This is a genomic window from Corynebacterium sp. TAE3-ERU16 (genome assembly GCF_019209935.1).
Taxonomy (GTDB): Bacteria; Actinomycetota; Actinomycetes; order Mycobacteriales; family Mycobacteriaceae; genus Corynebacterium; species Corynebacterium antarcticum.
The window spans coordinates 1-115343 of the sequence record NZ_JAHUTN010000001.1 but is presented as its reverse complement, the minus strand read 5'-3'; the positions used below and the strand labels follow the sequence as shown (position 1 = coordinate 115343).

Here is a 115343-nt window from a genome sequence, read left to right as displayed (position 1 = left end):
GAAGGCGCCGTCTACTTCCAGGTTCACAGTGGCCGGATGCCGATGATGTCGAACAACTCCCAGGCAGAGCGGAAGCCCGCCCGGTACAACGAGGAGCAGACCCTCGCCCTCGCGGCGTACGTCAACGCGAACGGCGGTGGCCCCGGGATCGTCCGGAACGCGAACGGCTCCGTCGCCCTCGAGAGTCTCCGGGGCGAACACTACGACGGGAACATCGACCCGGCGGACGTCGCCAGGGGTTCCGAGCTCTTCCGCCTGAACTGCGCATCGTGCCACAACTTCACCGGCAAGGGCGGTGCGCTGTCATCCGGTAAGTTCGCGCCCCCGCTGGCGCCCGCGAACGAGCAGGAGATCTACCAGGCCATGCTCACCGGACCCCAGAACATGCCGAAGTTCTCGGACCGGCAGCTCTCTCCGGACGAGAAGAAGGACATCATCGCCTTCCTGAAGTCCGTCAAGGAAACCCCCGACCAGGGTGGTTACGGTCTCGGCGGTGTCGGACCGGTCGCTGAAGGTCTCCTGATGTGGCTGTTCGGCATCGTGGTTCTCGTCGCCGCCGCTCTGTGGATTGGATCGCGCTCATGAGCAATACCGACAAAAAGTACACGTCCCAGGAACTCAACGCGATGTCCAACGAGGAGCTCGCGCGTCTGGGTACCGAACTCGACGACGTCACCGTCGCGTACCGCAAGGAACGGTTCCCTCTCGACAACGACCCCGCCGAGAAGCGTGCGGTGCGCACGGTCGGCTTCTGGTTCGCCCTCGGCGGCATCATGGCGCTCGCGTGCATCGTCATCTACATCGCCTGGCCGTGGGAATACAAGTACCTCGGTCAGGAGGGGCTGTGGACCTACTCGCTCTACACACCGCTGGTCGGTCTGACCCTGGGACTCTCCGTGCTCTCCCTCGGGTTCGGGGCGGTTGAGTTCGTCAAACGTTTCATTCCCGAGGAGGTCGCGGTGCAGCGACGTCACGACGGTCCCTCCGATGAGGTCGACCGTAAGACGATCGTCGCTCTGCTGAACGACTCGTGGGAGACCTCGACACTCGGCCGCCGGAAGGTTCTCATGGGGATCATGGGCGGCAGCGCCGTTCTCGCCGGTATCGCCATGTTCGTTCCGCTCGGCGGGATGATCAAGAACCCGTGGAAGAAGGGCCCGCTCGGGATCCAGGGCGATGGAACCCTGTGGACCTCGGGTTGGACCCTCTTCGATCACGGTGAGAAGCTCTACCTCGGCCGCGACACCGGTGCGATCGCCGAAGAGCACGACGGTCACATGACCACGCAGGGTGTCACCCGCCTGGTGCGCATGCGCCCCGAGGACATGCAGGCCGGCGGCATGGAGACGGTCTACCCGCTGCCCGTGCACTACGTGAACGACGGTGATTCCTACGATCCGCAGTTGGACGTGTACGAGGAGCAGATGCACTCGATCCACGGTCCCCGCAACCCGGTCATGCTCATCCGGCTCCGTAGCGCGGACGCGGCCCGCGCCGTTCAGCGGGCTGGCCAGGAGGCCTTCCACTACGGTGACTACTACGCGTACTCCAAGATCTGTACCCACATCGGTTGTCCCACCTCGCTGTACGAGCAGCAGACCAACCGCATTCTCTGTCCGTGCCACCAGTCGCAGTTCGACGCTCTGCAGTACGGTAAGCCGGTGTTCGGCCCCGCCGCCCGCGCACTGCCTCAGCTGCCGATCACCGTCGACGACGAGGGCTACCTCGTCGCGGCTGGCAACTTCATCGAGCCGGTTGGTCCGGCCTTCTGGGAGCGTCGCTCATGAGTAACAAGAAAATGGCCCAAGTAGCCGACAACCTCGATTCAAGGCTGACGATCTCGGGTGTCATGCGCACCCAGATCAACAAGGTCTTCCCGACGCACTGGTCCTTCCTTCTCGGTGAGATCGCGCTGTACAGCTTCGTGATCCTGCTGATGTCGGGTATCTACCTCACGCTCTTCTTCGATCCCTCGATCACCAAGGTGATCTACGACGGCACCTACGCGCCGCTCCGCGGCATGGAGATGTCCCGCGCCTACGAGACCGCGCTGAATATCTCCTTCGAGGTCCGGGGCGGGCTGTTCATCCGGCAGCTGCACCACTGGGCCGCCCTGATGTTCGCCGTCTCCATCATGGTCCACATGATGCGCATCTTCTTCACCGGTGCGTTCCGCCGTCCCCGCGAGGCGAACTGGATCATCGGCTGCATCCTGCTGCTGCTCTCGGTGGCCGAGGGCTTCTTCGGATACTCCCTCCCGGATGACCTGCTCTCCGGCGTGGGTCTGCGGATCATGTCCGCCATCGTGATCTCGCTGCCGGTCATCGGTACCTGGATGCACTGGCTGATCTTCGGTGGCGACTTCCCGTCCGATCTGATGCTCGACCGCTTCTACATCGCGCACGTTCTGCTCATCCCGGGCATCCTCCTCGCGCTGATCGCCGCGCACCTCGCACTGGTCTGGTTCCAGAAGCACACCCAGTTCCCCGGACCGGGTCGTGCGGAGAACAATGTCGTCGGCGTCCGGATCCTGCCGGTGTTCGCGGTCAAGTCCGTCGCCTTCGGTCTCATCACCTTCGGCCTGCTCGCGCTGCTCGCCGGTGTCACCCAGATCAACGCGATCTGGAACCTCGGTCCGTACAACCCCTCGCAGGTTTCCGCCGGTTCGCAGCCCGACATCTACATGCTGTGGACGGACGGCGCTGCGCGTGTCATGCCGGCCTGGGAGCTCTACTTCGGTAACCACACCATCCCCGCGGTCTTCTGGGTGGCGATCATGCTCGGCATACTCGTGGCACTGCTGTTCACCTACCCGTTCATCGAGAAGAAGATCACCGGCGACGACGCACACCACAACCTCCTGCAGCGTCCCCGCGACGTTCCGGTCCGTACCTCGATCGGTGTCATGGCCATGGTGTTCTACTTCCTCCTGACGCTGTCCGGCGGTAACGACCTCTTCGCCCTCCACTTCCACATCTCGTTGAATGCGATGACGTGGATCGGTCGAATCGGTCTGGTCGTCCTTCCGCCTCTGGCCTACTTCCTCACCTACCGTCTCTGCATCGGCCTCCAGCGTTCGGACCGTGAGGTTCTGGAGCACGGTATCGAGACCGGCGTCATCAACCAGATGCCGAACGGTGCATTCGTCGAGGTCCATCAGCCGCTCGGCCCGGTCGACGAGCACGGTCACCCGATCCCGCTCGAGTACGCCGGCGCGAAGGTCCCGAAGCAGATGAACGAGCTCGGCTACGGCGGACAGCCCGGCCGAGGCGGATTCTTCAAGGCGGATCCCGAGGAGCTCGCGGCGAAGGCCCGGGAGATCGAGGAAGCCAACCACCACGAGGAAACCGAGATGTTCCGTCGTCTGCAGGATTCGATCCGTGCAGAGGACAGGGCCCGCGGTTTCGACAACTGACGGCGGTCCTCAGACCCCGCGCTCCGTACCCCGCTTCGCCGACCGAAAAACGGTCGGGGAAGCGGGGTACCGCGCATTCAAGGGCGATTCTCCGGCTACCTCCGCTCGTCGGGCGAGATGCCAGTGGGGCTGGTTGCACACCTATATATAGGTGTGCAGGCCAGTTCGAACGGCCGCGGGGTGCGGTGGGCGGTCGACCGTGAAGAGAGATCCGGAGAGTCGTGGGGTCTCCGGACGACACGATTGGTTCCCCGGACCTGAATCCGGGCCCGGCGTCCCGCACAGAGGCTTCCCGCCCTCGATTCCGGTTGATGCGGGATCCCCGCACACCGCAGGCGGCTTTCCGGCGCGATCCCGTACCGGGGTGTCACTCTCCGGGCGATCCGCGCAGCCGTTGCCGCGTGTGCCGTCGCCCGGGGCCGGGAGACCAAAGGGGACCGGATACGCATGTGACGGGTGATGCGCACGAGAATACGGTACCGGCTTCTGATCCTGTCCGTTTCTGCAGTATTCGGCCTAGTTCGGCAAAATGTGACGAGGAACACGTTTATGGTCGGTGGCAGATCCCCGTTCGCCCGCCCCTGCAGGTCGGGCGATCTTCCGAGATTTGCGGGGGCTGGGGAATGTGCAGGTCAGAATGATTTCTGGGTGGCGGTTGCCATGAAGGAGATTGGTGGGTTCTCCGCGATGTGGATCGGTTCAGAAATAATGTAGAAACGATAACGGACGGATAACGACCCTTGCACCGGGGTTCGAGTGGACATGTTGTTATCCGTTTCGTAATCTGATCGAGACATTGCGGCAGGCGACGGGAACTTCCCGGGAGCACCGCCAATGAGAACCGAAAAATGCGCCTTTTCGCACCCTCGGTCGGAGACGGAACCACCGTCCGCGACCGGGACCGCGAGCCGGGGACCCGACAACCGAGCTTTCTGGGGTGAGTCCCGCACTAGAACGGCCGCCGTCACACGTGGCGTCCGTGGAGTGGGGTAGGAGCCTTCCGCTTCCGAACCCGACAGCTAACCCGGCAGGTAGACAACACTGGAAGATTTGGAGATTCATTCGTGGGTAAGCACAGCCGCCGTAGCAACAAGACGGTCCAGCGCACAGCAATTGCATCCGTCGTGACTTTTGGTGCCACCGCCGCTCTGGCGGGCCCGGCACAGGCCGCACAGGTTCACGTTCCCAACACCGACATCACGTTCGAGGTCGCGGGACTGGAGAACATCCCCAACATCGCGTCGGTCCCGGGTATCACCGAGTGGGTTCCCTCGCTCGCGGGACAGGCCGCCCAAGCCGATTACTCGGCCATCGCCGCGGCACCCGTCGCTCAGCCGGCGAGCCAGGGTCAGCAGGTCGTCGACGCAGCCCGTTCCAAGATCGGTTCCCCCTACGTCTGGGGTGCAACCGGTCCGAACGCCTTCGACTGCTCCGGCCTGACCTCCTGGGCCTACGCTCAGGTCGGTAAGAGCATCCCCCGCACGTCCTACGCGCAGGCCGCCGGAGGAACCCCGGTCTCCTACAACAACCTGCAGGCCGGCGACATCGTCGCGTTCTACTCGGGTGCCTCCCACGTCGGGATCTACTCCGGTCATGGCACGGTCATCCACGCCATCCAGTCCGGGACCCCGCTGTCCGAGACCTCCCTGGACTACATGCCGTTCCACTCGGCGGTCCGCTACTGATCTTCGGTCGCCATCTTCTGAGGCCGTCCTCCGGTAAACCCGGATGGCGGCCTCAGTTCCGTCAGTTCCCGGAACATCAGAAACAACCGTCACAACCTCCGGTTTTTCCGGCCGGATCAGCGGATCGCCCGTTTACCGGATGCCGTTCCGCGTTCTATAGTCAAGGGGTGCAGCGCTCCGAGGAGATCTGCACCCTCCAGTTCGTTCTCCCCGAAGGTGAGTCTTTCCGTGCAGCTCCCCAGGTCCCGTCGTCTCCGTCCGGTGCTCGCAGGCATCGCCGTTGTCGGTGTATCCCTCTCGTCGATCTCGCCGGCGACAGCGGATCCGGTGGAGACCCGGGTGGCTTCACCGGAGTCCGGTGACCTCGGTTCCCTGATCGATGAGCTCGATCGCCTCTCCCATGAGGCCGAGGCTCACACGGAGGAGGTCAAGGCGCTGGAGGAACAGCTGATCGACCGGGAACGGGAACTCGAGGAGCTCGCGAAGCGCGCGGCGGAGGCCCGGGAGCAGGTCGACTCGGCCGATCATGCGGTGGACGATGCTCGTGCCGAGGTCGACCGGATCGCCCAGTCCCGCTACCGTGGAGTGACCGTCGATCCGTTGACCATGCTCATCGATGCCACGGGGCCCCAGGAGGCCATCGACCGGTCCGCGTACATGAATGCGCTTTCCCGTCGGTACTCCGATTCCGTGCGGGTTCTGGAGGAGGCCCGGGCCCGTGCCGGAGAGGCCCGTGGTGCGGTGTCGCGGGCCCAGGCTCAGGCGGAGTTCCAGGCGGGCGACCTCCGTGTACGCAGGGAGAAACTCGAGGAGGAGCGCACGGAGCTGGATCGCCGAACCTCCGAGATCCGTGAACGGGTCGAGAGCATGTCCGCGGCGGAGAAGCTCGCGTGGATCAACAAGAACGGCCCCGTCGATCACTCGCTGGACGGAATCATGGGGCTGAATCCTTCCGGTATGTCGGCGCTCGAGCAGGCCATGACCAAGATCGGCGCCCCCTATGTCTGGGGAGCCACCGGCCCCAACGCCTTCGACTGCTCGGGTCTGGTCGTCTGGGCGTACGCCCAGCAGGGCAAGCATCTCCCGAGGACCTCCCAGGCACAGATGGCCGGGGGTGTTCCGGTGAGCCGGGACCAGCTGCAGCCGGGTGACGTCATCGGGTACTACCCGGGGGCGACACACGTCGGTATCTACGCCGGCGACGGCATGGTCATCCACGCCTCGGATTACGGGATCCCGGTCCAGGTGGTCCCGATGGACTCCATGCCTTTCGTCGGCGCGCGCCGCTACTGACCGCGGGCGACCCTGTCGATGACCCGGACGCTCCTCGTCACCAACGATTTCCCGCCCACCCTCGGAGGCATACAGTCCTACCTCAGGGACTACGTCGACACCCTGGACCCCGGGGAAACGGTCGTCTTCGCCTCGACCCAGGACCGGGTCGCCGCAGCGGAGCACGATGCCGGGGTCCGGTACCGGGTGTACCGGTGGGACCGCAGGGTCATGCTGCCCACCCCGGCGACGTCCCGTGAGATGGAACGGATCATCCGGGAGGAGGGCATAGAGACCGTGTGGTTCGGTGCTGCGGCGCCGCTCGCGCTGATGGCGCCTTCTGCACGGCGTGCCGGTGCGCGGCGGATCGTGGCCTCGACCCACGGACACGAGGTCGGGTGGTCGATGCTCCCGGGGGCCAGATCCGCTCTCCGCAGGATCGGCGCGGGCTGCGACCACATCACCTACATCTCCGACTACACCCTGGGGAGGTTCCGGAGCGCCTTCGGAGAGGACGTCACCTTCAGCCCGCTGCCCTCCGGAGTGGACACGACGCTGTTCCGGCCCGCCCCGGCGGCGGAGCGAATGGAGACGAGACGCTTGTTCGGGATTCCCCCGGCGGCGCCGCTGATCGTCTGCATCTCCCGCCTTGTCCCGCGAAAAGGGCAGGACCAGCTCATCCGTGCGATGCCGGCGGTGGTGTCGCGGCACCCTGACGCGCGGCTGCTCATCGTCGGGGAGGGGAGCTACCGCCGCAGGCTCGCCTCGATGATCCCGGAAGCCATCGCGGACAACGTCCGGTTGACCGGAAAACTCGACTTCTCCGCCATGCGACGGCTTCTCGCCGCAGCGGACGTCTTCGCCATGCCGTGCAGGACCCGGGGCGGTGGTCTCGATGTGGAAGGTCTCGGGATCGTGTACCTCGAGGCCCAGGCGAGTGGCGTGCCGGTCATCGCGGGTGATTCCGGCGGGGCGCCCGAGACGGTGACACCGGAGACCGGGATCGTCGTCGGAGGGCGTGACACGGCCGCTCTGGCGGATTCGTTGATCCGGTTGCTGGACGACGACCGACTGAGGGAACGGATGGCTGAAGCGGGGAGGAGACACGTCCTCGGGAACTGGACATGGGACATCATGGGCGGGCGTCTGCGGAACGTGCTGTCCGGAACTGCATCGATTTAGTGGCCCGGGCGTCGGGCCGCAAGTGGGGAGTTTCGGTTACCTCCCGATATAATGGCCAGGTTGTTGATCAGGACGTCAAAGAAGCAAGGTGCGCACATGCCACTCCCATCGGGTTCGGTCACCGTCGGTTTCGATATCGGTGGGACCAACCTCCGGGGTGCTGCGGTGGACGCCACGGGCCGCATCATCGACTCCGCCCAGGTGCCCACACCGGCCACCGCGGATGAACTCGAATCCGCGGTGGCGGAGATCGTCGCCCACCACGGCCGTCGGTACGAGGTGGGTGCCGTCGGTCTCGCGGTGGCGGGATTCCTCGATCCCGACTGCACCACGGTCCGTTTCGCACCGCACCTGCCGTGGCGGGACGCACCGGTCCGAGACACGCTGCAGGAGCAGCTCGGTATTCCGGTGACCCTCGAGCACGACGCGAACGCCGCGGCATGGGGGGAGTACCGCTTCGGGGCGGCACGGGGGGCGCGGGTGTGGACCCTGTTCGCGGTGGGCACCGGGATCGGTGGTGCGCTCATGATCGACGGCAGGCTCTACCGTGGCGCCTACGGAACGGCCCCCGAGTTCGGACACCTGACGGTCGTCCGGGACGGACGACCGTGTTCCTGCGGTAAATCCGGTTGCCTCGAACGCTACTGTTCGGGCACCGCACTCGTCGAGACCGCCAGAGAGATCATCGACCGGGGTGCCGACGGTACATACGGACTGTCGGCCGCCTACCGGGAGAACGGTGGCGGCGAACTCACCGGGCGCGCCATCATGGCTGCCGCCAGGGGGGGAGATCCGGTCGCGACAGCCGCGGTGGCCGACTACACAGGCTGGTTGGGGCAGGGTCTGAGCATCGTCGCGGACATCCTCGATCCGGAGTTGATAGTGATCGGTGGAGGCGTTTCCACCGACTCGGATCTCTGGCTCGAGGAGGCGCGCCTGCGGTTCGAGGAATCCATCGTCGGAGCCGGACACCGTCCGGTGGCACGCCTGGCCACCGCGGAGTTGGGTGCCGACGCAGGTATGATCGGCGTGGCGGATCTCGCCCGTAGCGGTGGCTGCTGAGCCCGGTGGGCTTCGGGAGACACCCGTCGCATGCGGACATCGGCCGCAACGGTCGCCGTACAGGTTTCGAGTCATCTCGTTGAAGGAGCGTATGACGCCATGAAGATCAAGTGGTACTGGCTGTTCAAGCAGGTGGTGATCGGGCCGTTCCTGCGGCTCTACAACCGCCCCGAGGTCCGGGGCGTCGAGAACGTCCCCGCCGAGGGAGGCGCCATCATGGCCTCCAACCACCAGACGGTCATGGACTCGTTCTTCCTTCCGCTGCTCATCCCCAGGCGGGTGACCTTCCTCGCCAAACAGGAGTACTTCACCGGCAGGGGAATCGTCGGGAAGCTGCAGCGTGCCTTCTTCCTCTCCGTCGGTCAGGTTCCGATAGACCGGAGTTCGGGTAACGCGGCACGCTCGGCCATCGAGACCGGCATCAAACTCGTCCGCGAGGGAAAGATCCTGGGAATCTACCCGGAGGGCACGCGGTCGCCGGACGGGCGGATCTACCGGGGGAAGACGGGCGTCGCCCGGATGGCCCTGGCCACCGGAGCACCCGTGATACCCGTAGCCATGTTCGGCACACGGCGGGCGAACCCGATCGGGACCTGGATACCCCGGCCCGCGAAAGTCGGTATGCACATCGGTTCGCCCATCGACCCGATGGAGTTCATCACCTCCCGGGGACTCGACAAGGACAGCTACGAAGCAGCGAGAGCCCTGACCGACAGAATCATCGAGGTTCTCGTGGAGATGACCGGCAACGAATACGTCGACTGCTATGCCGCGGACGTCAAGCAGTCGCTGGCTGCAGGACACGGGTATCCCGAGGGCATCGAACCCGTCTACAACCGGGTACGGTGAACACGGTGGACGGTACTCGGGAGAGGCCATATCCCCGGAAGATCCACACCGGACCCGCTTGGGCGACTCATCCCGGCCGTGCCGTGGACGTCTTCTTCTTCATCGTCGCCACACTCGCAGCCGTCATGCTGGCGGTCGACATCTTCCGTGCATCGTTCAGTACCCGGATACTCCACCTCGTGCTGCTGCTCCCGTTCTGGGGGGTCGTCGCATACCTGGTGCTTCCGCGCATCCACAGCCTCCTGACCGCGATCTACGTACCGGACTACTTCATCGGTCGAGCGCGTACCTCCGACGGCCTGCTGGGGGATCCGATCAATCTCGCCCTGGACGGGACCGCCCGGGAGATTCACCGGGCCATGACGAAGGCGGGGTGGATTCTCGCCGACGACGTCACGCTGCGCAGTTCACTCGGGATCATCCGCTCGGCACTGCTCCGGAAGAGCTACCCGCAGGCGCCGGTGAGTCCACTCCTGGTGTTCGGGAGGAAGCAGTGCCTCGCCTATCAGCAGGAGGTCGACGGCAACGCATCACAACGGCACCACGTGCGGTTCTGGCGTTGCCCCGACGGCTGGTACCTGCCAGGTGGCATCCGGGCGCAGTGGGTGGCCGCCGGTACGTACGACCGAGCTGTGGGGCTCTCCCTGTTCACTCTGCAGATCACCCACAAGATCGACGCCGACATCGACGTCGAACGTGATCACATCGTGAGTTCCCTGGAGGGCGCCGATCCCGGGATCCGGCACCGGGTGATCGAGAAATTCTCCACCGGTTACCACTCCCGCAACGGTGGCGGTGACGAGGTGCACACGGACGGAGATCTCCCGGTCATCGATCTGACAGGTTGTGCCTCGGCCACGGATTACGGTGACCTTCCACCTGCGGTGGTCCGGGCCGCGCGCGGATACCCCGACATCCGGGACCCCGCGGCTGGCGCCGCCGCGAGTGCCGATCCCGATCTGCCGGCCCGGTACGCGCCGGATTCGGGGGTGAAACGACCATCTTCCGTCATCGCCGGAGTGCTGCTCGCTCTCGTCGGCGTCGTCGCCGACATCATCGTTGACGTCCAGACGCTGGAACAGTTCATCGGAGAGGCCGGGACGGGACCGGGTGTCGCGCTGGAGGTTCTCCGCGGGATCAGTTACCTGGGGCTCCTCTACTGCGCGTGGCGCACCTGGAGGGGAAGCGGCGGTGCGAGAATCTGTCTTCTCGGTTTCGCTCTGTTCAATCTCCTCGTCGACGGCGCGATCATCGAGCTCGCCGGTGATCAATTCAACGGGTTGGGCGCGGCGACGGCGGTCGGAGCGAACATCGTGCTGCTGCTCGCCCTGTCCGGTGACGCCGCCCGTGTGTGGAGCACACGGGTGAGCGGCCGTGAGCCGCTGCCCCGGCATCACCGGGGTCCGGAGGTGGGCTGACGCGGAGACGGTGATGGGGGAGGTTGCGGTGTGACGTGGTTGGATGGACATCATGACCGACACCACAACACCCCCGTGCCCCGAATGCGCCTGTGAGTACACCTATCCGCTGGACGCCCTGATCATCTGTCCCGAATGCGCCCACGAGTGGGCACCCGGCGAGGAGACCCCGGATCCGGCCGGCGGCGGGGACACGGTGATCGTCGATTCCGTCGGCAACCCGTTGCACGACGGGGACACCGTCACAGTCATCAAGACGATGAAGGTGAAGGGTTCCGCTCAGCCGATCAAAGCCGGGACGAAGGTCAAGGGAATCCGGTTGGTGGATGGTGTCGGCGACCACGACATCGACTGCAGGATCGAGGGATTCGGAGCCATGCAGCTCAAGTCATCGGTCGTCCGAAAGGCGTAGCCGGGCGGTACATCGACGCCCTGTGCCGTTGATCAACGGCGCGGGTGTCAGACCAGGTGCCCGGACACGATCACGTTGTAGTCCAGATCGCGTCCGTCGCCCACGGAGCAGGCGATGAGGATGATGCGTCCGGGGATATCCGTGGAATTGAGCTCTATGTCGTTGATGGCGTCCGACTTCGGGACGAGCCAGGTGTTGTCCACCGTCCACTCACGCTTTCGCCCTCCGGAATCGGACATGGTGATCCGGGAACCGTTGAGGACCGGCGTCGCCCAGCGTCGCACGGTTCCACCACCGTAGGCCGGTACCTGCTGGGGTGGGGCACCGAGGTCGACCGACCGCGTGGCCAGTTCGGAGAAACCGTTGAATACGAGCCACTGCTGTGCCCAGGCATGTCCGAGGACGTAGACGGTGCCCCGTTCCGCCGCACCGGGTGAGACCCCCATGCCGTCGACCCACCGCACCATGCTGTTCTGCGGGCCCGGTGGGTTCAGTGGCAGAACGTAGGCCATCGGGCCGTAATCGGCACCGTCTACAGGTGCGGGACCGGTCATCCGGAACACCCCGTTCGCCCCGAGACCCGGCCCACCGACGACGGCCGCAGGAGAGGCGATCTGCGCTGCGGGAGGCTGCGGAGCGACAGGCTCCCCGGCCGCCGTATCAGCGGGTTCGGGGGCCGCCGGAGGAACCTGCGTCGTGCTCTCTGAAGTGATCGGGTCGGACGTGGCCGGGGAGGTCGACGGCGTCGGCGCGGCTTCCGTTGAGCCGACCATCGTCGTGGACGGCGGATTCGGGTCCGCCTGGCCCCGGGATGACCCGGCGGTACTGGCGGCCACCAGCACGACGGTGGCGATGGTGAGCAGAACCACTCCGAGTACGGAGAGGACTGTACGGAGGTGGGGACGGACACCGGTGGGGGCTTCGTTCATGTTGCCCATGGTACGCAGGCATGACGGGTCTCCACCAGCACCGGGGTGGAGGAGGTCGTGGTACGGCTACGGGTTAGACAGACCGGTCCGTCGAATGGCGCGGCGGTGAGGTGGAGCGCGTGTTTTCCGGGGGTGGGCATCGTGGGGAGAGGGTGATCTCCGACGGGCGCGTGCCGTGGAACGCCGTCAGGTGATCGTCTGTGCTGTTGAACGGCATTTTGCGGCCGCCACGTGATGAACCGCCCCGGTCTTTCCGGCGTGGCCCGGGACGGGCGTGGGAGCGGTCCCACTTGACAGACAAAGCGGTCTAGTATTGGCTTGTTTCCACGGCCGCAGGCCATCACGGGCCGCTCCGGCGGTCAAAACCGATCTGTTCAAGACGAACACAAAGGACCCTCCACCCATCATGAGCAACTCGATTACCGCCACCGTCGCAGGTGTGCCCCGCATCGGACCGAAGCGCGAGCTGAAGAAGGCACTGGAAACCTACTGGCGCGACTCCTCGACAGGCACCGCTCTCGCGGAGACCGCCCGTGTTCTGGCCCGCAACTCCGCTGCGGATCTCGTCGACGCCGGTCTCGACTCCGTCCCCACCATCGGACGCAGCTTCTACGACCAGATCCTCGACACCTCGGCGCTGCTCGGAGTGCTCCCCGCCCGGGTCCGCGACATCGCGGACCACGAGAGCACCGGTGACGGCGACGATCTGCCGGCCTACATCGACCGCTACTTCGCCGCGGCGCGCGGAACCGCCGAGCTTCCCGCGTCGGCCATGACCAAGTGGTTCGACACCAACTACCACTACATCGTCCCCGAACTGACCGCGGACACCCGGTTCGAACTCGACGACACGGCGTTCGTCGCCGACGTGAAGGAACTGGCCGCGGGCGGCTTCCCGGTCCGTCCCGTGGTCGTCGGTCCGCTGACCTACCTGGCGCTCGCGCGCACCACGGACGGTTCCGACGCGCTGGACCACCTGGACACGGTCACCGAGGCTTACGTCACCCTCATCGGTCACCTCGCCGAGGCGGGCGTCTCCTGGATCCAGTTCGACGAGCCCTGGCTGGTCACCGACATCGCAGGCGATGCCGCCCGCCGTGCGGAACTGCTCGCCCGCACCCGCGCCGCGTACGAGCGTCTCGCCGCCGCCGCGGCCGCCGCCCCCGGCGCGCCCGAGCTGCTGGTCCAGACCTACTTCGGTGACGGCGATGTCGCCGTCCGCACCCTCACCGGAACCGGGGTCGCAGCCATCGGCATCGACCTCGTCACCGGTCGCACCGACGAGCGTCGCTCCGGCGCCACCGCCACCCCGGACGCGGAGCTCCTCCCGTCCTGGAAGGGCGAGGAACTGCTCGTCGCCGGAGTCGTCGACGGCCGCAACATCTGGCGCACGGACCTCAGTGCCGCGCTGAACACCCTGAAGGCCCTGAAGGCCCGCGGCCCCGTCGCCGTGTCCACCTCGAGTTCGCTTCTGCACGTCCCCTACTCCCTCGCCCAGGAGACCTCCCTCGACGACGATGCCGAGCTGCGTTCCTGGCTCGCCTTCGGCGCGGAGAAGGCCGCCGAGGTCGCACTTCTCGCCCGCACCCTGACCGGTGCGGACGACGATGCCGACCGCGCGACGGTCGAGGAGTCCGCCAAGGCCGTCGCCTCACGCCGGGGATCCGCCCGCACCCACAACGAGCAGCTGCGCTCCCGTACCGCGGCCGTCACGGACGCCGACCGCGACCGCGACGACTACGACACCCGTGTCGCCGCCCAGCGCGAGGCACTCGGCCTGCCGCCGCTGCCCACCACCACCATCGGTTCCTTCCCCCAGACGACCGAGATCCGGCGCGCCCGCGCGGCCCACAAGAAGGGCGAGCTCACCGACGAGCAGTACACGCAGGCGATGAAGAACGAGATCGCCGACGTCATCCGCCGCCAGGAGGAACTGGGGCTCGACGTCCTGGTCCACGGTGAGCCCGAGCGCAACGACATGGTGCAGTACTTCTCCGAGCAGCTCGAGGGCTACCACTCCACCGATCTCGCGTGGGTCCAGTCCTACGGTTCCCGCTGCGTCCGCCCGCCGATCCTCTTCGGCGACGTCACCCGCCCGACCGCGATGACCGTCGATTGGTTCCGCGTCGCGCAGGACCTCACCGACAAGCCCGTCAAGGGCATGCTGACCGGCCCGGTCACCATGCTCGCCTGGTCCTTCGTCCGCGACGACCAGCCGCTCGGTGAGACCGCCGACCAGGTCGCCCTCGCACTGCGCGACGAGATCGACGACCTCGTCGACGCCGGCGCGAAGATCATCCAGGTCGACGAGCCCGCCATCCGCGAGCTCCTCCCGCTGAAGGCCGAGCAGCAGGCCGACTACCTCCGTTGGGCCGTCGGATCCTTCCGGCTCGCGACCTCCGGTGTCGCCGCCGACATCCAGATCCACACCCACATGTGCTACTCGGAGTTCAACGAGCTCATCGGTACGGTCAGTGATCTCAACGCCGACGTCACCTCCATCGAGGCCGCCCGCAACGGCATGCAGGTGCTCTCCGCGCTGAAGGACTCCGGTTTCCACGCCGGTGTCGGCCCCGGCGTCTGGGACATCCACTCACCGCGCGTCCCCGACCGGGGCGAGGTCGACGAGCTGCTCGCCGCCGCTCTCGACTCCGTCGATCCCCGCCAGCTCTGGGTCAACCCGGACTGTGGTCTGAAGACCCGCGCCTGGCCCGAGACGACCGCGAGCATCGAGGTTCTCGTCGCCGCGGCGAAGAACGCCCGCTCCGCCGTCTGACACACGGGCGGTACCCACCCGAACAGACCCCCGCGGCCGTCGACACGCACGACGACCGCGGGGTCTCCCTTTCCCGAACCCCCTTTTCCGAGGACACACCATGACCGACAACAATTCACTCTGGGAACTCGCCACCCGGCTCCGCAACGGACACCGCTACGTGGATCTCACGCACGCGTTCCATGCCGGACAACCGAAGTTCTCCGCGCTACCCGATGAGGAGCGCACCAGACTGTTCACCGTCACCGATCACGGATTCACGGTCGACGAGTACCGCTTCGTCGGCCAGTGGGGCACCCACGTCGACCCCCCGATCCACTTCGTCAACGGCGCGCGCACCCTCGATGAGCTTCCCGTCAACGAGATGATCCTCCCGCTGGCCGTCCTCGACGTCACGGAACAGGTCGCCGGAGACCCGGACTACACCCCGACCGTCGACGACGTCCTCGCGTGGGAGGAACGTAACGGCCGCATCCCCGAGGGCGGATTCGTCGCGCTGCGGACCGGCTGGTCGAAACGCTGGCCCGACGCCGACGCCATGTTCAACGCCGACGCCGACGGCGTGTTCCACTACCCGGCCTGGAACATCGAGGTCGTCCGGTTCCTCCTGGAGGAACGCGGCATCACCGCCATCGGCCACGAGACCACGGACACCGACCCCGGAGTCGTGGTCAGTGGGGGAGCACTCCCGACCGAACTGTTCCTGCTCCAGCAGGACCGGTGGCAGATCGAACTGCTCACCAACCTCGACCAGCTCCCCGAGACCGGTGCCCTCGTCGTCGCGACCTGGGCGAAGCCGAAGGACGGGACCGGGTTCCCGGCCAGGGTGTTCGCTATCCTCCCGTGACCCGCCGGGGTCCGCGGGACAGCAGAATCAGAGTGACCACGAGGTAGAGCACCGGCGTCAGGGCGAGGAGCTCGGTCAACGGATTCCCGCCCCCGGTGTACCCGGGCAGGGATGACTCGAGCGCGGTGGGCGGCCAGAACGACACCAGCAACCAGGCACCGAATGCAGCCGCCCCGGTGATCCGGGCGTCCCCGCTGTCGCTCCCGGACCGCACCCTCATCAGCAGCACCACGATCAGTGGTACGGCGAGGGCCCACCGCTGCACCGGGACCATGGGCAGGACCAGCAGCGGCACGGTCAGCCACACGGCCGCCCGCTCTGCCGTCGTGGCGCCGGAGTTCCGCAACCTGTACAGGGTCCAGGCCAGGAACACCGCGGCGACCACCGTCGGAATCACCGTCACCAGCGGGCTGGCGCTCCCCGTGACCCGGGCGAAGAGTCCGGCCGGGGAGGCGTTCAGGGCGGAATCGAGCGGCAGACCCGTCAAACCGGGAAGCGGACCGGCGACAGGCCACACCGCGACCAGGACCACGGCCCCCGACGCCAGCACCGTCGCCACGGCACGTCGACCACCCTGGAGCGCCACCGCACCGAGGGCGAGCACCGGCCACCCGGACAGTCCCACCGCCACCCCGGACAGCACCCCGCGCGGGAGTCTCCCGATCCTGGGTGCGAAGGCGTCCACGGTGAGCAGTCCCACCGCCAGGAGTGTCAGGGGGGCGGCGCAGAGGCCGAGCCGGACGGGCAGTGCCAGCATGATGACCGGAGCGGCGAACCCGATCACGCGCCACCCCGTCACGGGCACGACCACGAGAAGCCCGAGCAGTGCCAGAACCACGACGACGGCGAGTCCCGACCACGAGGATGCGTCCCCTCCGCCGCCGGCCGCGAGCACCTCCTCGATCACCGACGCCGACTCCTGGCTGACGTCGTTCGGGACGACCCCCGGAGTGGTCCCGCCGACAGCTCCCGAGGAGATGACGGCGACGACGGCCGCCAGCACCGCACCCGGCCACGCGGGCAGTCGGGCGGGGGTTGATCCGAGCCGACCCGGGCCGCCCCCGAGGACCTCCGGGGCGACCGTGGCCGCGCCGATCAGGATCACCGCAAGGAGGACGTAGGTCCCGCCGACGAGAAGGGCCACCGGTGACCAGTCCTCCTCGGCACCCCGGTAGGGGAGGGTCCAGTGCGGGGCGACGACCGCCGCGGTGAAGAAGGACGCCGCCAGCCAGAAGGCCAACGCGCCCGCGCGGGTGCCCCGCAGGTCCAGGGCGCGGCCCCCGAGGACCACGATCACCGGGGCGATCCACACCCAGTGGTGGGTCCACGACACCGGGGAACACAGAAGCGCCACCGCCGCATTCAGCAGGAGCGCACCGAGGAAAGCGCCGTGCGCCACCGCCCGGCGCATGGCCACGATCACCGCGGCGAGGACGGCGAGGACGGCGAGGAACCAGAGCGGCACCTGGAGTCCCTCGCCGACGATGCGTGCGAGAACTCCGCGGATCGACTGGTTGCCACTGTAGGACAGCTGCCCGATCCGGTCGGGGTCGGACAGGGTGTGCAGCCAGTACTCGGCGGAGTCGGCCGGGGTGATCAACCACGCGAGAGCGGTGAATCCCACTCCGGAGAGCGCACAGACCCCGGCGGAACGCCATTCCCGCCGTACCAGGAAGTAGAGGCCGAACACCGCGGGGGTCAGTTTGATCGCCGCAGCCAGGCCGATGAGGGTGCCCCGGGGAATCCGGGTTCGCCGGGACAGGACATCGAAGATGACGGCGGCCATCAGGAGTATGTTGACCTGCGCGAAGTTGAGCGTCTCCGTTACCGGTTCGAGGCGCAGCAGGAACGCGAGGAGCACGAGTGACACCGTTCTCCCCGTCGCCGGGTCCCAGTTCGGGCGGAGCCGGTCGAGGACGACGACGAGACACCACCACAGGGCGGCGACGCCCACGACATTCAGCAGGGCGGCACCGAGATCCCTGTCCACGAGTGCGGTGGGCGCGAAGAAGATGGCCGCGATCGGCGGATAGGTGAAGGGCAGTTCTATGCCGCCGACCGGAAACGACACGGTGTAGAGCGGAACGCCGTCGATCAGCGCGCGCCCGCCGCTCCGGTAGACGTCGAAGTCTATGTGGTAGCGGAGCAGTCGCCCGTTGTCCGGGCGGGACAGGTTGAACACCATCGGGATCATCGAGACGATTACCGCGAGAAGTGCGGTGGCCCGGAGAACGACAGGTACCGTTTCGAACCTGTGGCCGGAGGCGGTGCCGGGGTCGGAATCAGACATGACCCGGGATTCTATCCGCCCCGGCCCGTCGGCGGAACGGTGCAGCCCGATAGTCTGGGTCGGGTGGTGCTGCGGTCCGGGCGCCGCCGCCGATCCGACCGGACCATCGACGAACAGTGAGGTGCTCTTCCGTGCGTTTCTTCTACGACACCGAATTCATCGAGGACGGTCGCACCATAGAACTGGTCTCCATCGGGATCGTCGCGGAGGACGGCCGCGAGTACTACGCGGTGTCGACCGAATTCGATCCACGGCGCGCGAACGACTGGGTGAAGCGCCACGTGCTGTCGCAGCTGCCGAACATCAGCTCCCCGGTGTGGCGGAACCTGGCCACCATCAGGGATGAGGTGGAGGAGTTTCTCACCGGGGGGCCGGGGACACCGGAGCTGTGGGCGTGGGTGGGCGCCTACGACCACGTGGTCCTGGCGCAGCTGTTCGGGGACATGAGGGCGCTGCCCCGCTCGCTGCCCCGATTCACCCATGAACTGCGCCAGTACTGGGAGGCCGCCGGACGGCCCACACTTCCGGCCCTTCCCGAGGGGAACCATGACGCCCTCGTCGACGCCCGGCACAACCTGGACAAGTTCCGGCTGTGCAAACGTCATCTCCCGATGGACGATCGGAACCGGGTGCGCTCCGCGTACTGAGGCACCGTCGCGCCGGGCGGATGCGGGTACTTTCAGGGGGCTAAGGCACGGTGGGTGCTGCGTGCATGGTATGAATGTAGCGTGAGTTGGACAGTAGACCTCCCAGTAGATGAACTTCCCGATCTGCCCCCGTTGCCTGACGGCATCCGGCAGCGCTTCGACAGCGTTGTCGCGAGGGACGCGAAACAGCAGCCGACCTGGGATCAACGCCAGGCCGACAATGTTCGCAAGATCCTGGAATCCGTTCCCCCCGTCGTTGTCGCGCCCGAGATCCGCAGGCTGAAGAAGCAGCTCGCCGACGTTGCACTGGGCAAGGCTTTTCTCCTGCAGGGAGGTGACTGCGCGGAGACGTTCGAATCGAACACCGAGCCGCACATCCGCGCCAACGTCAAGACCCTGCTGCAGATGGCCGTCGTCCTGACCTACGGCGCCTCCACCCCGGTGGTCAAGATGGCCAGGATCGCCGGCCAGTACGCCAAGCCCCGGTCCTCCGATCTCGACGAGAACGGGCTGCCGAACTACCGCGGCGACATCGTCAACGCCGTCGAGGCCACCCCGGAGGCACGTCGCCACGACCCGGCCCGCATGATCCGTGCCTACGCCAACGCGTCCGCCGCACTGAACCTCGTCCGCGCACTCGCCGCATCCGGCACCGCTGACCTGCACAAGCTGCACGAGTGGAACCGCGAGTTCGTCGCGAACTCGCCGGCCGGTGCCCGCTACGAGCAGCTCGGTCGGGAGATCGAGGCGGGCCTCAAGTTCATGGCCGCCTGCGGTGTCAACGACCAGAACCTGCATTCAGCGAACATCTACTGCTCCCACGAGGCACTGCTCGTCGACTACGAGCGCGCGATGCTGCGACTGGCGGAGGACGAGAACGGGCAGACCGAGCTCTATGATCTCTCCGCGCATCAGCTGTGGATCGGCGAACGGACCCGCGGAATCGACGATTTCCACGTCAACTTCGCCGCTCTGATCGCGAACCCGATCGGCCTGAAGATCGGTCCCGGCTGCACCCCGGAGGAGGCCGTCGCCTACGCCGAGCGCATCGATCCCGACCGCGAGCCCGGTCGCCTCACCCTGGTCGCCCGCATGGGCCACGACAAGGTCCGCACCGTGCTGCCGGACATCGTCCGCGCCGTCGAGGAGTCCGGTCACCGTGTCATCTGGCAGTGCGATCCCATGCACGGGAACACCACGACCTCATCGAACGGCTACAAGACCCGCCACTTCGACCACGTCATCGACGAGGTCCAGGGGTTCTTCGAGGTGCACCGGGAACTGGGTACCCACCCCGGTGGCATCCACATCGAGCTCACCGGTGAGAACGTCACCGAGTGCCTCGGTGGCGCCGAGGACATCACGGACATCGACCTCCCGGGCCGCTACGAGTCCGCCTGCGACCCGCGCCTGAATACCCAGCAATCGCTGGAACTGGCGTTCCTCGTCGCGGAGATGCTCCGCAACCAGTAGCATTCCCCGGCTGAATCGACAGAGACGGAGGGCCCCGGGCGGGAAACCGCCGGGGCCCTCCGTCTCTGTCTGTGGTCGATCGACGGGCACGGAGAGGGGAACCCCTCCGTCGCTACCCGACCGTCCTGACCTTCACCGTCGTACCGGGGGAGACATCCCGGTTCCCGGCCGGGGACTGGGTCACGACGCGGGCCCCGTCCGAGGTTCCTTCGAGTCCCGTGTACGGCAACCCCGCTTCCTCCAGCAGCTTACGGGCCTCGTCCGCGCGCTTGCCGATCACGAACGGAACGTTGACCTTCCTGGCGACCAGGAGATTCACCCTGGGGTCCGCGGGGTCCACCCGCACGCCAGGTTTCGGGGAGACGTCCATGACCGCGTTGGCGGTTGCGCCCACCAGATCGGAGCGGGCGGTCTCGCCCACCGAGAGTCCCGCGTCGGAGAGCTCGCCGAGAGCCTCGTCTTCGGCCATCCCGACGATGTCGGGCACGGTCAGCGCGTTGGAGACGATGAGGGTCACGTCGGACCCACGTTTCAGGGTCTTCCCCGCGGGCGGGTCCGTCGTGACGGCGTCTCCCGCGTCGACCTCAGGGTCGAACCGTTCATCCGTGGCGGACACCGTGAATCCGGCCCGCTCCAGGGCGGCACGTGCCTCGTCCCCTGACATTCCGGTGACCTTGGGGATCTTCACCGGAGCCGGCCCCCTGCTGAGGTGGACCGTGACCGCTCCGTCGACCGGCACGGTCGCTCCCGACGGGGGCTCGGTGCTGACCACGGCTCCGGCCGGCACATCATCGGAGTAGACGGATTCGCCGTCCTTCCATCTGAGGGTCCGCTCGCTGAGCGCGGCTCTGAACCGCCCGGGATCGCGATCGGTGGGGAGTACCGGTACCGTGGGCGCACCCAGCGAGATCAGGACCGAGACCGGCTCACCCCGGGGAACCCGTTGATCGCCCGGGGGGTCGGTTCCGACCACCTGATCGAAAGGGACGGTGTCGTCGTAGACGCTGCGGGACACGGGCTCGAATCCGGCTTCGGTGACCGTGGCCGTCGCCGTCGCCGGATCCATCCCGAGGACCTGCGGGACCTCGCCGTACCGGCCGGAACCGTACCACCACGCACCCACGGCGATCATCACGGTCACGACGGCGACAACCGCCAGCCAGGTGATGAGCCCGAGCTTCGATCCACTGGTCACAGCGGGTCTGAAGGAGACGTCATCGAGGTGATCCGGGTTCCCGCCACCGTAGTGCGGTTCCTCCGGCGCGGGTACCCGGTTCGTGGCAGGGGGCTCGGTCGGCGGAAGGGGGACCGCGGCGTGGAGACCGTCCTGCTCCGGAAGCACGGTGGTCTCATCCGCTCCGGTGGGCGTCCCCGGGGTGACCGGGAGCATGCGGGTCTCCTCCGTCCCGGACTCCTGTTCCGGGAACCGGGTCGTCTCCGTACCGGAGTCGGATGGCCCGGTGGTCACGGTGGATTGCGGATCACCGGGAGCCGGGATGGCTCCGGTGAGCATGTCCGTGGGCATGTCGACGAAACCGGTCGCGCGGTGTGCCGCGGAGTTCCGCGGGGCGGGAACCCGGAAGGCGGCGAGCCCGAGTTCAGCCGCGACGTCCTCCAGTGCCTCGAGGAATTCGCCGGCGTCCGCGAACCGGTCCCCGGGGTCGCGGGCGGTGGCCGTGGCGACAAGTTCGTCGAACAGCGGTGGAACGCCGTCGATCCAGCTGCTCGGCGGCGGGACATCCTCGGTGAGACGCGCGTAGGCCCGGGCCGTGTCGTCCTCCCCGGTGAAAGGGGTGCGTCCGGTCAACAACTCGAACAGGACGATGCCCGCGGAATAGACGTCGCTGGCGGGGCCTGTTCCGGCGTTCTCCACCTGCTCCGGGGAGAGATAGCTCGCCGTTCCGATGATCCTGTCACTCGCGGCGGGGGAGGCCGCGGCGGCCCGGACCAGGCCGAAATCGGCGAGTTTCACCTGGCCGTCGGCGTTGATGAGGATGTTGTCCGGTTTGATGTCCCGGTGCACCATACCGGCCTTGTGCGCCACCGACAGTCCGGTCAGTGCACTGCGCATCACCGCGGTCGCCGCGTGCGGCGGCATGGGACCTCGTTCGGCGAGGAGTTCGCGGAGAGTCCCCCCGGTGATGAGTTCCATGATGAGGAACACGTGGCCGCCGTCGGCGCTGGTGTCGTAGACGTTGACGAGACACGGATCGGACAGCTGTGCCATGGAACGTGCTTCCCTCCGGAAGCGGTTCCGGAACACCGGGTCGCCGGCGTAGCGCTCGTCCATCACCTTCGCGGCCACGCTCCGTCCGAGCCGCAGATCCACACACCGGTAGACGGTGGACATGCCACCTCGGGCGATCGGGGTGTCGACCCGGTAGCGGCCCTCGAGAACGTCGCCGATGTCCAGCTGTGTCATGGCCCCAGTATGGACGATACCGGCCCCCGGTTCCAGCTGGCGGATCCCGTCTACGGGCGGAGAGAAGGCCGTTCGTCCGCGACGCTGCGGCAGACCCCGCCCGCACCCACGCCGTCACCGGTGTCCCCGACGCGCTAGATTGTGTGGTGTGAGTTACCCAGAATCCCGTGAAGTCCTGCCCGCCGATGAACCTCTGCTGAGTATCCCGGAAGCCGCCGAGAGGATGGGGGTCGTGGTCACCCGCGTCCATGATCTCCTGGGGGAGCGCAAGCTCATCGCCGTCTCCGTGGACGGACGCCGGATGATCCCCGCCGTGTTCCTCGACGAGGGGGGCCGCGTCAACCGCTTCGTTCCCGGGGCGATCGCGCTCCTGTCCGACGGCGGCTACGACGACCGGGAGATCCTCGACTGGTTGTTCACCCCGGACGAGTCCCTTCCCGGGCGCCCCGTGGACGGCCTCCACGGGCACCTCGCCCGGGAGGTCATGCGCCGGGCGCAGGCCGCGGGTCTCTGACGGGACGGGAGACCGCGCCGGCGTCGTCGGCGGTGCGGTGCTCCGCGGTGTGAGCGTCCGACATCAGCCACCGGGTGAGGTACCAGGCGGCGATCGCCAGTACTCCCATCCACGCGACGTTGTACATCTGGTGGTTCCCGCTCCCGGTGAATGACATCGCCACGACGACGGAGCACCACACCGTGATCCCGACGATCCGCCGGGGAGGTCCGAACGTCCCGAGGAGCACCACGAGGCTGACGTAGTACCAGGGGAGCGTGACCGCATTGAGGGTGACGACGACGGTGTAGGCCGCGGCGATCCCCATGATGTTCCTCCGGTCATCGCCGCGGAAGACCCACCACGCGACAGCCAGGCCGAAGAGCATGCCGACCATCCCGATCTCGCGCATGACCGCGAGTACCGCGTTGTAGCTGACCTCGGCCCCGGCCAGCCCGAGAACCGGGGTCACGATCCCCGCGAACAGCGACGGAAGCGCCAGCGGGTTGATCACCTTCGAGTTTCCGGACAACTGGGCTATCCAGCCCCATCCCGCACCGGACAACCAGGTGCAGGCGCTGACCACGACGAGGGTCGTGGCGACCGCCCAGAAGCCGGCGGCGATGAATGCGCCCACCGAGCCCAGGGGCAGGCCCCGTCTCCGGAGGTGGCGGTGCATCATCCAGACCAGGAACGGTAGCGCGATGACCGCGGTCGCCTTGAATGCGACGGACACGGCGACGAGTGCCATCGCGGCGGTGAACCGTCCATCCAGGGCCAGGAGGATCCCCAGTGACACCAGCGCGACCATCACGGACTCGTTGTGCATGCCTCCGATGAGGTGGAGCACCGTCACCGGATTCGCTACCCCCAACCACAGGGCGACGGCGGCATCGCCGTTGATCCGCGCCGCGATGCGGGGCACGCACCAGACGATTCCCCAGAATCCGATGAGTGAGATGAGTTTGTAGAGGAATACGCCCAGGGTGACACTGTCGCCCGCGACGGTGGTCACCCCGTCACCCAGCCACAGGTGCAGCGGACCGTACGGGGTCGTGGTGTTGCGCCAGTCATGGGAAACCTCGAGCAGCATCGGCCCGGGGTTGACCGCGGCGCCCTGCGAATAGGGGTCGAATCCGTCCCTGACCATCGCCCCCTGCATCAGGTAGGAGTAGACGTCCCTGGAGAGGATCGGGGCGGCGAGAATGAGTGGAGAGACCCACCAGACGAGCGTGCGGATGACGGCCCGGTCGCTGACCCTCCCGGCCAGGACCCCGCGACCCAGGAGGACCCAGGCGAGTGTCATCAGGGCGAGACCGAGCCACATCGCGACGTTCGAGATCGCGGCGCCGTGACCGTAGGAGAGGAAGGACAGCCCGATCGAGTCGAGGACGCCACCCCGGTAGCGGATCGCGCCGCCGCCGAAGGAGGCGAGTGTGATGATCACGGCAGCCAGGGTCCCGGCCGGTCGGGCGTCGGGGTGACGCGCGGAGAGGCTTTCCAGGGTGCGGAGCGGATGAATGGTCACGACGTCACATTCGCCGTGCAGTGGATCGGACCGCGAGATCGTGGAGCATCGCCCGGACCGCGGGTGTGATCTCCACCCTGTCCAGCTCGGCGAGTCCCGCCACCGTCAGCTCACTTATCCGGTTCTCGACCTGCTCCGGAGCACCCGTGGACCGGATGAGCTCGGTGAGCGCGGCGATCTCCGTGGGAGACGTCACCGTGCCGATACCGCGGCGCAGGTGTTCGGCGCCCTCCGGGTCGCGGGCGTCGAGGTGTCGCAGGGCCTCCGCGACGAGGACAGTCCTCTTGCCCTCCCGGAGATCGTCTCCCGCGGGTTTTCCGGTGATCTCCGGGTTCCCGAACACCCCCAGCAGGTCATCCCGCAGCTGGAACGCGATACCGATCTTGTGGCCGAAGCCGCGGTACGCGGAGATGAGTTCGGGGGACGCTCCGCCGAGGGCGGCTCCGAGGTGGAGCGGACGTTCGATGGTGTAGGCGGCGGACTTGTAGCGGTTGATCTTCTCGGCGACGCCGATGCGTTCGTCCCGGGACGACTCGACGTAGATGTCGAGCATCTGTCCGGCAATGACCTCCGTCCGCATCGCCCACCAGGGTTCCATGGCCGCGCGGAGTCGTCCGGGCGGCAGGTCCGCGCCGAGCAGCATCTCGTCGGACCAGGCGAGGGCGAGATCCCCGAGCAGCGTGGCGGTGGATATCCCGAAATGGCCGGAATCGCCAGCCCACCCGGCGGTCCGGTGGCGTTCCTCGACGATCCGGTGCACGGTCGGCCGCCCGCGCCGGGTGTCGGAGGAATCGATGATGTCGTCGTGGATCAGCGCGCAGGCCTGGATGAATTCCAGGGAGCTCACGGCCTCCAGGACCGCGTCGGGGTTCTCGGTCGGCGATTCCGTGCCGAGCCAGCCCACCCAGGCGAAGAGCGGCCGGATCCGTTTCCCGCCGCCGAGGACGAACTCCTCGAGGAGATCCGTCGCCGCGGCGACGTGATCGTCGATCTCCGCTAGCCGGTCTCTGCGGGCCGTGAAGAAAGTGGCGAGATGGTCCCGGACGAGGTCCGGGACGGCGCTCAATTCGTGGTGGGTGTCTACGCTGGTCATGCTTATCCTCGGGGGGTTTCTGAGGGGGGATGATAGACCGTGCTGTGAACAGAGCGGTCTATTTCGAGGTAGGTTCGTTGGGCAACCGTTCCTGTCACACCAACAAGATACCCAGAGATGTCTTCCTCACATACACCTGCCGTCAACCAGACCTCGGTCACCGAAGCGATCGCCCGCTCGACCTCGGGACGTATCCCGTTCTCGGTTGAGTTCATGCCGCCCCGCGATGACGCCGCGGAGCAGCGCATGTGGCACGCGGTGGAGACCTTCGACACGCTCGGGGCCGCCTTCGTCTCGGTCACCTACGGCGCGGGTGGATCCACCCGCTCGCGGACCAGCCGGATCGCCCGGCAGCTGGCGCGCCGCCCGCTCCCGACACTGGTCCACCTGACCCTGGTCAACCACACGGTGGAGGAACTGGAGGACATCCTCTGGACGTATGCGGGGGTCGGGCTGACCAACCTTCTCGCACTGCGGGGGGATCCGCCCGGGAATCCGACGGGGGAGTGGAAGCCCACCCCGGGAGGTCTCACCTACGCCATCGACCTCATCGAGATGACGCGTGCTCTCCCGGAGACCAGGCACTTCCAGATCGGTGTCGCGTCCTTCCCCGAGCGCCACTACCGTGCGGTGTCCGAGGAGTCGGACACCCTCCACACCCTGAACAAGCTGCGGGCCGGCGCCGAATACTCGATCACCCAGATGTTCCTCGACTGCGACCACTACCTACGCCTCCGTGACCGGCTGGTCGCCGCCGATCCGGAACAGGGTGCCAAGCCCGTGATCCCGGGGCTGATGCCGATCACCTCGCTGCGGTCACTGCGGCGGCAGATCGAGCTGTCCAGCGCGCAGTTGCCGAAGGAGCTCGAGCGGCGGATGGTGAAGGCCGCGGACGGGGACGAGAAGGCCAACGCCGAGGCCGTGCGCGAGGTGGGGATCGAGTGGACCACGAACATGGCGGAACGTCTCATCGCGGAGGGGGCGCCGGACCTGCACTTCATGACGCTAAACAACGCCCGGGCGACGCAGGAGGTCCTGCACAACCTGGGAATGGCCCCCGAATGGACCCCGGCGTCGACTAGCTCCCTTTCGGTCGGTTGACGGTCGCTCGATCGCGGATGGGTAGCTCTGCGGCGAGGACCGCGAAGAGCCGCGGGTCCGAGAAGAACGTGAAGTACCTGATCACGTCGGTGAAGCCCAGCGTGCGGTAGAGGCTGAAGGCGCGGTTGGCTTCGTCGGGTACCTCCGGGGTGGACAGCAGGGCCCAGCGCTGGGGCACGCCGTCGAGCAGCATCGTCAGTAGTTTCCTTCCGGTTCCCCTGCCCTGCATTCCGGGGAGGACGTGGAGCTCACTGATCTCGAAATAGTCGGAGAGGATCTCCGGCCACCGTGGGTCCCGTCCGCCGGACCTGGCGAGCCCGTCGGCGATCGCCCTGGTCCAGTTTCTGCGGAGCTCGCCGTCCATGCCGTAGGCGATGCCGGTGATCCTGCCGTCGGTGACCGCGCAGATGGCGCGGAACCCCGGGTTGTGCACCAGGCTCCGCCAGTGCCGCACGCGGCTCTGGCGCGAATGGCCGCCGAGGCCCCTGGCGTCGAGGTCCATCGCGGCCCAGTACAGGTCGACCAGCTCGGGGCAGTGGTTCACGAACTCCAGGGGGGTCATGGCTCGGATGACGGTACTCACATGATCCATCGAACCACAGGTCGGCCGGTTCGGTGTACGACCCGGGGTGGGTTGTCGGTGCTTCCACGGGGTGCCGTCCGGTCCGGGCACGCTCGAACGGCGGCGGGAGGGGATACCGTCAGCCCATCCGGCTTTAGAACAAGTGTTCTAAAGCCGGATGGGTCGTGTCCTCCGGGTTCTCTATCGTGCGGAAGTAGTTGAAGGGCGGCTGCCGCCGGCGTTCCGGAACCGGGACGCGGAGCACGAGGAAGGTGATCGGATCATGTCGAACGTCATTTCCGCGACCACGCGGTTCAACCGGGTTGGTGGACGTCGGGCCGAGTACCTCCGTCGTGCGGTGGTCCTGCTCGCGGAGGCGCGTGCCCTGCAGGCTTCGGGAGCCCACGATGCGGCGGTGGAGGAGGGGTACCGGGCGGCCCTGCGGACGGCCGGGGCTCTGGTCGCCGGGAGCCCGGTCTCCCGTAGGCGTCGCCTGCCCACCAGTGCCTGGGATCAACTCGCTCTGCTCGACGCCGACGGTGCACGGTGGGCGGCCCGGATGTCCGGCTACTCGTGTCTGCGGGACCGTGCGATGTGTGCGGGGGGATGTCCGGACGCGGACAGCGTCGAGACCTTCCTGAACGATGTGGACCGGTTCATCGATGCCGCGGAACGTCGGGAGGGGATCCTGCCTTCGGCGGCCTGACGGCGGTGTGGTCCGGTCCCGTGGGGGGAGCGCGGAAAGATCGGCCCACGGCGGCGACACAGCGGGAACTTTCCGGATAATCTGGACGTTGTTGTTGATGACAGCACGACACAGAAGTCTGGCGCCACATCCCGGGAGGATCACCATGTCGCTTTCTGAGCAGGAACAGAGGATGTTCCGAGAGATCGAAGAGTCTCTTATGGCGGACCCCAAGTTCGGGGCGGGGCTCGGCGCTGGTGTCTCCGGCGAACCCCGCCGTCCCACCGTCTCCCTACGGGGTATGGCCATCGGCGCGGTGGGCCTGCTTCTTCTCATCGGGGGAGTCGCCTTCAGCCTGCAGAGCCTCTGGTTCGTCGCGCTGAGCGTGCTCGGTTTCCTCGTCATGTTCGGGGCCGGGGTCTGGATGCTCAACGGCGGTGACGGTTCGGGCGAACTGGATCTCGGCCGAACCGGGGGGTCATCGCGCCGGATGCGTCCGGGGGGATCCGGTGGTTCCGGTCTCGGATCCGCCATGGAGGAACGGTTCCGCAGACGCTTCGAGGATTAGGGGGACCAGGGGGCGGGATCCCGGACTGATAGCTGAGGAAGGGCCCCACCGGCGGCAGCCGGTGGGGCCCTTCCTTGTCTGTCCGGGGTGCTTCGGCGACCCGTCCACAGTGCCTCCCGGTGTCCCCCACTTTCTCCCACCATCTTTCCCCACTTTTCCCCACCGTCGGGGGCTGTGGTGGAGATGTCGGCATAAGTGCAGGTCAAAACCGTGTCTGTGAATTGTGTAGCTGTTGTGGTTCGAGGGGCGGGAGTGTCGATCTGCCATTTCCGGGGTAGTTGATGGGGTGGATTGGTGAATGTCCCCCACCTCGAAAATTCGCGCAAACGACCTGTTCAAACCGGTTTTATCGCTCTCCGGGCGGGGGAATTCGGGTCGTGAGGTGTTGTGGGTGGGAGAAAGTGGGGTAGTGTGGTGCTTGGTGGTGGGAGATCCGGGGACACGTGTCCCGGTTGGACCACCCGAGACGGATTGATCTCCCTTCAGTGACACGCGGGCGAAAGGCGGTGCCGATCATGTTCCTCGGCACCTATACGCCGAAGCTCGATGACAAGGGGAGGTTGACCCTTCCGGCGAAGTTCCGTGAGGAACTGGCCGGAGGTCTCGTCGTTTCCATGGGGCAGGACCACTCTCTGGCGGTGTTCCCCAAGGAGGAGTTCGAGGCGCGCACCCGTCGTGCCGCCGAGATCTCGCGCACCAACCCGAGGGCCCGTGCCTTCATCCGCAACCTCGCAGCCAGCGCGGTCGAGCAGCGGCCTGACGGTCACGGCCGGATCACGCTTTCTCCGGCGCACCGCGAATACGCGGGGCTAACCAGGGAGTGTGTGGTCATCGGCGCGGTCGAGTCCCTCGAGATCTGGGACGCCGAGTCCTGGGACGAGTACCAGAAGCAGACCGAGGAGATGTTCTCGTCTGCCGCCGACCCGGATCTCAGCGGTCTTCTCTGACCGTGGGTACGGGTCGTGGACACCACAACTGAATCGAGTGGAGTGCGTGCACGGACTCTGTCCGGAGTGTCGCTCTGGTGTACTTCCCCGACATCAGATAGGCGCCCCGGACAGGGCCCTGTATTCACCCCCTCGAAGACAACGACAGCAATTCCCGGGCACGGAGCCCTGCACGATCGACCAGGACAGGAGGGGCGATGACGATGACCGGAAACGGCACCCACGGCCACGTCCCCGTCCTGCGGGAACGGGTCGCGGAACTACTCCGTCCGGCCGTCACCGGCGCCGGAGACGATGCGGTGATCATCGACGGAACGCTCGGTGCCGGCGGGCACAGCGAGTACCTCCTGACGGTCTTTCCCCGGGTGCGGGTCATCGGACTCGACCGGGACCCGCTGGCCCTGGAGCAGGCGAGTGAGCGACTGAAACCCTTCGGGGACCGTTTCCGCGGTCTCCACACGCGGTTCGACCGATTCGTCTCCGCCGTCGGGACCGACGACAGTGCGCCCTGCTCAATCGTCAGGGAACACGGCGTCTCGGGCGCCCTGTTCGACCTCGGTGTCTCCTCCATGCAGCTGGATCAGGCGGAGCGGGGTTTCGCCTACTCGCAGGATGCGCCGCTCGACATGCGGATGGACCCGACCACGGGTATCACGGCCGCGGACATTCTCAACACCTACGGACACGGTGAGCTCGCGCACGTGCTGAAGACCTACGGTGACGAGCGCTTCGCCGGGAAGATCGCCTCCGCGGTTCTCCGTGAGCGGGAGAAGGAACCCTTCACGACCTCCGGGCGGCTGGTGGAACTGCTCTACTCCACCATTCCGGCCGCGGCCCGGCGCACAGGGGGGCATCCGGCCAAGAGAACCTTCCAGGCCCTGCGCGTTGAAGTCAACGGTGAGCTCGACTCGGTCGCCGCGATGGTGCCTGCCATCACCGGAAAACTGCGTGTCGGTGGGCGGGCGGTATTCATGGCCTACCAGTCACTCGAGGACCGCATCGTCAAGAAGGCACTCGCGGAGATCACCACGTCGAGGACGCCGAAGGGGTTGCCGGTTGACCTACCCGGAACGGCCCCGGAGTTCCGGTTGGTGACACGGGGCGCCGAGAAAGCCCCGCAAAACGAGATCGAAGACAATCCCAGGGCTGCACCGGTGCGGGTACGTGCCGTGGAACGGATAGCCCAGTCGAACGGAGAAACCCGATGAGCACCACAGCACGCCTCCGGGCGACCCCCGAACCGAGCTACGCCGCCGCACCGGACGTCCGCACACGCCGTCCCGCACCCGTCCGCGCACCGGGACAGCCGGAGGGCTCCCGGCGTGGAGCGACACGGACCGCCACGTCCGGGGCTCCGATCGTCGATCTCCACCCCGCTCCGCGTACACGTCCGACGAGACAGTCGCCCACCCGTCCGGCGCCGCAGCGGCGCCGGTTCCAACGGGCCCCCGGATCCCGACAGGTCGTGTCGGTCCGTGGACGTCGGATCGTCGCACCCAAGGCAGATCCCGTACGGGTCCGGTTCGCGGCCGCCCTCGTCGCCACCCTTCTCACCGGCGTCATGCTCACCATGTACCTCTCCGGGGTCACCACGCAGCAGACGTTCCGGCTCCACGAGCTGTCCCGGACCGACAGCATGCTGGGCAACCAGCTGGAGACGCTGAACCGGGACAGTCAGTCCGCGAGGTCGGCCGCCGAGATCGCCCGCCGTGCAGCGGAGCTCGGCATGGTCGTCCCCGACCAGCCGGGTGTGCTCTCCGTCGGACCTGACGGCGCGGTCGATGAGGTCCGCGCCGCGGATCCCGCAGCGGTCCGTCCGATCATCGACGTCAACGGCTCGCGGGTGCTCCCGCGTCCGGCGAGCAGCGATCCGGCCGAGACCGACGCGGTGGCGGAACAGGTCCAGCCCCTGCCGCAGGGCGGGATTCCGGTGCCCGGTCAGGTACCCGATCAGGCTGAACCGGTGGTGGGGGCGAACAGTCAGGTCCCCGCTATCGCGCCCTACACACCCAATGTCCGCTCCGACCGGACGGGCGGGAGCGGAAGGTGACCCCCCGGGACCGTGGGAGGGTGAACCGCAGGCCGATGCCCCGGAACCCACGGCCCGGTGAATCCGTCCGGTCGGCGGTACCGGCGTCCACGCCTCCGGGTGGTGGGCCCACCCGCTCCACCCCGACGCCTTCAACCGACCCGGAACAGATGCACCGCCGGATGCGGATCGTCCGCACGCTCGTCATCGTCGGTGTCGTTCTGCTGACTCTCCGTCTGGCCTGCGTCCAACTCGTCTGGGGACCGGAGCTCGCGGCCCAGGCCCAGAACCAGCGCACCCGGGAGTACACCGACTTCGCGCGCCGTGGCACGGTCACCGACCGGGACGGTGCGCAGCTCGCGTACACCATGCAGGCACGTTCACTGACCGTCGCTCCACTCGTTCTCCGCAGGGAGATCCAGGAACGGCATGATATGGCCGTCGATTCGGGCGATCCTGAACAGATCGAGAAGTTCCCGCCGGTCGAGGATGTACTGGATGAGATGGCGAACGTCATTCCCCAGATGGTCCGGGCATCGGGCGCGTCCGCGCAGAAGGTCAAGCCCGAGGAGATCCTCCGGAAGCTGAAGGCCGACAACTCCTACACCGTTCTCGTCCGCAACGTCGATCCCGATGTGGCGGTCGAGATCGCGGAACGTTTCCCGGGTGTCGCGGCGGACCGTCAGGACATCAGGCAGTACCCCAACGGAGCCATCGCGGAGAACGTGATCGGCAAGATCTCGATCGACGGGGAGGGACAGTTCGGCCTGGAGGCCTCGTCCGACGGCGTGCTGTCCGGAATCAACGGCAAGTCGACCGAGGATGTGTCCACCAACGGTCAGATCATTCCGGGAACCCTCCGGGACCAGGTGCCCGTCGTCCACGGATCGGACATAGAGCTGACCCTCGATCTGGACCTGCAGACCTACGTGCAGCAGCAGTTGGAACAGGCCAAGCAGAACTCCCTCGCGAAATCCGCCTCAGCCGTGGTCCTGGATTCGACCACCGGTGAAGTCCTGGCGATGGCCAACACGGACACGATCGATCCCACCGGTGACATCGAGCGACAGCTGTCAAAGGGCAGGTTCTTCGGCAATCCCGCGGTGCAGGCTCCGTTCGAACCCGGATCGGTCGCGAAGATCATCACCGCCTCCGCCGCGATAGAGGACGGTGTGACGACCCCTGACGAGGTCCTCCAGGTGCCCGGATCGATCGACATGGCGGGGGTGACCGTAAAGGACGCCTGGCCGCACGGAGTGGTCCCATTCACCACCACCGGTGTCTTCGGGAAGTCCTCCAACGTCGGCACCCTGATGCTGGCGGACCGCGTCGGTCAGGACCGGTTCGCCGAGATGCTCGACAGATTCGGCGTCGGCCGGTACACGGGCATCGAACTACCCGGGGAATCCCCTGGACTGCTCCTCGACCGGTCGCAGTGGTCCGGCGGAACGTTCGCCAATCTGCCGATCGGACAGGGCATGTCGCTGACCCTGCTGCAGATGGCCGGTGTCTACCAGGCCGTGGCCAACGACGGCGAGCGGATCCAGCCGCGGATCATCCGGTCGGTCACCACCCCCGACGGTGAGGTCATCGAGCAGCCGGAACCGGAGCGGATCCGGGTCGTCAGCCCGGAGACCGCGCGTACCGTCCGGGGCATGTTCCAGGCCGTCACCCAGCGGGATCCGTCGGGTGTGCAGCAGGGTACGGGGCCGCAGGCGGCGATCGAGGGATACCAGATCGCCGGCAAGACGGGCACCGCCCAGCAGGTCAACCCCGACTGCAACTGCTACTCGAACTCCGACTACTGGATCACCTTCGCCGGTATCGCGCCCGCGGACGATCCCCGGTTCGTCATCGCGCTCATGCTGGACGATCCGGAGCGGGGTGTCCACGGAGAGGGTGGGCAGTCCGCCGCTCCGCTCTTCCACGACATCGCCGCGTGGTTGCTGAATCGCGACAACGTACCGTTGTCGCCGCCGCGGGAGGGGGGCCTCATCCTCCAGGCACAGTGATCAGGTTCGGGTGGGGCATCACCCGGTCACCGGCCCGGGACTCCCGTCCACCCGGGACCACAGATACAATCACGTTCCGCCCCGTAACCGAGGCAGTACCGATCCGAAAGCAATAAGGAGTGTGCCAGAATCGTGGCCATCACACTGGATACCATCGCCGAGTTGAGTGGCGGCAACCTGAGCCAGGGCGCCGACACCTCGGTGAGCATCGGCACGATCGGGATCAACGCCCAGGAGCTGCCGGAGGGTGGACTGTTCGCCGCGGTTCCCGGCACCCGCACCCACGGCGCGAGATTCGCCCGTGACTCGTCCGCATCAGCGATCCTCACGGACGCGGAAGGCGAGAAGATACTGAACGACAGGCACGAGAAGCGCCCCGTCATCGTCGTCGATGATGTGCGGGCGGTTCTGGGGGCGGTGGCTTCCGCCGTCCACGGACACCCCTCGCGCGACATGACGGTGTTCGGCGTGACCGGTACATCGGGGAAGACGACGACCAGCTACCTCCTCGAGGCCGCGCTCCTCGCGGCGGGGCACAGTGTCGGGGTGATCGGCACGAACGGCACCCGGATCAACGGTGAGGCCGTTCCGACCCAGCTGACGACCCCCGAGGCGACGGTTCTGCAGGAGGTCCTCGCCCGCATGCGGGCGAAGGGTGTCACCCACGTGGTCATGGAGGTCTCCTCGCACGCCATCGCCCTCGGTCGGATCGTCGGGACCGAGTTCGACGTCGCCGGTTTCACGAACCTCTCCCAGGATCACCTCGACTTCCACGACACGATGGAGGAGTATTTCGCGACCAAGGCGCGGTTCTTCCGTCCGGGCTCCCCGATCCGTGCGAAGCGGTCGGTCATCTGCGTCGACGACGACTTCGGACAGAAGCTGTCGCGACTCGCCGGTCCCGCGGCGATAACCGTCTCCACGGGTCCCCGTCCCGCCTCGGTGACGGTCGGTGCGCCGGAGATCGGTGCCACCGGGACACAACGATTCGATGTGAGCATCAACGGCATCGACGTCACCTGCGAGATACCTCTTCCCGGTGGCTTCAACGTGGCGAACGCCGCGCTCGCGCTCACCATGGCGGTCACCGCGGGCGAAGACCCGAAGACCATCGCCGGTGGGCTCCGTGAGGTGGTGGTCCCCGGGCGGATGCAGAACATCGACCGCGGACAGGACTTTCTCGCGGTCGTCGACTACGCGCACAAACCGGCGGCCGTGTCCGCCGTGCTGAAGACGCTCCGTAGCCAGACTGATGGAAGGGTCGGTGTCGTCATCGGCGCCGGCGGTGACCGGGACTCGGCGAAGCGACCGCTGATGGGATCGGCGGCGGCACGCGCCGCGGACCTCGTGATCATCACCGATGACAATCCCCGGAGCGAGGACCCCGGCGAGATCCGGGCCGCGGTACTCCGCGGAGCCCGGGAAGCCGTCCGTGAGCGAAAGAGCGTCGGCAAGAAGAAGCGGGTGGCGGACATCCGGGAGATCGGTTCCCGGGAGGAGGCGATCCGGACGGCAGTCGACTGGGCCCGTACCGGAGACGCCGTCATCATCGCCGGAAAGGGCCACGAGACCGGCCAACTGGTCGGCGACGTCCGGCACCCGTTCGATGACGCGGAGTGCCTGACCCGCGCGATCGACGACCGGCTGAGCGCGAAAACGGAAACGGAGGAACAGCCATGATCCGGATGTCCGTCAGTGACATCGTCGGCGTGACCGGCGGTTATCTCGCCGATGGAGCCGACCCGGACGCCATCGTCACCGGTGCGGTCGAGTTCGACTCGCGCCGGATCGGGCCCGGCGGACTGTTCGTCTGCCTGCCCGGCGCCCAGGTGGACGGGCACGACTACGCCGTCGGCGCGGTTGATGCCGGCGCTGCGGTGGCTCTGGCCGCCCGGGAGACCGGCGCTCCGGCGATCATCGTCCCGGAGGTCCCCGTACCGGACAGCAACGCCGCCGCCTACGAGCACGACCCGGCCGGCCACGGCGCCGCGGTGATCGCCGCCCTCGGCAGGCTCGCCCGGCACAACGTCGACGTCGCGACGGGCCACGGCATGCGCGTCGTCGGGGTGACCGGCTCCGCGGGAAAGACCACGGTCAAGGACCTCATCGCCTCGGTGCTCCGCGAGGACGGGGAAGTCGTGGCACCCCCCGGATCCTTCAACAACGAGATCGGCCACCCGTACACGGCGTTGCGGTGCTCCACCGACACCGACTACCTGGTGGCGGAGCTCTCCGCCCGCGGAGTCGGGCACATCGCGGAGCTCGCCGCCATCGCGCCTCCGGTCGTCGGAGTCGTCCTCAACGTCGGAACCGCGCACATAGGCGAGTTCGGGGACCGCGACACCATCGCCCGTGCCAAGGGCGAACTGGTCGAGGTTCTCCCGGCCGCCGCCGACGGAGGGGTGGCCGTGCTCAACGCGGATGATCCCCTCGTCGCCGCGATGGCCGGACGGACCCGCGCCCGGGTGGTCACGTTCAGCGCCGCCGGTGACCCGAACGCCGACTACCGCGCCACCGGAATCGAGCTCGACGACGTGTGCCGCGCGAGCTTCACCCTCGAGGGGCCCGGCGGACTCTCGGAGCGGGTGTCCCTGAATCTCGTCGGGGACCACCAGGTAGCCAACGCGCTCGCGGCGGCGGCCGCGGCCGTGGGGGTCGGCCTCGACCCCCACGTGGTCTGTGCCGCGATCTCCGCGCACGAGCCCGTGTCGGGACGGCGGATGGAGGTCACCCGGAGAGGCGACGGAGTCACCGTCATCAACGACTCGTACAACGCCAACCCGGATTCGATGGCCGCCGGGATCAGGACACTCGCGCACAGTGCGGCCGCGAGCGGCGGCACCGCGTGGGCCGTGCTCGGCCAGATGAACGAGCTCGGGCCCGACTCCGCCGACCGGCACGCGGAGATCGGTGCCCTTCTCGGAGAGAGCGGGATCCCCCGACTCGTCGTGGTCGGTACCGGCGTCAACACCCACTCGCTGGCGCAGGCGGCGGAAGCCGCGGGCACCCGGGTCTCGACCGCCGACTCCGTCGATGCGGCGATCAACTTCGTGCAGCCGGCGCTCGAACCGGAGGACGTGGTGCTCGTCAAAGCCTCATCCTCCGAGCAGCTCTGGCGGGTGGCCGATGCGTTGCTCGCCCTACCGGTACCGGAATCTCTAGAGGAGCAGGATCCAGAACAGTGACCCAGATAATCATCAGCGGAGCCATCGCCTTCCTCGTCGCGATCTTCCTCACCCCGGTACTCATCCGCTGGTTCAGCGATGAGGGCCTCGGACAGCAGATCCGTGAGGACGGTCCCGCGTCCCACATGCGCAAGCGCGGCACCCCGACCATGGGCGGCGTCGCCATCATCGCCGGGATCGTCGTCGCCTACGTCATCACCTCCCTCGTCGGGATCGCCCGCGGCTTCGGGGGGTTCACCGTCTCCGGGCTCCTGGTTCTCGGACTGACCCTCGGCATGGGCCTGCTCGGGTTCGCGGACGACTACATCAAACTCGCCAAGGGCCGGAACCTCGGGCTGAACAAGAAGGCCAAACTCACCGGTCAGCTGGCGCTCGCCCTCGTCTTCGGTTGGCTCGTGCTCCAGTTCGCCAACCGGGACGGGCTCACCCCGGGCACGACCAACCTGAGCTTCATCCGGGACATCGACACCTTCAACATCGCGCTCGGGGGAGGTGCCGTCGGCCTCGTCCTGTTCCTCGCGTTCATGTTCATCCTGATCTCCGCGTGGTCGAACGCGGTGAACCTCACCGACGGCCTCGACGGCCTGGCCGCAGGTACGACCGCGATGGTCATGGGCGCCTATACCCTGGTCACCTTCTGGCAGTTCCGGAACTCCTGCTCCGTCTCCGTCGAACCCGGCTGCTACTCGGTCCGTGATCCGCTGGATCTCGCCATCCTCGCGTCGGCGGGCCTCGGGGCGTGCCTCGGGTTCCTCTGGTGGAACGCCGCACCGGCCAAGATCTTCATGGGGGACACCGGATCCCTCGCACTCGGTGGACTCGTCGCCGCGATCTCCGTCGTTTCCCGGACCGAACTGCTCATGATCGTGATCGGGGCGCTCTTCGTCATCGAGGCGGCCTCCGTCGTGATCCAGGTCGTGGTGTTCCGGACCCGGGGGACACGGTTCTTCCGGATGGCCCCCTTCCACCACCACTTCGAGAACGGCGGCTGGGCCGAGACCACGGTCGTCATCCGGTTCTGGCTGCTCACCGCGATGGCGTGCATGGCCGGCATCGCCCTGTTCTACGGCGAGTGGCTCACGACGGCGGGGGTGTAGACCATGATCCGTCTCGACGGTCCCATCCTCGTCACCGGCGCCGGCGTGTCCGGCGCCGGATGCGCCCGTATGCTGTGTGATCTCGGGGCCAGCGTCACCGTCGCCGACGACGACGAGACAGCCCGTCTCCGCGTCGCGGAGGCCACCGGGGGCAAAACCACCGACGTCGCGGCCGCTCTCGCCGGGATCGGGGACTACCGCATGGTCGTCACCTCGCCCGGCTGGCGTCCCGACACCCCGATCCTCCGGCGGGCCGCCGACACCGGCGTCGAGGTGATCGGCGACGTCGAACTCGCGTGGCGCCTCGACCGGGCGGGATATTTCGGTGAGCCCAGGACCTGGCTCGTCATCACCGGCACCAACGGCAAGACCACCACGACCGCGATGTGCGCGGCGATGATGTCCCGGGGGACGGACACCGCCGCCGCGGTGGGGAACATCGGGGTCGCGGTCGGCGACGCACTCACCGCGGAGCCCCGCATCGACGTGCTCGTCGCCGAGCTCTCCAGCTTCCAGCTCCACTGGGCACCGACCCTCACCCCGGACGCCGGAGCCCTGCTCAACCTCGCCGAGGACCACATCGACTGGCACGGATCCTTCGACGGTTACGCGGACGCGAAACTCCGTGCCCTGCGTGGACGTTACGCCGTGATCGGTGCCGACGACGCCGAGGTCGTCTCCCGGGCATCCGGACGGGGCGGCACGGGAACGGAAACCATCGGATTCACCCTCGGGGCACCGGCCCGTGGACAGCTCGGTGTGGTCGACGGCCAGCTGGTCGACAACGCCTTCGGGGATGATCTCGTCCTCGCCCCGGCCGACGGGATCTCACCGGCCGGTCCGGCCGGCATCCTCGACGCGCTGGCCGCCGCCGCGCTCGCACGTTCGCAGGGGTTGGCGCCGTCGGCCATCCGGGAGGCCCTCGCGACATTCGAGGTCTCCGGCCACCGGGGACAGGTGGTGCACAGACATGCCGGCATCGACTACATCGACAACTCCAAGGCCACCAACCCGCACGCCGCCGATGCGGCGCTGACCGGTCACGACTCGGTCATCTGGATCGCCGGCGGACAACTCAAGGGAGCCGACGTCGATGACCTCGTCGCGCGGCACGCCCCGCGCCTGAAGGCGGTGCTGCTTCTCGGAGCCGACCGGGACATCCTCGCCCGCGCTGTCCGGGACCACGCCCCACACGCGGTCATCCACAGCACCGACTCCACGGACCCGGAGGAGGCGATGACCCGACTTGTGGCCCTCGCCGTCGACATCGCCGAGGAGGGCGACGTCGTCCTCCTCGCCCCGGCCGCGGCATCCCTCGACATGTACCGCGGCATGGGGCACCGCGGCGACTGTTTCGCCCGGGTCGCCCGGGAACTGACCGAATGACCCGAAGAGAGGCCGGAAGACCATGACCCAGGACACCACGCCACGCAGACAGTCGGCACCCGACCGGTTCCGTGCCCGCTACCGTGACTATCTCTCGCGCCCGTTCTTCGACTACTTCGTGATCCTCTCCGTCGTCGTCCTGATCACCGCGGTCGGCGCGGTGATGGTCCTGTCGTCATCCACCACGTGGTCCGCACTCGACAGCGGGGTCTGGACCCAGGGCGTGCGGCACATCATCTTCCTCGGCCTCGGATACATGGTCCTGTGGCTCACGCTCTGGATGCGGCCGACGTTGATCCGACGGTTCGCCACGCCCCTCCTCGTCGTCACCGTCGTGCTACTCGTCGCGGTACTCATACCCGGCATCGGTACCGGACTCGTCGAATCGGGTGCCCGTTCCTGGCTTTCCCTCGGCCCCTTCACCTTCCAGCCCTCGGAGCTCGCCAAGGTCACGCTCGCGGTGTGGGGCGCCCACCACCTGAGCGACCGCGGGCCCGTCCGGCACTGGCTGAACAACCCCTTCATGCACTACAGCGCGGTGACCGTCCTGATCGTGGGCCTCATTCTCCGGCAACCCGACTTCGGCATGGCCGCCGTCTGCCTCTCCGTCGCAGGCCTCGTCCTCATCTTCGCGGGAATCCCCGGCCGTTTCATCATCGGTATCGGGGGTGGCTTCGGGCTTCTCGCCCTCGGCACGGCGCTCTTCTCCACGCTCCGCGGCAACGGTGAAGGCAGCTACCGGACCCACCGGATCGAGGTGTACCGCGACGCACTCCTGGGTAACTTCGACGATGTCCGGGGTAAGGCGTTCCAGTCCTACCAGGGCTTCCTCTCCCTCGCGGAGGGAGGGACCAGCGGTGTCGGGCCCGGTCAGTCCCGTGCGAAGTGGTTCTACCTTCCCGAGGCGAAGAACGATTTCATCTTCGCGATCATCGGCGAGGAGACGGGGCTCGTGGGCGGCACCATCGTCATCCTGCTGTTCGGCGCCCTGGGCATCGTCGGCCTACGCTGCGCGATGCGGTCGGCCGATCCCTTCCTGAAACTGCTCGCGGCCACCCTCACCGCGGGCGTCGTCTCCCAGGCGTTCGTCAACATCGGATACGTCGTCGGACTGCTGCCCGTGACCGGCATCCAGCTGCCGATGATCTCCTCCGGAGGCAGCTCCGCCATCATCACCGTGGGCTCCATGGGCCTGCTCGCCAGCGCGGCCCGTCACGAACCTGAGGCGGTGTCGACGATGCAGTCCTACGGGCGCCCCGCGATCGACAGGTTCCTCCGGCTCCGGGAACCGGACCCGGCCGGGTCACGGGGATCGTCGGTGGCACGGCAGATCCGTCCGACCCGCCGGTCGGCTGAACCGGTGACCCGACGTACGCGCCCCGGTTCACCGGCCCCCGCGGGTGGTCGACCGGCACCCCGTTCCTCCGCACCGGCCGGTGGTAGCGTCACTGGCGGAGCGACCCCGCGACGCAGACCCCGCACCGGGGACCCCTCCCGCCCCGCCGACCGTCACCAGACCCGCAGAAGAGGCTGATCACACATGAACACCCCCCTGTCCGTCGTCGTCGCCGGCGGCGGGACCGCCGGTCACATCGAACCGGCACTCGCCGTCGCCGACGCCCTGCGGACCCGCCACGACGCCTGCGTCACCGCACTGGGGACCGCCCGCGGACTGGAGCGCGAGCTCGTTCCGGCACGCGGGTACGAGCTCGCGCTCATCGACCCCGTGCCCGTGCCCCGGAAGCCGGGGATGGACCTGCTCCGGCTGCCCCTGCGGGTGCGCCGCGCCGTCGGCCAGACCGTCGACATCCTCCGCGAGGTGGACGCGGACGTACTCATCGGTTTCGGGGGATACGTGTCGGCGCCGGCCTATCTCGCCGCCCGGAGGCTCGGGATACCGTTCTTCGTGCACGAGGCCAACGCCCGCGCCGGACTGGCGAACAAGCTCGGGGTGTGGTGCGGTGGTACCGGCCTCAACGCCGTCGTCGACTCTGGACTGCGCGGGGAGGTCGTTGGTGTTCCCATCCGGCCGGGACTGGCCGGTGCGGAACTCAGCGAATCCGGACAAGCCGCACGGCGGGCGCAGGCCGTCGCCAGGTTCGGCCTCGACCCGGAGAAGAGAACCCTCCTCGTCACCGGCGGATCGCAGGGATCCGCGTCCATCAACAGGGCACTCGCCGGGGCCGCGCCGGCGATCACCGGGGCGGGTCACCAGATCCTCCACGCCCACGGCCGGAAGAACCCCGCGCCCGACACCTGCGAGGGCTGGCACGCACTGCCGTACATCGAGGCCATGGATCTCGCCCTCGCGGTCGCCGATCTCGTCGTGTGCAGGGCGGGGGCGATGACCGTCGCGGAGGTCACCGCCTCCGGTCTGCCGGCGATCTACGTACCCCTCCCGCACGGAAACGGGGAGCAGGAACTCAACGCCCGGCCCGTCATCGACGCCGGGGGAGCGGAGCTCATCCGTGACTCCGACCTCACCGGTGACATCCTCGCCGACCGGGTCACGGCCATCCTCGGCGACGAGGACTCACTCGCACGCCTGGCGGCGGCGACCCGGGGCAGCGGCCTCGGGCAGGCGGCGGAGAAGATAGCGGATCTCGTGGCCGCCGCCGCCCACACGAACTGACCTTCCCGACCCAAGAACAACGAGGTAGACGATGACTGATCTTTCCCGTGTCCATCTGATCGGCATCGGGGGAGCCGGGATGTCCGGGGTCGCCCGCATCCTGCTCTCCCGTGGCATGCAGGTGTCCGGATCCGATGTGAAGGATTCCCGCATCGTCCTCGCGTTGCGCGCGATGGGGGCAAGGATCGCGATCGGCCACGACGCCGGAAACCTGGCGCTGTTCGACGAGCCTCCGACCGTGGTCGTCACCTCCTTCGCGGCGATCCCGGAGGACAATCCGGAGCTCGCCGGAGCGCGGGCCGCCGGCATCGAGGTGATCCGCAGGTCCGATCTGCTCGCGGAACTGATGGCCGACCACCGGCAGCTGCTGCTAGCCGGAACCCACGGCAAGACGTCCACGACGTCGATGGCCGTCGTCGCGCTCCAGTCCGCCGGCTGCGACCCGAGTTTCGCCATCGGCGGCCAACTCAACAAGGCCGGGACGAACGCCCACCACGGGACCGGGGACATCTTCGTGGCCGAAGCCGACGAATCCGACGCGTCGCTCCTCCGCTACGAGCCGACCGTGGCCGTGGTCACCAACATCGAGCCCGACCACCTGGACTACTTCGGCACCCCCGAGGCCTACTTCCGGGTGTTCGACGACTTCGCCGGCAGGCTGACCCCCGATGGAACCCTGGTGGTGTGTCTCGACGACGAACACGCCGCGGCCCTCGGCGAGCGGTGCGCGGCCTCCGGTATCCGTGTCCGCGGCTACGGGACCACCGCGGCGGCCGCGGCACATCCGGATGTCGAGTGCGGTGCGGAGATCACCGGGATCGTCACCGAGTCCTTCGGATCGAGGGCGACCATCTCGGTCGGGGGACGGTCGCTGAGCGTCAACATGCACACCCCCGGGGCGCACATGGTACTCAACGCCACCGCAGCCCTGCTCGCGGGCACACTCCTCGGCGCCGACGCCGACAAGCTCGCCGTGGGACTCTCCGGCTTCACCGGGGTGCGCCGCAGGTTCGAGCTCAAGGGTGAGGTCCCGGCCGGTTCGGACGGTGCCCATGCCGGTGTCCGGGTCTACGACGACTACGCGCACCACCCGACGGAGGTCACCGCGGTGCTCCGTGCGACGCGGGGGAAGCTCGACAGTGAGTCCGGGGAGGGGCGGATCGTCGTCGTGTTCCAGCCCCACCTGTACTCCCGCACCGTTGAGTTCGCCGGGGAGTTCGCGGCCGCGTTGTCCCTGGCGGACCGCGTCGTGGTCCTCGACATCTTCGGCGCCAGGGAGAAACCCGTCGAGGGGGTCGACGGACGGATCATCGCCGACCTGGTCCGGACGGAGCGCTGCGTCTACGTGCCGGAGTTCAACCGGGTTCCCGCCGTGGTCGCGGAACTCGCCGGCCCCGGCGACATCGTGCTCACCATGGGGGCCGGCAGCGTCACGGTGCTCGCCGACGAGATCCTCGCGGAGCTGGAACAGTGAGGGGACGGCTCTCCTGGATCGGCGGCGGCCTGGCACTCACCATCTGCCTCGGGCTGCTGTTCTGGTTCGTTCCGGTGGTGAAGGTCGGGGAGATCATCGTCACCGGCGCAGAGCAGACGGCCGAGGAGGACATCGTCAGCGCCACGGGTGTGGTTCCGGGGGCGAACATGGTGCGGGTCGACGCCGGGCGGGCGGCCCGGAACGTCGCCGCACTGCCGTGGATCGAGCGGGCCCACGTCGAGCGTCACCTTCCCGGCACCGTGTCGGTCGAGGTCACCGAGAGGACCGCCGTGCTGTACGCGACGCGATCCGACGGGGATCACCTGATCGACGCCTCGGGGGTCCCGTTCATCATCGGGGCCCCACCCGCCGGCGCGGTGGAGATCACCGACACCCGCGAGGACGACCGCGAGCTGTTCGCCGGCGCCGCCGCCGTCGTCGGGAGCCTCGACGGGCCGCTGCGGGAACAGGTGGCCCGGATCCGGGTTCCCGGACCGTACGAGATCACGCTCATTCTCCTCGACGGCCGCGAGATCTACTGGGGTGCCCCCGAGGACAACCACGACAAGTCGCGGGCGGCGTCCGCCGCGCTGAGCCGGGAGGGTCGGGTCTACAACGTGTCCGATCCGGTGCAGGTCACCGTGCGGCAGTAGCGGACGGGAAGCCGTCGTTTCCCCACGTCAGAAACTGTGAAGTTGAGGTTTAGGGTACCGACACGCCGCGCAGATGTCCGCCACATCCGGGCGTCTTTCGCACATTATGGAAGTCGACAACCCCCGTACGCACGGTCCCCCAACTGTGTGGCCTTCTCCAACTGTTCCAACAATCTGAAAGGCGAGTGCCTAAGACCATGACCTCACCGAAAAACTTCCTCGCCGTCATCAAAGTCGTCGGTGTCGGCGGTGGCGGCGTCAACGCCGTCAACCGCATGATCGAGGAGGGGCTCAAGGGCGTCGAGTTCATCGCCGTCAACACCGACTCGCAGGCACTGATGTTCTCCGAGGCGGACGTCAAGCTCGACATCGGACGCGAAGCCACCCGGGGGCTCGGGGCGGGCGCGAACCCCGATGTCGGACGCACCTCCGCCGAGGACCACAAATCCGAGATCGAGGACTGCCTGAAGGGCGCCGACATGGTCTTCGTCACCGCGGGTGAGGGCGGTGGAACCGGCACCGGAGCCGCCCCCGTGGTGGCCAACATCGCGAAGAAGGCCGGCGCGCTGACCGTCGGTGTGGTCACCCGCCCGTTCCGTTTCGAGGGGCGTCGCCGCACCAAGCAGGCCATGGAGGGGATCGAGGCCCTGCGTGCCGTCTGTGACACCCTCATCGTCATCCCGAACGACCGGCTGCTGCAGCTCGGCGACCTCAACCTGTCCATGATGGAGGCGTTCCGCACGGCCGATGAGGTCCTGCACAACGGCGTCCAGGGCATCACCAACCTCATCACCACGCCCGGTGTGGTCAACGTCGACTTCGCGGACGTCCGCTCCGTCATGGCCGACGCCGGTTCCGCACTCATGGGCATCGGCTCCGCCAGCGGGGACAACCGCGCGGTCGAGGCCACGGAGCAGGCCATCAACTCCCCGCTCCTCGAGTCCACGATGGAAGGTGCCCAGGGCGTTCTGCTGAGCTTCGCCGGTGGTTCCGACCTGGGCCTCCAGGAGGTCAACGAGGCCGCCGCGCTCGTCGAGGAGAAGGCGGACGAGGACGCCAACATCATCTGGGGAACCATCATCGACGACAATCTCGGCGACGAGGTCCGTGTCACCGTCATCGCCGCGGGGTTCGACTTCGACCAGGCCTCCGCGGAGAAGAACGGGCAGGCCGCGACCCCGTCCCGCGCCGCCCAGACCCCGCCCGCCCCGGCCCCGGAGCCGAGCCGCAGCCAGTCACTGTTCGGCGGTGACGACCGAGACGAGGAACGCCCCGTGGACCGCGAGTCGGCCGACCACGTCGAGAGCTCCAACTACGACCAGCGGGCGGACTCCGCCCGGCACCGGCTCGGTTCCGAGCGTGCCGCGTCGGACCGTCCAGGACACGGCATGTTCACCAGCTCGCGGGGTCGCCGCGACGAGATCGACGACGTCGACGATCTGGACGTGCCGGACTTCCTCCGCTGACGGGTCCGGAGCATGGATCAGAATCCCGACGGCCCCGGCACCGACATCGCGCGGCGCCCGGTGCGCAAGGTCTTCACGACCCGCACCGGTGGCGCCTCGAGGGGGGCGTTCGCGTCCTTCAACCTCGCCGACCATGTCGGTGACGACCCCGCGGCCGTGACCGCCAACCGGGAGCGTCTCGCCCGATCCATCGGGCTGCCGCCCGACCGGATCGTCTGGATGGAGCAGCTGCACACCCCGACCGTCACGGTCGTGCGTGGACCGTGGGAGGAGCCGGTGCCCGCCACTGACGCACTGGTGACCACGGTCCGGGGCCTCGCCCTCGCGGTCCTCACCGCCGACTGTGTCCCGCTGCTCATCAGCGACCATGATGCGGGGGTCATCGCCGCGGTCCACGCCGGAAGGATCGGTGCACGCAACGGGATCGTCCCACGGACCGTCCAACGCATGACCGAGCTCGGCGCACGGCCCGGACACCTCCACGTGTGGATGGGGGCCGCCGCGAGCGGCGTGAACTACGAACTGCCGGAACCGATGCTGGCGGACCTCGAATCGAGGCTCCCCGGGATCCGCACACGTACGGCGAAGGGCACCTGGGGGGCGGACCTGAGGATCGGCATCTCCCGCCAACTGGAGGAACTCGGCGTCACCCGCATCGACGCCGATCTCCGGTGCACGGTCGCCGACCGTGCGTTCTTCTCCCACCGCAGGGAGGGGACGACCGGTCGTCAGGCCGGTGTCATCTGGATGCCGGAGGAGGACCGGTGACGCGTGCTGAAGACCTGGCGCACCGGCTCGGCGCGGTCCGCGCGGCGATCCGCTCGGCCGCCCGTGACTCCGGGCGTGATCCGGAGGAGATACGGCTGCTGCCGGTGACGAAGTTCCACCCGGCCTCCGATGTCGGGATCCTGCGCGGCCTCGGCGTCGATGCCGTGGGGGAGAACCGGGTCCAGGACGCCGTGGAGAAGGCCACCCGGTTTCCGGACGTGGCCGTCCACCTCATCGGACAGATACAGACCAACAAGGCCAACGCCGCCTGCCGGGTCGCCGCCGCGGTCCACTCACTCGACAGCGTGCGGCTGGCCCGCGCCCTCGAACGCGGCACGGCACTGGCGATCGACCGCGGCCAACGCCGCGACGCGCCGCTGCCCGTACTCGTCCAGTTGAGCTTCGACGGAGACCCGACCCGTGGGGGAGTACCCGAATCCGGGGTCCCCGAGCTCCTCGACGCACTGTCGGGATGCCCGAACCTGGTGCTCTCCGGGGTCATGTGCGTACCACCGCTGGGAAGTGAGCCCGCCGAGGTGTTCGCCTCGGCCTCGGACCTCCGGGACCGTCTCGCCGCCGGGGCGAAGCGGCCGATGGAGCTGTCCGCGGGTATGTCCGGGGATCTCGCCGAAGCCGTCGCGGCGGGTTCGACAATCGTGCGTGTCGGTACCGCCATTCTCGGGCCCCGTGGATAGGGTGGGGACAAACCGCAGTGGGAGATCACCCGGAGGACGTGCCAACCGGCGTCCCTTGAGAAGCAAAGGAAAGTACATGTCGAGTGTCAAGAAGTTCAAGGAGTTCTTCGGACTGGCGCCCTACGAGGAGGGGCCGCACGATGCGGCGTACTACCGTGACGAAGTCGACTACGATGACACCGCCACCCCCGGGGACGGCTACGCTCCCGCGAACCGGGGAACCGGTCGCGGTTACGGCTACACGGCGGCCCGGACCAGCTACGAACCCAGGTCCTACGCCCCGACCATCGTCCCCGTCCGCCTCGTCAGCTTCAAGCAGTGCACCCGGGTGGGCGAGCCCTTCCGCGCCGGCGACGCCGTGGTGATCGACCTGAATGCGATGGACCGTGACGAGGCGCGGCGCGTCATCGACTTCGCGGCCGGACTCGTCTTCGCGCTCCGCGGGGAGATGCGCAAGCTCTCCCCGCTGACCTTCGCGCTGATCCCCGACGATGTCGAGGTCTCGATCGCCGAGCTCGAGGACGCCGCGGGTCTCCGCTGATCCCCGTTCCCCCCGATCGGCACATCCCGTCGGGGCCCGGTGCCTTCCGCGGCCGATGCACCCCCGTAGTCCCGGTGAACCCGGCCGGATGCGGGGGTGTCGCGTGTCCGGCCCCTGATCCGATAGGCTCGGACCGGTGAACTCAATCATCCTGATTCTTCTGCTGCTTCTCCGGATCTACAGCTACATTCTCGTGCTGCGGATCATCGTCGAGATGATTCACTCGTTCTCCCGGAATTTCCGGCCACCGAGCTGGTTCGCCTATGTCGCCGAACCCCTGTTCGTCCTGACCGATCCGCCGGTCAAGGCACTGCGCCGGGTGGTCCCTCCCCTCCGCATGGGAAATGTCGCTCTCGACATGTCGATCATCGTCCTCTTCCTCATCCTCTGGTTGGCGGCGTTGGCTCTCCGGCTGATGCTGAGCTGACCGTCACGGGAATTCCGTGTCGGGGTAATTCCCGCAGGGAGAGATTCCCGGGAGATTCCGACACGGTGAAGTGTCCAGGTACACTTTCGCGATAATTAGAAGTAATATCGGGTCAGTCAATGAACCGCAGATGACCACTGTGGGCACCAGGGGCCCGATACAACGAAGTTTCACCAGGGTCCACCAACGAGCGAAGGGAACCGTCCATGCCGCTGACTCCAGCCGACGTGCACAATGTCGCTTTCAGCAAACCGCCGATCGGAAAGCGTGGCTACAACGAGGACGAGGTCGACCAGTTCCTCGACATGGTCGAAGACACCCTCGGTCGTCTGATCGACGAGAAGGAAGACCTGCAGCAGCGGGTCGAGGAAGCGAACAACGAACTGAAGCAGGCCGGTTCCGGCTCTGCCGGCGTGGATGAGAACGCGCTCCGTTCGAAGATCGAGAACGAACTCCGGGCGGAGTACGAGCGCAAGCTCTCTGAAGCGAACGAAGCCACCAAGAAGGCCCGTAGCGAAGCGGAGCAGGCGCGCAAGGCCGCCGCGGACGCCCGGGCTGAGGCCGACAAGGCCGCCAAGGCTTCTTCCGCTGCTCCCGCAGCCGCCCCCGCCGCTTCCAGCGCCGACAGTCAGGTGCAGGCTGCCCGGGTCCTCGGGCTCGCACAGGAGGTCGCCGACCGCATCCAGGCGGACGCCCGGACCGAGTCGAAGTCCATGCTCGACGAGGCGCACGCCGCCGCCGAGAAGGAACTCTCCGCGGCGACGCAGAAGTCGAAGGCACTGGTCGCCAACGCCGAGAAGCAGGCCTCCGAGAAGCTCTCGAAGGCCAACGCCGAGGCCGAGCAGAAGGTCAGCCAGGCCAACTCCCGCGCGGAATCGCTCGTGAGCGAGGCGACGAAGAAGGCCGACACCATGGTCGCGGAGGCGAAGCGGACCTCCGAGTCCATGGTCTCCGACGCCAACGCACAGGCCGAGGCACAGCTCAAGCAGGCCAAGGACAAGGCCGACGCGCTGCAGTCCGACGCCGAGCGGAAGCACACCGAGATCATGGCCACGGTGAAGAACAAGCAGTCCGTCCTGGAGGCCCGCATCGCCGAGCTCCGGACCTTCGAGCGGGAGTACCGTACCCGCATGAAGACCTTCCTCGAGAGCCAGCTCGAGGAGCTGTCGAGCCGTGGCTTCGCGGCCCCCAACGGTGGCGACAACGAGGGCAAGGCCCAGTAGCCCACCACGCGTTTCACCCAGACGACAGGTCTCTCCCGGACGATGAACGCTCGGGGGAGGGCTGTCGTCTTTCGCTTGCCCGTCCACCCCGTCGAGAAGGAAAACCATGCTGATCGCCGCCCTCATCACCGCCCTGATCGGGTTCGGGCTCCTCGTGATGACCGTCCAGTCAGGGTCGGACGTCTACTCCTGGCTGCTCATCGTCGACGCCGCGGTGGGACTGGGATTCCTCGTCGCGGACATCGTGATCAAACGCCGACGACGGCGGGACCCGCCGGAGGATTGATCGGCGGACCTAGTGCGTTATACTGTCCCCACGCTGTGTTCCCCTCACCCGGGATCACGCCAGGCAGCGATCCGGCCATCACCGGGGAGCCATCCGGAAGAACAGATCCCGCGGTCACGGCACCGTGGGTCCCAGTAGAGCCGGACGGGTGGGACCGTGACAGACCTTCTCGAAGACAATCAAGTGGGGCACCCCGAAGGTGCCCAAGCAGGGTGGTACCGCGTGCCGGTTGATCCGGGGCGTCCCCGCACACGATGAGCACCTTTTAATTGATTGTCCTCGAACGCAAGGAGCGTTGAACGCCCATGAATAACCCAGTTGGCGGTGTCTACCCGAAGGTGGATCTCACCGGAGGCTCCACCCGTTTCCCCGACATGGAGAAGTCGGTGCTCGACTTCTGGCGTGCCGATGGAACCTTCCGTCAGTCCATCGACCAGCGGGACGGTGCGCCCGAGTACGTCTTCTACGACGGACCGCCCTTCGCCAACGGCCTCCCGCACTACGGACACCTGCTCACCGGCTACGTCAAGGACATCGTCCCCCGGTTCCAGACGATGCGCGGGAAGCGCGTCGAACGGGTCTTCGGCTGGGACTGCCACGGCCTGCCCGCTGAGCTCGAGGCCGAGAAGCAGCTCGGCATCAAGGACAAGGGCGAGATCGAGTCCATGGGACTCGAGAAGTTCAACGAGTACTGCGCCTCCTCCGTCCTGCGCTACACCGAGGAGTGGAAGGACTACGTCACCCGGCAGGCTAGGTGGGTGGACTTCGACAACGGATACAAGACCATGGACTCGGACTTCATGGAGTCCGTCATGTGGGCGTTCAAGGAGCTCTACGACAAGGGCTTGATCTACCAGGGCTTCCGTGTTCTGCCGTATTCCTGGGCCGAGCACACGCCCCTGTCCAACCAGGAGACCCGTCTCGACGACTCCTACAAGATGCGGCAGGACCCGACCCTGACGATCACGATGCCGCTCACCGGTGCACTCGAGGGATCGGCCGCGGAGAAGACGCTGGCCGAGCACCCCGAGCTCGCCGACGCCGCGGCGATCGCATGGACGACCACCCCCTGGACGCTGCCCTCCAACGCGGCGCTGGCCGTCAACCCCGGCGTCGACTACGTACTGGCCAGGATCGGCGAGTCGGGCCACGCCGACTTCGCCGGCCGGAAGATCCTCCTCGCCCAGGCCCTCGTCGGCGCGTACGCCAAGGAACTCGGCGAGGACCATGAGGTGCTGGCGACCTTCCCGGGCTCGGACCTGGTGGGCTTCACCTACGAGCCCATCTTCACGTTCTTCCCCGTGGAGAACGGATTCCGGATCCTCGAGGCGGAGTACGTCACCACCGAGGACGGCACCGGAATCGTCCACCAGGCCCCCGCCTTCGGTGAGGACGACATGATGATCTGCCAGGCCAATGACGTCGAGGTCGTCGTCCCGGTTGACCTGGACGGTAAGTTCACCGCCCAGGTGCCCGACTACGAGGGCATGCTCGTCTTCGACGCGAACAAGGACATCATCCGGGATCTCAAGGCCCGGGGCAGGGTCCTGCGGCACCAGACCATCGAGCACTCCTACCCGCACTCCTGGCGCTCCGGCGAGCCGCTGATCTACATGGCGCTGCCGAGCTGGTTCGTCGCGGTCACCAAGTTCCGCGACCGGATGGTCGAGCTGAACCGCGAGGAGATCGAGTGGATGCCGTCCCACATCCGGGACGGACAGTTCGGCAAGTGGCTCGAGGGCGCGCGCGACTGGAACATCTCCCGCAACCGCTACTGGGGCTCCCCGATCCCCGTGTGGGTGTCCGACTCCGAGGAGTACCCCCGCATCGACGTGTACGGCTCACTCGACGAACTCGAACGCGACTTCGGTCGTCGACCCGAGTCCCTGCATCGCCCGCACATCGACGAACTCACCCGCCCGAACCCCGACGACCCCACGGGGAAGTCCACCATGCGCCGCGTTCCCGAGGTGCTGGACTGCTGGTTCGAGTCCGGTTCCATGAGCTTCGCGCAGAAGCACTACCCCTTCGAGAACAAGGACTGGGTGGAGACCCACTGGCCGGCGGACTTCATCGTCGAGTACTCGGGACAGACCCGCGGCTGGTTCTACACCATGCACGTCCTGTCCACCGCGCTGTTCGACAAGCCCGCCTTCCGGAAGTGCGTCGCCCACGGCATCGTGCTCGGCGATGACGGACTGAAGATGAGCAAGTCGAAAGGCAACTACCCGAACGTCAACGAGGTCTTCGACCGTGACGGATCCGACGCGATGCGCTGGTTCCTGATGAGCTCGCCGATCCTGCGTGGCGGCAACCTCATCGTCACCGAGCAGGGCATCCGCGAGGGCGTCCGGCAGGCGCTGCTGCCGATGTGGAACGCCTACAGCTTCCTGCAGCTGTACTCCTCGAAGCCCGCGGAGTGGTCCACCGGCTCCGACAACGTCCTCGACCGGTACATCCTGGCCAAGCTGCACAACCTCGTCACGAACGTCCGGGACGCCCTCGACGGTACGGACATCGCCCGCGCCTGCGACGAGGTCCGCTGGTTCTGTGACGCCCTCACCAACTGGTACGTGCGCCGGTCCAGGGAGCGGTTCTGGGCCGGTGACACCGAGCACCCCGAGGCGTTCAACACCCTCTACACCGTGCTCGAGACACTGACCCGCGTCGCTGCCCCGCTGCTCCCCATGGTCACCGAGGTCATCTGGCGGGGTCTCACCGGAGGCCGCTCCGTCCACCTCACCGACTACCCGGACCCCGACGACTTCCCCGTCGACGAGGACCTCGTCCGCGCCATGGATCAGATCCGGGGAGTGTGCTCCGCGGCGAGCTCCGTGCGCAAGTCCCACAAGCTGCGCAACCGGCTGCCGTTGCCGAGGCTCACGGTGGCGATGCCGGAGTCCAAACTGCTCGCACCGTTCACCTCCATCCTGCGTGACGAGGTCAACGTCAAGGAGGTCACCCTCACCGACGACGTCGATTCGGTCGGCCGCTTCGAGGTCGTCGTCAACGCCCGCGAGGCCGGACCGCGTCTCGGGAAGGACGTCCAGCGCGTGATCAAGGCGGTGAAGTCCGGTCACTACACCCGGGAAGGGGACACCGTCGTCGCGGACGGCGTCGAGCTGAAGGCCAACGAGTACACCGAGCGCCTCAAGGCCGCCGACCCGGAGTCCACCGCCCAGGTCGACGGAGCCGAGGGTCTGGTCGTCCTCGATCTGACGGTCACCCCGGAGCTCGAGGCCGAGGGCTGGGCGGCGGACATCGTCCGTGGCCTGCAGGACGCCCGCAAGTCCAGCGGTTTCGAGGTCTCCGACCGGATCACCGTCGAGCTCTCGGTCCCCGCAGACAAGCTGGAGTGGGCGGAGCGTCACCGCGAGCTCATCGCCGGGGAGGTTCTCGCCACCGGTTTCGAGGTCCGCACCGGGGATCTCACCGGCGACGTGCACGACATCATCTCCGGGGTCACCGCGGTGGTGGCGAAGGCCTGATACACCCACCCCACGAAAAGCCGGGCACCCGGGGTCATTTCCCCGGGTGCCCGGCCCGTTCCGGACCGCCGGACGGCAGATGGGCCCGGCCGGTCATTCGCCCACATGTTCGTTTCGCGATACGCTGGCCCCCATGCAACGGTGGGTGCTGCACGTCGACATGGATGCGTTCTACGCCTCCGTCGAACAGCTGACCCGTCCCACGCTCCGGGGCCGTCCCGTACTGGTCGGTGGTGTCTCGGGGCGGGGGGTCGTGGCCGGTGCGTCCTACCAGGCGCGCGCCTTCGGGGCGCACTCCGCGATGCCCATGCACCAGGCGAAGAAACTCGTCGGTTTCGGGGCGGTGGTGATCACGCCGCGCGGAAAGGTCTATTCGGCCGCCTCACGACGGGTGTTCGAGGTGATCCGGAGGCACGCGGGGACCATCGAGCAGCTCTCCATCGACGAGGCATTCATGGAACCGCCGGACCTGGTGGGTGCGACCCCGGACGAGGTCCGGGACTGGGCGGAGAACCTCCGCGCGGAGGTGAAGGCCGAGACCGGGCTCCCGTGCTCGATCGGTGCGGGCTCCGGCAAGCAGTACGCGAAGATCGGCTCGGGGGAGGCGAAACCCGACGGCGTCTACGTCATCCCCGTCGAGAGACAGCGCGAGATGCTCGATCCGCTGCCCGTCCGGAAGCTGTGGGGGATCGGGCCGGTCGCCGAAGCCAAACTCCATCAGCTCGGGGTGGACACCATCGCGGACTTCGCCGCGATGACCGAGGCCGAGGTCCGGATAAGCCTCGGGTCAACGGCGGGGGTCGCCCTGTGGCGTCTCGCGCGCGGCCATGACGACCGGCCGGTGGCCCCCCGCGCCGTCGCGAAACAGATCTCCTCGGAGCGCACCTACCCGAAGGACCTGACCACGGTCGCGGAGGTGGACGACGCCATCGACCGGGCTGCCGCGGGTGCCCACCGTCGACTCCTCGCCGACGGACGTGGCGCCCGGACGGTCACCGTGAAACTGAAGATGGCCGACTTCCGTACGGAGTCCCGCTCGCAGTCCCTGCCGTACACGACCGACGAGAAGGCCACCCTCGTGGCCGTGGCCCACAACCTGGCCCGCTACCCGAACGAGGTCGGCCCGGTCCGGTTGGTCGGGGTGAGTTTCTCCGGGCTCGAACACGCCCGCCAGAACGTCCTCTTCCCGGAGCTCGACCAGCGGATCACGGTTCCCGAACCGGACGCCGACTACGAGGTCGGCGTGCGCGGTTCCGCCAATGAGTCACCGGTGTTGACCGTGACGGAACCCGCCCCCGAATCGCGGTGGAAGGCGACCCAGGACGTCCACCACCCCGAGTACGGGCACGGCTGGGTGCAGGGGGCGGGCCACGGGATCGTCTCGGTCCGCTTCGAGACCCGGACCACCGAACGGGGCAGGACCCGGAACTTCGACGAGAACGATCCACGTCTCCGCGCGGCGGACCCGCTCGACTCCCTGGACTGGGATGACTGGTTCGCGGCCCCGGACGACGAAGGCGTCGATGGATGACGGCCGCAGTCCCATCTCCGGGGAGGGGGAGGGGATGGGAATGTCAGGCGACTCCCGGGCGATGCGGAGTGTGACGCACCACCGGGAGCCCCGGGACGGGAAGAGTCCCGGCCGCGAAGCCCGGCTGCTGCAGGGTTGTGACTCACCTGCTGTGGAAATGAAGTAGAGTTTTCCGCATACTCGGCCGGGTGGACCGTGATCCGACCGGTGGAGCCCGAGGCAACGCGCACATGAGGAGATCCGATGACTGGCAAAGACCCGTCCCGACCCGAATACGGGCAGCCTTCCGGCGAAGGATCCTCCGCGGAGGGCGCGGTAGAGTCGAACGCACACACCCCACTGGGGTGGGAGGATTCCCACACCTCGGATCCGGGTGCCGGGGACACGTCGCAGTCGGGGGACTGGTGGGCCGCCGGGTATGGTCCGCAGGCGTCGGGATACGACCAGCTGTCCGGGGGATGGGACGCCGCGGCGTCCGACTCCTCCCCGTCGGCCGCGGATCCCGTGGAGACACCATCGTCGTACGACGGGGGGTATTCGCCGTACGACGCGCAGGCGCAGACCGCGGACCCGCGGGATCCGGCGTACGGCGGACAGATCAGCGCGTACGAACCGCCGAACCCCGGGTACGGGGCCCGGACCATGGGGTACAACCAGTTCGGTGTGGAGCAGAAATCCTGGGTGGTGGCTGTCCTGCTCTGCCTGTTCTTCGGGGAGCTCGGCATCCACAACTTCTACATCGGGCAGAAACAGACCGGGATCGTACAGCTCGCGTTGTACGGCGGCGCCTTCCTGATCTTCCTGATCACCTTCGGATTCGGGTTCTTCCTCCTGATTCCGTCCGTCATCTGGAAGTTCGTCGACCTGATCAAGCTGTTGACCGGGTCGATCTCCACGGACGCGCAGGGGATCCCGTTGAAGCGGTGACCGGCCGGGGTCGGATCAGAACAGGGTCGCCGGATGGCGTCCGGAGGCGATCGCGATCGCGAGCAGGACCCTCGCCTGTGCGGAACGGAAGTAGGTTGAGCCGACCGCGCCGAGGGAATTCAACGTTGCCCCGCCGCCCGCGCCGCCGTAGCTTCCGCGGACCTCTCCGCGGGGAACCCGGGTGCTGATCACGACGGGAAGTCCGTCGCGCAGCGCGTCGCCCACCGCGGCGGCGAGTCCCGTCCCTATGTTCCCCGACCCCATCGCCTCGATGACGAGGCCGTCCGCACCCGCGGAGCGGGCGGAGTCGACGAGCTCCCGCGGTGCACCGGGGTAGGCGTGGATGATGTGGACGACCACGTCCGCGAGATCCACCGCCGGAACCACGTCCGCCCGGGTGGGTTCCTCGGGCGCGTTCGTGGCGAACGCGAGCTCATCGGTGGTGTGCCACTTCACCGCACCGCGTGCGGGGAGAACCGCCCGGCCGAACACGATGAGGACCCCGATCCCGCGGGCGGTCGGGGAGGTGACGACGTTGACCGCGTCCAGCAGATTCAGCGGGCCGTCCGAATCCGGATGGTCGTGGGGGAGTTGTGCCCCGGTGAGCACGACCGGCCGGTCGTCCGCGTGGAACGTGTCGAGGGCGACCGCGGTCTCCTCCATCGAGTCCGTGCCGTGGGTGACCACGACGCCGGCGATCTCCGGATCGGCCAGCGCATCCTCCACAGCGCGCCGGATCTCGTCGATGTCGGCGAAGGTCATCGAGGAGGAGTCCAACCGGTTGAGCTCACGGACGTCGAACGCCACGTCCGAGGCCTCGAACCGGGCGGCGACCGGTGCGAGGAGCTCGGATCCCGCCACCGTGGGGAGCAGAACCCCGTCCGGGTCGGTGGTGCACGCGATCGTCCCGCCGGTCGTGATCACCACGATCCTCTTCGGGGAACTGTCGGGGGAACCTGGGTTTTCGTGCTGCTCGTTCATGGGAACAAGACTGCCACATCCGGAGGACGAAATCGGCGGAGTCCATTGGTGGGTGATGATACCCCGTAACCACTGCCACTTGCGTAACTTCTGTTTACATCAGCCACACTGTTAGGATCAGTGTCGCGTACGCCCGCCACGGAATCCGCCGCGCGCGCAGAAACGACTGGCGCAGTCATGACCGTCGACCCCGACGCGTCCGACCGTGGACACTGGACGAGGTACCGGGCGACCTACCCCATGAGGAGACAACGTGAAAACTCTCAAGCATCTGGCCCCCGCAGCAGCGGTGGTCGCGGCACTGTCGCTCGCCGCATGTTCCGGCGACGAAGCAGCGGACAGCACGTCCGGTCCCGCATCCTCCAGCGCGGCACCGACTTCCGCCGCTGCAGGGACCACGGAGCAGCCGACCGCCGAGGAACTCAACGCCATTCTCGCAACGGCGACCGATCCCGCAGCCTCCGTCGAGGACAAGATCCGCACCGTCCAGGGAGGGGAGAACGCCCCCGAACTGTTCGAGACGATGACCCGTTCCAAGCAGGAGTCGGGCGCCGACTTCCAGGTGGTTCCCCCGGTCCTCCCGGGATACGAGAACGGTACCGTCCTCGCCACCGTGAACTTCACCCTCCCGGACCGGCCGAGCCAGGTCGCCGAGAACGTCGAGTTCGTCTATGTCGACGGTACGTGGCAGCTCTCCCAGAGCTGGGCGTGCACCCTCATCACCAACACCGTCCCCCCGGAGCAGGTTCCGCCGATGTGCCTCGAGACCGGCTCCGAAGAGGTGCCCCCGCTCGACCCGGCCGCACCCGCCGAGGCTCCGGCTGAGGCACCGGCCGGAGAAGCCCCGGCCCAGTAGTCGATCAGTGTCGCCGCCACACCGGCGGCGACACGCACCGCGCCCGGTCCCACCTTCGGAGGAAGGGGGACCGGGCGCGGTGCGTGTCCGGGCTCAGTCGAAGTGGATCGCGGAGTGGCTGTCCTGGACCACCCGGACTTCGGACCCGTCCCCGGTGTAGATGATCCGGGTGGTGAAGGCGACGCCACCGGAGCGCGGCAGCGGATCGTCGAGATCGAGTTCCAGGTGCCCGGCGGAGGAGGTCTCCGCGCTCTCGACGCGCAACTCGCCGGCGGCGCCATCGGAGTCCCCCTGCGGTGCCAGCGCGTCGAGGGACAGCGCACCGATGCTGGGGCGCTGATCCACCTCGACATCCAGTCCCACGCTCCGGCCGTCGAGCTCGGTGAGCGTGTAGGTCACCGTCTGCAGCATGGTGGTCGAGCCGGTGATCCGGCTCTCGACGGTCCACCGTGCGCCCGGGCCCACCGGCTCGTCGGGGAACACCACCGCGAGGGTTACGAGATTGCCCAACCTGGACTCCATCCCCGCGCGCCCGATGTCCGATGCCGAATCCGGGGCGTGCAGGGACATCGTGACCGGCTTGCCCGACGGGGTCGTCGCGTAACTCACGGTGAAACCGTCGGCTCCCGCGAGTTCGGCGTCCCAGTCGATGTCGGGGTCCTCCCCGGAACCCAGCGTCGTCGCTTCACCGGTGAACCGGGGCGCCCCCGCGATCACCGTGACCCGGCGGGTCGCACCCGTCTCACCCGCCGTGACCTTCTCGCCGTCCACCGAACGCACCGTGGCCTGCGCGTCGACGTTGAGTACGGGGAGACCGTCCGGTTCCGCGGGAGGGTGGGGTTGCGTTCCGGTACCGGAGTCGACGAGCGTGGTGAAGCCACCGCCGAACCTCACCGGGAGTTCCTGCCTCGGAGCGTCCGCGTCCGGGACCCCGTAGGAGAGGACCTGCTGGGCGGATCCCGGATCGAGGAGGGTGACGCGGGGCGGGTCGAGGTCGATACGGACGGTGTCTCCGTTTGTCCGGCCGCCCGACTGCGTCTCCGGATCCGGGCCGTCGCTGCCGCCGGAGCAGGCGACGAGTGCGGTCGCCGTCGCGGCGGCGACGCAGAACGTGCGGATACGGCGTTTAGTCTTGCTTGGGGAGAGTCTCACCCCGCCAACGGTACCGCGCCCCGGGACGGTGGGCGATCGAGTGGGTTTTGCGGCGGTTTTGGGGGAAGATGGTCATCGTGACTGACAAGGCGACTGACAAGGTGAGGCGAAACAGGGGTTATCTGGTGTTCACGATCGTGGTGATCGTCGTCGCCGCTGCCGTGGACCAACTCTCCAAGGCACTGATCCTCGCCGGGATGGAACCCGGCGAGGCCGTGCCACTCATCGGCGACTGGTTCCGGTTCCACTTGGTGTTCAATCCCGGGGCCGCATTCTCCTTCGGGACCTCGTTCACGTGGGTCTTCACCGCCATCCAGCTGATCTTCGTCGTGGGGATCCTCTGGAACTCGCCCCGCGTGGACGGGCGGCTCGCGGCCCTCGGACTCGCACTCGTCGCCGGCGGTGCGGCCGGCAACCTCACCGACCGGCTGTTCCGGGATCCCGGATTCTTCGTCGGGCATGTCGTCGACTTCATCTCGGTGGGGGACTTCGCGGTGTTCAACGTGGCGGACTCCTGCATCACCGTCGGGGTCGTCGTGTTCCTCCTGTCCGCGCTGCTGGACGCCCGCACCGGGTCGCGGGCCACGGAGGTGACCGCATGACCCGCCCCTCCCGCCAACTCCCCGTCCCCGACGGTCTCGCCGGTATGCGCGTCGACGCCGGACTGGCGAAGCTCCTCGGACTGTCCCGCACCACGGTCGCCGATCTGGCCGCGGCCGGTGACGTACTCGTCGGTGGGCGTGCGGTCGGGAAATCCGACCGGTTGACCGCCGGGGACTGGCTGGATGTCACGCTGCCAGAGTCCGAGCGCCCCCTGCTTCCCCGGGAGGAACTCGTCGAGGGCATGGACATCCTCTACTCCGACGATGACGTCATCGCCGTGAACAAGCCCGTCGGTGTCGCCGCGCACCCGACCGTCGGTTGGGAGGGGCCGACCGTGGTGGGCGGACTCGCCGCCGCCGGTTTCCGGATCTCCACCTCGGGCCCACCGGAACGCAAGGGCATCGTGCAGCGTCTCGACGTCGGTACCTCCGGTGTCATGGTCGTCGCCGCCAGCGAGCGGGCCTACACCCACCTCAAGCGTGCGTTCCGGGACCGTACCGTGACCAAGACCTACCACGCGCTCGTGCAGGGCCACCCCGATCCGTCGACGGGCACCATCGAGGCGCCCATCGGCAGGCATCCTTCGGCGGGCTGGCGGTTCTGCGTGCGGAGCGACGGCAAGCACTCGGTGACCCACTACTCGACGATCGAGGCGTTCCGTGAGGCCTCGCTCCTCGACGTCCACCTCGAGACCGGCCGCACCCACCAGATCCGGGTCCACTTCTCCGCGCTGCACCATCCCTGTTGCGGCGACCCGATGTACGGCTCGGACCCGAACCTCAGCAGACGGCTAGGCCTCGACCGCCAGTGGCTGCACGCCGTCTCCCTCGGCTTCACCCACCCGGCCGATGGTCGGGCGATGGAGATCGTCTCGCCGTACCCGGATGACCTGCAGCAGGCGCTGGACATCCTGCGGCAGGCATAGGACACGGGAACGGGGGAACTGGCATGAGCATGGACGTGGACCGGATCCGGACGGGCGTCGCGGTGGTCAGCATCGCCGCACTCGTCGGTGCCGTCGCCTGGCTGTCCACCTCGGACCGGGTGGCGAAACCGATGCCCGTCAACGGGGATGTCCTCGGCCGGGACCACGGTGAGTCGCTGGAGGACTACCGGGTCCGGGCCGCAGACAGTCTCGCGACGGCCCCGGATGATGACGAGGGCTTCGCTCTCGTGACGTTCCGGGAACCGCAGCCCGCCGCGGATGCGGCACGGGTCCTGGAGCAGGCCGACATCGGGCGGGTCAACGCGCTCGTCCTGGATGGTGCGGTCCCCGTGGCGCTGCCCGAACCCACCGGTGCGGAAGGGCGGGAAGAGGTGTTCGACCGCACCCTGAACCTCATCGGACACTCCCTCGGCGACGGCGGCACTCTGCCGGACCGGCGGTTGCGTGGCGTGGTCGTCTGGGACGACGGGACCGCGCTCCGTGTCCTCGCCGGGGAACCGGAGGTGCTCGCGGTCGAGGTGCTGCCCCCGGATGCTGCGTGGGGCCGGATCGGGGTTCAGCCGGTGGTCAGACCGGAGTGACATCCTCCACTGCGGGAGCCGCGCGACGCCTGGACCGCTGCTGCGCCACGAGGTCACCGAGGTAGATCGCCACCGAGACCCAGATGATGCAGAAACCCACCCACCGCACGGGGGAGAGCGTCTCATCGACGATGAGCACCGCCCACAGCATCTGGATCGACGGCGTCATGTACTGGAGCATGCCGATCGTCGCCAGCGGGATGCGGCTGGCGGCCATCCCGAACAACAGCAACGGAACGGCGGTCACGATCCCGGTGCTCATCAGCATCAGCGTGTGGCCCGTGCCGTATCCGGTGAAGGTGCCCCCACCGCGGACACCGAGGAAAACGAGGTACCCGACCGCGAGGGGGAGGAGCACGAGGGTCTCCCCGGCGAGGGAGGCCGTCGCCGGGACACCGACCCGCTTCTTGAGCAGACCGTAGGCGCCGAAGGTCACGGCGAGTGTCAGCCCGAGCAGCGGCGGCTCACCGCCGACGACCGTGAGGATGAGCACCGCGACGACCGCGATCGCCACCGAGACCTTCTGCGCCGGGCGCAGCCGTTCCTTCAGGAAGATCATGCCCATCGCGACACTGACGAGAGGATTGATGAAGTAGCCGAGAGCCGCCTCCGAGACGTGCCCGGTGTTGACCGCGATTACGTAGACCAGCCAGTTCAACGCGATGAGCACCGCCGCGCCGGCGATCGTCCCCCAGGTCCTGCGGTCCGCCCGGCGCAGGACCGGGATGCCGCGGGTCACGCCGAGGACGAGGAACATCACGAGCGCGGTCCACACGATGCGGTGCGCCAGGATCTCCAGCGGCGAGGCGGGTTTCAGCAGCGGGAAGTAGGCGGCGAAGGAACCCCAGAGCAGGTAGGCGAGAACCCCGAATATCATTCGGAACACACTACCCGTGTCGGCCCCGGTGACCCACAGGCGTTCCACGGATACGCGAACGACACCGTTGTCACCCACGGGGTGGGGCCGTGACCTGGGGCCCTCGCCGGGGGTCCGTCCGGCGGATAGACTAAGCGCCCATGAGCGGTTCCTCCTTCGTCCACCTGCACAACCACACGGAATACTCCATGCTCGACGGCATGGCCAAGGTGGACCTGCTCGCCGAGGAGGTCGCCCGACAGAAGATGCCCGCGGTCGGCATGACCGACCACGGCAACATGTTCGGCTCGGATGCGTTCTACCACGCCATGACCGACGCCGGCATCAAACCGATCATCGGTATCGAGGCGTATCTCGCCCCCGAATCCCGGTTCAACAAGCAGCGCATCCGCTGGGGTGAGCCCCACCAGAAATCCGACGACGTTTCGGCCTCCGGTGCGTATCTGCACCAGACGATGATCGCGGAGAACGCCACCGGGCTGCGCAACCTCTTCTATCTGTCGTCGATGGCGTCCTACGAGGGACAGCTCGGCAAGTGGCCCCGTATGGACGCCGATCTCATCGCCGAGAACGCCACCGGCATCATCGCCACCACAGGTTGTCCCTCCGGAGACGTCCAGACCCGTCTGCGCCTGGGGCAGTTCGACCAGGCGCTCGAGGCCGCGGCGATGTGGCAGGACATCTACGGCCGGGACAACTACTTCCTCGAGCTGATGGACCACGGGATCGACATCGAGACCCGTGTGCGCCGCGAACTGCTGGAGATCGGCAAGCGCCTCGACCTGCCGCCGTTGGTGACCAACGACTGCCACTACGTCGTCAAGGACCAGGCCAAGGCCCACGAGGCCATGCTCTGCGTGCAGACCGGCAAGACCCTGCACGACGAGGACCGGTTCAAGTTCGGCGGCGACGGCTACTACATCAAGTCCGCCGCGGAGATGCGCTCCATGTGGGATGACACCGTCCCGGGGGCCTGTGACAACACCCTGCTCATCGCGGAGCGCGTCCAGGACTACAGCGAACTCTGGACGCCGCACACCCACGACCGCATGCCCATCGCCACCGTCCCCGACGGATACACCCCCACCTCCTGGCTCACCCACGAGGTGATGGAGGGGCTGAAGGAACGGTTCGACGGTGGTCAGGTGCCGCAGGCCTATCTCGACCGCGCGACGTACGAGATCGACGTCATCGACGGCAAGGGCTACCCCTCCTACTTCCTCATCGTCGCGGAGCTGATCAAGCACGCCCGCTCCGTCGGGATCCGGGTCGGCCCGGGCCGTGGTTCCGCGGCCGGATCGCTCGTCGCCTACGCCCTCACGATCACCAACATCGACCCCATCGAGCACGACCTGCTCTTCGAGAGGTTCCTGAACCCGGAACGCCCCTCCGCCCCCGACATCGACATCGACTTCGACGACCGCCGCCGGGGCGAGATGATCCGCTACGCGGCGGACAAGTGGGGCGAGGACAAGGTGGCCCAGGTGATCACCTTCGGAACGGTGAAGACCAAGCAGGCGCTGAAGGACTCCGCACGCGTGCAGTTCGGCCAGCCCGGCTACCAGATCGCCGACCGCATCACCAAGGCCCTGCCACCGGCGCAGCAGGCCAAGGACATCCCGCTGTCCGGGATCATGGATCCCTCGCACGAGCGCTACGGAGAGGCGCAGGAGGTGCGCACCCTCATCGAGAACGACCCCGACGTGCGCGCCATCTACGACACGGCCCGCGGTCTCGAGGGCGTCATCCGCCAGGCCGGCGTCCACGCCTGCGCCGTGATCATGGCGAGCGTACCGCTGCTCGACTGCATACCGATGTGGAAACGCGCCCAGGACGGCGCGATCATCACCGGCTGGCCCTATCCATCCTGCGAGGCCATCGGGCTGCTGAAGATGGACTTCCTGGGCCTGCGCAACCTCACCGTCATAGGCGACTGCATCGAGAACATCAAGGCCAACCGGGGCATCGACATCGACCTCGAGGCACTGACCACGGACGACGAGGAGACCTACAAGCTGCTCGCCCGGGGTGACACCCTCGGGGTGTTCCAGCTCGACTCCGGCGGCATGCGCGAGCTGCTGAAACGGATGGAGCCCACCGGCTTCGACGACATCGTCGCCGCTCTCGCGCTCTACCGCCCGGGTCCGATGGGAATGAACGCGCACTGGGACTACGCGGACCGGAAGAACGGTCGCCAGCCGATCACCCCGATCCACCCGGAGCTGGAGGAGCCGCTCAGGGAGATCCTGGAGGACACCTACGGTCTGATCGTGTACCAGGAGCAGATCATGCGTATCTCCCAGAAACTGGCGAACTACACCGCCGGCCAGGCCGACGGATTCCGGAAGGCCATGGGCAAGAAGAAGCCCGAGGTGCTCGCCAAGGAGTTCGTGAACTTCCAGGCCGGCATGCGCTCCAACGGCTACTCGGACGAGGCGATCAAGAAGCTCTGGGACACCATCGAACCGTTCGCCGCGTACGCGTTCAACAAGTCGCACGCCGCCGGCTACGGATTGGTCAGCTTCTGGACGGGCTACCTCAAGGCGAACTACACCGCCGAGTACATGGCGGCCCTCCTGACCTCCGTCGCGGACAACAAGGACAAGTCCGCGATCTACCTCTCCGACTGCCGGCACCTCGGAATCCGCGTGCTGTCCCCGGACGTCAACGAGTCCCAGCTGACCTTCCAGTCAGTGGGCGATGACATCCGCTTCGGACTCGGAGCGGTCCGCAACGTCGGCGCCGACGTCGTCGAGTCCATCGTGAAGACCCGCAGGGAGAAGGGTACGTTCGCCAACTTCTCCGACTACCTGGACAAGATCGAAACGGGCCCCTGCTCCAAGCGGGTCACCGAGTCCCTCATCAAGGCCGGCGCCTTCGACTCCCTCGGGCATCCCCGCAAGGGGCTGATGCTGATCCACGAAGAGGCCGTGGACTCCGTCATCACCACGAAGAAAGCGGCGGACAAGGGTCAGTTCGATCTCTTCGCAGGCCTCGGAGGAGAGGACGAGACCCTCGCCAACGCGTTCGCGGTGCAGGTTCCGGACGAGAAGTGGGAGCGCAAGCACGAGCTCGCCCTCGAACGCGAGATGCTGGGTCTCTACGTATCCGGGCATCCGCTCGACGGATTCGAGCAGGCACTGGCCGCACAGACCGACACCCCGATCACGACGATCCTCGCCGGGGAACTGAAGAACAAGGCCGAGGTCAAGATCGGCGGGATCATCTCCGCCGTCGACCGACGTTTCTCCAAGAAGGACGGTTCCCCGTGGGCGATCGTCACCGTGGAGGACCACAACGGGGCCTCCGTGGAGCTGCTCGTGTTCAACAAGGTCTACGCACTGGTCGCGCCCCAGATCGTGGAGGACAACATAATCCTCGCCAAGGCCCACATCTCGATCAGGGATGACCGCACCAGCCTGTTCTGCGACGACCTGAAGACCCCGGATCTCGGGCCGGGCAACGGCGCCGGGCTTCCCCTGAGGCTCACGCTCCGCACCGACCAGTGCACCATGCCCACCATCGCGAAACTCAAGCAGGTGCTCATGGCGAACAAGGGCGACTCGGACGTGTACCTCAATCTGGTCGACGGCGATGAATCGACGGTGATGATCCTGGGGGAGCATCTGCGGGTCAACCGGGACGGCAACCTCATGGGTGACCTGAAGGCCACGATGGGGCCGGGGATCCTGGGTTAGCTGGCGATGGTCCGTGGGACACGGTCGCCGGAGCCACGCACACCACCCGATCGGCGAGGCCCAGCAGCTCGGGATCGTGGCTGGCCGCGACCACGCAGGCGCCCCGCTCACTGCAGCGGCGCAGCGCGGTGAGAACCAGCTCGGCGCTCGCACCGTCGAGAGCTGACGTCGGCTCGTCGGCCACGAGGACGTCCGGCCGGGCGAGCAGCGCCGCCGCCACGCAGACCCGCTGTCTCATGCCTCCCGACAGGTCACCGGGTTTCACCCGTGCGACATCGACGTCTCCGAGGTCGAGCATGGCGAGGACAGCGTCGATCTCCGCGCGTGGTGCCCCGGTGACACGAAGTGCCCGGGCGACCGGCACAGAGGGATTCAGGGCGAGTTCCGCCTCCTGCGGTATCCAGGCGAAACACCTCCGAACCGATCGTGGTCGTCGCCTCAACACGGGAGCGAGCGGTGTGCCGTCGAGGTCCAGGGATCCGGTCCGGGGAGGGAGCAGACCGAGCAGCGTGCGCAACAGCGTCGATTTCCCGGATCCTGACGGGCCGGAGATGACGGTGAGACATCCGTGCGGTGCGGTGAAATCGACGGGGACGGTCACCGGCCCTCCCGCCCACCCGACGGAGAGGCCGGTGGCGCGGAGACCACCGTGGATGGTCGTCGGGGAATCAGTGGCCGTGGCTGTCTGATCCATCAGATGCGGCAGGTCTCTGGTGGATGTGATGGCTGGAGATGCTGGCCCGACGCGGATGATGCCCCGTTCGAGATGCACCGTGCGGTCCGCCAGTGCCGCGGCCACCTCGGTGTCGTGGGTGATGATCAGTGACGTGGCTCCGGTGCGGACGATGGCCCTCCGGATGGTGTCGATGACGGCGGCGACGGAGGCCTTGTCGACGCCGGCGGTGGGTTCATCGACGATGAGCAGCTCCGGTCCGGAGACTATTCCCGCGGCCACCCCCACCCGGCGCCGTTGTCCACCCGACAGCTGGCCGGGTGTCCGGTCGAGGATCTCCGCGGTGTCGCCGAGCCCCATGTCGGACAGCAGTTCGCGGATCCGGTCATCTCCCGGGCGGGCGCTTCCGGCTCCCGATGCACGTCGTTGGCTGATGATGTCGCGGACGGACATCGTGGGAGGCAGTGCCGCCCCCGGGTCCTGGTCGACGTAAGCGGCACGTCGCAGGAAAGCCCGTCGATTGCGTCCGGACAGTTTCAGGGGATTCGTGCCGCCACAGGAGATGTCACCGGCTGTCACGGTCAGCCCCCGGGGTATGTGCCCGAGAAGTGCGTGGGCGAGTGTTGTCTTCCCGGTCCCTGATCCACCGAGCAGCGCCGTGATTTCCCCTGCGTCCATCCGGAGGTCCACCCCGTCGAGCACCGTGCCTGCCCGTGCGCTGACAGTCAGCCCGGAAACGATGATGTCCATCAGCGTCCACCTCCCGTGACGATGTCGATCAGGATCGCCGGTGGGGCGGTGAGAGCGATGATCAGCAGGACCGGGGCCGCCGCCGCCCACGGGTTCAACGCCAGCCCGGTCAAGGCCTCCGGAACCATCGAAGCCCAGGTTCGGGTGCCGGTACCGACCGTCGCACCGAGGAATGCCGCGGTCGCCGTCAGGAACACCACGCCCACATAACGGATGCCGAGATCGGCGAACAGGGCGCGACGCATCGCGGGGAGGACGTCACCGATGACGACCACGGGAAACGGTACCCCGGTGGCTCGCCGGACTTCGACATACCCGGATGAGACGACGGGTCTCGCCGCAGCTTCCAGATACCGCGAGGACAGGGGAAGAGAGAGAATCACGGCCATGAGGGTGACACCGGGAAGTCCGGCTCCGTTCGCCGAGATGACCGCCAGGAGCATGATCATCGGCGGGATGACGAGCAGCGTGTCCGTCAGGAATCTGATCCAGGGTCTCAGCCGGGGGCACAGAGCGGCCGTCAGCCCGACCGCGGTGCCGGAGATGGTCGACGCAGCGGCAGCCAGGGCGGGGGGTATCACCAGGACCGTATTGCCCATGCAGAGTCGTGCGAGGACATCTCTGCCCACCCGGTCGGTACCCAACGGATGCCCCGGTCCCGGGGTGGTGAAGGGGCGGGCGACGGGCTCCGCGGGATCAGGAAGCCCGAGAACAGGGGCAATCAGAGGACCGGCGAGCGCGGTGAGCACCGCACCCGTCCACACCGCCAGCAGGAGCACGGAGAACATCACCGTGGTGGTCCGGCGGTCAGCTCCGCGAGAACCGTACGGCACCGGTGATCTCATGGTGACCCCACATCCGTGATCTTCCGTTCCGCGACCAGGAAAGCGATCATCGTGATCACCGCGACGAGCACCGTCACGGTTGCCGTGGCTTCGGTCTCCCGGTTCGCTATGAGGTTCGCCACCAGCGTTCCGATTCCCGGGAATCCGACCACGTTCTCCACCACGACGGTCCCCGTCACCGCGTACGGAACGGTCGCCGCGCAGGCTTGGGCCACCGGTGCGGACGCCGCGGGCAGCGTGTGCCGCACCAACACCGCGAGTGGGTGCATACCGGAGAGCCGTGCCGCGGCGACGTGGGGGAGCACGTGCGCGTCGGCGATCGCAGCGCGGACCATGCGCTGCAGCCAGGCGCCGCCGGTGACGGCGATACCCAGTGCCGGCACGAACAGTCCCTCGGGTCTGTCCAACGGGGTCCCGCCCGGTGGCACCAGCGATACGGCAGGGACGAGATGCAGGATGCCCGAAAAGATGACGAGGAGAAGGGTCGTGGTGGCGAACTCGGGTACCGCGAGTGTCGCCTGTGCACCCGTGGACAGCCCCGTGTCCCTGGCTGATCCGGCCGCTGTCCCCGCAACGATGCCCAGGGTGCATCCCAGGATGACGAGCAGCGGCCAGGCGAACGCCACGAGAATCGCCGAGTTGCGGACGGGGATTTCGATCGCCGACCACACTGAGCGCCCGGACCCGTGGAGTGTCCCACCGTCTCCGTGCAGCAGTCCGCCCCACCAGGAAAGCAGCCGGTGGAGTGCTGGTCGGTCGATTCCCATCTGTGCGCGTAATTCCGCGATCCGTTCGGGGTCCGGTGTGTGCACCGCGACCGTCGCCGCATCTCCCGGTAGCCACACCATGATCAGGAAGACGACCGACCCGGAACACAGAACCACGGCGGCGAATCGGACCACGGTGCGTACCGCAGTGGGTGGTCGCCGGATCACGCCGTGAATACGGGAACTGAGTAGGACACCGGCACGGGCGGGACCCCCTCCCCGAGACCGTTGACGGAGTTGGCGAACGCCCAGATGAGGTCGCCGCCTTCCCGACTGACTGTTGTGGCCAGGGTCGTCAGCATCCGCTGGCGCTCCGACTCGTCGGTCTCCGCGAGTGTCGCCGAGAGTTTCTCATCCCACTCTCCGTCGGTCCCGAAACCGGACAGGTTGAACACCGCCCGGGAGCCGGTGATGAACGTGAGGGATGCGAGGACGGAACGGTTGACGAGGTAGCTCGCGAACATGGGGAGCTCCTGCAGCGCAGGTACGTCGGCGTAGTAGGAGACGGGATCACGTTTGTCGACGGTGACGGTCACACCGGCGTCCCCGAGCTGACGGGCGATGAGATCGGCTCCGTCGTTCATACCGGGAACCAGGTCCGCGGTGAACAGCGTCAGCTCACTGATGCCCTTCTCCGCGAATATGGCGGCGGCTTTCCCGACGTCCCGCTTCGGCGGGGTGAGTTTCTCCGGGTAGTCCGCGAATCCCAGTCCCGGAACGTCGGCGCCCGGCTCACCGGCGCCGTCGAGTGCCTGCGCGACGAGTTCCTCACGGTCGATCGCGATCTTCACGGCACGCCGAACCTCGGGGTCGTCGAAGGGTGCCACCCGGGTGTTGAGCACGATCACGAGCGGACGCGAATCGTATGGACCGGGTATCCAGACCATGCCTTCGTCGAGTGTGCGTGCCGCGGTGGGAGGAAGGTTCAGGGCCATGTCCACGGCACCGGACTCGAGGGCCCGGGTGCGTGCCGCCGGATCCGTGATGACCTGTATCTCGAGGGTCTCCGACACCCGTCTGTCGGCGGGGAAGTGTGGGTTGGCGTCGAGTGTCCATCCCTGCGCGGAATCCCCGGCGCCGAGAACATACGGACCGGAACCGATACCGGTGCCGGGGTCGCCGTCCTTGAACACGAGGCTTGTCATCCCGAGCACCGACTCGATGAAGTCAGCGCGCGGGCGGTCCAGTCTGAGTGTGACCGTCCGGTCATCGACGATCGTGGAGGCTTCTGTGTCGATGTCCGCGACGATCGCCGACTGCATCGGGTCTCGGGTGGTGAATGCCACGGATTTCATCACGTCACCTGCGGTGACGGGGCTGCCGTCGGAGAAGGTCGCGCCTTCGCGGATTGTCACGGTCCACTCGGTGGCGTCATCGTTCGACTCGACGGTGTCGGCGAGCTGGTACCGCGCGTCGGATTCCGTGTGGATCACCAGAGGCTCGAACACCGCGTAGATCGCGGCCCAGGTCGCGGTCTGCAGTGCCTTGCTCGGGTCGACTTCTTCACCGGGGCCACCTGTCGCGGCGACCCGCAGGGTCTTCAGGACAGCTTCACCGGTTGCACCGGAATCCGCCGGATCACCACCGTTGGCGTTGTCGCCGTTGTCCGAGCATCCGGCGAGCCAGAAACCGGTTGTGGCGGTCGCCGTTGCTGTGGCGAGATACTTGAGGAAGGTACGTCTGTGCACGTGGTTCTCCTTGTGGGATCGGGTCGTGGGAGGTGCGGTCATTCGGTGGATCCGTGGAGGATGCCGGGGGATGTCGGGAGGGTGGGAGATGTCTCGGTGAGGGCGGAAGGAGCCGGGATACCGGGTCTGGCGAGGAACAGGTCCTGGTCGGCCCAGATCGCCGCGAGCTGTCCCTGTGCGGCCGCCTGGGTGACGAAGGTCATCGGCTCGGGTTCGCCCCGGCGCACAGCGCCGTCACCTGCGGCGAACACCTGTGGGACCGAGGACCGTTGACGGGCATCGGTGAGGATGCACGGTCCCTGCATCTGCAGTCCCAGCATTTCCCCGAGCGGGGATCCGGCTGTCGTCGGTGGTGTGGCGAAAATCGTGTCGGCGCGGATGATGCGCCCACCCGTCGTTCGCACGCTCACCGCATCCGGGTCGCCACTCATCGTGCTGACGGTGTCATCGATGAGGCTCACCCCGGCATCCGTCAACGCCCCTCGGAATACGTCCGACACTTCCGCGGCGTCGATAATGATCCGGACACGGTCAGATACCCGGTCCCGCAGGTACAGGGCCTGGTAGACGGTCCGGGCGACCGGGACTCCCGGAACCGGTACCACCAGTATGTCCCTGTCCCTGTTCTCCCATCCGTGGCAGTAGGGGCAGTGGCTGGTCCAGATACCGTGCCCCCGGTCGAGGCCATTGATCAGGGGGGCGCCGTCGGCGTCCCGGGTGACGTCCCGTTGGCCGGTCGCGATGATGAGGCGTCGTGCGGTGACCCGTCGGCCGTCGGAGAGCGCCAGCGACACCGTGGGCTCCGTGCGACCCCCGCCGTCTTCCGCGTCGAGGTGCGCCGCTGTGACGGTCGAACGGAGGTAGATGACGGTGTCCAGGTCGGCGATGTCGGCGAGCGCTCGGTCACGGATCTCCGTCGGTGGGGTGCCGTCGAGTCCGAGCAACATGTGTGCTCCGGTGGAGCGGGCGTTGCGGTAGTCACCTGAGTCGATGAGAAGGACGCGTCGACGTTGCCGACCCAGCACCAGCGCGGCTTCGAGTCCGGCGGCCCCGGCCCCGACGACCGCGACCTCGGTGTGGTCGTCCGTGGAGAGACGGGTACGGGACGGTGTGTTCATCGGGGACTCCTGAAATCGAAGAGTGTGACGGAGAGACGGAGGAATGCAGGTGGCCCCGGCTCCGTGACCGGGTGTTTTCCGGCTCCGTGGCGGACGGGGACACACGGCACGCCCAGCTCAGGCGAGGCTTGGTCATGGTCGGGGTGATCTCATGACGGGCGTTGATGGAATACATTACCATTAGTTGGTGGCAGGGATTTTCAACTAGGTTTTCGCAAAACCATCAGCCAATCCGTGGTTGGCGTTCGGGGCAACCGGAGTAGCGGCGTCCGGCCGGGAGGCCCGGCGCCGGTTGCCATCGCCACGGGGACACACGAAGAACGACATGGAGCACACGAAAAGAGCGTGACGTCATGAGTATCGAGAAAGATAGGTCCCCCCGGCGGCGACGACAGGGTGGACTCGACTTCTGGGCCGCGCCCCTGCTTCTCGCCCGGTACCTCGGCGGACGTACCGATCAGCTCCTCGGCGCGGTTGCGCTGGGGATAGCCGCCGGATTCGGTGAACTGCTGTCGGTGTGGGCGATCTGGCGGGTCGTGGTCGTCATCGTCGACGGTGACGGGGACCCGTCGACCGTGTGGCGCCACGTGGTGCTGTGCGGGGTCGGGGTCCTGGGGCGGGCGGTGGCCTATTCCGCTGCGACAGCTCTGGCGCACCTGGTGGCGTTCCACACGATCGCCGAAATCAGACTCGCCCTGGGCGGAGCGTGGGTGAGGCGTCCGGTCGGTGAGCTCCGACGGAGGCACTCCTCGACGGCCAAAACCCTCGCGCTGGACAGCTGCGAGAAAATGGAGTTGTTCATCGCCCACGTCATTCCGGAGACTGCTGCGGCCGTGACAGTGTGGATCAGTGTGACCGTGTGGCTGTTCACCGTCGACTGGCGGATGACCGTGGCCGCGGTGGCTCTCGTACCCGTGGCCTTCGCGACGATGTTGCGGGCGATCCGCGGCAACGGACACCGCATGGGTCGGTGGCTCGAGGCGAGAACCGCGATGGAGGCCGCGGTGCTGGACCTGCTGACCGCACTACCCGTCATCAGGGTATTCAACAGGACCGGGGCGGAACACCGCCGGACCGCAGACACAGTCCGTGAAAATGCCCGGCTGCAGTCCCGGTGGGGTGCCGCCTTCGTCAGGTGGGGATCCCCGTTCTCGAGCCTCGTGGCATCCACCGTCCTGGTCATCACCCCGGTGGGCACGTGGCTGTTGTACACCGGCGACCTCACCGTCTCCGGGTTTCTGCTGTTCGTCGTCATCGGACCGGCCTACCCGGTCCCACTCGTCACAGTCTTCCATCGCATGGTCGCGCTGCCGATGCTCGCTGCCGGTGCGACCGCCATAGAAACCGAATTCGCCGCCGTCCCGGACACCGGCAGCCACCGCGGCACAGGGGCCCGAACCCGGGTACCGGGAGACCTCCGGCCGGTCTCCGTCGACTTCGATTCGGTGTCCTTCTCCCACGAACCCGGATCGGAGGTGCTCCACAACCTCTCATTCCGCGTTCCCGCAGGTTCGGTCACCGCCATCGTCGGTGACTCCGGAGCCGGAAAATCGACGGTCATCGAGCTGATAGCGGGCTTCCACGCCCCGGATTCCGGAAAGATCCGACTAGGTGGCCGCGCAGTCGACGAGATGGAACCCGGCGAACTGTCCCGCCATGTCGCGGCGGTGTTCCAGAAGCCGTACCTCATCGCCGGTTCCATCCGCGACAACATCTGCCTCGCCCGGCCCGATGCCGACGACGCCACCATCGCCGCGGTGGCACACGCTGCCGCCGTCGACGGATTCGTGGAAGACCTGCCGGAGGGGTTGGAGACCGTACTCGGTGAATCAGGTGCCGGGCTGTCCGGGGGACAACGCCAACGCATCGCCGTCGCCCGCGCACTGCTCGCCGACCGGCCCGTACTCCTTCTGGATGAGGCGTCGGCGGCCACCGACCCGGACAACGAGGCCGCCGTGCACCGTGGTCTGAACGAGCTCACCCGTGGGCGTACCGTCATCGTCGTCGCACACCGGCTACACACGATCCGCCACGCGGACAACATCATCGTCCTCGACGGGGGCACCGTCGCGGAACAGGGCACCCACGATGAACTCATCGCGCGTGGCGGTAGATACGCCGTCCTGTGGGGCGCACACACCGTTCCGGCCGATGCCGCCGCCGGGCGCGCCGGAACGACACCTCCGGACCACGGCACGGGTATGCACCGGGAGGATCAGCTGTGAGCGGGGCGGCGATTCTCTGGAGGTACGCCGGCGGCGCCAGGTGGCGGGTGCTCGGTGGAGTTGCAGCCCGAATCGCGCAGTCGCTGTTCCTGGCCCTCGGGTTCTATGCGGCGGTCACAGTCATCATGGTTCTCACCACCGGTGGGATCGTGCATCGTGATCACGTGACGCAGGTCGCGGTGCTGTCGATTCTCTCATTGTCCGGGCAACTGGTCATGGGGTGGCTCGCCGCACGATTGTCGTGGCTTGCGGCCTACGAGGTGGTCGCCGAACTGCGGATCGCACTACTCAACCATCTCGTGACCCTCCCACAGACTTCACTCGGCGGTCGTACGCGTGCGGACATCTCCGCCCTGGTGACGAGTGACACCCAGACCGTCGAGGAGTTCCTCTCCGATGCGCTACCCCGCGCCGGGCAGGTGCTCGGCTTTCCGCTGGCGGTGATCGTCGTCGTGTTATTCCACGACCCGGTTCTCGGACTGGCGCTCGCCGCTCCGATCGTCGCCGTCTGGCCCGTCATGGCGGTGAGCGGAAGGCGGCTCGCGGAGCTCGGTGATGAGCGACAGGGAAAACAAGCTCATGCGGCTGCGGCGATGATTGATCTCGTGGCCTCGGCACCGGCGCTGTGGCTCTACTCGGGTGAACAGCGGAGCTTGTCATACTACAGCCGTGCGGTGAATGCCTTTCGTGAGGTTTCCGTGAAAATGGTGCACCGATTGGTCGTGCCCTCCGGTGCCGCCGGGTTCGTCGTCCAGACCGGTCTTCCCCTGATCCTCGCGGTCGGTGGTTGGCGGCTGACCCACGGGGAGGTGACCGACACCCGTGTCGTTGTCGCAGTGGTGGCGACACTCGCGGTCGGCGTCTACCAGCCGGTGCACGGGGTGCTGGCCGCCGGTGAGTCCTGGCAACTCACCCAGGCTGCGATCAGGCGGGCGGTGGACGTTCTGCGGCTCCCGCCGCTCCCCGCACCCCGGAAACCCCGGCAGCCCTCCGACAACGGTGTAGAACTCTCCGGGGTGAGCTACACCTACGGAGACGGTGTCCCGGCTCTCCGGGAGGTGAGCTTCCGTGTTGCCCCGGGATCGACCACCGCCCTCGTCGGACGCTCAGGTAGTGGCAAATCGACTCTGCTGTCCCTGATCGACAGAGGGGACGATCCAGGGGAAGGCGTGGTCCTGATCGGTGGCGTCGATGTCAGGGACATGGACACAGCCACCCGGTGCAAGACGATCACCCAGGTGTTCCAGGACATCCATCTGTTCCCGGGAACCGTTGCGGACAATATAGCGGTCGGCAACCCGGGGGCCTCGCGGGACCAGATCATCGCCGCCGCCCGCACCGCGCAGGCCCACCGGTTCATCACCTCACTCGATGACGGGTACGACACTGTCCTCGGGGAAGACGGTGCGGGACTGTCCGGTGGGCAGCGTCAACGACTTTCCATCGCGCGGGCTGTCGTCAGTGACGCGCCCGTCGTCCTGCTCGATGAGGCGACGGCCTCCCTCGACCCGGTGAGTGAAGCTGCCGTCCTTCGTGCTCTCGACGAGCTGTGCCGGGAACGGACGGCGATCATCGTCACACACCGACTGTCCACCATCGTCAGGGCTGATGACATCGTTGTCCTCGAGGGCGGTCAGTGCGTCCAGCGGGGAACCCACCGGGAGCTGTTGGCGGCAGGTGGGACCTACGCCCAACTGTGGGCGACGCTCCGCGAATCCGAGACCTGGGCCCTGAACCGGGGGAGTGGAGACGCGGATTCGGCTGACGGTGCCGCCGTCGCGCACTGAAAACCCTGCACGTCGGTGCGCCGGGCGCGGTGACGGTGGGAGAACCGTCTTCCCGGGGTGTTTGTGCACCCGCCCATCCTCATTTGTAAATTCGGTACGGGCGGAATTAAATGGGGGCGAGTGATCCGCAAGAGAGGATCGAATCGGTGGAGAAGGGTTTTACCGTGGCCGACAATCAGACACAGGCGCTCCGACGACCACCCCGGTCCAACAGAAAAGCCGTTTTCTCCTGGACCGCCGTGGGCCTCGGTTTGTGTGGCCTGCTGTCGTCGTTCGGTGATTCCGGTGTAGTGGACGTTCTGTCCTCGATCTTCTTCTCCGCAGGTATCGCGCTGCCGGGTGCCATGTGGCTGTGGTACGAAGAACAGGACAAGAAAGCCTGCGAGCGAGCCCGCAGGGACCGGGAACTCGACCGGTATCTGACCGAAACCGACCGACTCCTGCTCGGCCGAGTGGAGCCGAGAGAACCCGAACCTGTCCACCGACGGTGGGGACCGATCTGGATCGCGGCCCTGGTTCTGCTTTCCGTCGGCGGTTCCCTGGATCCGTCACCGTCCACGGGTGACCCGGGAAGCGGACACTCCGTGACCGTCGATCACGGGACCGTCGACAGCTGAACCGCCGCTGTCCCGCGACGGACGCGGAACACCCGTCGCCCCGGTGCTGTCGGGTCGGTTCATCAGCGGGATCATGCGCCGGGGCGTTGTGGGGCACACCACGTCGGATGGGGCTGGGGCGTCATGGTCCGGTTCCTCGTGCTGGTGGCCGCCGCTGCGGTCGTCACACCTGTACAGCTGGTTCGGGTCAGACCCCGGACGGGAAGATGGACGACCACCACCCCGGGGTACGTCGTGCCGCCCAGGATGCCCCGCGTGACATCGACCGTGGCCGGGTCGGGGTGCCACCCACCACTGTGGTGCACGGAAGGCATCGGGCGGGCCGACAGAGGTCCGGAAAAACCACGGGACCCGTTCCGGTGCCCGGGACCCGGAGATACGGAGATGGTGCAGGGCGCACTACAATCAACGCCTATGACCGATCACCGCACAGACACCGTCTCATCCGACTCCGCAGCAATGGCCCCACTGCCGATCCACGCGGCGGACATCCAGATGGCGCAGGCGCGGATTTCCACGGTGATCGCCCCGACCCCGCTCCAGTACTGCCCCAGGTTGAGTGAGGAATCCGGTGCAGAGGTTTATCTCAAGCGGGAGGACCTGCAGGACGTCCGTTCGTACAAGATCCGGGGTGCCTACAATAATGTGGCGCAACTCACCCCCGAGCAGCGTGCCGCCGGGATCGTCGCCGCATCCGCCGGAAATCACGCACAGGGGGTGGCGTACGTCTGCCGGACCCTCGGGATCGACGGCCGGATCTTCGTCCCCGACCAGACCCCGAAACAGAAACTCGACCGGATCCGCGTCCACGGCGGCGACCGCATCGAGGTCGTCGTGACCGGCCGCAACTTCGATGAGGCATCCGCGGCCGCGCGTGCCGCCGCAGCGGAGACCGGGGCAACCGTCGTGGAACCCTTCGACGCGAGGGACACAATCATCGGTCAGGGAACCGTGGCCGCTGAGATCCTCGCCCAGCTGACGTCACTGGGTAAGACGGCCGACACCATCTTCATACCCGTCGGGGGTGGTGGTCTCATCGCCGGTGTCACGAGCTACCTCGCGGACATGGCCCCCCGGACAGCCGTCGTCGGCGTGGAACCAGCCGGCGCGGCCTCCATGCAGGCCGCGCTCGCCGCAGACGCCCCCGTTGCACTCGAGTCGATCGATCCCTTCGTCGATGGTGCGGCGGTCAAGCGGGTCGGCGATCTGAACTACCGGGTGATCGACCGGAACCGGTCCCGGGTGCACATGATGAGTGTCAGTGAAGGTGCCGTGTGCACAGAGATGCTCGGTCTCTACCAGAACGAGGGCATCGTCGCGGAACCCGCCGGGGCGCTCTCCGTCGCGGGACTCAAGGAGTTCCGGAGCCGCCCGGGTGACACCGTCGTCTGCATCATCTCGGGCGGTAACAACGATGTGCTGCGCTACAACGAGATCGTGGAGCGCTCCCTCGTCCATCGCGGACTCAAGCACTACTTCCTGGTCGACTTCCCGCAGGAACCCGGCCAACTGCGCATGTTCCTCGAGGAGATCCTCGGGCCCGACGACGACATCACTCTGTTCGAGTACCTGAAGCGCAACAACCGGGAGACCGGTACCGCGCTGGTCGGTCTCCAGCTCGGTTCCGCCACGGATCTCGACCCACTGCTCGAGCGCATGGCGCAGTCCCGGATCGGGTGCCGTCAACTGCAGCCCGGGACCCCCGAGTACCATTTCCTGACGTAGCAGTTCCACGGCTTGTCGGGGCCGGAAATGATCGTGTTATCTGATGGACGTGACACACCCGTACCGATCCCGGAAGACCCCGTGACAGATACCGTTCAGGCCCATCCGCGCCGCTGGTGGGGGGTCACCGTCCTCTGCTTCGCCATCGCTATCCTGGCCATCGACACCACCGTCCTCAACTTCGCCGTGCCGGAGATCGCCGCGGACCTTGACCCGTCCGCGACGCAGCTGCTGTGGATCATCGACGTCTACGCCTTCGTGCTCGCCTCCCTCCTCATCACGATGGGTACGCTCGGCGACCGGGTCGGGCGCCGGAGGGTGCTGCTCACCGGAGCGGGACTGTTCGGTGCGGCCTCGGTGCTCGCCGCCACCGCCCAGACCCCCGAATGGTTGATCGTCGGGAGGGCGCTGCAGGGTGCGGCGGGCGCAACGCTCATGCCTTCGACGTTGTCGCTGATCCGGGCGATGTTCACCGATGCCCGGGAACGGGCACGGGCCGTGTCGGTGTGGGTGTCGGTGTACGCCGTGGGTGCCGCCGTCGGCCCGGTGCTGGGAGGCTATCTGCTCGGGCACTTCCACTGGGGTTCGGTGTTCCTCATCAACGTGCCACTCGTCGCGGTGATCATCATCGGGGGACTGGTGACACTCCCGGCGTCAGCGGGCAAGAGCGGAGCGGCATTCGACGGCCCCGGTGCCGTGCTGAGTATTCTCGCGCTGTTCACCCTCGTCTACGTTGTGAAGGTCGTGCCCGTCGAGGGGATCGACGTCCGGGTCATCGCGTGCGCGGTGGGGTGCGTCGTCTCCGCCCGACTGCTCGTCCGGCATCTCCGGGCCACGGAGACACCGCTGATCGACGTCGGGCTTCTGCGCAACCGCGTCTACGCGACGGTCGTCGTCATCAACGGGGTGTCGATGTTCCTCTACATCGGTGTGCTGTTCTACCTCTCCCAGTACCTGCAGACCGTGCTCGGATACTCGCCGCTCGTCGCGGGCCTCCTCATGTTCCCGGGGCTCGTCGCCTCGGTCGTCGCGACGCTCGTCACCGGTCGGCTCATGGTGCGGATCCCGCCCCGCCCGCTGCTCGTCGCCGCGCTGGTCCTCGCCGCCGTGGCGAGTGTCATCTTTGCCGCCGACGCCCTGGGCATGGGCGAGCACCTCGGTGGGTCGGGCCCGTGGCTCGCCGTCGGATTCACGGTCCTCGGTGTCGGCTGCGGCATGATCGACCCCGTCAGCAACGACTACATACTCGCCGCCGCGCCCCCCAGGCGCGCCGGTGCCGCCGCCTCACTGTCCGAGACCGGCTACGAGCTCGGCGGGGCGTTCGGTACCGCGGTGCTCGGCGCGACGGTGATGGGTGTGTTCGGCCACCGGCTGGCCGCGACGACCGATCTCCCCGAGGGAGCCGGGGACTCCCTCGTGCGCGCCCATCAGCTGGCCGGCGGGGACACCGATCTCGTCGCCGCGGCGGACCTGGCGTTCCGGCACGGGGTCGTCGCCGCCAGCGTCGTGGCCGCGCTCGTGGCGCTCCTGACCGTCATCGTGGCGAACCGGACCCTGCGCACCCGGGACTGAACGGCACCCGGGCGTGTGGCCCGGGTGTCAGCGTCGGATCAGCGCGAAGCCCCAGGGATCCAGCGTCGTGGTGTCCGCACCGACCTCGGGTTCCGTGAACGAGTAGATCAGCTCGCCGCCGAAATCGACCCTGACGGGCTCGTCGGAGTAGTTGCCGACGAACACGACGTCGCCCCGGTCCACCGCCACCCACCGCTCACCGTGGGTGACGTCGATGTCGTACAGCCACGGGCGCGCGAGGCGCTGCTCCCGGCGCAACCGGAGCAGCGTGCGGTAGGCGCCGAGGATGCTCTGCTGCCCGTCGGTGAAGTCCCAGTCCAGCTTCGAGGCCTCGAACGTGGCGGGATCGGAGGGCTCCGGGATCTCCTGCTCGTCCCAGCCCCAGCGGGTGAACTCCCGCTTCCGGCCCTCACCGGTGAGTCGATTCAGTTCCTCGTCGGTGTGGGAGCAGAAGAAGGCGAACGGGGTCGTCGCACCGAATTCCTCGCCCATGAACAGCATCGGGGTGTACGGCGAGGCGAGGATCGTCGCCGCCTTGAGCACCTGCTGGGCGGGGGATAGGTGCATGCTCGGGCGGTCGCCGGTCGCCCGGTTGCCCACCTGGTCGTGCGTGGTGGTGTAGGTGACGAAGCTGCTGGCCGGCGTGAATTCCCGGTTCACGGGACGACCGTGCCGCTTGCCGCGGAACGTCGACATCGTCCCGTCGTGGAGGAACACTTCCCGCAGCGTCTTCGCCAGGACCTCCGTGGTCCCGAAGTCCGCGTAGTAGGCGTGCCGTTCCCCGGAGACGAGGGTGTGCAGCGCGTGATGGATGTCGTCGTCCCACTGGCCTGCGATACCGTAGCCGCCGGCCTGTCGGGCGGCGACCAGACGGGGGTCGTTCTGGTCCGATTCCGCGATGAGGCTGCGCGGGATCCCCGTCGCGGCGGAGACCTCGGTGGCCATGATCTGCAGCTCCTCCAGCAGGTGCAGCGCACCGGGATCGTGGTAGGCCTGCACCGCGTCGAGGCGCAGCCCGTCGACGTGGAAGTCCTCGAACCAGGCCCGCGCGGCATCGATGACGTACCGGCGCACCTCGTTGCTGTCGGGGCCGTTGAGGTTGACCACGTCACCCCAGCCGGTGGAGCCACCGGTGGTGTAGGGGCCGAAGAAACCGTTGTAGTTCCCGTCGGGTCCGAAGTGGTTGTAGACGACGTCGAGGATGACGGCGACACCCCGGGCGTGGGCGGCGTCGACGAGTCTCCGCAGGCCGTCCGGGCCACCGTATCCGGCGTGCACCGCGTGCCAGAGCACCCCGTCGTAGCCCCAGTTGCGGTCGCCGCCGAAGGGCTGCACCGGCATGAGCTCGATGGTGGTCACACCCAGGTCGACGAGGTGGTCGAGCCGGTCGACGACACCGGCGAAGTCGCCGGTGGGGGAGAAGGTGCCCACGTGGAGTTCGTAGATGACCTGCCCGGGGAGATCGCGGCCGGTCCAGGCGTCATCGGACCAGTGGTAGCCGTCATCCGGGACCCGGGACAGGCCGTGGATTCCGTCCGGCTGCTCCACGGAGCGCGGATCCGGCCACGGACCCACCCATTCGCCGTCCTTCAGCACCCGGTACCCGTAGCGCATACCGGGCTCCGGGGTCAGGGGCTCATCCGTTGCCCACCAACCGTCGTCGGTGTGCCGCATGGCGTGTGTGTTGTCATCGACGATGAGCTGGAGGCCGTCGGCGTGGGGTGCCCAGACTGAGAAATTTCGCATGCACCCAAGGCTAGGCGAGGACGCGGCTTCCGGCACAATGGTGTGCATGTACCGCCTTCCCGCGCCCGACGTGGTCACCACGACAGAACTGGAGATCAAGCGATCCAGGTTCATCACCCTGCTCACCAGGGTGTCGGATGAGGAGCAGGCCCGCAGCTTCATCGCCGGGGTCCGGGGCAGATACCCGGATGCCCGCCACCACTGCAGCGCCTACATCCACCACGTCGATGGCGCCAACCCGGTCGAACGGTCCAGCGACGACGGGGAACCGTCGGGCACCGCCGGCGCCCCGATGCTGGAGGTGCTGCGCGGTTCGGGTCTGCTCGATGTCGCGGTGGTCGTCGTCCGCTATTTCGGCGGTGTGAAGCTGGGTACCGGCGGTCTGGTGCGCGCGTACTCGGACGCCGTCTCCGGGGCGTTGAGCCGGGTTCCGGTGGTGACCCGGGCGAGACGCGAGTTGTATGCGGTCACCGTCGGGCACGCCGACGCGGGCCGACTGGAGTCGGAGCTGCGCAACCGGGGGGTCGATGTGACGGGCACCGACTACGGGGCCCGGGCCACCATACACGTCGCGGTGGAGCCCGGCGGTGGTGCTGGTCTGGCTGCAACCCTGGCGTCAGTGACGCAGGGGACCGTGGAACCGGAGCGGTTGGGAACGGAGTGGATCGAACTCCCCTGATCGGCCCGTCCCGATAGACTTGTTCCCCATGAGCATCGAAAAATACCCCAGGAATCCGATCGAGCAGCGGAAGCAGGCGGTCCGTAGACACGCCCGGGCGGGTGTGCTCTGCGTCGGCGGCGGTGTCCTCGGTGGCGCCGTGCTGGCTCTTGCCGCGTCGAGCTGGCTCTGGTTGATCCTGGGGCTCGTCGTCGCGGTCGCCGGGGGCTTCTACAACTGGCGCCGCATCCAGGCCATCACGGGCCACCGGGACGACTGATGACGATGACCGGCGACGTACGCTCCGTTGAGGAGACCGGTCCGGTCCGCGTCGACGCGTGGGTCTGGGCCGTCCGACTGTTGAAGACCCGCCAGGCCGCCGGTCAGGCGTGCAAGGCGGGTCACGTGAAGGTCAACGGTGGGACGGTCAAGCCCGCCCAGCAGATCGTGCCCGGAGACCGCGTCCGGGTGTGGGTGAACCACCGGCTGCACGAGGTGGAGGTGACGCGGACGATCCGGAAACGGGTCGGTGCCGCCGTCGCCCGCACCTGCTACATCGATCATTCCCCGCCGCCACCACCGAAGGAGGTGCTCGCGTCGGTGCCGCGGCGGGATCGCGGGGCGGGACGTCCCACCAAACGCGAACGGCGGGAGACGGACCGGTTACTCGGTCGGGCTCCCTGACCGCTTCACACCGCAGCTCACATGCTGGAGCCCGCGGGCGGGAAGTTGACCCCGAAACCGCGGAAGAAGTCCGCGACGGAGAGCGCCCAGACGTGGACGGCGTCGGCGAGGTCGGGGAAGATCTGGATGGAACTCATGGTATTCATCAACTCCTGGTATCCGATACCGCAGGGGCCTGCGGTGTCGTCGTTGCAGAGGGTGCCGGTGTCAGCCGACGATGTGGTCGGCTTCCATCACCTTAAGCCGTTGTTTCAGCCGCACGGCCCGGCTCGCCGCGCGGGTACCGGTCTTTTTCGTCCTCTCGATGTGCTCCCCGCCGAAACGGCGCAGGAGCAGATCGTCGATGATCCGGACCTGACCGGGGGTGAACCGGTACCGCATGGACCGCTGGACCGCGTCGATGTCGGCGTCATCGAGCAGGCGTTTGAGCTCCCCGACAGTGGTGATGCCGTTGGCCGCGAGGATCTCCTCCAACCAAACGTAGTACTCGGACTTGGAGCGGGGGAACCGGTTGCCGACGAGGACCGCGAGGACGCCGGGGAGCGTCTCGGCGGACAACTCGACGTCGCCGGTCTCCGCCGGGGCGTCACCCTGGATCGAGGCGATCAGATCGAACTGCTGGTCGGCTAGTTCGATCAGCCCCGCGGTCAGCGTGAATGCCCGGTCGACCCTGGGGTCTAGGGGGACGCCGCCGCCCTTGTACCTGATGTCGTGCTCGAACTCCGCCCAGGCGTGCTGCAGCACGGTACGGACCTGCACCTCGAAGCGCAGCCCCGAATAGGCGGCGAGCTCGGCCGCCGCGTCGCTGGTTCCCTCGACCCCGACGACCAGATGATGGGAGCCGTACCCGAAGGATCCGGACACCCGGGTCTCCGCGGTCTTGTCCACCGAACGGTGGACGGTGAACGCCTCCCGGAGCACGCTGATCACCTGCGGGATCTCCATGGAGTGGTAGACGGTGACCCGGACCCCGAGGATGTCGTGGATGTCCTCCCACGGGTCGGGGTAGACGGGGTTTCCCGACCCGTCGGTCTTGTAGGCCTTCGCCTTCAGTGAACGCCATTCCTTGACCCGCACGGATACCCGGTCATAGGTGACGCCGGCTTCCGCGAGAAGCTCCTCGATGACGTCGCGGAACTCGTTCGCGACCCGTGGGTGGGCACGCACCCATTCGGCGTACCGCTGGCCCAGTACGGAGATCCGTCTGTTCTTTTCGCCCATCAGCCCTCCTCGTCGATCCTGACGAGCAGAGCCGCGGGGAGGAGAGCGAACAGGTCGGCGGCCTTCTGGACCCCGGAGAACGTCCTTCCCGTAAGTCGCTCCGTCCAGGTTCCCTCCGGCAGGGTCACCGTCGTGTGCTGCCAGCCCCCCTCGGCGGCCAGGCGGAGAGGTCGTCGGACCGCGAGTGCGATGACGTGGACGTCGCGCTCCTCCGGACCACGGGCGATGCCGACGACGTGTGATTCAGCGGGGCCCACCGCGAAGACGGCCTGGTAGTCGCCGCCGACGAAGGAGTCTGGCTCGTCCCGTCGGACGCCGAGCGCCGCGTGGACGACCGCCTGCTTCGCCATGTCCGCACGTACCCGCAGGTGCGGGTACGTGTCCTCGGCCTCCTCCGGGGTGAGTTCGAGATCGGCGCCACGGGCGTGCGCGGGGACCGCGACGCCGGCGGCGATCGCCGACTCGCAGACCGCGGCGACGGGGTTCGGGGCCACCGAAAGCAGCTCGAGAGTCTGGTTGCGTGCCATGTAGTCGACGAAACGCCGGTTGTCCGGGTCGACCAGGGAATCATCGACGAACTCGGTGCCCTGGTAGACGTCCGGGACACCTGGGCCGATGAGCTGCAGGAGCTTCCGCCCCAGCGTGATCTGCACGGCGGCTGCGGCGACGGGGCCGACGTACGCGGCGATCCGGTCGGTAGCGGGGCCGGAGCAGAGTGCGTCGATCCAGTCGGAGACGGACTGCTCGAAGCCCTCGTCGACGTCGGTCCAGGTCGTGTGCACACCGGCCTCGCGAACCGCCTTGGTGGCGTAGGCGTGGAAACGCTCCCGCACGGAATCGGTCATCTGGCCGTCGGCGGGCCACACACCGATGAGGTTCTGCAGCAGGAAGTGCCCGGTGGCGCCGTCCGGGGGAGGGGTGATCGCCGTGACCTCGCGGACCATCTCGGCGAAGTCACCCGGGATGTCGGTGACCTCGATGATCCGGGCCCGGACATCCTCGCTGCGCTTGGTGTCGTGGGTGGACAGGGTCGTCATCGTCCGGGGCCACAGCACGCTGCGCTCCTGCTGGAGCAGGTGGAACTCGGCGGGGCCGACACCGAACCGACCCGGCGCGCCCCCCACCTCCTGGAGGGCGATCAGGCGGCAGGCCCGGTAGAACGTCGTGTCCTCGACGCCCTTGGCCATCACGGCACCACAGACCTGTGCGAAACGGACGGCTGCCTCGCCGTCGGCGAGCAGCCCCGCCGTGATGAGGTCGAGTGCGTCGCGTCTGGAGGGGAAGCGGCGGGTCATCTCCGCGACGACCGTTGCGGTGACACGGGACAGCGAGATGTAGTCGGCCCGGTAGACGGGCATCGCGGCGACGAGTTCGATGATCGTGTCCGTCAGCATCCGCTCACTGACCCCGTCACCGGCGGTGGAGAAGTTGTCCCGGCGCACCGCCCGTGCGAGTCGGCGCACCTCGGCGGCGAGCTCGTCGGCCGCGACGGAACGTTTCAGCGCCTGCTCGGTGGCGGTGACGGCGGCATCGTCCCAGGCGGAACCCGACTGCTGCATCGCGAGCATGGACAGGGTGTCCTCCGCATCGCGGGAGATGAACACACCGTCCAGTTCGCGGAGCGCGTCGTATCCGGTCGTGCCGTCGACCGCGAGGCGCGGATCGAGGGGCTCATCCACACCGAGGATCTTCTCGACGACGAGCCACCGGTCGTCCCCGATGAGGGCACGGAGCCGACCGAGGTAGGAGAAGGGATCCGACAGCCCGTCCGGATGATCGACCCGGACCCCGTCGATGAGGTCCTCGGCGATCAGCCGCGACAGCACCCGGTGGGTGTGCTCGAACACCACCGGGTCTTCCTGCCTGATACCGGCCAGCCCGTTGACGGAGAAGAAACGCCGGTAGCCGATGATGCCGGACTTCCAGTACATCAGCCGGTAGCTCTGGGCGTCGTGGACGGCCACCGGGTCGCCGGCGTCCTCGGTTCCGGGGCGGACGGGGAAGACGTTGTCGTAGTAGCGCAGGACGGGTTCGCCGTCGATCTCGTCGAGGGTGAGCTTGTCCTCGTCACCCTCCGCACCGAGGACCGGCAGCCCCAGCTTTCCGCCGGCGCCGTTGTCGTCGTGCCAGTCGATGTCGAAGTAGCTCTCGTACTCACTGTCCCGGCCGAGTTTCAGCACATCCCACCACCAGGGGTTCTGGCGTGGGTCATCGACACCGAGATGATTCGGGACGATGTCGATGATGATACCGAGGCCGTGTTCGCGGGCGGTCTCCGCGAGGCTCCGCAGCCCGGCGATGCCTCCGAAGGCCGGATTGACCTCGGTGGGGTCGATCACGTCGTAGGAGTGGGCCGAGTCCGCCGGTGCGGTGAGGATCGGGGAGAGGTAGAGGTGACTGACGCCCAGCTCCGCCAGGTAGGGAACGACCGCCTCGGCCTCGGCGAAGCCGAACGCCCTGCCTGAGGGATCGGCCTCGGGTCCACGCAGCTGCAGACGGTAGGTGGCGGTGATGGGACGGCGGGTCATGATTCTCCTGGGTTGGTCATCGGGTTGGGCGGCGGGCCCGTGCGTCCACCACTGTAGCCCGCGCGGCGGGCGGAACACGTGCGGCGTGAGTGTCGCGATCGGGCAGGGGGCGGGGGACAGTGCGGAGGTCAGCGGTCGACCGGACCCGGTCCGGTGTCCGCGACGGGGAAACCCCCCACCCAGCGGACGGGATCGGGGCAGATCGCGTCGAGGCCGGCCGCCCGGAACCGCGTTTCGACCCAGGCCCGCACCCCGTCGTCGGCCCGGATACCCGCGTACAACTCGCCCACGCGTGGTGCGAACCACACGGGCCGGCGGCCGAGAACCGTGGCGAGGTGGGCGTCGATCGTGGTGAAGGTGTCCGGGTGGGCCAGCCAGTCGGTCGCGGCCGACCCGGGGACCGCCACCTGGAGCACATCATCCGGGTACCGCGGCACCGTACGGTTTCGGATGTACACCCGGAACCCGTCACCCGAGCGTGCGGAATCAAGGGCCCCGGCCGCCGCCGCGTCCCAGGCGGCCGCGGCGGGAACCCCGGAGCGCAGCAGATCCTCCTCCGTGAGAAAGCGGTCTCCGGAACAGAGCCCGGCCGCGAACCCCGTCGACAGGGCGATGCCGACGGGTCCCGCGGGGTGGAACCGGGAGACCGGGACGGGCAGCAGCCGCAGGCACCACCGCGGCCGCGGCGAAACGCGGCCGCTCGCGCGGTGCGGACCGGTGGTGGCTCTCATGCCTCTCTGACCGGGCCGACCGTCGATCCGGTTCCGCGAGCCTCAGAAGGGCGGCTGGAGATCCTCTTCCCCGTCGGGATCGAGCCCGAGGGTGGTGAAGAGCTGCCCGGCGGACCACAGCGAGATGTCCTGCCCCCTGGCGATGAGTTCCTCCGCGCGCTTCTGCTTGGAGGTCGGCTTGCCCCACTCGCCGCAGACGAGGATGGTCGTCTTCTTCGTCACGTTCTTGCCGATGGTCGCCCCGGCGTCGGCGATCTCGTGCCAGAGCCGTCCCTTGTCGAAGGGCTCGAAATCGCCCGACAGGGTCACGTTCTGTCCGAAGAGCAGGCCATCGGGGTCGGCGTCGGGGTTCGGATCCGGGACGGTGTCGGGAACGGCGACCTTGGCCCAGGGGACGGTTCGGGGGGACTTCCTCCTCCCGCCACCGGCGCCGGCCGGAGCGGGGCGGGCCGGGGCCTCGGAGACCGTGTCCAGTACCGGCCACACCCGTTCACCGTCGATCCGGCCGAGATTGAGTCCCGACCCGGCGAGCACCTCATCGACGGTGTGCCGGGTGGTGGCGTCCCCGTTGAGAAGCACGAACAACCTGGCCGTGGCCTCCGCCGCGGCCGCCGGTGAGTCGGGTACGGGAAGTCCCAGGCTCCGGCTAAGTCCGGCCAGTGAGTGGTCGGTGTCGTCGGGCCGCTCCCGGCGGGCCAGTGCGAGTGTGCAGGCGAGGGGATGGGGCGGCAGAGCGGCGGATCCCGAGGCACGCAGCACGCGGGCGAGTGTGGTGACCTGGCGGTAGACGTTGTGCGCGACCAGGATCTCGCCGTCATCACCGAGATGGTCGAGGAACGCGTCTACCGGAGTAGACCCGGTTCCGCCGGTGCAGGGGAACTCCCGGGAGGCGCCGTCGACGACGATCCCGTCCCGGACCCGTGCGACGCCGATGGCGGTGACGGTGTCCCAGCCGGTGTCGTGGTCGACGTGGAGGGCGGTGAAATCGAGACCCGGGATCTCGACGTCCGATGCGCCACCATCGCGGGCCGCCGCCAGCGCATCGACGAGCTGCTGCAGTTCAGCCGTCTGGTTCGGGCTGAACACGATCTCCGTGTCCGGCCCCTCCAGGATCACCCGACCGCAGGTGACGGGATCACCTGGCACGGCCGTGACTCCCGTGATCGAGTCAAGCGGGATCTCGGGCCCGGGGCCCCGGAGCGCCGTCAACAGTGGATCGTTGTGCACCGTCACCTTCCGGGGAGTGACGGTGACCGTGCTGCCGTGGGCTGCGATCACGTCGGGTTCACCTCTCGATGCTGGCGTCGTGCCGGTTCAGGTCGGGCTCATGTCCGGATCAGATGTAGTCCCCGGTCCGGTCGCGGTAGTCGTCCTCGGTGGCGCCGGTGCGCAGGGGACCGGCCGCCGGGGTCTTCGACTCCGGCATCTCGTCATCGGTCCCGTGGACGCAACCCGGGGCACTGCGGTCGTTGCCGGGCTCCTCGTCCGGTTCCTCCGCCGGGGGCTCCATCTGCTTGAGGATCATCGTCGAGCGGGCGGGGACGGTGATCTTCCCTCCGGCCTCGATGACCTCCTCCTCCAGCGGGTACCCGGTCTCCTCGACCGTGTCGACGATCAGACGCCAGCGCACGCCGAAGCGCTTCCCCGGGAGCGTGAACTCCAACGGTTCGTGGTACGCGTTGAAGCACATGATGAAGGAATCGTCGGTGATTCGCTCCCCGCGCTCACCGGGCTCCGCGATGGCGTCGCCGTTGAGGTAGACCATCAGGGACTTGCCGAAGGTGAAGTCCCAGTCGGCCTGGGTCATCAGCTTGCCGGAGGGAACGAGCCAGGCGATGTCGCGCTGACGGACGTCATCGTCACCCAGCGGTCCCCCCGCGAGGAAGCGACGGCGCCGGAACACGGGGTGGTTCGCCCGGATCCGCAGCAGTCGGCGGGTGAAGTTCACCAACGTCTTGTTGTCCTCCGCCTGGTCCCAGTCGATCCAGGACAGCTCGGAGTCCTGGCAGTAGACGTTGTTGTTCCCCTCCTGGGTGCGTCCCATCTCGTCGCCGTGGGCGATCATCGGCGTGCCCTGGCTCAGCAGGAGAGTGGTGAGGAAGTTCCGGCGCTGCTGTGCGCGGAGCTGCCTGACCTCCGGATCGGAGCTCGGGCCTTCCACGCCGCAGTTCCAGGACCGGTTGTGGCTCTCTCCGTCGCGGCCGTCCTCACCGTTGGCGTCGTTGTGCTTCTCGTTGTAGCTGACCAGGTCGTTGAGGGTGAAGCCGTCGTGGGCTGTGACGAAGTTGATGGACGCCGTGGGGCGGCGGCCGTTGTTCGCGTAGAGGTCCGAGGAACCGGTCAGCCGCGAGGCGAACTCGCCGAGGGTCGCGGGCTCGCCGCGCCAGAAGTCACGCACGGTGTCCCGGTACTTGCCGTTCCATTCGGTCCACAACGGCGGGAAGTTACCCACCTGGTAGCCACCTTCGCCAATGTCCCAGGGCTCGGCGATGAGTTTGACCTGGCTGACAACCGGATCCTGCTGGACGAGATCGAAGAACGCGGACAGCCGGTCCACGTCGTGGAGCTCGCGCGCGAGGGTCGAGGCGAGGTCGAAGCGGAAACCGTCGACGTGCATCTCGGTGACCCAGTAGCGCAGGGAATCCATGATCAGCTGCAGGGTGTGCGGGTGCCGGACATTCAGGCTGTTGCCCGTGCCCGTGTAGTCCATGTAGTGCCGCTTGTCGTCCTCGACGAGCCGGTAGTAGGCGGCGTTGTCGATTCCGCGGAACACGATGGTCGGCCCCATGTGGTTGCCCTCGGCGGTGTGGTTGTAGACCACGTCGAGGATGACCTCGATACCCGCGTCGTGGAACGCCCGGACCATTCCCTTGAACTCACTGACGGCCCCGCCCGGCTTCGTCGCCGCCGCGTAATCCTGGTGCGGCGCGAGGAAACCGAACGTGTTGTATCCCCAGTAGTTGCGCAGGCCGAGCTCCCGGAGCCGGTCGTCCTGGAGGAACTGGTGGACGGGCATCAGCTCGATGGCGGTCACACCGAGGTCCTGCAGGTACTCGATGATCGACGGGTGCGCGAGTCCCGCGTAGGTGCCGCGGAGGTTCTCCGGGACATCCGGGTGTGTCATCGTCATTCCCTTGACGTGGGCCTCGTAGATGACGGTCTCGTGGTACGGGGTCTTCGGGGCTCGGTCGTTGGCCCAGTCGAAGAAGGGGTTGATGACGACGGAGGTCATCGTGTGACCGAGGGAATCCTCGGTGTTGCGCTTGGTGAGGTCCTCGGGATCGTTGATGTCGTAGGAGAACAGGGAGGGGTGGCCGTCGAACTCCCCGTCGAAGGCCTTGGCGTAGGGGTCGACGAGCAGTTTGCTGGGGTCACACCTGTGGCCGTTGTCGGGATCGTAGGGGCCGTGGACCCGGTAGCCGTAGCGCTGGCCGGGCTGGATCCCGGGGAGGTAGCAGTGCCAGGTGTGGGCGTCCACCTCCTCGATCGGGATGCGGGTCTCGTTGTTGTCCTCGTCGAGCAGGCAGAGCTCGACCTTTTCCGCGACGTCGGAGAAGAGGGCGAAATTGGTGCCGGCTCCGTCGTACGTGGAGCCGAGCGGGTAGGCGTCGCCGGGCCAAACCTGGTGGGCGTCTGCGGTGGAACTAGTCATGGTGAGCAATCATATATCCCGCGGAGCGCCAAGTCCCTTCAGCACGAGCGCCACGCCCCGCCGGAACGTGGTTTCCCCGGTTGTGGTGGACGTCGCGGAAGGATCCGCGCCCTCCGCGATCCGGAGGGCCGCGACCGACTGCTCGTGGAGCGTCTCCCCCATGATGAAGTGCAGGAGCGTCACGGCGCCGGCCTCCCTGAGTACCGGGCTCAAATCACCTCCGGCGCCGAGAGCTGCGGAAAAGACGGCCGTGAGCCGGTTCCGCAGGTCGGGATCGGACAGTGCCGCGGAGACGATCTCCGCTCCGTCGCGGTGGTCGAGGAGCGCATTCCGGAGGCGGCTGCACGTCGCGACGGTCGTCTCCGTCCATGTGGCGCCGGCGACAGTGGCGGCATCGTCGAGGACCGGAGCACAGATGGCCCGTCCGATGGCCGCTATGAGTGCCTGCTTGCTGGGGAAGTGCCAGTAGAGGGCTCCCGGGGCGACTCCGAGTTGCCGCGCCACACGGCGCATGGTCATGTCCGCCAACCCGTATGTGTCTGCGATGTCGAGGCTGGCGGTGATGATGGACTCACGGGTCAGTTGCACACCGCCACGATAACTCGGCCCGGCGTCACCGGAGGTGTTTTCCGGTGCCGGGCGGGTGGGTGCTGGATCGGGAGACCGTGGTGCAGTAGATTTGCGGGCCATGGAGTTCGTGCCGTCACGGCGCACATCTGACGGCCGGTCGAGGACCGTCCCGGTTTATTGCCCAAGTTTGTTTATTGCCCAAGTTTAAGGAAAAACAACGGGGAATCTGGGACGAGGTTGTTAGGGTTGGGGCGCCAGGCCACATGAAACTTCAGATCAGGGCGCGGTCGCCGCGCTGTCCGAATGAACTAGTCAGGAGTACACCCGTGCCGAGTCTCAGTCTCGCGAAGAAGACCATTGCAGCAGCCGCACTGATCGCCCCGCTCTCCATGAGCGTGGTGTCGTGCGGCTCGAACGGAGATGACGTGGACGACGCCAAGTCAACCACGTCCGCGTCGACCTCGACGTTGACCTCGACCGAGACCTCCACTTCGACCACGAGCAGCACCACGGCGACCGCATCGGAGGAGACCTCGACGTCCGAGACGACCTCCGCGCCGTCCCCGGCACCGGTACCGGATCAGGAAGCCGCGGCTGCGGTGGCGGCGGCCGCCGCGAACCTCCCGTCCCCGAAGCCCGCCGTCCCGGTCCAGGGTGGCCGGGCGGCGACCCCTGAAGAGGCCCGGGCCATCGAGGATCTGGCACGTCGGGTCGCGTGGGCGCCGACCCTGAGGGGCTACCTGGGGGGCATCCTCGACAACACCTGCAATTCGGTGCTCCAGGCCAACGGTGGCCGCGAGGCGTACGACCTCAACCAGATCCCCGATGTCCCCATGGACATGATCCCCGAGTTGCAGGGTCGCAGGGCCGAGGTGCAGAGCGTGACCGACATCATGGTCGAGGGCAACACCGCCTCCGCCACGGTGACCGCCAACGCGGGCAACGAGGTCGAGACCGGCACGATGCGCTTCCTCAAGGAGGACGGGGTCTGGAAGCTCTGCGACTGATCGGAGTCCGTCACCGGTACCGTGGAACGGTGACGACAAGTGGAGCCGGAAACCCCCGCCCGGGAACCTCGACAGGGTCCCCGGGCGGGGGTTTCGGGCATTTCTGCAGCTTTCGTGCAGCTCCCCCCGGATCGGGCTAGCCGGTCATTGACGTCCCCTGTTTTTTGAACAGCGTTCAATCGAGTCGGTATCGTGGTTTTCCAATGACCACCAGCACGACCTTTAGGGTACCCGGGAAAAGAGCCCGGAGCCCCATCCCCAGGAGGACCGACAAATGACCAACGCAACCATCGACAGTGATGTGTCTGAGAAAGCGCAGGACGACATTCTCCCGTTCGCCCGGAAAAAGGTCCTCGAAGGCGGGGTCGGGCTGGACAAGGAGGAGACCCTCGCCGTACTGAATCTACCGGACGACCGCCTCCCGGAGTTGCTCGAACTGGCGCACGAGGTCCGGCTGAAGTGGTGCGGCGACGAGGTGGAGATGGAGGGGATCATCTCCCTGAAGACCGGCGGGTGCCCCGAGGACTGCCACTTCTGCTCGCAGTCCGGTCTCTTCGAATCGCCCGTCCGTTCCGCGTGGCTGGACATTCCCGCACTCGTCGAGGCCGCGAAGCAGACCCAGAAGACCGGGGCGACGGAGTTCTGCATCGTCGCCGCCGTCAAGGGTCCCGACGAGCGCCTCCTGTCCCAGCTGGAGCAGGCCGTCGCGGCGATCAAGTCCGAGGTCGACATCGAGGTGGCGGCGTCCGTGGGCATCCTGACCCAGGAACAGGTCGACCGCCTGGCCGCCGCCGGCGTGCACCGCTACAACCACAACCTCGAGACCGCCCGTTCCTACTTCCCCCAGGTCGTCACGACCCACTCCTGGGAGACCCGCCGGGACACGCTCCGGATGGTCAAGGAAGCGGGCATGGAGGTGTGCTGCGGCGGCATCCTCGGCATGGGGGAGTCCCTCGAACAGCGGGCCGAGTTCGCCCAGGATCTGGCGGCACTCGATCCGACCGAGGTGCCGATGAACTTCCTCGATCCGCGCCCCGGTACCCCGTTCGCCGACTACGAGGTCATGCCCGCACAGGACGCGCTGCGCGCGATCGGTGCATTCCGTCTCGCGCTGCCGAAGACGATCCTCCGCTTCGCCGGTGGCCGGGAGCTCACACTCGGCGACCTGGGCGCCGAACAGGGCCTCCTCGGCGGCATCAACGCGATCATCGTCGGCAACTACCTCACCACCCTCGGACGCCCCCAGGAGCAGGATCTCGAGATGATGGGTAAGCTGCGACTGCCCATCAAGGCGCTCAACTCCACCTGCTAGAGAATCCGGAGAACTGGACCCATGGCCCGCACCGCGGACAACACCGAACTCCTCGAGGCACTGATCACCGGGGCGGCCCCGGTGTACCACCCGAACACCGGTCAGTGCCTGGCCGACGGGGGGACGGTCCGGTTGTCCCCCTCTGCGCGTGCCGGGTTGGAGGCGCCCCGTTACTGTCAGCTCTGCGGTCGCCGGATGGTCGTGCAGATTCGTCCCGATGGATGGGATGCCTCGTGCTCCCGCCACGGAAGGGTCGACTCCGCGTACCTCGGTCGACGCTGACCTGTCCTCACCCGGTCCCCGACACTAGGTGACGACGGGGGTCTCCGCGTAGATTGGACGTCCATGAACCATCCTGATCACGTAGACGGGCCACCGGATGCGCCGGAGACCGTCGACGTGCCTCCCGGCCATGACCCGGGGGCCGCGTCACCGCGCCGGACGACGCCGGTCCGACGACTGCTCCCCCGGGTAAAACGATCCACCGGATCCTACGCGGGGATCCTCGCGCTTTCCCTCATTCTGGCTCTGGTCGCGGGTGTCCTCTCCGGGTGGTTCCGACCCGTCTACATCGGGCGGGTGATGGAGGATGCCGCCGTGGTCGCGGTGACGCCGGGGTCCCAGGAGTTCGACACGTGGCTGGGGATGATCACCGGCAGCTCGATCCTCGGGATCATCGTCGCGTTGATCGCGTTCTTCCGTGCTCCTGAACTCCTCGGGCCGAGGATGCTCGCGTGGGTCACGTTCTGCTCGCTCATCGGTGCGTTCACCATCGTCGGCATCAACGATGCCGTGGCGCATCTCGTGCATCCGGTTCCCGCCGAGGATGCGCTGCAGATCGGCCAGGACTACGCCTTCGTTCCCCAGGTGACGCTCCACTGGGGTGTGGTCATCGCCCCGTACCTCGCGCTGCTGACCTACTGGTCCGCGGCGGTCCTGGTCCGGCCGGGACGGACCCCGTTCGACGATGACGGCGGGGACCGCCCGCCGTCGATCCCGGGCAGTGCCTAGCGGGGCCCGGACAGCGCGGCCCGGATCACGGTGACCGCCTCCACGACGCCCGTGATTCCGCACCCGATCGCCGCCTCGAGTTGTGCGTCGGTCGCCCCGACCGCGACCGGGAACACCGCCACCGCGCAGACGACGACGCGATCCCCGACGCCGTCCGATCCGTCGTCCACGAGCGCCGCCCGGGCGTTGACGGCCTGGCAGCGGCGATCGAACGCAGCACACGCCGTCGATGCATCCCCGAACGCCTCGGTCGCGGGGCCCTCCACGGGGACCTCCCACCGCGAGATGACGATGAGATCGCCGCCGGCGACTCCCGCGGCATCGGTGGTCACGGTGACCTGGACCTCGACCTCGTCGACCGTCAGGATGAGAGCCCGGAACCTGGGATGGGGTTCCGCGTCCCCGCGGATCCGTTCGAGAATGATCCGGAGGCGGTACATGTCGAGTGGTTCCGGTATCCCGGGTTCCACCGGGTGCGACCCCGGCCGGGGTATGACGGTCCCGGGCACCGGCCGTGTGGCCTCCACCGCATCGGTGCGCAGCAGTTCCAGGGGGTTGATCCTGGGGCCGGCCAGGGGCGGGATCTCGTCGATGAGTGCGCGGCACCCGGTGATCACGAGGGTGAGAGATCTCTCCAGAAACGTACGCAACTGATCGTCGGAGATTCCCGCATCGACGCACAGTGACGCGTGGAACCGGACGCTGAGGGTCCCGTCCGCGGCGACGGACGGGTAGAAGCACACCGGCAGGGAACGCTGCTCACCCAGCGCGAGGGCGTCCTGCAGGACAGGCAGGTGCTCCACCCCGGTCCGTCCCCGGAGCCGACCCCGGAACACGAGGTGCAGTCCACCGTTGTCGCGGATCACGAGGAACTCACCGCGGACGCTCGGCCAGGCGACCATGATCCGGTCCGCGACCGTCGAGTACCGCACCCCGAGTCCGCCCAGTGCGGCCTCGACCATGTCGAGGGTCAGTGACCGGGTCCAGCGGTGGCCGGAACGTAGCCGGCGGCGCAGCACCCGGAGAGGTGCCGGTCCGGACATCCGGAGGAGCGTCAGCCTCAGCCCACGGTTGAGGTCGCCGGTAGGTGGGCTCCCGGGGAACAGACCGGAGGGGTCATCCGGGACCCGACCGGTGGGGTCCTGTCCGTGGTCGGCGGAGGGCACCGGGTCAGTCCTCGGGCCATTCGACCACCGACACCCCGGTGACATCCTCGCTGATGGATCCGACCGCGATCAGGACGCGACGGAGCCCGAGGGAGAGCGTGTGCCGGAGCTGGGTGGAGGTCAGACCTGCTGCCGTCGGGACCGACATCTCCACGCGGACCTGGAGCCCGTCGTCATCGGTGTGGCAGTAGGCCTTCGTCAGTGCGGACTTCTCGTTCCAGGTGTTGCAGCAGAGGAACACGCGCATGAAGTCCCGTTCCGGATCGAGGTTCGGATCCCAGAGACCACGGAGGATGAGCGACGGTCCGTTGTCCAGGTGGAGGCCGACGAGAACACTGTTGACCGTCGTCGCGAGCCAGCTCTCCCCTCTGTGCATCCCGTGGATCCCGAGGTCCTTCAACGTCGACTCCAGTCGGGTCAGATCCACCGGGAAAGGTGGATCCGCATCGGGGAGATCGATGTCGCCGTCAGCGTTGGAGTTCACCCCGTCGCTGATGTCGCGTTCCTCGTCCGGGTCATCCGGTTCAGTCACGGTCGGTGTCCCCTCATCCGGGTCATGGTTGCTGTCCTCCGGGGTCGTCTGGAGCCGGAGCGGTCCGTGCAGGGCGTCCCCGTCGAGGCCGTCTTCGGTGGCGTCCGCCCGTTCGTTCGGTTTCAACTGGGGAAACTCGGTGAGTACCCGATCGGCGGCCAGCTCCGTCGCCTGCATCGCGGACCGGATGAAGGTGCGCAGCTGCTCGCCGGTGGCTCCCGCCCCGATGGGCAGCGCGGTACGGAAGCGGACGGAGACCGCCCCGTCGTCGGTGATCTCCAGCATCGCGGTCGGATTGATCCGCTCCGCGTTCCACGCCGTGATGGTGTGCGCCAGGGCGTTGATGTCGGAGAGATCGAGGGTGCCGCGTAGGTGCCCCTCGGCGATGAGCACCGGGGCGTCGACGCGGCCGATGTAGACGAGCACCCTGTGCGTCTCCCACGGCAGCAGCAGCCGCTGGTTGCCGGACAGGAAGCGGTAGTCACATGCACTGACGGCCGCCGACACGTCAGCGAGACTGACTCTCGTGGGGCCCGTGCGTCCCCCGGTGCGGTCGCCCATGATCTGCTTCACTCCTCACCGTGTGGCTTCGAACCTCTCCGCCAATATACGCGGTGGCCGGGGGGCCACGCCCCGGTCCGGTGCACCCGTGGCATCCCCGGAACCGGGGCCTAATACAATGGCCGCAGACAGCACCGCCGTTTCCCGGCGTCGTACCGGGGGGCAGGGACCGCCACCACCAACGCAGACACATGACGGGATGATGCAGCAAATGCCCATGCTCACGCTCACCGACCTCACCGGCCAGACTCCGACCGGCAGCCATCTGCGGCGGACCCTGCCCAGAGGGGGGACGGACGTCGACTCCGTCCTCGACGTCGTCGCGCCGCTGGTCGCGGATGTCCGTGACAACGGTGCCGCCGCGGCGCTCGCCTACGGACAGAAGTTCGACGGGGTGACCCCGGACAGCGTCCTGGTTCCGGATGACGTCATCCGCGCCGCGGTGGACACACTCGAACCGCAGGTCCGCGCAGCCCTGGAGGAGTCCATGGACCGGATCCGGAAGGTTCACCGGGCCCAGGTCCCCGAGGGACACACCGTGGAGCTCGCCCCCGGGGGGACCGTCGAGGAGAGGTTCATCCCCGTCGAACGCGTCGGGCTCTACGTCCCCGGAGGGAACGCCGTCTACCCGTCCAGCGTCCTCATGAACGTGATCCCCGCGCAGGAAGCCGGCGTGGACACCCTCGTCGTCGCCTCGCCACCCCAGGCGGCACACGGCGGCTGGCCGCACCCCACCATCCTCGCCGCCTGTTCGCTGCTCGGCGTGGATGAGGTGTGGGCCGTCGGCGGGGCACAGGCGGTCGCCCTGCTGGCCTACGGTGACGAGGAGACCGCAGCCCTCGCGCCGGTTGACATGATCACCGGCCCCGGAAACATCTTCGTCACCGCGGCCAAGCGACTGTGCCGCTCCGTCGTCGGCATCGACTCGGAGGCCGGGCCGACTGAGATCGCCATCCTCGCGGACGGAACCGCCGACCCGGTCCACCTCGCGTACGATCTGATCAGTCAGGCGGAACACGACGTCATGGCCGCCAGCGTCCTGGTCACCGACTCCCGGGAACTCGCCGAGGCGGTCGACCGCGAGGTCGCCGCGCGGTACGGGGTGACCCGGAACTCCGAACGGGTGGCCCGGGCCCTGACCGGACCGCAGTCCGGCATCATCCTCGTCGACGACCTCGAGACCGGTATCCGCGTCGTCGACGCCTACGGTGCCGAGCACCTGGAGATCCACACCGACGACGCCGCGGCCGTCGCCCGTCGTGTCCGGAACGCCGGCGCCATCTTCGTCGGCCCCTACGCACCGGTCCCGCTCGGTGACTACTCCGCCGGCTCCAACCACGTACTGCCGACCTCGGGCACCGCGCGCCACTCGTCCGGACTGAATACCCGTACGTTCCTCAAGGCCGTCCACCTCATCGAGTACGACGAGGCCGCCCTGAAGGGTGTCGCGGACACCGTCGTCGCCCTCGCCGACGCCGAGGATCTGCCCGCCCACGGGGAAGCCATCCGCGCCCGCTTCGAGAACCTGCCCACCGACTCAACCGACGAGGACAACCGATGACCGACGCCCCCACTCCGCTGGCAGCGGACACGACCCTCGAGGATCTTCCGCTCCGGGAGGCCCTGCGCGGCGAACACGCCTACGGTGCGCCGCAACTCGACGTCCCCGTCCGGCTGAACACCAACGAGAATCCGTATCCGCCGTCGGCCGCCCTCGTCGAGGAACTCGTGGACACGGTGCGCAGGCTCGCCGGGGACCTGAACAGGTACCCCGAACGCGACTGCGTCGAACTGCGGGACCACCTCGCCGCATACATCTCGGAGCAGACCGGTGTCCCGGTCACCCGGGAGAATCTCTGGGCGGCCAACGGCTCCAACGAGGTACTCCAGCAGCTGCTCCAGGCCTTCGGTGGCCCGGGCCGCACGGCCCTGGGGTTCGTCCCCAGCTACTCCATGCACCCGATCCTCGCCACGGGCACGCACACCGAGTTCCTCCACTGCGCACGCGGCGCCGATTTCAGCATCGACATGGACCTGGCTCTGGCCGAGATCGAGCGGCTCCGACCCGATGTCGTGTTCGTGACCACCCCGAACAACCCCACCGGGGATGTGACCTCCCTCGACGACATCCGCCGGATCGTCGGGGCCGCACCGGGCATCGTCATCGTCGACGAGGCCTACGCCGAGTTCAACGACGGTCCCTCCGCCGTGGAGCTCATCGGGGAGTTCCCCACCCGTCTCGTGGTGTCCCGGACGATGAGCAAGGCCTTCGACTTCGCCGGCGGGAGACTCGGCTATTTCGTCGCGGCGCCCGCGTTCATCGACGCGGTCATGCTCGTGCGCCTGCCGTACCACCTGTCGACCCTGTCGCAGGCCGCGGCGATCGTCGCACTGAAACACTCGGGTGACACCCTGGCGACGGTCGCCCGGATCGCCGCGGAACGCGAGCGCGTCGTCGCGGCCCTGGAGGAACTGGGGTACGACGTCGTGCCGAGCAGGTCGAACTTCATCTTCTTCGGGCACTTCGAGGACGCGGCGGCGGTCTGGCGCCGTTTCCTCGACGCCGGTGTACTCATCCGGGACGTGGGCGTGCCGCACCGGTTGCGCGCCACGATCGGTCTCGACGAGGAGAACGACGCTTTCATCGCTGCAGCCCGGGACATCGCGGCCGCAGTCGGTGTCATCCCCGGTGGCGCGTCCACCACGTAGAACCATCCCAGCACCCGTCACCGAGTCACGAGGAACGAGACGACAAGCCATGGCTGACCTGAACCACACCACCGGCAACGAATCCGAGGGTACCGACGCCATCCGTCGGGCCCGCGTTGAACGCGCCACCCGCGAGTCGACGATCGCGGTGGAGATCGACCTGGACGGTACCGGCAACTGCGAGATCAGCACCGGTCTGCCGTTCTTCGACCACATGCTCACCGCATTCGGTACCCACGGCAGCTTCGACCTCACCGTCCACGCCTCCGGGGACATCGAGGTCGATGCACACCACACCGTCGAGGACACCGCGATCGTGTTGGGAGGTGCGATCCGGGAGGCACTGGGGGACAAGTCGGGTATCCGGCGTTTCGGTTCCTGCCAGCTGCCGATGGACGAGACCCTGTGCGAGGCGATCGTGGACGTCTCCGGTCGCCCGTACTTCGTCATGGACGGCGAACCGGACCAGATGATCACCGCCGTGATCGGCGGACACTACGCCACCGTCATCAACCGGCACTTCTTCGAGTCGCTCGCCTTCAACGCGCAGATCGCCCTCCACGTGCGGTGCCACTACGGGCGGGATCCGCACCACATCACCGAGGCCGAGTACAAGGCCGTGGCGCGGGCACTGAGAGCCGCCACCGAACCGGATCCCCGGGTCTCGGGAGTCCCGTCCACGAAGGGGTCGCTGTAGCCGATGCCGGACCTTGTTAGAGTGGCAGCCGGACAGCAGGACGGTTCCGCACACTGGTTCATCTACCTGCTGTTCCTCATCGCCGGCCTCCTGGTCGGCGGAACCTGGGCGGCCTACCAGGCCGAGAACCGGGTCATGACATTCATCGGCGCTCTGGCAGCGGCCGTGGCGTTCGCCGCGGCGCTGCTGTGGCTACTGGGAGAGGTGGGTTAGATAGGTGAAGACGTCGGCGCGGCTGCTGTCACGCGATGAACTCGAGAAGCTCGACAACATGTGGAGCAGCCCGGCGCTGAAGACGACGCTGATCGCCGTCGCCGCCGCCTTCGCTTCCTGGTCGCTGATGCTTCCGGTGGTCCCGCTCGCGGTGATCAGCTCGGGAGGGTCGGACAGTCTCGCCGGTTCGGTCACCGGCGTATTCATGGCCGGTACCGTGCTCACCCAGATGTTCACGCCGAAGGCACTGCGCCGGTTCGGCTACATCCCGGTGATGGTCGTCTCGGCATTCCTGCTGTGTGTGCCTTCCGCCTTGTACGTCTTCTCCGTCGATGCGATCCCGGTGCTCACGGTCTCGGCGGTCCGCGGCGTCGGGTTCGGTGCCCTGACGGTCGCCCAGTCCGCGCTGATGGCCGAACTCGTGGCCCGGAGATTTCTCGGCAAGGCATCGGGGGCGCTGGGACTCGTCGTCGGGCTCCTGCAGATGCTCTTCCTGCCGACGGGACTCTACCTCGCGGAGACCATCGGATTCACCGCGGTCTACATCATCTCCTCGGTCATCGGAATCGGTGCCACCGCACTGTGCTGGTCCCTTCCGAGGCTGTCCCCGGAGAAGCGGGAGTCCCTGCGCGGTACCGGGTCCATCACGGAGACCGGCTACTCAGTCGCCACCTGGAAGCTCATCACCGTCCCGGCGCTCGCCATCTCCACCATCGCGATGGGCTACGGCGCCATCTCCTCCTTCCTCCCCGCTGCGGTGAAGGAACTCGACCCGGCCGACGGCGCCGTGGTCGGAGGACTCGTTCTGGCGGTCGTCGGCGGATCGCAGATGCTCAGCCGGTACGGTGCGGGCATCATCGCGGACCGTCGTGGCGAGGCCGGTCGGCTGGTCATTCCGTCGCTCGTCGCCGGGGTCATCGGTCTGGCGCTCGCGACCCTCGTTCTCGCCGCGGGGCTCAACCCGTGGCTGCTGCTCCTCTCCGCACTGCTGTTCGGCGCCGGTTTCGGCGCCGTCCAGAACGAGGCGCTGCTGATGATGTTCGCCCGGTTGCCCCGCTCCAAGGTCACCGAGGCGTCCGCGATGTGGAACATCGCCTTCGATTCCGGCACCGGCCTCGGCTCCGTGGTTCTCGGTGTCGTCGCCGCGCGGGCCGCCTACTCCGGGTCCTTCGGAACGGCTGCGGGTCTGGTGGTGCTCGGTCTCGTCGTCGTGCTCGCGGACCGGATCATCGGCAGGCACCGCATCGCGGAGTACAACAACACACGCGCGACTCTCCGACGTGTCCCGATGGCACGGACCGCGGTGCGCAGCGCCAGGGCCATCGGCCGGGTGGGCATGAAGCCCGTGCACGTCGCCGAACTGCTCGCCAAGAACACCCCGCGTCCGCATGTCCGGCGCCGCCCCGAGGGCATGAGCCGCGAGGAGTTCAACGCCGAACTCCGCGCGGAGGCCGCCGAGCGACGCGCCCTGAAGGCCGAGCGGAAGTCGGATCAGCGGGAGTACAGGATCCAGGTCCGGGAGATCCGTGCGGACGCCCGCGCTCACGTCGAGCGGGCCCGCAGGGAGGCCCAGGAGTACATCGAACGTGCCCGGGCGGAAGCCCGCGAGATGGAGCGCAGGAGACTGGCGGAACTCCGCTCCCCGGACCGGCCCGGCGAGGGCGGACAGGAGCGGGCCCCGAAGAAGTCCTCTGTCACACCCGTGGATCTCAGTCCGCGGGATGCCGGACGGACGGCGCCACCGTCCGGGACGTCGGACACCGATGAACCGAACACGGGGTCACGTGTAGCCGACGATCCAACCACCGATTCCGATACCGACACCACCGGGAGTACCAGATGACCAGCCGCAAGACCCCCACCGTGGCCCTCCTCGACTACGGTTCCGGAAACCTGCGATCCGCGCACCGCGCGGTCGAGCGCGCCGGTGCCGAGGTGACCGTCACCAACGACCCGGAGACCGTGCTCGCGGCGGACGGACTCCTCGTCCCAGGTGTCGGCGCCTTCGCCGCGTGCATGCAGGGACTGCGCGATGTCCGCGGCGCCCGGCTCATCGGTGAACGACTCGCCGGGTCGCGCCCGGTCCTCGGCATCTGCGTCGGGATGCAGATCCTCTTCGAGCGCGGTGTTGAGCACGGCACCACCGCTGAAGGCTGCGGTGAGTGGCCGGGAACGGTCGAGAAGCTCCGGGCGAACATCCTGCCGCACATGGGCTGGAACACCGTCGACGCCCCGGCGGACTCCCGGATGTTCCACGGTATCGCCGACGAGCGCTTCTACTTCGTCCACTCCTACGCGGTCCGGAGCTGGGACATGCCGGAGGATGACGTCCTCACCCCGCCGACGCTCACCTGGGCGCAACACGAGGGGGACCGCTTCCTCGCCGCCGTGGAGAACGGCCCGTTGTGGGCCACCCAGTTCCACCCCGAGAAGTCCGGTGACGCGGGTGCCGAGCTCCTGCGCAACTGGATCGACACACTCTGACCACCGACCCACCGACGGGGTGTCGCGCCCGTCCCGGCATCGCTAGGATTGGCCCCATGAGCCTCACACTTCTACCCGCAGTCGACGTCGTGGACGGTAAGGCCGTCCGCCTGCACCAGGGGGAGGCGGGCAGTGAGAAGAGCTACGGCAGCCCGCTGGACGCCGCACTCAACTGGCAGGACCAGGGGGCACGGTGGCTGCACTTCGTCGACCTCGACGCCGCCTTCGGTCGGGGATCCAACCACGAGATGATGGCCGAGGTCGTGCACAGACTCGACATCGACGTGGAGCTGACCGGTGGCATCCGGGATGACGCGTCACTCGAACGGGCGCTCGCGACCGGAGCCCGCCGCGTGAACATCGGCACCGCCGCGCTGGAGAACCCGGAATGGGCGGAGAAGATAATCGGCACCCACGGTGACCGCGTCGCGATCGGTCTCGATGTCCGCCTCATCGGCGGCGAGTGGCGGACGCGCGGTCGGGGATGGGTGTCCGACGGCGGCGATCTCTGGGAGATCCTCGAGCGCTTCGATCAGGCGGGGTGCAGCCGGTTCGTCGTCACCGACGTCTCCAGGGACGGTACCCTGACCGGACCGAACATCGACCTCCTGCGGGACGTGGCCGCGGCCACGGACGCGCCCGTCACCGCGTCCGGTGGCATCGCGGAGCTCTCCGATGTCACCGGACTGATGCCCTACGTGGACGAGGGAATCGACTCCGTCATAATCGGCAAGGCCCTCTACGAGGGGCGCTTCACTCTCCCCGAGGCCCTCGCCGCGGTCGCCCCCGCCACCGATGCTCCGACCGGGCGCGACTGACCGTGTCCGGTGATCTGGACGCCCGCGGGCTGCTCGCCGTGGCTGAGGCCGTCGCCGATGACGCGGAGCGGATGATCCGCACGTCGCTCGGCGAGGCACGCGTCATGGAGAAGGGCGAGGGGGACATCGCCACCGAGGTCGACCTCGCCGTCGAGGAGATCGTTCGCCGCCAGCTCACGCTGCTCACCGGTATACCCGTGTTCGGGGAGGAGGAGGGGGGAGAGCTCGGCGCCGGGGCCGTCTGGGTCGTCGATCCCGTCGACGGAACCTCCAACTTCGCCGTCGGAAACCCGATGTGCGCGTTCCTGCTGAGTCTCCTCGTCGACGGACAGCCCGTCTGCGCCCTGACCTCGCAGCCTGCGACGGGGCAGCGCTTCACCGCCTACACCGGTTCGCCACTGATGTGCAACGGGCGGCCGCAGCGCCCCGTCACCGAACGCGATCCCTGGCTGAGTCACATCGGTTTCGGTTCGATCATCTCTCCGGTGCACTCCTCGTTCCCGACCTGGGCTCGGCACGAGCTCCTGGACCGCCTGGGTGCGAAGCACCCCCGGCTCCGGGTGACGGGATCGGTCGGTCTCGATCTCGCCTTCACCGCGGCCGGGATATTCGGCGGCACCGTCACCTTCAGCCCCCACGTCTGGGACAACGCCGCGGGCGTCCTGCTCGTCCGTGCCGCCGGGGGTGTTGTGACCGATCTCGCGGGGAACGAGTGGCGCCCGGACTCCTTCGGCGTGGTCGCCGGGGCGAAGGGCGTGCACGACGTCATCCTCGGTACGATCAGTGAGACCCTCGGCACCGACCGTTGAAATAGCTTCACCCGATCTGAGAAGGAGGCGGACGGAACTTGTCCGTAGCTGTCCGTATCATTCCCTGCCTGGACGTGGCGGACGGCCGCGTCGTCAAAGGCGTCAACTTCGCCAACCTGCGTGACGCGGGCGACCCCGTGGAACTCGCCGCCCGCTACGACGCCGAGGGCGCCGATGAGCTGACGTTCCTGGATGTCTCCGCGTCGAAGGACGGGCGGGGCACGATGCTCGACGTCGTCCGGAGGACCGCCGAACAGGTATTCATCCCCCTGACGGTCGGCGGCGGGGTGCGTTCCGTCGAGGACGTCGACCAGCTGCTGCGTGCGGGTGCGGACAAGGTCAGCGTCAACACCTCGGCCATCGCCCGGCCGGAGCTGCTCCGCGAACTGTCCGAACGCTTCGGTGCGCAGTGCATCGTGCTGTCCGTCGATGCCCGCCGCGTACCCGAGGGCGGAACTCCCCAGCCCTCCGGCTTCGAGGTGACCACCCACGGTGGTTCCAGATCCGCGGGTATCGACGCGATCGAGTGGGCGCGACGTGGCGAGGAACTCGGGGTGGGTGAGATCCTGCTGAATTCCATGGACGGTGACGGCACCCGGGACGGCTTCGACCTCGAGCTTCTGGAGGCGGTCCGCGCGGCGGTCACCGTCCCGGTGATCGCCTCCGGTGGCGCCGGTGCCGTGGAGCACTTCCCACCGGCGGTCGCAGCCGGTGCCGACGCGGTGCTCGCGGCCACGATCTTCCACTTCCGGGAGATCACCATCGACGAGGTCAAGGAAGCGCTCGCCGACGCCGGATTCGAGGTCCGACGATGAGCTCCGGTCCGACCGCAGACACGGGCCACACCGATGATCCCTCGCGGTATGAGCTGGATCCGGCCGTTGCGGAGCGCCTGAAACTCAACGATGCCGGGCTCCTGCCCGCAGTCGTCCGGGAGGACGGGACCGGGGACGTGCTGATGCTCGCGTGGATGGACCCCCATGCGTTGGCCTACACCCTCGCGACCCGCCGGGGCACCTACTACTCCCGGTCCCGCCGGGAGTACTGGATCAAGGGACTGACCTCGGGCCACGTCCAGGAGGTCACGGGCGTGCGACTGGACTGCGACGGAGACACGGTTCTGCTCACGGTCCGGCAGACCGGCGGGGCGTGCCACACCGGGGACCACACCTGCTTCGACGCGGATGAGCTGCTGTGAGGACCCCGCGTCTGTCGCAGGCCGCGGCGCTCACGGTCGGTGCGGGTGCGGCACTGCTGTGGCTGTCGTCGCGGCTGGTCTGGGTGACGGTCAGGGCATTCGACGACAAATCCGGAGATGCGGTCCGCCAGCTCCCGGGTGCCGTGTGGGCCTCGCAGGTCACCGTGATCGCCCTCGTGCTGGTCGCCGGCACCCTCGGAGCCCTCGCGCTACGGAGGAACGCGCGCAGGGTGATCGGCGCGCTGACGGCGCTCGCGGCCGTCGGGGCCAGCTGGGCACCGTTGTCGCTTCTCGCGGGTGCACCGGATCCCGAACGGGCCCGGATGCTGCTCACCTCGGGCGCCGCGACCCAGAAGGCCACCTCCCCGGTGACGTTGAGCGACTGGGCGACGGTAACCGGCCTGGACATCCACCACACCGGTCCGACGGTCGCGTTCGTGGGTTGCGCCCTGGCACTCGTCGGGGGAGTGCTGCTCGTTCTGCGTCCCGGTGGCGTGGCCCAGCCGGCATCCAGCAGGTACGTCACGCCGGGGGCCCGCCAGGCCCGGCTGGAGCGGGACCTCGAGGAGTCACCGGATTCCGGGAGGGTGCTCTGGGACGCACTCGACGCGGACATGGATCCCACGGACGATCGGGGGGAGGGGACAGGGGGTGGCCCCGTACGGTGACTCCGTGTCCTCGTGCCGTGTCGGAGGGGTGATGCGGGGGCACGTCGTCGCGGCGCGGTGCCGGCGCAATTTCACCGGACACCCGGAAAGCCGTTAGCCTTGTGCCTGAACACCGGCGGGCTGACCGTCGGATACCGCACTCGGACGGATCAGACATGACCACGGTTTTCGACCAGATCATCGCAGGCGTCGTCGAGGACGTCGCCGCGCGTGAGGCCGTCGTGCCGTTCAAGGAGATGAAGGCCCGTTCCCGCGACGTGGAACCGGCGCGGGACGCGATAGCTGCGCTCACCCAGCCCGGATGCGGCGTCATCGCCGAGCTGAAACGGGCGAATCCCGTCCAAGGGCCGATCGCGCTGATCGAATCGCCGGCGGAACTCGCGCGCGCCTTCGAGGCGGGTGGTGCCCGACTGATCGGGTGCCAGACGGAGCGACGTCGTTTCCACGGCTCCCTGGAGGATGTCCGTGCGGTGCGCAGCGCGGTCACGGTTCCGGTGATGTGCCGCGACTTCATCCTCGACCCGTACCAGATCCACGAGGCCCGCTACTACGGCGTCGACATGGTTCCTCTGCTGGTCAGTGCGCTGGACCAGGCGCGGCTGGAATCATTGCTCGACCGCGTCCAGTCGCTCGGGATGACCGCCATGGTCGAGGTCCGCACCCCGGAGGAGGCGTCGCGGGCGATCCGGGCCGGCGCCCGGGTCGTGGGCGTCAACGCCCGGGACCTGCGGACGCTGACGATCAACCGGGAGGCGTTCGCGGAGATCGCACCGGGGCTGCCCCGTGGCACGATCCGGGTGGCGCTGTCCGGGGTCCGGACGACCCGGGACCTGATGAGCTACGCGGGATCCGGTGCGGACGCCGTCGTCATCGGTGAGGAACTCGTCACAGCGGAGGACCCCGCGGGCATGTGCCGCACACTCGTCACCGCTGGACAACACCCGGCCTGTCCGTCCGGGTGGTGAACCTGATTCACACCTGAAGTTGCCGCCGGGTCCCGGGACAGTCACACTGGAGCCCATGACCAACTCACCCGAAAACCCCAGATCTCCCCGTAGGCGCGCCACGGTGCTCCGTACCTCCGTCGCGACGCTCTCGGCGGCGGCTCTCGTTCTGACCGGCTGCTCCGGCACGGACTCCGGAGAGCAGAAGGACGACACCGTCATCGGTGCACTGTGCAACGCCTTCTACAGCCTCGCCGCGGCCCAGACCGACGCAGGCAACGGGCGCCTGCTGGCGGGCACACACGAGTATCTCGTCTCCGCGCAGGACAAGCTGCGGGCCGTCGAGGATGACGCCGAGGGGGACGTCGAAGGGCAGTACGCCACCGCGAAACGGCTCGTCGACGCCGCCGTGGACACCACCCCGGACCTGACCATCCAGGAACAGCTGACCACCGACGCCGAGATCCCCCAGCTGGCGATCGAGGGCGGGGCCGAGGGCGTCGAGAGCTTCTTCTCCTTCACGGAGGGGCTCGAAGGCGAACAGCGGGAGCAGTTCGACGCTGCGCCGGTGTGCGGTGCCTTCGCCGCCGACGTGGATGTGCCCGAGGACAAGGTCGTGACGGCCTACGTCGACTTCATGAATCTCGCCCAGGGTGAAAGCATCCGGGACAACGAGGAGTTCGGTCGGGTCATCGAGATTCTGCCGCTGGAGAATCCGCCTCTGCCGGGCACGGAACTCCCCGACATCAGTTCCGACGACTACCGCGTGATCTCCGATGCGATCGGTGGGATCGCGGACGGCTTCGACGAATGGAAGATCCCTGAGGACGTGACGGACGCGGAGCGCCGCGCCCTCGATCCGCTGGTCTGGCACCGTCCGAAGCTCGCCGAGACCTACCGCGCGGCGGCGGACGCCGCGGCGGCGATGGCCGAGAATCCCACCGAGGACAGCTTCTACGCCCTCATCAGCGCCGCGCTGGAGTCGGGCACCGCCTCGACCCGCGCGGTGCGGATGGTGCCGCCGCCGAACAACGCGACGGTGGAGGAGCTCGTCGCCCAGCAGGAAGGGTCGAACGGGGACCGGGCACCGGAGAACCCGGAGGCCGAGACCCCCGGGGACGCTCCCGACGGAACCCCGGAGGGCCAGGATCCGGAGATCGCGGAGGTCGCTCCCCAGATTCCGGAGCAGGCACCGGAGATCCAGGATCCCGGGTACGCCGGGCAGGAGTCCACGGAACAGTAGTCCGACCGTGACAGCCCGGAGTCGGAGGGGCACACCGGTGACGGTGTGCCCCTCCCTTCTTGGGTGGTCGGGCCGTGATGGGGCACACTGGTCTGGTCAGTTCGACGGGACACCGCCCACCCCGGGGGGTACCCCGTCGCCACCGCTACCGCACCGGCAGACAGGTTCCCATCTCGTGACCATCACTCTTCTCGCCTCCATCCCCTCACCACCCCAGGGTGTCTGGCACCTCGGATTCCTCCCGATCAGGGCCTACGCGCTGTGCATCGTCGCCGGTATCATCGCCGCCATCTTTCTCACGCGCGTCCGCTACGCGGCGCGGGGCGGCAACCCCGAGATCGTCATGGACGCCGCGGTCATCTCCGTCATCCTCGGGATCATCGGAGGCAGGCTCTACCACGTCATCACCGACTACGACTCGTACTTCTGCTCCGACTGCGACCCGCTCCAGGTGTTCATGGTGACCAACGGGGGCCTGGGCATCATGGGGGCGGTCACCCTCGGCGCGCTCGGCGTCTGGATCATGATGCGGCGCAGGGGTCTGCCCTTCGCACCGCTGGCCGACGCGGCGGCCCCGGGCATCATCCTCGCCCAGGCCATCGGCAGGCTCGGCAACTGGTTCAACCAGGAACTCTACGGTCGCCCCACCGACGTGCCGTGGGGGCTCAAGATCTACCGGAGGGTCGACGAGACCGGTGCCGCCGCGCCGCTCACCGGGCACTCCACGGGGGAGGTGCTCACGGTGGTGCACCCGACGTTCCTGTACGAGCTGCTGTGGAACCTCGGGGTGGTCGTGCTGCTGCTCTGGGCCGACCGGCGCTTCCGGATGGGACACGGCCGGGTCTTCGCCCTCTACGTCGCCGCCTACGCGGCGGGACGGTTCTGGGTCGAGCTCATGCGCTCTGACCCGGCGAACCACATCCTCGGGTTCCGGGTGAACACGGTGACGTCGACACTGCTGTTCATCGGGGGAGTCCTGTTCCTGCTCCTGATCCGGGGTAAGAGGGAGGAGCCGGAGGTCGTCGATCCGCGGGGGGACGGCTCCCGCACGGAGGGGACCGTCGACGACGTGTCCGGTACGGGCGATACGGTCGGCGACCGTCGCGGCGGCTCCCGTGTGTCGGGACCCGGGCCGGAAGCTGACGGACCAGCGACGGGACGGTGAATTCTCGGCCCCGGTGAAGCGGTGTGAGCAGTATCGCTGACATCGGTTTTCGGCCCGCCACCCCTGACTGTTTGCGCCCGAACGTGTCTGTTTGTGCCTGGTTGGGGGAGTTTCGTGAGGGTTCCGGGAGTGCTGTGTCGGGCTTCACAGACAGCCCGTGACGTGCGGCGGAGGCGGCCGACCGGCCTCGACCGGCGGCGTTTCCGGAGACGGGGGACTACAGTCGGGGACGTGGATAGACGAACCAAGATTGTATGCACCCTCGGACCTGCCGTCGCGAGCAAAGAAGGGATCGAGTCCCTGGTTGACGCGGGCATGAATGTCGCCCGCCTCAACTTCTCGCACGGCGATTACCCAGACCATGAACAGAACTACAGGTGGGTACGCGAAGCGACCGACGCCTCCGGGCGCGCCATCGGTATCCTCGCCGACCTGCAGGGGCCGAAGATCCGTCTCGGCCGCTTCGCCGACGGCCCGCAGATGTGGGCCACCGGCGAAACCGTGCGCATCACGGTCGATGACGTTGTCGGCACCCACGACCGTGTGTCCACCACCTACAAGAATCTGGCCAAGGACGCCCAGCCCGGCGACCGGCTCCTGGTGGATGACGGCAAGGTCGGACTCGTGTGTGTCGAGGTCGACGGAAACGACGTCGTCTGCGAGGTCATCGAGGGCGGTGAGGTGTCCAACAACAAGGGCGTCTCGCTGCCCGGCATGGACATCTCCGTCCCCGCACTCTCCGAGAAGGACATCGCGGACCTCAAGTTCGCGCTGAAACTCGGCGTCGACTTCATCGCGCTCTCCTTCGTGCGTTCCCCGGCCGACATCGAGCTCGTGCACGAGGTGATGGACGAGGTCGGACGCCGCGTGCCCGTCATCGCGAAGCTCGAGAAGCCGGAGGCCATCGACGCCCTCGAATCGATCATCCTCGCCTTCGACGCCATCATGGTCGCCCGCGGTGACCTCGGCGTCGAGGTGCCGCTGGAGGAGGTGCCGCTCATGCAGAAGCGCGCCATCCAGATCGCCCGCGAGAACGCCAAGCCCGTCATCGTGGCCACCCAGATGCTCGACTCCATGATCGAGAACTCCCGCCCGACCCGCGCGGAGGCCTCCGACGTCGCCAACGCCGTCCTCGACGGCGCGGACGCCGTCATGCTCTCCGGAGAGACCTCCGTCGGCCGCGACCCGCAGAACACCGTGCGCACCATGGCCCGGATCGTGCGGACCGCGGAGTCCGCGGGCAGCGTCCCGCCGCTCAGCCACATTCCGCGCACCAAGCGTGGCGTGATCAGCTACTCCGCCCGTGATATCGCCGAGCGGCTCAACGCGAAGGCCCTCGTGGCGTTCACCTCCTCCGGTGACACCGCGAAGAGGGTCGCCCGGCTCCATTCGCAGCTGCCGCTGCTGGTGTTCACCCCGGATCCGGCGGTCCGCTCGCAGCTCGCGCTGACCTGGGGTGCCGAGACCTTCCTCTGCCCGCAGGTCGAGGACACCGACGGCATGATGCGGGAGGTCGACAAGGCGCTCCTGGCGATGCCCGAGTACAAGCGCGACGACATGATGGTCGTCGTCGCGGGTACCCCGCCCGGAATCCGCGGCAACACCAACATGATCCAGGTTCACCTGCTCGGCGAGAACGCCCGCTCCGGATCCTGACGGATCGAGAGTCATCCCTGCTCAACAACGAGAACCCGGCCCGCAGACCGCGAGCCGGGTTCTCGTTGTTGAGCAGGGGGTGGAAAAGCACACCGGGTACACCCTCGCCCCCGGTCACCCATCGAAACACGAACGCTAACGTAAGGTTGAACGAGTGATTTCTTCAGGAAACGTCCATATATCCCACAACACCCCGACGGCGCTGCTGCCCCTGCGTCGTCTCGCACTGAATCTGCGCTGGTCCTGGCGGGATTCCACCCGCGAGCTCTTCGAGTCCATCGATCCTCTCCTCTGGGAGGAACTGGGGGAGAACCCCAAGATGATGCTGCACCGGGTGAGCAATTCCCGTCTGCAGGAACTCGCCGCCGACAAGGATTTTATCGACCGGATGAAGGCCGAGGTCGAGGATCTCGACGACTACCTGGAAGGAAACTTCTGGTACCAGAGGACCCACTCGGCCGATGTGGCCGCGACCTCCACGGACCCCGTGGCGGCGTACTTCTCCATGGAATTCGGCATCCATCCCTCGCTGCCCATCTACTCGGGCGGACTCGGCGTTCTCGCGGGCGACCACATGAAGTCCGCCTCCGACCTCGGAGTCCCGCTTATCGGCGTCGGTCTGCTGTACTCCTTCGGGTACTTCACCCAGTCGCTGTCCGCGGACGGCTGGCAGCAGGAACGGTACGAGTACCACAACCCCGAGGACCTGCCCATCGAGCGGGTCACTGACGCCGACGGCGAGCAGATCAAGGTGGCCGTCGCCTACCCCGACGGTCGCGACATCGTCATCGCCCTGTGGATCGCCCACGTCGGACGCATCCCGCTGCTGCTGCTGGACACGAACATCGACGACAACCCGCCCGGCATGCAGGAGGTCACCGACCGCCTCTACGGCGGCGACAGTGAGCACCGGATCAAGCAGGAGCTCGTCCTCGGTGTCGGCGGCGTGCGTGCCGTAAACGCCTTCTGCGCGGTCCGTGGACTCGCCCGCCCCCGTGTCGCGCACCTCAACGAGGGACACGCCGGTTTCCTCGGCCTCGAGCGGATCCGGGAGCGCATGGAGGAAGGCCAGTCCTTCGACGCCGCCCTCGCCCAGGTCCGTGCCGCCAACATCTTCACCACCCACACCCCCGTCCCCGCCGGAATCGACCGCTTCTCCGTCGACCTCGTGCGCCGCTACCTCGGTGACGGACAGGACCCCTCCCGCCACCTGTGCCCGGGAGTCCCGATCGGTCGCGCGCTGGAACTCGGCGCGGAAGCCACCCCGGGAATGTTCAACATGGCGCACCTCGGTCTGCGGCTGTCGCAGCACGCGAACGGCGTGGCGAAGTTGCACGGTGAGGTCTCCCGAGGCATGTTCGCCTCCCTCTACCCGGGCTGGCACGGTGACGAGGTCCCGATCGGCTCCGTGACCAACGGCGTCCACCTCCCGACCTGGGTCAAGCCTGAGATGGCGGAGATCATCGCTAAGATCTCCGGGGACGCCGACCTCACCTCCACCGACGTCTGGGAGCACCCGGACGCCGTGAGCGACGATGAGCTGTGGGCGGCGCGCAACGGTCTGCGCCACGATCTCGTCGCCGTCGCGAGGGAAGCCGTCCACTCCTCGTGCCTGATCCGCGGGCAGCAGGAGGCCCAGCTGTACTGGACCCGAAACGTCCTCGACCCCGAGGTGCTCACCGTCGGTTTCGCCCGTCGTGTGTCCACCTACAAGCGGCTCACCCTGATGCTCCGCAACCCGGAGCGGCTGCGCCGGATCCTCACGAACCCGGAGCGGCCCGTCCAGTTCGTCATCGCCGGCAAGGCACACCCGCACGACGAGGGTGGCAAGCAGCTCATGCAGCAGGTCATCCAGTTCGCCGATGACGCCGGTCTGCGGGACAAGTTCATCTTCCTGCCCGACTACGACATCGGACTCGCCGGTTACCTGATCTCCGGCGCGGACATCTGGCTGAACAACCCGGTCCGCCCGCAGGAGGCCTCCGGGACCTCGGGCATGAAGGCCGTCATGAACGGCTGCCTCACGCTGTCGGTCTCCGACGGTTGGTGGGACGAGATGCCGCAGGAGGGCTACGGCTGGACGATCCCGACGGTGCACACCCAGGACTTCGACCACCGGGACAACCTCGAGGCCCAGGCTCTCTACGATCTGCTCGAATACGAGATCGCCCCGCTGTTCTACGACCGCGACGACGAGGGTATCCCGCGCCGCTGGCTCGAGATGGTCCGCCGCTCGCTGACCACCCTGTCCCCGATGGTCACCTCCTTCCGCATGGTCCGTGACTACACGGAGGGGTACTACCGTCCGGCCGACACCTCCGCGCGCCTCATCATGGAGAACGACGGCGACGCCTCGGCGTTCGTCGACTGGATGGAGCGTGTCCGCGGGAACTGGAACGCCGTCCATCTGCACGATCTCAGCGTCAACGGCGTTTCCGCGCAGTCGGAATGCCGGCTCCTCGCCGGTGAACCGATGACGTTCACCGTCTCCGCCGATCTGGGTGGACTGACTCCGGATGACGTGACCGTGCAGCTGGTCAAGGGCCTCCACACTCCGGTCGGCACCCTCGAGACCCCTGAGGTGTTCGACATGGCGCGCACGGATGACGGCTACACCGTCACCCTGCCCAGCGACCGCCCCGGGGACATCGGCTTCACCGCCCGTGTGATCCCCTCGCACCCGCTGCTCGTCAGTCCCGCGGAACTCGGCCTGATCACGTACCACTCCTGATCGGCCCCGGTGTGCGGTGGGTGTGACCCGCCGCACACGGACGGCGCCCCACGACCTTTCGTCCCGTGAATCCGGAACAGGTCGTGGGGCGCCGTCGTCGTTCCACGGATCGGCCCGAGGTACGGGTCAGCGGCCCAGGTAACTCAGCACCGCCGCAGCTGCCGCCCGGGTCGAGGCGTCCACCGAGGGAGCGTAGTCGGGCAGGAACGTGCCGGAGTGGTTCGTCGGGATGTCCCGGCTGATCCGGCCCGCCGCCTCCGCCGCGGACCACTGCTCGCGGGGGGTGACCCCCACCGTCCAGAACAGGTAGGGGACCCCGAACGCGTTCGGGATGTCGCAGAAGTCCTCGGAGGCCGTCCACCGCCGGGCGTCGACGGAATCCTCACCGAACACCGCATCGAAGGTCGCCCGGACCCGCCGGAACACGGCCGGATCGTTGTCGGTGAGGTCCCCGTGCGCCGAGTAGGCGAACTCTGGCTCCCGCTCGCAGCCACTCGCCGTGCACTCCGCGCGCACCACCCGCTCGATTGCCCGGTACACCCGGTGCTTGACGTCGTTGTCGTAGAACCTGCAGTTGAGCACCAGGGTCGCGGTGTCCGGAATCGTGTTGTTCGAGTGCCCGGAACTCAGCGTGCCCACGGTGATCACGGCGAAATCCTCCGGGGAGACCTCCCTGCCGACGATGCCCTGGAGCCGCACCACGACCATCGCCGCGATGAAGGTCGGGTCGATCGAGTTGTGGGGCATGGAACCGTGGGCACTGCGCCCGTGGATCGTCACCGTGATGGTGTCGCAGGCGGCCAGGGCCGCACCGGGCATCGACATCACGGTTCCGGCCGGACCGGGGACTATGTGCTGTCCCAGGCACACCTGGGGACGGGGGATGATGTCCATGAGCCCGTCGTTGACCATGGCGATCGCACCGTCGGAGTTCTCCTCCGCGGGCTGGAACAGGGCGATGAAGGTACCGCGCCACGCGTCACGGTGCTCGTCGAGGATCTGGCAGGCACCCAGCAGAGCCGTGGTGTGCATGTCGTGTCCGCACGCGTGCATCACCGGGCTGACGTAGCCGTTGTCCTGAGTGTGGATGTCCGTCGAGGCGAACTCGACACCGGTCTCCTCCTTGACGGGGAGCCCGTCGAAATCCGCGCGCATGAGAACGCAGGGCCCCTCGCCGTTCGTGAAGACGGCGACGATGCCGTAACCGCCGATGTGGGTGGTCACCTCCGCGTCGAAGCGGGTCAGCTGGGCCGCGATGCGTTCGGCGGTCTCCTTCTCGTGCCCGGAGAGCTCGGGGTGGGCGTGCATCTCGCGGTAGAAGTCGCGCTGCCAGGACAGGTCACTGCCGTGGGCCTCGAGGAGCGCCGCCACCGAGACCGGTGCCGCGGTGGTGGTGGGGAAATCTGTCTCCGTGTTCTCCGCCATGTGTGGAGTGCTCCTATCGAAATCTCGAGATCTTCGTCGGTTCCGGGCCGTGGGGGGGGGGGGCCCCGCCCCGCCCCCCCCCCCGGGGGGGGGGGGGGCGCCGCGGGGGGGGGCGGGGGGAGGGGGGGGGGGGGGGGGGGGGGGCGGGGGGGGGGGGGTGAAGCCGGGGAAAGGGGGGAGGGGGGGGGGGGGTTATGGTGTGGGCCCGGGCACCCGCGGCCCCCGCGCGGGGGGGGGGGGGGGTAGACGACGCCGCCCCGGGCGGGG

Annotated in this window: 97 protein-coding genes and 1 riboswitch (1 of these 98 running past the window's edge); of the genes, 73 read left to right on the top strand and 24 right to left on the bottom strand. The window is 67.7% G+C overall.

Going from position 1 to position 115343, the window contains the following annotated elements; genetic code table 11:
• From qcrC to KRX55_RS00440, 10 genes are all read left to right on the top strand, one after another.
• Positions 1–585, top strand: partial view of a cytochrome bc1 complex diheme cytochrome c subunit gene (qcrC, locus tag KRX55_RS00485; protein WP_218405921.1) — the 3' portion only. 306 nt of this gene lie to the left of the window's left edge; only the last 585 of its 891 coding nucleotides appear in the window; its start codon lies off the left edge, out of view; it ends in the stop codon at positions 583–585.
• The gene (qcrA, locus tag KRX55_RS00480; protein ID WP_218405920.1) at positions 582–1787 is read left to right on the top strand and encodes a cytochrome bc1 complex Rieske iron-sulfur subunit; all 1206 of its coding nucleotides are present in this window, start codon (positions 582–584) and stop codon (positions 1785–1787) included. Before qcrC ends, qcrA begins: the two co-directional genes overlap by 4 nt.
• Positions 1784–3415 (top strand): cytochrome bc1 complex cytochrome b subunit, encoded by a 1632-nt coding sequence (gene qcrB / locus KRX55_RS00475; protein WP_200256785.1) that lies wholly within the window; start codon positions 1784–1786, stop codon positions 3413–3415. The genes qcrA and qcrB overlap by 4 nt, the downstream gene beginning before the upstream one ends.
• Positions 3416–4298: 883 nt before the next feature.
• Positions 4299–4464: riboswitch (cyclic di-AMP (ydaO/yuaA leader) on the top strand.
• Positions 4465–4479: 15 nt separating this feature from the next.
• Positions 4480–5100, top strand: a complete 621-nt coding sequence (locus KRX55_RS00470) for a C40 family peptidase (RefSeq protein WP_200256786.1) — start codon at positions 4480–4482, stop codon at positions 5098–5100.
• A gap of 228 nt (positions 5101–5328) precedes the next feature.
• Positions 5329–6393, top strand: a complete 1065-nt coding sequence (locus KRX55_RS11975; protein ID WP_370625711.1) for a C40 family peptidase — start codon at positions 5329–5331, stop codon at positions 6391–6393.
• 18 nt (positions 6394–6411) lie between these two features.
• Positions 6412–7554: a glycosyltransferase family 4 protein gene (locus tag KRX55_RS00460; RefSeq protein ID WP_218405919.1), complete on the top strand. Its 1143-nt coding sequence runs from the start codon at positions 6412–6414 to the stop codon at positions 7552–7554.
• Positions 7555–7650: 96 nt separating this feature from the next.
• The gene (locus KRX55_RS00455) at positions 7651–8616 is read left to right on the top strand and encodes an ROK family protein (protein ID WP_218405918.1); all 966 of its coding nucleotides are present in this window, start codon (positions 7651–7653) and stop codon (positions 8614–8616) included.
• Positions 8617–8715: 99 nt separating this feature from the next.
• The gene (locus KRX55_RS00450) at positions 8716–9465 is read left to right on the top strand and encodes a lysophospholipid acyltransferase family protein (protein WP_218405917.1); all 750 of its coding nucleotides are present in this window, start codon (positions 8716–8718) and stop codon (positions 9463–9465) included.
• 83 nt (positions 9466–9548) lie between these two features.
• A complete protein-coding gene (locus tag KRX55_RS00445; RefSeq protein ID WP_267169060.1) occupies positions 9549–10883 on the top strand; it encodes an LssY C-terminal domain-containing protein in 1335 nt (444 codons plus the stop codon).
• Between the two features lie 52 nt (positions 10884–10935).
• Positions 10936–11295, top strand: a complete 360-nt coding sequence (locus KRX55_RS00440) for a zinc ribbon domain-containing protein YjdM (RefSeq protein WP_218405916.1) — start codon at positions 10936–10938, stop codon at positions 11293–11295.
• Between the two features lie 47 nt (positions 11296–11342).
• On the opposite strand, the gene KRX55_RS00435 is transcribed toward KRX55_RS00440, so the two are convergent.
• The gene (locus KRX55_RS00435; protein WP_255567442.1) at positions 11343–12224 is read right to left on the bottom strand and encodes a sortase; all 882 of its coding nucleotides are present in this window, start codon (positions 12222–12224) and stop codon (positions 11343–11345) included.
• Positions 12225–12630: 406 nt separating this feature from the next.
• Here KRX55_RS00435 and metE point away from each other — a divergent pair, with 406 nt between their 5' ends.
• On the top strand, positions 12631–15000 hold the full coding sequence (gene metE / locus KRX55_RS00430; protein ID WP_218405915.1) for a 5-methyltetrahydropteroyltriglutamate--homocysteine S-methyltransferase: 2370 nt from the start codon (positions 12631–12633) through the stop codon (positions 14998–15000).
• Between the two features lie 100 nt (positions 15001–15100).
• Positions 15101–15847 (top strand): cyclase family protein, encoded by a 747-nt coding sequence (locus tag KRX55_RS00425; protein WP_218405914.1) that lies wholly within the window; start codon positions 15101–15103, stop codon positions 15845–15847.
• Here the strand turns inward: KRX55_RS00425 and KRX55_RS00420 are convergent.
• A complete protein-coding gene (locus tag KRX55_RS00420) occupies positions 15834–18137 on the bottom strand; it encodes a glycosyltransferase 87 family protein (protein ID WP_218405913.1) in 2304 nt (767 codons plus the stop codon). The two genes, KRX55_RS00425 and KRX55_RS00420, sit on opposite strands and share 14 nt — an antisense overlap.
• A 131-nt stretch (positions 18138–18268) precedes the next feature.
• Between KRX55_RS00420 and KRX55_RS00415 the strand changes: the two genes are divergently transcribed.
• Positions 18269–18784: a polyadenylate-specific 3'-exoribonuclease AS gene (locus tag KRX55_RS00415; RefSeq protein WP_218405912.1), complete on the top strand. Its 516-nt coding sequence runs from the start codon at positions 18269–18271 to the stop codon at positions 18782–18784.
• Between the two features lie 81 nt (positions 18785–18865).
• Positions 18866–20257 carry a class II 3-deoxy-7-phosphoheptulonate synthase gene (locus KRX55_RS00410; protein ID WP_218405911.1) on the top strand — a complete coding sequence of 464 codons (1392 nt, stop codon included), beginning with the start codon at positions 18866–18868 and terminating at the stop codon, positions 20255–20257.
• 112 nt (positions 20258–20369) lie between these two features.
• On the opposite strand, the gene KRX55_RS00405 is transcribed toward KRX55_RS00410, so the two are convergent.
• Positions 20370–22679, bottom strand: coding sequence for a PASTA domain-containing protein (locus tag KRX55_RS00405; protein WP_218405910.1), 2310 nt, complete (start codon positions 22677–22679; stop codon positions 20370–20372).
• A 148-nt stretch (positions 22680–22827) separates the two neighbouring features.
• Between KRX55_RS00405 and KRX55_RS00400 the strand changes: the two genes are divergently transcribed.
• Complete coding sequence (locus tag KRX55_RS00400; RefSeq protein WP_370625710.1) at positions 22828–23193, top strand: Rv2175c family DNA-binding protein; 366 nt, start codon at positions 22828–22830, stop codon at positions 23191–23193.
• Here the strand turns inward: KRX55_RS00400 and KRX55_RS00395 are convergent.
• Entirely contained in the window at positions 23162–24694 is a 1533-nt protein-coding gene (locus KRX55_RS00395; protein ID WP_370625733.1) for an alpha-(1->6)-mannopyranosyltransferase A, read from the bottom strand. The genes KRX55_RS00400 and KRX55_RS00395 overlap by 32 nt on opposite strands.
• Before the next feature lie 10 nt (positions 24695–24704).
• Entirely contained in the window at positions 24705–25793 is a 1089-nt protein-coding gene (locus tag KRX55_RS00390; RefSeq protein WP_218405908.1) for a polyprenyl synthetase family protein, read from the bottom strand.
• A gap of 117 nt (positions 25794–25910) precedes the next feature.
• Here KRX55_RS00390 and KRX55_RS00385 point away from each other — a divergent pair, with 117 nt between their 5' ends.
• Positions 25911–26894: a methylenetetrahydrofolate reductase gene (locus KRX55_RS00385; RefSeq protein ID WP_218405907.1), complete on the top strand. Its 984-nt coding sequence runs from the start codon at positions 25911–25913 to the stop codon at positions 26892–26894.
• On the opposite strand, the gene KRX55_RS00380 is transcribed toward KRX55_RS00385, so the two are convergent.
• Positions 26872–27477 carry a GNAT family N-acetyltransferase gene (locus tag KRX55_RS00380; protein ID WP_370625709.1) on the bottom strand — a complete coding sequence of 202 codons (606 nt, stop codon included), beginning with the start codon at positions 27475–27477 and terminating at the stop codon, positions 26872–26874. The two genes, KRX55_RS00385 and KRX55_RS00380, sit on opposite strands and share 23 nt — an antisense overlap.
• A 262-nt stretch (positions 27478–27739) precedes the next feature.
• On the opposite strand from KRX55_RS00380, the gene KRX55_RS00375 reads away from it, so the two are divergent.
• From KRX55_RS00375 to KRX55_RS00260, 24 genes are all read left to right on the top strand, one after another.
• On the top strand, positions 27740–28162 hold the full coding sequence (locus KRX55_RS00375; RefSeq protein ID WP_218405905.1) for an SAV_6107 family HEPN domain-containing protein: 423 nt from the start codon (positions 27740–27742) through the stop codon (positions 28160–28162).
• Positions 28163–28361: 199 nt separating this feature from the next.
• Entirely contained in the window at positions 28362–28709 is a 348-nt protein-coding gene (locus KRX55_RS00370; RefSeq protein ID WP_370625708.1) for a DUF3040 domain-containing protein, read from the top strand.
• A gap of 515 nt (positions 28710–29224) precedes the next feature.
• Positions 29225–29656 carry a division/cell wall cluster transcriptional repressor MraZ gene (gene mraZ / locus KRX55_RS00365; RefSeq protein WP_200257282.1) on the top strand — a complete coding sequence of 144 codons (432 nt, stop codon included), beginning with the start codon at positions 29225–29227 and terminating at the stop codon, positions 29654–29656.
• A gap of 197 nt (positions 29657–29853) precedes the next feature.
• Positions 29854–30864, top strand: a complete 1011-nt coding sequence (gene rsmH / locus KRX55_RS00360; RefSeq protein WP_218405903.1) for a 16S rRNA (cytosine(1402)-N(4))-methyltransferase RsmH — start codon at positions 29854–29856, stop codon at positions 30862–30864.
• Entirely contained in the window at positions 30861–31706 is an 846-nt protein-coding gene (locus KRX55_RS00355; protein ID WP_218405902.1) for a hypothetical protein, read from the top strand. The genes rsmH and KRX55_RS00355 overlap by 4 nt, the downstream gene beginning before the upstream one ends.
• 149 nt (positions 31707–31855) lie before the next feature.
• Complete coding sequence (locus KRX55_RS00350) at positions 31856–33697, top strand: peptidoglycan D,D-transpeptidase FtsI family protein (RefSeq protein WP_218406199.1); 1842 nt, start codon at positions 31856–31858, stop codon at positions 33695–33697.
• Positions 33698–33829: 132 nt separating this feature from the next.
• Positions 33830–35377 carry a UDP-N-acetylmuramoyl-L-alanyl-D-glutamate--2,6-diaminopimelate ligase gene (locus KRX55_RS00345; RefSeq protein ID WP_218405901.1) on the top strand — a complete coding sequence of 516 codons (1548 nt, stop codon included), beginning with the start codon at positions 33830–33832 and terminating at the stop codon, positions 35375–35377.
• Positions 35374–36882 (top strand): UDP-N-acetylmuramoyl-tripeptide--D-alanyl-D-alanine ligase, encoded by a 1509-nt coding sequence (locus tag KRX55_RS00340; protein ID WP_218405900.1) that lies wholly within the window; start codon positions 35374–35376, stop codon positions 36880–36882. Before KRX55_RS00345 ends, KRX55_RS00340 begins: the two co-directional genes overlap by 4 nt.
• A complete protein-coding gene (gene mraY, locus KRX55_RS00335; protein ID WP_218405899.1) occupies positions 36879–37979 on the top strand; it encodes a phospho-N-acetylmuramoyl-pentapeptide-transferase in 1101 nt (366 codons plus the stop codon). The genes KRX55_RS00340 and mraY overlap by 4 nt, the downstream gene beginning before the upstream one ends.
• Positions 37980–37982: 3 nt before the next feature.
• Positions 37983–39365, top strand: a complete 1383-nt coding sequence (gene murD, locus KRX55_RS00330; RefSeq protein ID WP_218405898.1) for a UDP-N-acetylmuramoyl-L-alanine--D-glutamate ligase — start codon at positions 37983–37985, stop codon at positions 39363–39365.
• Positions 39366–39387: 22 nt separating this feature from the next.
• Positions 39388–40899 carry a peptidoglycan glycosyltransferase FtsW gene (locus KRX55_RS00325; RefSeq protein ID WP_218405897.1) on the top strand — a complete coding sequence of 504 codons (1512 nt, stop codon included), beginning with the start codon at positions 39388–39390 and terminating at the stop codon, positions 40897–40899.
• Between the two features lie 6 nt (positions 40900–40905).
• The gene (locus tag KRX55_RS00320) at positions 40906–41997 is read left to right on the top strand and encodes a UDP-N-acetylglucosamine--N-acetylmuramyl-(pentapeptide) pyrophosphoryl-undecaprenol N-acetylglucosamine transferase (protein WP_218405896.1); all 1092 of its coding nucleotides are present in this window, start codon (positions 40906–40908) and stop codon (positions 41995–41997) included.
• 31 nt (positions 41998–42028) lie between these two features.
• Positions 42029–43471, top strand: a complete 1443-nt coding sequence (gene murC / locus KRX55_RS00315) for a UDP-N-acetylmuramate--L-alanine ligase (protein ID WP_218405895.1) — start codon at positions 42029–42031, stop codon at positions 43469–43471.
• Entirely contained in the window at positions 43468–44124 is a 657-nt protein-coding gene (locus KRX55_RS00310) for a cell division protein FtsQ/DivIB (RefSeq protein WP_218405894.1), read from the top strand. The genes murC and KRX55_RS00310 overlap by 4 nt, the downstream gene beginning before the upstream one ends.
• Before the next feature lie 197 nt (positions 44125–44321).
• On the top strand, positions 44322–45590 hold the full coding sequence (gene ftsZ, locus KRX55_RS00305) for a cell division protein FtsZ (protein WP_218405893.1): 1269 nt from the start codon (positions 44322–44324) through the stop codon (positions 45588–45590).
• A 12-nt stretch (positions 45591–45602) separates the two neighbouring features.
• Positions 45603–46358: a peptidoglycan editing factor PgeF gene (gene pgeF, locus KRX55_RS00300; protein WP_218405892.1), complete on the top strand. Its 756-nt coding sequence runs from the start codon at positions 45603–45605 to the stop codon at positions 46356–46358.
• The gene (locus KRX55_RS00295; RefSeq protein ID WP_218405891.1) at positions 46355–47053 is read left to right on the top strand and encodes a YggS family pyridoxal phosphate-dependent enzyme; all 699 of its coding nucleotides are present in this window, start codon (positions 46355–46357) and stop codon (positions 47051–47053) included. The genes pgeF and KRX55_RS00295 overlap by 4 nt, the downstream gene beginning before the upstream one ends.
• A gap of 76 nt (positions 47054–47129) precedes the next feature.
• Complete coding sequence (locus KRX55_RS00290) at positions 47130–47594, top strand: cell division protein SepF (RefSeq protein ID WP_218405890.1); 465 nt, start codon at positions 47130–47132, stop codon at positions 47592–47594.
• 136 nt (positions 47595–47730) lie between these two features.
• Positions 47731–48021 carry a YggT family protein gene (locus KRX55_RS00285; RefSeq protein WP_218405889.1) on the top strand — a complete coding sequence of 97 codons (291 nt, stop codon included), beginning with the start codon at positions 47731–47733 and terminating at the stop codon, positions 48019–48021.
• Positions 48022–48227: 206 nt separating this feature from the next.
• Positions 48228–49244, top strand: a complete 1017-nt coding sequence (locus KRX55_RS00280; protein ID WP_218405888.1) for a DivIVA domain-containing protein — start codon at positions 48228–48230, stop codon at positions 49242–49244.
• A gap of 106 nt (positions 49245–49350) precedes the next feature.
• On the top strand, positions 49351–49530 hold the full coding sequence (locus KRX55_RS00275; protein ID WP_218405887.1) for a hypothetical protein: 180 nt from the start codon (positions 49351–49353) through the stop codon (positions 49528–49530).
• Positions 49531–49835: 305 nt separating this feature from the next.
• Positions 49836–53018: an isoleucine--tRNA ligase gene (gene ileS / locus KRX55_RS00270; RefSeq protein WP_218405886.1), complete on the top strand. Its 3183-nt coding sequence runs from the start codon at positions 49836–49838 to the stop codon at positions 53016–53018.
• 133 nt (positions 53019–53151) lie between these two features.
• Positions 53152–54549 carry a DNA polymerase IV gene (locus tag KRX55_RS00265; protein ID WP_218405885.1) on the top strand — a complete coding sequence of 466 codons (1398 nt, stop codon included), beginning with the start codon at positions 53152–53154 and terminating at the stop codon, positions 54547–54549.
• Between the two features lie 243 nt (positions 54550–54792).
• Complete coding sequence (locus KRX55_RS00260) at positions 54793–55476, top strand: TM2 domain-containing protein (RefSeq protein ID WP_218405884.1); 684 nt, start codon at positions 54793–54795, stop codon at positions 55474–55476.
• A gap of 15 nt (positions 55477–55491) precedes the next feature.
• Here the strand turns inward: KRX55_RS00260 and KRX55_RS00255 are convergent, their stop codons facing one another.
• Positions 55492–56457 (bottom strand): asparaginase, encoded by a 966-nt coding sequence (locus KRX55_RS00255; protein WP_218405883.1) that lies wholly within the window; start codon positions 56455–56457, stop codon positions 55492–55494.
• 253 nt (positions 56458–56710) lie between these two features.
• Here KRX55_RS00255 and KRX55_RS00250 point away from each other — a divergent pair, with 253 nt between their 5' ends.
• Entirely contained in the window at positions 56711–57313 is a 603-nt protein-coding gene (locus KRX55_RS00250; protein WP_218405882.1) for a hypothetical protein, read from the top strand.
• Positions 57314–57406: 93 nt separating this feature from the next.
• On the opposite strand, the gene KRX55_RS00245 is transcribed toward KRX55_RS00250, so the two are convergent.
• Positions 57407–58465, bottom strand: coding sequence for a hypothetical protein (locus KRX55_RS00245; RefSeq protein ID WP_218405881.1), 1059 nt, complete (start codon positions 58463–58465; stop codon positions 57407–57409).
• A gap of 77 nt (positions 58466–58542) precedes the next feature.
• Here KRX55_RS00245 and lspA point away from each other — a divergent pair, with 77 nt between their 5' ends.
• The 3 genes from lspA to KRX55_RS00230 are packed head-to-tail and all read left to right on the top strand — an operon-like array spanning position 58543 to position 60595.
• Positions 58543–59067 carry a signal peptidase II gene (gene lspA / locus KRX55_RS00240; protein ID WP_370625707.1) on the top strand — a complete coding sequence of 175 codons (525 nt, stop codon included), beginning with the start codon at positions 58543–58545 and terminating at the stop codon, positions 59065–59067.
• Entirely contained in the window at positions 59064–59993 is a 930-nt protein-coding gene (locus tag KRX55_RS00235) for an RluA family pseudouridine synthase (RefSeq protein WP_218405879.1), read from the top strand. The genes lspA and KRX55_RS00235 overlap by 4 nt, the downstream gene beginning before the upstream one ends.
• Positions 59994–60016: 23 nt before the next feature.
• Positions 60017–60595 (top strand): hypothetical protein, encoded by a 579-nt coding sequence (locus KRX55_RS00230; RefSeq protein ID WP_218405878.1) that lies wholly within the window; start codon positions 60017–60019, stop codon positions 60593–60595.
• Here KRX55_RS00230 and rarD read toward each other — a convergent pair.
• Positions 60582–61472 (bottom strand): EamA family transporter RarD, encoded by an 891-nt coding sequence (gene rarD / locus KRX55_RS00225; protein WP_218405877.1) that lies wholly within the window; start codon positions 61470–61472, stop codon positions 60582–60584. The genes KRX55_RS00230 and rarD overlap by 14 nt on opposite strands.
• A gap of 140 nt (positions 61473–61612) precedes the next feature.
• Here rarD and dnaE point away from each other — a divergent pair, with 140 nt between their 5' ends.
• Positions 61613–65170 (top strand): DNA polymerase III subunit alpha, encoded by a 3558-nt coding sequence (gene dnaE / locus KRX55_RS00220; RefSeq protein ID WP_218405876.1) that lies wholly within the window; start codon positions 61613–61615, stop codon positions 65168–65170.
• Here the strand turns inward: dnaE and KRX55_RS00215 are convergent.
• Genes KRX55_RS00215 through KRX55_RS00195 form a run of 5 tightly spaced genes read right to left on the bottom strand, consistent with a single transcriptional unit; the run spans position 65124 to position 71011 of the window.
• Positions 65124–66593: an ABC transporter ATP-binding protein gene (locus KRX55_RS00215; protein ID WP_218405875.1), complete on the bottom strand. Its 1470-nt coding sequence runs from the start codon at positions 66591–66593 to the stop codon at positions 65124–65126. The two genes, dnaE and KRX55_RS00215, sit on opposite strands and share 47 nt — an antisense overlap.
• On the bottom strand, positions 66593–67438 hold the full coding sequence (locus KRX55_RS00210; protein ID WP_255567440.1) for an ABC transporter permease: 846 nt from the start codon (positions 67436–67438) through the stop codon (positions 66593–66595). Before KRX55_RS00210 ends, KRX55_RS00215 begins: the two co-directional genes overlap by 1 nt.
• Positions 67435–68373: an ABC transporter permease gene (locus tag KRX55_RS00205; RefSeq protein WP_370625706.1), complete on the bottom strand. Its 939-nt coding sequence runs from the start codon at positions 68371–68373 to the stop codon at positions 67435–67437. Before KRX55_RS00205 ends, KRX55_RS00210 begins: the two co-directional genes overlap by 4 nt.
• On the bottom strand, positions 68370–69893 hold the full coding sequence (locus KRX55_RS00200) for an ABC transporter substrate-binding protein (protein ID WP_218405874.1): 1524 nt from the start codon (positions 69891–69893) through the stop codon (positions 68370–68372). The genes KRX55_RS00205 and KRX55_RS00200 overlap by 4 nt, the downstream gene beginning before the upstream one ends.
• A gap of 38 nt (positions 69894–69931) precedes the next feature.
• Positions 69932–71011, bottom strand: a complete 1080-nt coding sequence (locus KRX55_RS00195; protein ID WP_218405873.1) for an FAD-dependent oxidoreductase — start codon at positions 71009–71011, stop codon at positions 69932–69934.
• Positions 71012–71364: 353 nt separating this feature from the next.
• Between KRX55_RS00195 and KRX55_RS00190 the strand changes: the two genes are divergently transcribed.
• The 5 genes from KRX55_RS00190 (at position 71365) to KRX55_RS00170 (ending at position 78937) form a co-directional block, all read left to right on the top strand.
• Positions 71365–73236, top strand: coding sequence for an ABC transporter ATP-binding protein (locus KRX55_RS00190; RefSeq protein WP_218405872.1), 1872 nt, complete (start codon positions 71365–71367; stop codon positions 73234–73236).
• Positions 73233–75023 (top strand): ABC transporter ATP-binding protein, encoded by a 1791-nt coding sequence (locus KRX55_RS00185; RefSeq protein ID WP_218405871.1) that lies wholly within the window; start codon positions 73233–73235, stop codon positions 75021–75023. The genes KRX55_RS00190 and KRX55_RS00185 overlap by 4 nt, the downstream gene beginning before the upstream one ends.
• A 164-nt stretch (positions 75024–75187) precedes the next feature.
• A complete protein-coding gene (locus KRX55_RS00180; RefSeq protein WP_218405870.1) occupies positions 75188–75640 on the top strand; it encodes a hypothetical protein in 453 nt (150 codons plus the stop codon).
• A 414-nt stretch (positions 75641–76054) separates the two neighbouring features.
• Positions 76055–77365, top strand: a complete 1311-nt coding sequence (gene ilvA / locus KRX55_RS00175) for a threonine ammonia-lyase IlvA (RefSeq protein WP_218405869.1) — start codon at positions 76055–76057, stop codon at positions 77363–77365.
• Positions 77366–77446: 81 nt separating this feature from the next.
• Positions 77447–78937 carry an MFS transporter gene (locus tag KRX55_RS00170; protein WP_218405868.1) on the top strand — a complete coding sequence of 497 codons (1491 nt, stop codon included), beginning with the start codon at positions 77447–77449 and terminating at the stop codon, positions 78935–78937.
• 27 nt (positions 78938–78964) lie between these two features.
• On the opposite strand, the gene treZ is transcribed toward KRX55_RS00170, so the two are convergent.
• Positions 78965–80683 (bottom strand): malto-oligosyltrehalose trehalohydrolase, encoded by a 1719-nt coding sequence (gene treZ / locus KRX55_RS00165; protein ID WP_255567437.1) that lies wholly within the window; start codon positions 80681–80683, stop codon positions 78965–78967.
• A gap of 46 nt (positions 80684–80729) precedes the next feature.
• Between treZ and KRX55_RS00160 the strand changes: the two genes are divergently transcribed.
• The 3 genes from KRX55_RS00160 to KRX55_RS00150 are packed head-to-tail and all read left to right on the top strand — an operon-like array spanning position 80730 to position 82025.
• On the top strand, positions 80730–81362 hold the full coding sequence (locus KRX55_RS00160) for an IMPACT family protein (protein ID WP_218405866.1): 633 nt from the start codon (positions 80730–80732) through the stop codon (positions 81360–81362).
• Between the two features lie 28 nt (positions 81363–81390).
• Positions 81391–81621 carry a hypothetical protein gene (locus KRX55_RS00155; protein WP_218405865.1) on the top strand — a complete coding sequence of 77 codons (231 nt, stop codon included), beginning with the start codon at positions 81391–81393 and terminating at the stop codon, positions 81619–81621.
• A 5-nt stretch (positions 81622–81626) separates the two neighbouring features.
• The gene (locus KRX55_RS00150; protein WP_218405864.1) at positions 81627–82025 is read left to right on the top strand and encodes an RNA-binding S4 domain-containing protein; all 399 of its coding nucleotides are present in this window, start codon (positions 81627–81629) and stop codon (positions 82023–82025) included.
• A gap of 207 nt (positions 82026–82232) precedes the next feature.
• Here the strand turns inward: KRX55_RS00150 and KRX55_RS00145 are convergent, their stop codons facing one another.
• From KRX55_RS00145 to KRX55_RS00120, 6 genes are all read right to left on the bottom strand, one after another.
• Positions 82233–83246, bottom strand: coding sequence for a GTP pyrophosphokinase (locus tag KRX55_RS00145; RefSeq protein WP_218405863.1), 1014 nt, complete (start codon positions 83244–83246; stop codon positions 82233–82235).
• Positions 83246–85774: a malto-oligosyltrehalose synthase gene (gene treY / locus KRX55_RS00140; RefSeq protein ID WP_218405862.1), complete on the bottom strand. Its 2529-nt coding sequence runs from the start codon at positions 85772–85774 to the stop codon at positions 83246–83248. Before treY ends, KRX55_RS00145 begins: the two co-directional genes overlap by 1 nt.
• A gap of 128 nt (positions 85775–85902) precedes the next feature.
• Positions 85903–86505 carry a hypothetical protein gene (locus tag KRX55_RS00135; RefSeq protein WP_218405861.1) on the bottom strand — a complete coding sequence of 201 codons (603 nt, stop codon included), beginning with the start codon at positions 86503–86505 and terminating at the stop codon, positions 85903–85905.
• Between the two features lie 42 nt (positions 86506–86547).
• Positions 86548–87783: a hypothetical protein gene (locus KRX55_RS00130; RefSeq protein ID WP_218405860.1), complete on the bottom strand. Its 1236-nt coding sequence runs from the start codon at positions 87781–87783 to the stop codon at positions 86548–86550.
• Positions 87784–87841: 58 nt separating this feature from the next.
• Entirely contained in the window at positions 87842–90157 is a 2316-nt protein-coding gene (gene glgX / locus KRX55_RS00125; protein WP_218405859.1) for a glycogen debranching protein GlgX, read from the bottom strand.
• A gap of 9 nt (positions 90158–90166) precedes the next feature.
• Positions 90167–90745 carry a TetR/AcrR family transcriptional regulator gene (locus KRX55_RS00120; protein WP_218405858.1) on the bottom strand — a complete coding sequence of 193 codons (579 nt, stop codon included), beginning with the start codon at positions 90743–90745 and terminating at the stop codon, positions 90167–90169.
• 308 nt (positions 90746–91053) lie between these two features.
• Between KRX55_RS00120 and KRX55_RS00115 the strand changes: the two genes are divergently transcribed.
• The 4 genes from KRX55_RS00115 (at position 91054) to KRX55_RS00100 (ending at position 94057) form a co-directional block, all read left to right on the top strand.
• Positions 91054–91734, top strand: coding sequence for a hypothetical protein (locus tag KRX55_RS00115; protein ID WP_218405857.1), 681 nt, complete (start codon positions 91054–91056; stop codon positions 91732–91734).
• Between the two features lie 274 nt (positions 91735–92008).
• The gene (gene bioB / locus KRX55_RS00110; protein WP_218405856.1) at positions 92009–93046 is read left to right on the top strand and encodes a biotin synthase BioB; all 1038 of its coding nucleotides are present in this window, start codon (positions 92009–92011) and stop codon (positions 93044–93046) included.
• Between the two features lie 21 nt (positions 93047–93067).
• Positions 93068–93328, top strand: a complete 261-nt coding sequence (gene bsaP / locus KRX55_RS00105) for a biotin synthase auxiliary protein BsaP (RefSeq protein ID WP_218405855.1) — start codon at positions 93068–93070, stop codon at positions 93326–93328.
• 63 nt (positions 93329–93391) lie between these two features.
• Positions 93392–94057 (top strand): hypothetical protein, encoded by a 666-nt coding sequence (locus KRX55_RS00100; RefSeq protein WP_218405854.1) that lies wholly within the window; start codon positions 93392–93394, stop codon positions 94055–94057.
• Here the strand turns inward: KRX55_RS00100 and KRX55_RS00095 are convergent.
• Entirely contained in the window at positions 94054–95223 is a 1170-nt protein-coding gene (locus tag KRX55_RS00095) for a YbjN domain-containing protein (RefSeq protein WP_218405853.1), read from the bottom strand. The two genes, KRX55_RS00100 and KRX55_RS00095, sit on opposite strands and share 4 nt — an antisense overlap.
• A 4-nt stretch (positions 95224–95227) precedes the next feature.
• The gene (locus tag KRX55_RS00090; protein ID WP_218405852.1) at positions 95228–96316 is read right to left on the bottom strand and encodes a YbjN domain-containing protein; all 1089 of its coding nucleotides are present in this window, start codon (positions 96314–96316) and stop codon (positions 95228–95230) included.
• Positions 96317–96533: 217 nt separating this feature from the next.
• Between KRX55_RS00090 and hisD the strand changes: the two genes are divergently transcribed.
• From hisD to glgP, 16 genes are all read left to right on the top strand, one after another.
• Positions 96534–97877, top strand: a complete 1344-nt coding sequence (gene hisD, locus KRX55_RS00085) for a histidinol dehydrogenase (protein ID WP_218406196.1) — start codon at positions 96534–96536, stop codon at positions 97875–97877.
• Positions 97874–99025 (top strand): histidinol-phosphate transaminase, encoded by a 1152-nt coding sequence (locus KRX55_RS00080; RefSeq protein WP_218405851.1) that lies wholly within the window; start codon positions 97874–97876, stop codon positions 99023–99025. Before hisD ends, KRX55_RS00080 begins: the two co-directional genes overlap by 4 nt.
• A gap of 49 nt (positions 99026–99074) precedes the next feature.
• A complete protein-coding gene (gene hisB / locus KRX55_RS00075; protein ID WP_218405850.1) occupies positions 99075–99722 on the top strand; it encodes an imidazoleglycerol-phosphate dehydratase HisB in 648 nt (215 codons plus the stop codon).
• Between the two features lie 21 nt (positions 99723–99743).
• Positions 99744–99935, top strand: a complete 192-nt coding sequence (locus KRX55_RS00070) for a hypothetical protein (RefSeq protein ID WP_255567506.1) — start codon at positions 99744–99746, stop codon at positions 99933–99935.
• Positions 99936–99939: 4 nt separating this feature from the next.
• Entirely contained in the window at positions 99940–101778 is a 1839-nt protein-coding gene (locus KRX55_RS00065; RefSeq protein WP_370625705.1) for an MFS transporter, read from the top strand.
• Positions 101775–102419 (top strand): imidazole glycerol phosphate synthase subunit HisH, encoded by a 645-nt coding sequence (gene hisH / locus KRX55_RS00060; protein WP_218405848.1) that lies wholly within the window; start codon positions 101775–101777, stop codon positions 102417–102419. Before KRX55_RS00065 ends, hisH begins: the two co-directional genes overlap by 4 nt.
• 56 nt (positions 102420–102475) lie before the next feature.
• Positions 102476–103237, top strand: a complete 762-nt coding sequence (gene priA, locus KRX55_RS00055; RefSeq protein ID WP_218405847.1) for a bifunctional 1-(5-phosphoribosyl)-5-((5-phosphoribosylamino)methylideneamino)imidazole-4-carboxamide isomerase/phosphoribosylanthranilate isomerase PriA — start codon at positions 102476–102478, stop codon at positions 103235–103237.
• A 14-nt stretch (positions 103238–103251) separates the two neighbouring features.
• Positions 103252–104046, top strand: a complete 795-nt coding sequence (locus KRX55_RS00050) for an inositol monophosphatase family protein (RefSeq protein ID WP_255567460.1) — start codon at positions 103252–103254, stop codon at positions 104044–104046.
• A gap of 38 nt (positions 104047–104084) precedes the next feature.
• Positions 104085–104861: an imidazole glycerol phosphate synthase subunit HisF gene (gene hisF, locus KRX55_RS00045; protein ID WP_218405846.1), complete on the top strand. Its 777-nt coding sequence runs from the start codon at positions 104085–104087 to the stop codon at positions 104859–104861.
• Entirely contained in the window at positions 104858–105244 is a 387-nt protein-coding gene (hisI, locus tag KRX55_RS00040) for a phosphoribosyl-AMP cyclohydrolase (protein WP_218405845.1), read from the top strand. Before hisF ends, hisI begins: the two co-directional genes overlap by 4 nt.
• Positions 105241–105912 (top strand): TIGR02234 family membrane protein, encoded by a 672-nt coding sequence (locus KRX55_RS00035; RefSeq protein ID WP_370625704.1) that lies wholly within the window; start codon positions 105241–105243, stop codon positions 105910–105912. Before hisI ends, KRX55_RS00035 begins: the two co-directional genes overlap by 4 nt.
• Before the next feature lie 155 nt (positions 105913–106067).
• Positions 106068–106877: an indole-3-glycerol phosphate synthase TrpC gene (gene trpC / locus KRX55_RS00030; RefSeq protein ID WP_218405844.1), complete on the top strand. Its 810-nt coding sequence runs from the start codon at positions 106068–106070 to the stop codon at positions 106875–106877.
• Positions 106878–106932: 55 nt separating this feature from the next.
• The gene (locus tag KRX55_RS00025) at positions 106933–108099 is read left to right on the top strand and encodes a hypothetical protein (protein ID WP_218405843.1); all 1167 of its coding nucleotides are present in this window, start codon (positions 106933–106935) and stop codon (positions 108097–108099) included.
• 175 nt (positions 108100–108274) lie between these two features.
• The gene (lgt, locus tag KRX55_RS00020; RefSeq protein ID WP_218405842.1) at positions 108275–109264 is read left to right on the top strand and encodes a prolipoprotein diacylglyceryl transferase; all 990 of its coding nucleotides are present in this window, start codon (positions 108275–108277) and stop codon (positions 109262–109264) included.
• Between the two features lie 231 nt (positions 109265–109495).
• Positions 109496–110920, top strand: coding sequence for a pyruvate kinase (gene pyk, locus KRX55_RS00015; protein ID WP_218405841.1), 1425 nt, complete (start codon positions 109496–109498; stop codon positions 110918–110920).
• A gap of 154 nt (positions 110921–111074) precedes the next feature.
• Positions 111075–113651 carry an alpha-glucan family phosphorylase gene (glgP, locus tag KRX55_RS00010; RefSeq protein ID WP_441303210.1) on the top strand — a complete coding sequence of 859 codons (2577 nt, stop codon included), beginning with the start codon at positions 111075–111077 and terminating at the stop codon, positions 113649–113651.
• Positions 113652–113777: 126 nt separating this feature from the next.
• Here the strand turns inward: glgP and KRX55_RS00005 are convergent, their stop codons facing one another.
• The gene (locus tag KRX55_RS00005; RefSeq protein ID WP_218405840.1) at positions 113778–115076 is read right to left on the bottom strand and encodes an amidohydrolase; all 1299 of its coding nucleotides are present in this window, start codon (positions 115074–115076) and stop codon (positions 113778–113780) included.
• Positions 115077–115343: the final 267 nt, after the last annotated feature.

What these genes read in the sequence shown, in the direction of transcription:
- qcrA (WP_218405920.1), top strand. Translation starts at nt 582, where the DNA reads ATGAGCAATACCGACAAAAAGTACACGTCCCAGGAACTCAACGCGATG.
- qcrB (WP_200256785.1), top strand. Translation starts at nt 1,784, where the DNA reads ATGAGTAACAAGAAAATGGCCCAAGTAGCCGACAACCTCGATTCAAGG.
- KRX55_RS00460 (WP_218405919.1), top strand. Translation starts at nt 6,412, where the DNA reads ATGACCCGGACGCTCCTCGTCACCAACGATTTCCCGCCCACCCTCGGA.
- KRX55_RS00455 (WP_218405918.1), top strand. Translation starts at nt 7,651, where the DNA reads ATGCCACTCCCATCGGGTTCGGTCACCGTCGGTTTCGATATCGGTGGG.
- KRX55_RS00450 (WP_218405917.1), top strand. Translation starts at nt 8,716, where the DNA reads ATGAAGATCAAGTGGTACTGGCTGTTCAAGCAGGTGGTGATCGGGCCG.
- KRX55_RS00440 (WP_218405916.1), top strand. Translation starts at nt 10,936, where the DNA reads ATGACCGACACCACAACACCCCCGTGCCCCGAATGCGCCTGTGAGTAC.
- KRX55_RS00435 (WP_255567442.1), bottom strand. Translation starts at nt 12,224, where the DNA reads ATGAACGAAGCCCCCACCGGTGTCCGTCCCCACCTCCGTACAGTCCTC.
- metE (WP_218405915.1), top strand. Translation starts at nt 12,631, where the DNA reads ATGAGCAACTCGATTACCGCCACCGTCGCAGGTGTGCCCCGCATCGGA.
- KRX55_RS00425 (WP_218405914.1), top strand. Translation starts at nt 15,101, where the DNA reads ATGACCGACAACAATTCACTCTGGGAACTCGCCACCCGGCTCCGCAAC.
- KRX55_RS00420 (WP_218405913.1), bottom strand. Translation starts at nt 18,137, where the DNA reads ATGTCTGATTCCGACCCCGGCACCGCCTCCGGCCACAGGTTCGAAACG.
- KRX55_RS00405 (WP_218405910.1), bottom strand. Translation starts at nt 22,679, where the DNA reads ATGACACAGCTGGACATCGGCGACGTTCTCGAGGGCCGCTACCGGGTC.
- KRX55_RS00390 (WP_218405908.1), bottom strand. Translation starts at nt 25,793, where the DNA reads ATGACCAGCGTAGACACCCACCACGAATTGAGCGCCGTCCCGGACCTC.
- KRX55_RS00385 (WP_218405907.1), top strand. Translation starts at nt 25,911, where the DNA reads ATGTCTTCCTCACATACACCTGCCGTCAACCAGACCTCGGTCACCGAA.
- KRX55_RS00375 (WP_218405905.1), top strand. Translation starts at nt 27,740, where the DNA reads ATGTCGAACGTCATTTCCGCGACCACGCGGTTCAACCGGGTTGGTGGA.
- KRX55_RS00370 (WP_370625708.1), top strand. Translation starts at nt 28,362, where the DNA reads ATGGCGGACCCCAAGTTCGGGGCGGGGCTCGGCGCTGGTGTCTCCGGC.
- mraZ (WP_200257282.1), top strand. Translation starts at nt 29,225, where the DNA reads ATGTTCCTCGGCACCTATACGCCGAAGCTCGATGACAAGGGGAGGTTG.
- rsmH (WP_218405903.1), top strand. Translation starts at nt 29,854, where the DNA reads ATGACGATGACCGGAAACGGCACCCACGGCCACGTCCCCGTCCTGCGG.
- KRX55_RS00355 (WP_218405902.1), top strand. Translation starts at nt 30,861, where the DNA reads ATGAGCACCACAGCACGCCTCCGGGCGACCCCCGAACCGAGCTACGCC.
- KRX55_RS00350 (WP_218406199.1), top strand. Translation starts at nt 31,856, where the DNA reads ATGCACCGCCGGATGCGGATCGTCCGCACGCTCGTCATCGTCGGTGTC.
- KRX55_RS00340 (WP_218405900.1), top strand. Translation starts at nt 35,374, where the DNA reads ATGATCCGGATGTCCGTCAGTGACATCGTCGGCGTGACCGGCGGTTAT.
- murD (WP_218405898.1), top strand. Translation starts at nt 37,983, where the DNA reads ATGATCCGTCTCGACGGTCCCATCCTCGTCACCGGCGCCGGCGTGTCC.
- KRX55_RS00325 (WP_218405897.1), top strand. Translation starts at nt 39,388, where the DNA reads ATGACCCAGGACACCACGCCACGCAGACAGTCGGCACCCGACCGGTTC.
- KRX55_RS00320 (WP_218405896.1), top strand. Translation starts at nt 40,906, where the DNA reads ATGAACACCCCCCTGTCCGTCGTCGTCGCCGGCGGCGGGACCGCCGGT.
- murC (WP_218405895.1), top strand. Translation starts at nt 42,029, where the DNA reads ATGACTGATCTTTCCCGTGTCCATCTGATCGGCATCGGGGGAGCCGGG.
- ftsZ (WP_218405893.1), top strand. Translation starts at nt 44,322, where the DNA reads ATGACCTCACCGAAAAACTTCCTCGCCGTCATCAAAGTCGTCGGTGTC.
- pgeF (WP_218405892.1), top strand. Translation starts at nt 45,603, where the DNA reads ATGGATCAGAATCCCGACGGCCCCGGCACCGACATCGCGCGGCGCCCG.
- KRX55_RS00290 (WP_218405890.1), top strand. Translation starts at nt 47,130, where the DNA reads ATGTCGAGTGTCAAGAAGTTCAAGGAGTTCTTCGGACTGGCGCCCTAC.
- KRX55_RS00280 (WP_218405888.1), top strand. Translation starts at nt 48,228, where the DNA reads ATGCCGCTGACTCCAGCCGACGTGCACAATGTCGCTTTCAGCAAACCG.
- KRX55_RS00275 (WP_218405887.1), top strand. Translation starts at nt 49,351, where the DNA reads ATGCTGATCGCCGCCCTCATCACCGCCCTGATCGGGTTCGGGCTCCTC.
- ileS (WP_218405886.1), top strand. Translation starts at nt 49,836, where the DNA reads ATGAATAACCCAGTTGGCGGTGTCTACCCGAAGGTGGATCTCACCGGA.
- KRX55_RS00265 (WP_218405885.1), top strand. Translation starts at nt 53,152, where the DNA reads ATGCAACGGTGGGTGCTGCACGTCGACATGGATGCGTTCTACGCCTCC.
- KRX55_RS00260 (WP_218405884.1), top strand. Translation starts at nt 54,793, where the DNA reads ATGACTGGCAAAGACCCGTCCCGACCCGAATACGGGCAGCCTTCCGGC.
- KRX55_RS00255 (WP_218405883.1), bottom strand. Translation starts at nt 56,457, where the DNA reads ATGAACGAGCAGCACGAAAACCCAGGTTCCCCCGACAGTTCCCCGAAG.
- KRX55_RS00235 (WP_218405879.1), top strand. Translation starts at nt 59,064, where the DNA reads ATGACCCGCCCCTCCCGCCAACTCCCCGTCCCCGACGGTCTCGCCGGT.
- KRX55_RS00230 (WP_218405878.1), top strand. Translation starts at nt 60,017, where the DNA reads ATGAGCATGGACGTGGACCGGATCCGGACGGGCGTCGCGGTGGTCAGC.
- rarD (WP_218405877.1), bottom strand. Translation starts at nt 61,472, where the DNA reads ATGATATTCGGGGTTCTCGCCTACCTGCTCTGGGGTTCCTTCGCCGCC.
- dnaE (WP_218405876.1), top strand. Translation starts at nt 61,613, where the DNA reads ATGAGCGGTTCCTCCTTCGTCCACCTGCACAACCACACGGAATACTCC.
- KRX55_RS00215 (WP_218405875.1), bottom strand. Translation starts at nt 66,593, where the DNA reads ATGGACATCATCGTTTCCGGGCTGACTGTCAGCGCACGGGCAGGCACG.
- KRX55_RS00210 (WP_255567440.1), bottom strand. Translation starts at nt 67,438, where the DNA reads ATGAGATCACCGGTGCCGTACGGTTCTCGCGGAGCTGACCGCCGGACC.
- KRX55_RS00195 (WP_218405873.1), bottom strand. Translation starts at nt 71,011, where the DNA reads ATGAACACACCGTCCCGTACCCGTCTCTCCACGGACGACCACACCGAG.
- KRX55_RS00190 (WP_218405872.1), top strand. Translation starts at nt 71,365, where the DNA reads ATGAGTATCGAGAAAGATAGGTCCCCCCGGCGGCGACGACAGGGTGGA.
- ilvA (WP_218405869.1), top strand. Translation starts at nt 76,055, where the DNA reads ATGACCGATCACCGCACAGACACCGTCTCATCCGACTCCGCAGCAATG.
- treZ (WP_255567437.1), bottom strand. Translation starts at nt 80,683, where the DNA reads ATGCGAAATTTCTCAGTCTGGGCACCCCACGCCGACGGCCTCCAGCTC.
- KRX55_RS00160 (WP_218405866.1), top strand. Translation starts at nt 80,730, where the DNA reads ATGTACCGCCTTCCCGCGCCCGACGTGGTCACCACGACAGAACTGGAG.
- KRX55_RS00155 (WP_218405865.1), top strand. Translation starts at nt 81,391, where the DNA reads ATGAGCATCGAAAAATACCCCAGGAATCCGATCGAGCAGCGGAAGCAG.
- KRX55_RS00150 (WP_218405864.1), top strand. Translation starts at nt 81,627, where the DNA reads ATGACCGGCGACGTACGCTCCGTTGAGGAGACCGGTCCGGTCCGCGTC.
- KRX55_RS00145 (WP_218405863.1), bottom strand. Translation starts at nt 83,246, where the DNA reads ATGGGCGAAAAGAACAGACGGATCTCCGTACTGGGCCAGCGGTACGCC.
- treY (WP_218405862.1), bottom strand. Translation starts at nt 85,774, where the DNA reads ATGACCCGCCGTCCCATCACCGCCACCTACCGTCTGCAGCTGCGTGGA.
- KRX55_RS00135 (WP_218405861.1), bottom strand. Translation starts at nt 86,505, where the DNA reads ATGAGAGCCACCACCGGTCCGCACCGCGCGAGCGGCCGCGTTTCGCCG.
- glgX (WP_218405859.1), bottom strand. Translation starts at nt 90,157, where the DNA reads ATGACTAGTTCCACCGCAGACGCCCACCAGGTTTGGCCCGGCGACGCC.
- bioB (WP_218405856.1), top strand. Translation starts at nt 92,009, where the DNA reads ATGACCAACGCAACCATCGACAGTGATGTGTCTGAGAAAGCGCAGGAC.
- bsaP (WP_218405855.1), top strand. Translation starts at nt 93,068, where the DNA reads ATGGCCCGCACCGCGGACAACACCGAACTCCTCGAGGCACTGATCACC.
- KRX55_RS00100 (WP_218405854.1), top strand. Translation starts at nt 93,392, where the DNA reads ATGAACCATCCTGATCACGTAGACGGGCCACCGGATGCGCCGGAGACC.
- KRX55_RS00090 (WP_218405852.1), bottom strand. Translation starts at nt 96,316, where the DNA reads ATGGGCGACCGCACCGGGGGACGCACGGGCCCCACGAGAGTCAGTCTC.
- hisD (WP_218406196.1), top strand. Translation starts at nt 96,534, where the DNA reads ATGCTCACGCTCACCGACCTCACCGGCCAGACTCCGACCGGCAGCCAT.
- KRX55_RS00080 (WP_218405851.1), top strand. Translation starts at nt 97,874, where the DNA reads ATGACCGACGCCCCCACTCCGCTGGCAGCGGACACGACCCTCGAGGAT.
- hisB (WP_218405850.1), top strand. Translation starts at nt 99,075, where the DNA reads ATGGCTGACCTGAACCACACCACCGGCAACGAATCCGAGGGTACCGAC.
- hisH (WP_218405848.1), top strand. Translation starts at nt 101,775, where the DNA reads ATGACCAGCCGCAAGACCCCCACCGTGGCCCTCCTCGACTACGGTTCC.
- priA (WP_218405847.1), top strand. Translation starts at nt 102,476, where the DNA reads ATGAGCCTCACACTTCTACCCGCAGTCGACGTCGTGGACGGTAAGGCC.
- hisI (WP_218405845.1), top strand. Translation starts at nt 104,858, where the DNA reads ATGAGCTCCGGTCCGACCGCAGACACGGGCCACACCGATGATCCCTCG.
- trpC (WP_218405844.1), top strand. Translation starts at nt 106,068, where the DNA reads ATGACCACGGTTTTCGACCAGATCATCGCAGGCGTCGTCGAGGACGTC.
- KRX55_RS00025 (WP_218405843.1), top strand. Translation starts at nt 106,933, where the DNA reads ATGACCAACTCACCCGAAAACCCCAGATCTCCCCGTAGGCGCGCCACG.
- KRX55_RS00005 (WP_218405840.1), bottom strand. Translation starts at nt 115,076, where the DNA reads ATGGCGGAGAACACGGAGACAGATTTCCCCACCACCACCGCGGCACCG.